The following is a 115,343-nucleotide window of genomic DNA, read 5'->3' as shown; positions in this document are numbered from 1 at the left end:
GTTCAGCGCCGGGTGGCCGCGGGCGTGCTTTCGGCCGGGCATGCGCGTGCCCTGCTCTCCGTGGAGGACTCGGAGGAGCAGGACCGTCTCGCTCACCGGATCGTCGCCGAAGGGCTCTCGGTGCGGGCCGTCGAGGAGATCGTGACCCTGATGGGCTCACACCCGACGAGCACGGCGCGCGCCAAGGGTCCGCGGGCCGGAGCTCGTCTCTCGCCGGCGCTCAGCGAACTGGCCACGCGGCTCTCCGACCGGTTCGAAACGCGGGTGAAGGTCGACCTCGGGCAGAAGAAGGGCAAGATCGTTGTCGAGTTCGCCTCGATGGACGATCTGGAGCGCATCCTCGGTCAGCTCGCTCCGGGTGAGGGGCCCGTCCTCCAGCATGGAGCGGCGGAGGACGAGGACCAGGAGAACGAGGTCTAGGGGGACGGGGGTTGGTCCCGTTCGACGTACGTCTCAGGAGAGCAGGCCGTGTCCGGTGTGTACCGGAACACGGCCTGCTCTTTGCTTTCTGGCGGTATCGATGGAATCGCTTCGTGGATACGATGCGACGGGGTAGAGCGCACCCCTCAAAGTCACCTCACGCGGGAGGCGGGTCATGCAATCGGTGAGTCGTGCCGGGCTGATGACCGCGGGTCTCGGGCTGGGCGCGGTCGGCGGGTTCGTCGGCAGCCTGCTCAGGGAACGGAGCGCTCTGACAGCCGCCCGTGACGCGGCGGGCGAAGGAAGTGAGGATCTGCCTTCATGGGGCGTCGGCTCGTACCGCTCACACTGGACAACCTTCCGGACCTTCCCAAGCGTTGCCGGTCGTGTGTCTTCTGGGAGCTGGATCCGGTCAGCGGCCAAGCCGCGATAGAGGCAGGCACTCCGGAGCTGGAGAAGGAGGCCTGGATCTCGGCTGTCCTCCTGGAATGGGGTTCCTGCGGACGGGTCGTCTACGTGGACGATGTTCCGGTCGGCTTCGTGCTCTACGCGCCGCCGGCGTACGTCCCCCGCTCGACCGCTTTCCCCACGAGCCCGGTCTCCCCCGATGCCGTGCAGCTGATGACGGCGTGGATCATGCCCGGCTATCAAGGGCAGGGGCTCGGCCGGGTGATCGTGCAGACCGTCGCCAAGGATCTGCTGCGCAGGGGGTTCAGGGCGATCGAGGCGTTCGGCGACGCGCAGTGGAAGGAGCCGGCCTGCATGTTGCCCGCGGACCATCTGCTGGCCGTGGGCTTCAAGACCGTGCGTCCTCACCCCTCTTATCCGCGCCTCCGCCTCGAGCTGCGTACGACGCTCTCGTGGAAGGAGGACGTCGAGCTCGCCCTGGACCGGCTCCTCGGAGCGGTGCAGAAGGAACCGGCACTCCGCCCTCTGTGAGTCCTGATCCATCCGCTGCGGTCACGCAAACGGGCCAACCCGGTTGGGTTGGCCCGTTCGTGTTTCACGTGAAACATCGCCGCTCCGCCGTGGAGCCGCATCGCCGATCAGTTGGCGATGAAGTCCTCGAGGTCGCGCACGATGGCGGCCTTCGGCTTGGCGCCGACGATGGTCTTGGCGACCTCGCCACCCTGGTAGACGTTCAGCGTCGGGATCGACATGACGCCGTACTTCGCGGCGATGGCCGGGTTCTCGTCGATGTTGAGCTTGACGACCTCGATCTTGTCGCCGTACTCGGCGGCGATCGCTTCGAGGGACGGCGCGATCTGGCGGCACGGTCCGCACCAGGCGGCCCAGAAGTCCACCAGTACGGGCTTGTCGCTCTTGAGGACGTCCTCGTCGAAGGAAGCGTCGGTCACGTTCTTGAGGTTGCCGGCCACGGCAGGCTCCTTAGCTACTTTGGTGATGAGGGTGTGAGTTCAGACGGCGGCGGCCGCGGCGGACTCGCTGTCGGTGAGAGCGGCGAGGAAGCGCTCGGCGTCGAGTGCGGCGGCGCAGCCGGTGCCTGCCGCGGTGATCGCCTGGCGGTAGGTGTGGTCGACGACGTCACCGGCACCGAAGACACCGGTCAGGTTCGTCCGGGTCGAGGGGGCCTCGACCTTCAGGTAGCCCTCGTCGTCCAGCTCGAGCTGGCCCTTGAAGAGCTCGGTGCGCGGGTCGTGGCCGATCGCGATGAACAGGCCGGTGACCGGGAGCTCGGAGGTCTCACCCGTCTTGACGTTGCGCAGCGTCAGGTGCGAGAGCTTCTGCTCGCCGTGGACCTGGGCGATCTCGCTGTCCCAGGCGAACTTGATCTTCGGGTCGGCGAAGGCGCGCTCCTGCATGGCCTTGGAGGCACGCAGGGTGTCGCGGCGGTGGACGATCGTCACGGACTTGGCGAAGCGGGAGAGGAAAGTGGCCTCCTCCATCGCGGTGTCACCGCCGCCGATCACGGCGATGTCCTGGTCCTTGAAGAAGAAGCCGTCGCACGTCGCGCACCACGAGACACCGCGGCCGGAGAGAGCGTCCTCGTTCGGCAGGCCGAGCTTGCGGTGCTGGGAGCCGGTCGTGACGATGACGGCCTTCGCGCGGTGCACGGTGCCTGCCGTGTCGGTGACGGTCTTGATCTCGCCCGTCAGGTCTACGGAGATGACGTCGTCCGGGACCAGCTCGGCTCCGAAGCGCTCGGCCTGGGCGCGCATGTTGTCCATGAGCTCGGGGCCCATGATGCCGTCCTGGAAGCCGGGGAAGTTCTCCACCTCGGTGGTGTTCATCAGGGCACCGCCAGCGGTGACAGCACCCTCGAACACCAGCGGCTTCAGCGACGCGCGTGCGGTGTACAGGGCCGCCGTGTAACCGGCGGGCCCGGAGCCGATGATGATCACGTTACGGACGTCGCTCACGGCTTGATTCCTCGTCTCTGCGGGACTGCTGCGTACTGCCGGGGGAGCCCGTCTCCGGACTCTCACCCCACCCAACGGATCCTACGGGGCGCGCATTCCCGCCGTGTCCGGGAGCACACGCGAAGTGTGCCCCCGTGTGGAGTCAGCGCCGCGCGTAGGAGTGGGTCAGCAGCAGTTTGCCGGGAGCCGAGGACGGCTGCTTCACGCAGGTCGCGTCGATGACGTAGGCCGAAACCTGGGCAGGATCCGACTGGTGAGGCAGCACGACGAGGTAGGCGGTGGTGCCCTTGTAGTCTCCTCGCTCGATGGCGAGGGCGGGCGTCTCACGGCCGGTGCCCCGCTGTATGCAGTCCGGCACCACGATGGTCTTCCCTCGCATCGGGGAGTTCGTCCGGGGGGTCTTCGGTCCGGACTGCTCGATGTCGAGGGACGGCTTGGACGTCGACGAGTCGGAGGGCGCGGAGGATTTCTCCGTCAGAAGGCTCTGCACCTGGTTCTCGAGCTTGCCCTCGGAGAAGGAGAGTGCGGAGCTCGCCTGACGGGGCGTGCCGCTTTCGGGAGCGCCGGTGGGTGTGCTGCCCCCGTTCTGCAGGAGCAGGACTCCCAGGCCGATCGAGGCCGCCGTGAAGACGGCTCCGAGCGCGGCGCCCCGACGGCGCCGGTTGCGCGTCCGGCTGCCCCGCCCTGGACCCGTCGTGGCACGGGGATGACCGGAAGGGCGGTCCGCGGGGGCGGTCGGCGAGTCGGCCGGCGTCGTCTCAGGCGTTGTTTCACGTGAAACAGGCGACGCGGCCTGTGCTTCGGCTTCGGCTTCCGCTTCGGCCTCGTGCTCGGTGTGGGCGGGTGCTTGTGTGTCGAGCAGTGCCTCCGCGGCGAGCGCGGCGTCGATGCGGCCCGCGATGTCAGCAGGCATGTGCGGCGGGCCGGGAAGCGTGCCGAGCGTGCCACGGATCTCCTCCAGGGAGGCGTAGACGTCGGCGCACAGCTCGCAGCCGTTCAGGTGCTCCCGTACCTGCTCTGTGCGGGAAGAGGAGAGGAGGCCCTCGGTGAGTTCGGAGATCTCGGCGATCTCGGGGTGCTCGGCCGTGTCGGTCGTGGATGTCACGCTCGCCCACCTCCGCCCTTCACGGCAGCTGAATCATTTGGTCCTGCCCCGTCCCGGGGCCCTGCTGCCGGTGGGACGGATGTCCCCTGCGTCCGGTTCCTTCCGGGCGCTTCCGGGGGCGGGCTCTTGCCACTCTCGCTGTCGCCGTTGTCGGTCCGCAGATGGGTGACCAACGGCAGGAGTCTGGCTCTGCCGCGCGCGCAGCGGCTCTTGACCGTGCCGGTGGGAACGCCGAGAACGCGGGCCGCCTCGGCCACCGGGTAGCCCTGCATGTCGACCAGGACGAGCGCGGCCCGCTGGTCGACGGGAAGGGTGCCCAGCGCTTCGAAGAGCTCGCGGTGGAGGTCGTTGCGTTCGGCGGGAGCGGCCGCGGACTCGTGAGGTTCGAGGAGCTGCTCCAGGCGCTCCGCGTCCTCGACCGGAGAGGTCTTCCGCGATGCGGCCTTGCGGGCCCGGTCGAGGCAGGCGTTCACAGTGATGCGGTGCAGCCAGGTCGTGACGGCGGACTGTCCGCGGAAGGTGTGCGCCGCCCGGTAGGCGGAGACCAGCGCGTCCTGGACGGCGTCGGCGGCTTCCTCCCGGTCTCCCAGGGTGCGCAGGGCCACGGCCCAGAGCCGGTCACGATGGCGGCGCACGAGCTCGCCGAAGGCGTCCTTGTCACCCGCGACATGGCGGGTGAGGAGGTCCTGATCGCTTGCTTCGCCGTAGGCGGCGTCGTCCACTTTCGAACCCCCTCCCCCAGGTGAGCCCTCAGCCGGTGAACTTCACGTCGGTGAGAGCCTGCTTGTAACCCGCGCCGTAGTAACCGTCGGATCCGGACTGCGGCAGGGCCGTCATCCACAGGAGCACGTACCGCGTCTTCACCGGCTTGTCGGCCTCGATCTTGGCGGTGGTGCCCGTAGTGGTGTCCGTACCGATGCTCTTCATGGAGTCGATCGATGTCGTGGGCGACAGCGAATCGGTCGCGTACAGGGAGACCGTCGTGTGGTCGCCGCCGTACTGAAGAGCTATCGATGCGGCCGAGACGTCCTTGGCCGAGCCGAGGTCGTAGACGATGCCGACGCCGGGCTTGTAGGGCGCCAGCTTCGGGCCGTCGTTGTAGGTCTTGGTACGCCAGAAGGTCTTGCTGTCGCCGTCGTAGGTCTTCGCCACCTCACCCGGGGCCTGTGCCTCGCCCTTGACGACGTACTCCCTGGCGTCCTCGATGGCCATCGGCTTCGTGGGCTTGTGATCGTTGCCCTTGTCGTTGCCGTCGGTGTTGTGCGACGTGTTGGAGTCGCCCGACGTGCCGCGGTCCATCAGGGCTTCCGCGAGCTGCCAGCTGCCGAGGCCGAGGGCCACGATGAGCAATGCCGACACGGCCCACTTGAGCGCCTTGCCCGTCCGGCTCTGCAGCGGCGGCGGAGGCGCGGCCGGCATGGGCTGTGCCACGCCGGGACGCGGGGCCTGACGGCCGTAGGTGCCCTGCTGGTAGGTCGTCCGCTGGTACTCCGCCGGGGCCGTGAAAACGGGCTCCGGGGGCCGGATGCGGGGCATCTCGCCGACGGCCTTCACCAGGTCCTCGGTCGTGGTGCATGGCGGATCCTGCCGCGACGCCGTTGCCCCCTCGTTGACGAGGGCACGCATGGCCAGCTCGGACAGCCCGCGGTGCACTCCGGCCCGCACCTGGTCGGGCGCGATGAGGCCGATGTCCTTGGGCAGCCCGGACAGGCCGTACGCGTCGTCCTCGTAGGGCCAGCGCTGCGTCAGGGCGGCGTACAGGAGGGCACCGATCGCCTCGGTGTCCGTGCGCTGCGGTGTTTCCGAGGTGATGCCGCGCAGGGCGGCGTTGACGGCGAGGCCGCGGATGCGCCACTGGCCGGTCGAGGTACGCAGCACCGCGCTCGGGGTGAGCCGCAGATGCGCGAGGCCCTCGCGGTGCGCGGCGGCCATCGCATGGGAGACCTGGTTCACGAGCTGGTACGCCTCGTGCACCTCGAGGGGGCCCGAGGCGAGCAGCGCGGTCAGTTCCGTGGCATCGGGCAGCCACTCGTGCACCACGTAAACAAGGTCGTTCTCCTCAACCGCATCCAGGACCTGGACGAATCGAGGATCGCCGAGAAGCGCCGATGAGCGGGCCGCCGCGAGGACGGACCGTGCCCGCGGGTGGTCCGCGGGGAGCAGGTGCACCCCGACAGCCCGGCGGAGCTTCTCATCCACCGCGCGCCAGCTGCTGAATCCGTCCAGCCGGGTGACGCACTCCTCCAGGCGATAGCGTCTGGCGAGTTTGTGACCGCTGTGCAGTTCGGGGGGCGTGGACGAGCCGGGGCTCGTCGACCCGTCGGTGTCCTCCGCGTCCTCGTTCGCTGCCGTGTCCCGCTCCCGGGTCTGGGCCACCCCGTCGGCCGTGGTCTGCTCCGCTTTCGCGGTCAGTGGCTCGTCACCACTGTTGTCTGCCACGTCGACGGCAGCCGTACTCCGTTCCGCCACCGTCGTTCCTGCCTCCCCATCCGTTGCGCGCTCTGCGACGCCAAAGCCAATTGTGCCCACAGTCCGGCGATAAGCACGACACGCGGCAGCCCGCGATGGTTGTGCGGCCCGCCGGTCCGCTAGCGGCCGAGGCGCCCGCGGACCATTCCGACCATCGAGTTGAGCTCTTCGATCCGCATGCGCCGGGCGGCGACATAGAAGACGCCCAGCAGTACGGCCCCGCCCACGACCAGCGCCGCGAGCGAACCCCCCGCGCCGCTGCCGAGTGCCCCGGTGATCAGGAAACCGACCGCGCCACCGGCGATCGCCCCCGGGATCGCGGCCATGCCGAGGCGGGCGTACGTACGGATGACCTGAGAGCCGTCCAGGTCGCCGCCGAGACGCTTGCGCAGGCGCTGCCAGGCGACGCCCACACCGATCGCATACGCGAGCCCGTACGAGGCGGCCATGCCGACCACGGCCCACTGGGCGGGCAGCAGGAGGTAGGCGATCCCCGATGCGGCCGCGTTGACGGCGGCCACGATGACCGTGTTGTAGAAGGGCGTCCGGGTGTCCTCGTACGCGTAGAAGCCGCGCAGCACGACGTACTGCACGGAGTACGGGATCAGTCCGAGGCCGAACGCCATCAGGATGTAGCCCATGGACCGGGCGCCATCGGCGCCGCTCGACCCGAAGAGCAGGGTGCACATCGGGACGCCGAGGGCGACGAACATGAAGGCGACCGGGACGATCGCGACCGCGGAGGTGCGCAGCCCCTGTGAGATGTCGTCGCGGACCGCTCCGGGGTCGCCGTCGTGGGCCGCGCGGGAGATCCGCGGCAGCATCGCCGCCATGACGGAGACGGTGATGATGGCCTGCGGCATGCCCCAGATCAGCTGGGCGTTGGAGTAACCCATGATGCCCGCGCCGGACCTGCCGGATGCCTTCCCGGCGGCGGTGGCGAGCTGGGTGACGACGAGGACGCCTGCCTGGTTGGCGAGGACGAACAGCACGGTCCACTTGGCGAGCTTGACCGCCTTGCCGAGGCCGTGGCCCTTCCAGTCGAACCGCAGCCGGAACCGGAAGCCTGTCTCGCGCAGGTACGGGATCATCGCCAGCGCCTGCACCGTCAGACCGAGCAGGGTGCCGATGCCGAGCAGCCGGACCCCGTCTGCGGGGATCGTGTCGACGTGCAGCTGAGAGTCTGCCGCCGTGCCGTAGACGTAGATGAACATGCCGAAGGTGAAGATCATGACGATGTTGTTCAGGACCGGGGTCCACATCATCGCGCCGAACTTCCCGCGGGCGTTCAGGATCTGGCCCATGACCACGTGCACGCCCATGAAGAAGATCGTGGGCAGGCAGTAGCGGGCGAAGGTGACGGCGACGTTGTTCGCGTTCGCATCGTTGGCGATCGGCGTCGACATCAGCCGGATCAGGAGCGGCGACGCGAAGACCGCCGCGGCGACGATCACGCCGAGCGCGACCATGACGAGCGTGAGCAGCCGGTTGGCGTAGGCCTCGCCGCCGTCCTCGTCCTCCTTCATGGACCGTACGAGCTGCGGCACGAACACCGAGTTGAGGCCGCCGCCGACGGTCAGGATGTAGATCATCGTCGGCAGGGTGTACGCCACGGTCCACGCGTCACCGAGCGTCGCGGAGCCGAGGGCCGCGGTGATGACCACGGTGCGTACGAAACCGGTGAGGCGTGAGACCAGGGTGCCCGCCGCCATGACGGCACTCGACTTCAGGAGGCTCGACGCGCGGCCCCCCTTCGACGGGGCGGGGGCAGGTGCGGGCGTGCCGTCCTGGACGGGAGGCTGCGCCGGTCCGGCAGCGGGCGCCGGAACGCCGGGAGCGTCGGCCGGCGGACGGCTGCCGCCGTTGCTCTGCTGGTCGCGGAAGAGATGAGCGAAGGCGTCGGGCTCGTGCTGCTCCTCGCCGGCCTGCGTCATCAGATCGTCGACCCCCACGAACTGTGTGGTCCTGGCGTCGTCACCGTACGGAAGGTGCCGCGTCGGGCCCTCCGGCTCGGGAGCCGGCGTCTGGGCCCACACGCGCGGGTCCGGGGGGTACTGGGCCGCGGGCGGCGGGTCGTAGAGCGGCTGAGGTGCCTCGTAGGTGCCCGGAGGCGGCGGAGGGTGCGCGGCACGGTCGTAGAGCGCCTCCGTCACCGGATCCTGGGCGGTGAGGTCCTGGGCCAGGTACGGATCCTGGTCGTAGGCGTCCTGGAAATACGCGTCCTGCGGATATGCGTCCGGGGCGGGGTGGGACGGCGGGACCTGGCCGGGCGCTCCCTGATGACCAGGGGGCGGGCCCCCGGCCGAGGCTGAGCCGCCCGGGTCCTGGCCACGGTCACCGTCGTACGGCGCGTTCATGGTTACCCCACCTCATAGTCCCCGGGCCCACGGCCACGACATCGCTCAACGGTCCACTCTCTCACCCGTGCCGGACGGGTCCGTGCTTTCCGGAGCGGTGTCCGGTGTCGGGTCACTCGGCTGCTCGGGGTCGCCTTCCCCGGGGTCGGAGCCCGACTCCCCGTTCGCACCGTCGTCAGGCCCTTCCTCGGCGCGTTGCGCGGCGGCGCGCTTGCGCTGTGTGTACATGCGGAACCCGGCGAGGACGAGGAGCAGGACGCCGCCGGCCATGACGAGCATCACGGTAGGCGTGATCTCGGTGACGTTCACGTCGAACCGGACCTCGGGGCCGTAGGGCTGGCCGTCCTCCGTGTACAGCTGGGCGAAGACCGGGACCCTGCCGTTGGCGTTGGAGGTGGTCGTGAACTTCACCGACTGGCTGTGCCCGCCGGCGACCTTCACCTGCTGCTCGTCGTACGGTCCGTCGCCGATCTTGAGGCGGGTGCCGTTCGTCGACGTGAGGCGCAGGACGAGGTGCTCGACGCCCTGCACCAGATTGTTCTGGACCGTCACCGGGATCGTCGCGCTGCGCCCGGAGAGCTTCGCCTCGGACTTGTCGATGAGCCTGACCTGCTTGGTGAGCGCCGAGAGGTAATCGGCGACGCCGTCACGGTACGCCTGCGCCTCGGCGGGGCGGCCCCGCCAGGACGTGGACATCTGGCGGTCCATGGCCCGTCCGAACGGCGTCACCACGCGCGACGGGTCGGAGAGGATCACCTGGAAATTGGTGAGCTTGGTCTGGGTGTCCTGGATCGCCTGGAAGGCCGACTGGGGCAGTTCCTGCTTGCGCAGGTACGAGGGGTAGGACCGGGAGGAGGGGACCCGGGTCGTCGCATCGGGATCGGGCTTCGCCTTCGTGGCGGCGGCCAGGTCCTCGGACTCCGACCAGCTGCTGCCCTGCTCGGCCTTGATCGCCTGCGCCATGGACTGCGCCTGGCTGGCGGACGGCATGCGCTGCGGCGCGACCACGATGTTGCGCTCGTTGTCCGGCTCCTGAAGGTTGATCGTCAGACTCTGCGCGAGGAACTGCTGCACGGCGAGCGTCGAGTTCTCGGCCTTCGTCATATCGCCCTGGAAGGCCTCTGACAGCCGTGCGTCGGTCACCACGGCCGTCGTGCCGCTGCCGATGGGGCGGGCCGCCGACGGCGTGTACGGCAGGTTGTTCCGCTCCTGGAGGCTGTCGCTGCGGGCGATCACCGTGTCGGCGCCGGCGGATGTCGCGACACTGACGATGCTCGGGTCGATCGCGCCGTCGGCGGGCCAGGCGTAGCTCGTGTCCGGCTTGACGTGCAGGACCGTCTCCACGGTCGTGGAGGCCGCATCGGTGGCGTCCTTGAGGTGTCCGAGGGAACCGGCCACCTTCGTGCCGTTGTGGGCCAGCGACGCGAGATCCGGGTCGGCGAAGGGGAGGGCGACGACCTTCTGGTCGGCGACGGCGTTCTTCAGGTCGTTCAGCCACTGCTTGGCGACCGTCTGATCCTTGCCGTTGATCTCGGTGCCGTCCGGCTTCTTGATCTTGTACGGCCTCGTCATGGCGTCGACGGAAGCGAGGAGGTCGGGGTCGACCACCCAGGTCACGTCGAGGGCGGTGCCGAGGGACAGCATCTGCTGGAGACGGCCGCCCGGAGCAATCTCCTTGGCGAGGCTGTCGTCATGGAAGATGCGCGTCTGCTGCTCGTCGGATCCCGTCTCCGCCGTGAGGTGGGTCTGGGAGATGAGCGGCCACAGGAACGTCGTCTTCGTCTTCGTGTCCGCGGCCTCGGGCTGCCAGGGGAGGAAGGTCCGCTGGATGCCCAGTGTCTGCTGGTACGGCTGCGTCGCCGTCTGGCCGGTCAGCGCGACACCGAGCTGGTAGACGCCGTCGGCGCCGAGATCCATCTCCTTGACGGGGACGGAGAGGCTGAAGCCCTGCGTCACGCCAGGGGCCAGCTTGGAGATCTTCTTGGCGTACTTGCCGCCGATCTCCGTGCCGTCCGGCACTCCTCCTGCCGCGTGCCGGGAGGCGTTGTCGATCGAGGCCCGCCCGCCGAGCGCGGAACCGAGGCGGAGCGCCACGTGGGCGTTCGAGACGGTCTGCTTGCCGTCGTTCGTGAGCGTGCCGGTGACGGTGACCGTGTCGCCGTCCACCGGTGCGCTCGGAGTGAGCGAGTTCACGGCGACATCGACGGTGCGCGTGCCGATCGCGTCGGCCGCAGGCGCCTGCGGGGAGGCATATCCGGGGGAGCCGCCGAACAGGGTCAGGGCGGCCAGCAGAGGCGCTCCGGCGAGCAACGCCCCCGTGCGCCGCCACCTTCGACGGGCAGGTGAGGGAGTCATCCCTTGGAAGTCTGCCGCCTCGGCCACGCGCTCGCCCGTCCCTCGTCGTCGTCAGTGGTCGTCGGATAGTCCACGCATGGTAACGAGGTGCGCTGTGGCGAAGTGCCGCGGACTGCTCCACATGATCGGAAGACAGGGTAGGGGGCATCCGGCACGGCTCGCGCACACCCAGGAAAAACGGGGCGGAACCCTGGGCTCGAGCCACGTACCCTTTTCTGTTGTGCCGAACGCCAATGAAGACAATCCCAGTGCCCTGAGCCAGGTGCAGCGCCGCGCGGTGAGCGAGCTGCTGCGGGTGGCCCCTGTCGCCGACGACCTCGCCCGTCGATTCCGGGAGGCGGGGTTCTCCCTCGCCCTGGTCGGCGGCTCGGTCAGGGATGCGCTCCTCGGCAGGCTCGGCAACGATCTGGACTTCACCACGGACGCGCGTCCCGAAGATGTGCTCAAGATCGTCAGGCCTTGGGCGGATGCCGTGTGGGAGGTCGGGATCGCCTTCGGGACGGTCGGCTGCCAGAAGGACGGCTACCTGGTCGAGGTCACCACGTACCGCTCCGAGGCGTACGACCGGACCTCCCGCAAGCCCGAGGTTTCGTACGGCGACTCCATCGAGGAAGACCTCGTGCGTCGCGACTTCACCGTGAACGCGATGGCCGTGGCCCTGCCGGAGAAGGAGTTCATCGACCCGCACGGCGGGCTCGACGACCTTGCCGAGCGCGTGCTGCGTACGCCCGGAACCCCCGAGGAGTCCTTCTCCGACGACCCGCTGCGGATGATGCGGGCCGCGCGGTTCGCCGCGCAGCTGGACTTCGAGGTGGCCCCCGAGGTCGTCAAGGCGATGAAGGACATGGCCGACCGCATCGAGATCGTCTCCGCGGAGCGGGTGCGGGACGAGCTGAACAAGCTGATCCTCTCCGCACACCCGCGCGAGGGCCTCACCCTCCTCGTGGACACGGGCCTCGCCGCCCATGTCCTGCCGGAGCTGCCCGAGCTGCGCCTTGAGCGGGACGAGCACCACCGGCACAAGGACGTCTACGACCACACGCTGATCGTCCTCGAGCAGGCGATGGCGCTGGAGTCGGACGGCCCGGATCTCGTGCTCCGTCTCGCGGCGCTGCTGCACGACATCGGCAAGCCGAAGACGCGGCGCTTCGAGGGCGACGGCCGGGTCTCCTTCCATCACCACGAGGTGGTGGGCGCCAAGATGACGAAGAAGCGCATGACGGCGCTGAAGTACTCCAACGAGCTCGTGAAGGACGTCTCGCGACTGGTCGAGCTGCACCTGCGCTTCCACGGATACGGCACCGGCGAGTGGACCGATTCCGCGGTCCGCCGCTACGTCCGTGACGCGGGTCCGCTGCTGGACCGCCTGCACAAGCTGACCCGCTCCGACTGCACGACGCGCAACAAGCGGAAGGCCAATGCGCTGGAGCGTGCGTACGACGGCCTGGAAGAGCGCATCGTGCGGCTCAAGGAGCAGGAGGAGCTGGACTCGATCCGTCCCGACCTCGACGGCAATCAGATCCAGGAGATCCTGGGCATCAAGCCGGGGCCGGCGATCGGACAGGCGTACAAGTTCCTGCTGGAGCTGCGGCTCGAGAACGGGCCGATGGAGCATGACGCGGCTGTGGCGGCGCTCAAGGAGTGGTGGGCGGCACAGCAGAACGCCGAGTGAGTGAACCAGGTCCATGTTTCACGTGAAACATGGACCCGGGACGGACATGCCGTAGGGCGCTGTTTCACGTGAAACAGCGCCCTACGGCATGGTGATGCGAGGTCTTACTTGGTTTCCTTCAGGCAGAGCACCACGTCGTGGCTGCCACCGCTCTGGTAGTAGGAGACCTCGGTGCCCTGGACCGAGTTGCACTTGTCGACGTCGCTCGTGCCGTCGAACTTCTCGATGACCTTGTACTCGGAGTCGCTCGAGGAGCAGTCGACGTCCTTCAGGTCCGGAGCGGACGTCGTGCCGTTGTTGTGCAGGCAGCTGCCGACCGCGGTCGTTTCGGCGTCGCTCTGGCCGAGGTACCACTTCACGCCGTAGAGCGCGATGGCAACCACGATCAGCGCGACGATGCGCAGGGCCTTCTTCTTGCCGCCACCAGCCGGCCGGCCGGGCGGGATGGGCGTGCCCGGGGCGTGCGGCGGGTACGGCTGCTGAGGAACCCCGGGCTGGCCGGCGACCGGAGCGTACGGACCGCCCTGCGGCGGGCCAGAGGGCTGCTGGCCCTGGGCGAACGGATTCTGGCCCTGCGGCGGCGGAGTGGTCACTTTGGGGGTCCCCCTCGAACTTAGGCGCGATGGCGCGGATAAGACGCCCGTAAGTTATCCGTACCGACTGACAACTCTGAAGTCGGGAGGGGCTCTGTGTCTTTGATGTGACACTTACTGGGTGTCGAATCGGGCTATAGCGCCAGCAATCGCCGCGTAGATCAGGGCCACGGTGAGCACCAGCGGGACCGACTGTCCGTCAGGAGGCAGCATCAGCGCGGCCACTGCGGCCGCGCCGACGAACGCGACGTTGAACAGCACGTCGTAAACGGAGAAGATCCGGCCACGGAAGCCGTCGTTCACCGAGGACTGCACGACCGTGTCGGTGGCGATCTTCGAGCCCTGGGTCGTCAGGCCCAGGACGAAGGCGGCGGCCATCATGGGGGCCGGCGCGAACGGGAGCCCGAGGGCGGGTTCGAGGACGGCTGCCGCCCCCGCGCAGACGATGATCCACCCGGCGGGGCCCAGCCGCCCCGCGGCCCAGGGTGTGACCACGGCGGCGGCGAAGAATCCCGCCCCCGAGATCGCCACGGCGACACCCAGCAGGGCCAGTCCGTCGGACTCCGTGGACGACCAGGAGTAGCGGCAGAGCATGAGGACCATGACCGTCAGCGCCCCGTAGCAGAACCGCATCAGCGTTATGGCGGCCAGGGCGCGGGCGGCCGGGGGGCGGGCGGTCAGATGGCGCACGCCCGAGACCAGCCCTTGCGTCGTACCGCTGAGCGCTGTCCGCAAGCCTGGCCGCACCAACTCCGGGTCCGGACCGAGCAGTTCCGCGGACATGGGCAGGGAGGCGAGCGCCGCGCACAGGTAGAGGGCCGCCCCGACGAGCACCACGAGAGCGTCGGAGTCCGAGATGAGCAGCCGTACGGCGAACGCGAGTCCGCCGCCCAGCGTTGCGGCGAGGGTGCCCGCGGTCGGCGAGACGGAGTTCGCCAGCACCAGGCGCTCGGCGTCGACCAGGCGAGGCATGGCGGCGGAGAGCCCGGAGAGGATGAACCGGTTGACGGCGGTGACGCACAGGGCGGAGGCGTAGAACAGCCAGTCCGGCGCATCGATGAGCATCAGGACGGCCGTCACGGACGCCAGGACGGTCCGCAGGAGGTTGCCGTAGAGGAAGACCTGGCGGCGGCGCCAGCGGTCTAGGAGGACGCCCGCGAACGGGCCGACGACCGAGTACGGGAGAAGCAGCACGGCCATGGCCGAGGCGATGGCGCCGGCCGAGGTCTGTTTCTCCGGCGAGAACACCACATAGGTGGCCAGTGCGACCTGGTAGACGCCGTCCGCGCCCTGCGAGAGCAGCCGCAGCGCCAACAGGCGCCGGAAGTCCCTCAAGCGCAGGAGTACCCGCAGGTCACGGACGACAGCCATGGGGCACAGCCTCACACACGGGAAAGGTCCCCGGGTGCACGGCAGGTGCATCCGGGGACCTCAACAGCCCACAAGGAGAGGCGCGTTACCACTGGTGCGCGCCGCACTGTGTGTGGTTAGCGCTCGACCTCGCCCTTGATGAACTTCTCGACGTTCGCGTAGGCCTCGTCGTCGAAGTACTGAACCGGCGGGGACTTCATGAAGTACGACGACGCGGAGAGGATCGGGCCACCGATGCCGCGGTCCTTGGCGATCTTCGCAGCGCGCAGGGCGTCGATGATGACACCCGCGGAGTTCGGGGAGTCCCAGACCTCGAGCTTGTACTCCAGGTTCAGCGGAACGTCACCGAAGGCGCGGCCCTCGAGACGGACGTAGGCCCACTTGCGGTCGTCGAGCCACTGGACGTAGTCCGACGGGCCGATGTGGACGTTCTTCTCGCCCAGTTCGCGGTCGGGGATCTGCGAGGTGACGGCCTGCGTCTTCGAGATCTTCTTGGACTCCAGGCGCTCGCGCTCGAGCATGTTCTTGAAGTCCATGTTGCCGCCGACGTTCAGCTGCATGGTGCGCTCGAGACGGACACCGCGGTCCTCGAACAGCTTCGCCATGACGCGGTGCGTGATGGTGGCGCCGACCTGGGACTTGATGTCGTCACCGACGATCGGCACGCCCGCCTCGGTGAACTTGTCCGCCCACTCCTTGGTGCCGGCGATGAAGACCGGAAGGGCGTTGACGAAGGCGACCTTGGCGTCGATGGCGCACTGCGCGTAGAACTTCGCGGCGTCCTCGGAACCGACGGGCAGGTAGCAGATCAGAACGTCGACCTGCTTGTCCTTGAGGACCTGGACGATGTCGACCGGGGCCTCGGCGGACTCCTCGATGGTCTGGCGGTAGTACTTGCCCAGGCCGTCGTGGGTGTGGCCGCGCTGGACGGTCACACCCGTGTTCGGCACGTCGCAGATCTTGATGGTGTTGTTCTCGCTGGCACCGATGGCGTCGGAGAGGTCGAGGCCGACCTTCTTCGCGTCGACGTCGAAGGCGGCGACGAACTCGATGTCGCGGACGTGGTAGTCGCCGAACTGGACGTGCATCAGGCCCGGGACCTTGGCGTCCGGGTCAGCGTCCTTGTAGTACTCGACGCCCTGGACCAGCGAGGCGGCGCAGTTGCCCACGCCGACGATGGCTACGCGAACCGAACCCATTCCGGTTGCTCCCTGTGTGTATCGGTGAAACCCCGAATGGGCCTCACGTGGCGGTGTCGTCGGACGGATCCGGCCGGGTGCTGTCCCGGTGCCGGGGCAGGCCGCCCGTCTCTCCAGATGTGTCCTGCTGAGCTGCGTCGGAGGGGTCGGATCGCCGCTGATCCCGCCCCGCCCGCTCGCTCTCGATGAGCTCGTTCAGCCAGCGCACTTCGCGCTCCACGGATTCCATTCCGTGCCGCTGGAGCTCAAGGGTGTAGTCGTCAAGGCGTTCCCGGGTGCGGGCGAAGGAGATGCGCATCTTTTCGAGGCGCTCCTCGAGACGGCTGCGACGGCCTTCGAGCACGCGCATGCGTACGTCACGCGAGGTCTGCCCGAAGAAGGCGAACCGGGCGGCGAAGTGCTCGTCCTCGTAGGCGTCGGGACCGGTCTGCGAGAGCAGGTCCTCGAAGTGCTCCTTACCTTCCGCCGTCAACCGGTAGACGATCTTGGCGCGACGCCCTGCGAGTGGTGCGGCGAGGGCGTCCTCGGGTGTGCTACCCGGTTCCTCGATCAACCAGCCGCTTGCGACCAGCGTCTTGAGACAGGGGTAGAGGGACCCGTAGCTGAAGGCGCGGAAGACCCCCAGCGATGTGTTGAGTCGTTTCCGCAGCTCGTAGCCGTGCATCGGGGACTCGCGGAGCAGCCCGAGGACGGCGAACTCGAGGATGCCGGAACGTCGGCTCATCGTCGCCTCCTCCTCTGCCGCGATCGTTGTCACGACCTCTTACGGACTCTTTATGCCGAGCTGATGTATCGACTCGATACATCACGACGATAGAACGACCCCACGGATGGGACAAGAGGGATCACGGTGAACGGCGTCACATCACCGATTCATACCAAGCGAGTTGCCTGATTTGGGGTGAACTTCGGCCCTAGGTGGGTTTTGACGGTGCGTAGTCTGTCCGCCATGCAGACCGCCGGGAACCAAGTGACGCCTGTGGGCGTCGTTGTCCCCGGTGCATTGCGGGTGAGTGCCAGAAGGGGCGCATCCGTATTTCGGGGGGACCGGAAACCAGCCGCCGTTTCCAGGCGCGTGTCACAGCGCCTGCCCGAGGAGTAGTCGTTCGATGAGCGAGCACCGTCGCAAACCGCCGCAGCCACAGGGCGGCGGACGTGCCGCGGCCCGTCGCGGCACGTCCGGCGCATCGCCGGGCCGTCGCGCGGCACCGCGTGACGCCACCGGATCACCTTCTGACGCATATGGAGCACCGGGGTCCACAGGATCGTCCGGTTCCACGGGCGACGACCGCCCGTACGGAGGCCGCGCGGAAGCGCGCCGAGCGGCACAGCGCAGCGCCGGAGGGAGCCGCAGGAAGGCTCCCGACGGCAGCGGTGGCCGCGGAGGCGGCGGCCGGCGCGGCGGAGGCGGCCCCGAGGGGGCGGGTGGGCCCGGGCGCGGCAGGGGCCGCGGACCCTCCCGACCGCCGCAGAAGAAGAGGTTCATCGACTATCCGCGCTCCGACAAGTACGGGGTGCACCGCTGGCTGCCGTCCTGGCGCCTGGTGATGGGTCTGTTCGTCGGCTTCTGCGGCAGCCTCATGGCCGCGGCGGGCATCGGGTACGCCCTGGTGGACGTTCCGAAGACGGCGGACACGGCCAAGGCCCAGAACAACGTCTACTACTGGGCCAACGGCAAGCAGATGGTCGCGACCGGTGGCGAGACGAACCGGCAGATCATCAAGTACGAAGAGATCCCCGAGGCCATGCGGTACGCCGTCATGTCCGCCGAGAACAAGACGTTCGAGTCGGACAAGGGCGTCGACCCGATGGGCATCGCCCGCGCGTTCGTCAACATGGCCAAGGGCGGCCAGACGCAGGGCGGCTCGACCATCACCCAGCAGTACGTGAAGAACGCGATGCTCGACGACCAGTCGCAGACGATCTCGCGCAAGGTCAAGGAGCTGTTCGTCTCCATAAAGGTGGGCCGTACGGAGCCCAAGGAGAAGGTGATGGCCGGCTACCTGAACACCGCGTACTACGGACGCGGTGCCTACGGGATTCAGGCGGCTGCCCGGACGTATTTCGACGAGGAAGCACAGAAGCTCAACGCGAGCCAGTGCGCTTTCCTGGCCTCGGTGCTCAAGGGCGCCACGTACTACGACCCCGCCGGTGCGCCGGAGATCGACCCGGTGGAGGCCACGCCCGCAAAGAACAGCGCGCGCGCGGAGAAGCGCTGGCGCTGGATCCTCGACGAAGAGGTCAAGGACGGACGCCTGAGCGCCGCGAAGCGACACGATTTCAGCAAGTTCCCCAGATTGCAGAACCCGCGGTCCAACGCCCAGCTGGGGGGCCAGGTCGGCTACCTCGTGGACCTCGCCAAGGCCTACGTCATCAACAACAGCGACGGCAGGATCACCGCCCTCGACCTGCAGAAGGGCGGCTACGAGATCCACACCACCTTCGACAAGACGAAGGTGGACAAGCTCGAAGCGGCCGTGAAGAAGGTCCGCAAGGAGAACATCAAAGCGAAGCTCCGCCCGAAGACGGACAGGTACGTCCAGTTCGGCGGCGCCTCGGTGAACCCCACGAGCGGCGCGATCGAGGCCATCTACGGCGGTGAGGACGCGACAACGCACTACACGAACAACGCTGACCAGACCGGTGCGCAGGTCGGCTCGACCTTCAAGCCGTTCGTGCTGGCTGCCGCGATGAGGGACGGGGTTCGCGACCCCAAGGGCCTCGAGGACCAGGGTGATGAACAGCGCACCCCGGTCTCCCCGAAGAGTCTCTACAGCGGCCAGAACAAGCTGAAGATCAAGAAGTACAACGGTGAGGTCTGGACGGACAAGGACGGCAAGGAGTGGCTCCAGACGAACGACGGCGGAGCGTCCTACAACCGCCCGACCTTCCAGATCGACCTTCGTGAGGCGATGCGGGAGTCCGTCAACTCCGCCTATGTCCAGCTGGGCATGGATGTCGGCCTGGACAAGGTGAAGCAGGCCGCGAAGGACGCAGGCATCAAGGACAACAGCTTCGCCAGCGCCAACTACCCGTCCTTCTCACTCGGTACCTCCGACCCGAGCGCGATCCGTATGGCCGGCGCCTACGGCACCTTCGCGGCCAGCGGGCAGCGGAACGATCCGTTCTCGGTGACGTCGGTCGACCACGCAGGTGAGACGGTCTACCAGCACGAGAAGGCGCCGGTCAGGGCCTTCCAGCCGGCGGTCGCCGACAACGTCACCGACGTCCTGAGGACCGTCGTCGACAAGGGAACGGGTACCAACGCGAAGCTGCCCGACCGCCAGGTCGCGGGCAAGACCGGTACGACCGACGGCAACAAGTCCGCCTGGTTCGTTGGGTACACCCCGCAGCTGTCGACGGCCATCACGATGTACCGGATGGACGACAACGAGAACAGCAAGAAGCGCGAGTTCTTGGAGATGTACGGCACGGGCGGCCAGGAGAAGATCCACGGTGCCTCGTTCCCGTCCGAGATCTGGCACGACTACATGATGGAGGCCCTCAAGGGAGCGCCGGTCAAGGTGTTCCCCACTCCCGAGCCCATTGGTGAGATCGTCGGCGCCACCCCGAGCCCGAGCATCACTCCCTCGGCGACTCCTTCCCCCTCGGATTCGGCAACGGTGGAACCGTCGCCCAGCCAGTCCTCCCCCGGCCCGTCGCCGTCGACCAGCGAGTCCTGCAGCAGCTGGTCGTGGAACTGCAACGACAACGGTGGGACGTCGAACGGCGGCACCGGTGGGACACCCACGGGCGGCACAGACGGTGGTGTGACCAGCTCGCCGTCGGACCCAGGGGGCGGCAACGGCGGCAGCAACGGAAACGGCAACGGAGGGATCTTCGGAGGCCCAGCGGGCTAGCCGGAGCTGATCTCACGCCGCCTGTTTCACGTGAAACGCTGCGTGTTCCACGTGAAACAGCGCGTGACCCGCGCCAAGTGAGGGCCGCCGCACCGATCAGGTGCGGCGGCCCTCGCCCCGTTCTCAGGCGCGTACGGCAGGATGTGCGGCATGCCCAGTGCAGAGACGACGCGCACCCATGTGCAACAGCCGGACCCGGTACGGCCGACCAAGGAGGACGAGGTCGCCGCAGCGGGGAGCGAGCTGATCGGCGGACCCATCGGACGATGGGCGCTGCTCGGGAGCTCCTGGTGGACCCCTGTACGCGTCATCGCGCTGGTGATGATCGGCATGTTCGCGCTGGGCATGGTGCAGAAGTTGCCCTGCTACGACGGCGCGTGGTTCTTCGGTGCCAGCTCGCAGTACACGCACGCCTGCTACTCGGACATCCCGCACCTCTATCAGGGGCGGGGCTTCGCCGACGGCCTGGTGCCGTACTTCGACAAGCTGCCCGGCGACATGGACTACCTCGAGTACCCGGTGCTGACCGGTGTGTTCATGGAGGTCGCGTCCTGGCTGACCCTGGGCGGCGGTTCCATCCAGCACCTGGAGAAGGTCTACTGGATGGTCAACGCCGGGATGCTGATGATCTGCGCGGTGGTGATCGCCATCTGCGTGACTCGCACCCACCGGCGACGCCCCTGGGACGGCCTCCTGGTCGCCCTTGCGCCCGCGTTCGCGCTGACCTCCACCATCAACTGGGATCTGCTCGCCGTGGCCCTCACGGCGGCCGCGATGCTGATGTGGTCGCGGGGTCGGTCGGTCGCCTTCGGTGTCCTGCTGGGCCTGGCCACGGCCGCGAAGTTCTATCCGTTCCTGGTGCTCGGCCCGCTGCTGTTGCTCTGCTGGCGCGCCGGACGCTGGCGCGACTTCGGGAAGGCCCTGGCCGGCTCGGTGGTCGCGTGGCTCGTCGTGAACCTGCCGGTGATGCTGCTCGCCCCCGAGGGCTGGTCGAAGTTCTACCGCTTCAGCCAGGAGCGCGGCGTCGACTTCGGATCCATCTGGCTCATCATCCAGCAGCGGTGGGACGCGCAGATCAGCCCCGACGACGCCAACACCTACGCGATGGTGCTGATGGTTCTGGCCTGTCTGGGTATCACCGCGCTCGCCCTGACGGCGCCACGCCGGCCCCGCCTCGCACAGCTCGCTTTCCTGGTCATTGCCGCCTTCATCCTCACCAACAAGGTCTACTCGCCGCAGTACGTCCTGTGGCTGATCCCCTTCGCGGCCCTCGCCCGGCCGCGCTGGCGGGATTTGCTCATCTGGCAGGCGTGCGAGGTCGCGTACTTCCTAGGGATCTGGATGTACCTCGCGTACACCACGAGCGGTGACAAGCACCGGGGGCTGCCCACGGACGGCTACCACCTCGTCATCCTCATCCACCTGCTGGGCACGCTCTATCTGTGCGCGGTGATCGTGCGCGACATCCTGATGCCGGAACGGGACGTGGTCAGACGCTCCGGGCACGACGACCCGTCGGGCGGTGTCCTGGACGGAGCGCCGGACGTGTTCGTGCTCGGATACGCCGCCCATCCCCCACGGCACGCGGTGCACAACGAGGAGCGGCCACAAGTGAGTTGGGGCTGGGGCAAGGACGAAGAGCGTTCGCTCTGAGCGAACGCATGAAAAGGGCCGGACACCGTGATGGTGTCCGGCCCTTCCGTTTGTCCGTGCGACCCGGCCTGTTCAAGCCTGGGTCAGCGGTCGAGGATCCGGTCGAACTGCGTGGTGGTGTGCCGCAGATGGGCCACCAGCTCCTCGCCCACCCGGGGTTCGGGGGCGTCGGACGGCACGAAGAGGATCGAGACCTGCATGTGCGGGGGCTCCGCGAACCAGCGCTGCTTGCCGCCCCAGACGAACGGCGACAGGTTCCGGTTGACGGTCGCGAGGCCCGCGCGGGCGACGCCCTTGGCGCGCGGCATGACGCCGTGCAGCGCCTTGGGAGCCTCCAGGCCCACGCCGTGCGACGTACCGCCGGCGACGACCACGAGCCAGCCGTCGGAGGCGACCTTCTGCTGGCGGTAACCGAAGCGGTCACCCTTGGCGACGCGGGTCACGTCCAGGATCGCGCCGCGGTACTCGGTAGCGTCGTGGTCGCCCAGCCAGAGCCGCGTTCCGATGCGCGCCCGGAACCGGGTCTGCGGGAACTGCTGCTGAAGGCGGGCGAGTTCCTGGGCCTTGAGGTGGCTGACGAACATCGTGTGCAGCGGCAGCCTGGCCGCGCGCAGACGGTCCATCCAGCCGATGACCTCCTCGACGGCGTCGGAGCCGTCGGTGCGGTCCAGGGGCAGGTGGATCGCGAAGCCCTCGAGCCGGACGTCCTCTATGGCGGCGTGGAGCTGGGGCAGTTCCTGCTCGCTCACGCCGTGCCGCTTCATCGAGGACATCACCTCGACGACGACACGGGCGCCGACGAGGCCGTGCACGCCGTCGACGGAGGAGACGGAGCGGATCACACGGTCGGGCAGCGGCACGGGCTCCTCGCCCCGCCGGAACGGGGTCAGGACCAGCAGGTCACCGCTGAACCAGTCCTTGATCCGGGCGGCTTCGTAGGTCGTGCCGACGGCGAGGACGTCCGAGCCGAAGCGGGTGGCCTCGTCCGCGAGCCGTTCATGGCCGAAGCCGTAGCCGTTGCCCTTGCAGACGGGGACTATCCCCGGAAACTGCTCGAGCACGTGCTTGTGGTGTGCCCGCCAGCGCGCGGTGTCGACGTAGAGCGTGAGCGCCATGGCCGGTCCCGGAACCTTTCTCGTGGCTGCGGTGTATCAGAGGTATGAAGAAGCTTTGGAGCTACATGAATTGTGCAGGGTCCGCCCGGGCCGTGTGGGCCGGGCTGACCGGGAGGGGCTCAGCGCCGCGACATGTAGATGTCGAGGGCCTTGTGCAGCAGCTTGTTGAGCGGGAAGTCCCACTCGCCGAGGTACTCGGCAGCCTGCCCACCGGTGCCCACCTTGAACTGGATCAGACCGAAGAGGTGGTCCGATTCGTCGAGCGAGTCGCTGATGCCGCGCAGGTCGTAGGCCGTCGCGCCGAGCGCGTAGGCGTCACGGAGCATCCGCCACTGCATCGCGTTCGAGGGCCTGACCTCACGGCCGATGTTGTCGGAAGCTCCGTAGGAGTACCAGACGTGCCCCCCGACCACCAGCATTGTCGCCGCCGACAGGTTCACCCCGTTGTGGCGGGCGAAGTACAGCCGCATGCGGTTGGGGTCCTCACTGTTGAGGGCCGTCCACATGCGCTGGAAGTACGACAGCGGGCGCGGCCGGAAGTGGTCGCGCACAGCCGTGATCTCGTAGAGACGCTGCCACTCGGCGAGGTCCTGGTAGCCGCCCTGGACGACCTCGACGCCGGCCTTCTCGGCCTTCTTGATGTTGCGGCGCCACAGCTGGTTGAAGGCCTTGTGCACGTCCTCGAGGGAGCGGTTGGCCAGAGGCACCTGGAAGACGTAGCGGGGCTGTACGTCGCCGAAGCCGGCGCCGCCGTCCTCGCCCTGCTGCCAGCCCATGCGGCGCAGCTTGTCGGCGACCTCGAAGGCGCGCGGCTCGATGAAGTCGGCCTCGATGTCGCGCAGGCGCTTGACGTCCGGGTCCTGGATGCCCCTCTTGATCGATGTGGCCTCCCAGCGCCGGATGATCACCGGCGGGCCCATCTTCACGGAGAAGGCGCCCTGCTGCTTGAGGTGCGCCAGCATCGGACGCATCCAGTCGTCGAGGTTCGGAGCGAACCAGTTGATGACCGGGCCCTCGGGGAGATAGGCGAGATAGCGCTTGATCTTGGGCAGCTGCCGGTACAGGACCAGGCCCGCGCCGACCATCTCGCCGTTCCGCTCGTCGAACCATCCCAGGCTCTCGGAGCGCCACTCCGCCTTCACATCAGCCCATGCCGGGACCTGCATGTGGCTAGCCGAGGGCAGACTCTGGATGTATGCCAGATGCTGCTCTCGGCTGATGGTCCTCAGGGTCAGGCTCATTCGGGGCGCTCCTCGGGCTGGTGTGTCCCCATGGGTACAAGGGCTCCGGCTCTCGCGCCGAAGCCTACTGCGCCCTGGGAGCGCCCCGAATGGGCCTATGGGAGCTTCGCGGGCCGTCAGCCGATGACACCGCCGAACAGACCCCCGTGGGCCATGCCGATGAAGAGGCCGATCGCGGAGGCGCCGAGGCCCAGGATGAGACCGAAGCGCTCACGCGTCGTCACCGAGATGAACTGGCCGTATGCGGCGGTCAGGACGCCGATCAGCCCCGCCCAGGAGCTGAGCAGGTGGAGGCTGCTGAAGAGCGAAGAGATGATGGCGATCGCCCCGAGAACCATCGCCACCGCGACCAGCGAGTCCTGGAGGGGATGGGGCTTCCCGTCCGTGGCGAGGAGAGATGTCGCGGTGTTGGGTCGCATTGCCTGTGCCATGTGGCACCTCCTGCGGAAGGCGGCGCATCGTAGCGCCATACACACCCGATGTGTACAGATTGTGCCCTCCCGCGGTCGGATTTCAACCGGAAGCCGTGGTGCGGGTAGTCTGTACCGTCTGCACCGGTGTCTGCTCACGCCCTGACCAGGGATCCCCGCCAGCGGGGCCCGATTGTCAGTGGTCGCCGATACCGTTGCGTACGCATCACGACCCTCCTGCCACGGAACGACCGTGGCCGCTGAGTCCAAAGGAGGTGGGTTCCACATGCGTCACTACGAAGTGATGGTCATCCTCGACCCCGATCTCGAGGAGCGCGCTGTCTCCCCGCTGATCGAGAACTTCCTCTCCGTTGTCCGCGAGGCCAACGGAAAGGTTGAGAAGGTCGACACCTGGGGCCGTCGTCGTCTCTCGTACGAGATCAAGAAGAAGCCCGAGGGCATCTACTCGGTCATCGACCTGCAGGCCGAGCCTGCGGTCGTCAAGGAGCTCGACCGCCAGATGAACCTGAACGAGTCGGTCCTCCGGACCAAGGTCCTCCGTCCCGAGACCCACTGAGCTTCCTAGCTCAGCGGCACTCGGGTTTCGAGTAGCAGCAAGCAGCCAGCAGCAAACCCGCCGAGAGGTTCCCCCATGGCAGGCGAGACCGTCATCACGGTCGTAGGCAATCTTGTCGACGACCCCGAGCTGCGCTTCACCCCTTCCGGTGCGGCGGTCGCGAAGTTCCGTGTCGCGTCCACTCCCCGCATCTTCGACAAGCAGACCAATGAGTGGAAGGACGGCGAAGGCCTGTTCCTCACCTGCTCGGTCTGGCGTCAGGCGGCGGAGAACGTCGCGGAGTCGCTCCAGCGAGGCATGCGCGTCATCGTGCAGGGCCGGCTGAAGCAGCGGTCCTACGAGGACCGTGAGGGCGTCAAGCGCACGGTCTACGAGCTGGACGTCGAGGAAGTCGGCGCCAGCCTGAAGAACGCCACGGCCAAGGTCACCAAGACCACCGGTCGCGGTGGCCAGGGCGGATACGGCGGCGGTGGCAGCGGCCAGCAGGGCGGCGGCAACTGGGGCGGTGGCTCCGGTGGCGGTCAGCAGCAGGGTGGCGGCGGCGGTGCTCCCGCCGACGACCCCTGGGCGACCGGTGCGCCGGCCAGCGGCGGCCAGCAGGGCGGCGGAGGCGGCTGGGGCGGAAGCTCCGGCGGTTCCTCCTCCGGCGGCGGCTACTCGGACGAGCCCCCCTTCTAGGCCTCAGGGCCAAGAGGTGGGCCGTACCCACACTTCTTGATCACACAGGAGAAACACCATGGCGAAGCCGCCTGTGCGCAAGCCTAAGAAGAAGGTCTGCGCTTTCTGCAAGGACAAGGTCACGTACGTGGACTACAAGGACACGAACATGCTGCGGAAGTTCATTTCCGACCGCGGCAAGATCCGTGCCCGCCGCGTGACCGGCAACTGCACGCAGCACCAGCGTGACGTCGCCACGGCCGTGAAGAACAGCCGTGAGATGGCGCTGCTGCCCTACACGTCCACCGCGCGATAAGGAAAGGGTGACTGAAGAATGAAGATCATCCTGACCCACGAGGTCTCTGGCCTCGGCACCGCCGGTGACGTCGTCGACGTCAAGGACGGGTACGCCCGCAACTACCTGGTCCCGCGTGGTTTCGCGATCCGCTGGACCAAGGGTGGCGAGCAGGACGTGGCGCAGATCCGCCGCGCCCGCAAGATCCACGAGATCGCGACCATCGAGCAGGCCAACGAGATCAAGGCCCGCCTCGAGGGTGTCAAGGTCCGCCTGGCCGTCCGCTCCGGCGACGCCGGTCGTCTCTTCGGTTCCGTCACCCCGGCCGACGTCGCTTCGGCGATCGAGGCTGCCGGTGGTCCGAAGATCGACAAGCGCCGCGTCGAGCTGGGCTCGCCGATCAAGACGCTGGGCGCCCACGAGACGTCCGTGCGTCTGCACCCCGAGGTTGCCGCCAAGGTCAGCGTCGAGGTCGTCTCCGCCTAAGCACTGCGCTTGGCAGAGCTGAAGCAAACGTTGGGCCGCACCCCTCGGGGTGCGGCCCAACGCGTTTCACGGTCACCGTTTCACGTGAAACCGGGTCAGCGCGTGGCGCCCGTGACGATCCAACGGCCCGAGCGCGAACGCAGCCACAGGGTCACCATCCGCACGGTCATCATCAAAGTCATCGCGCCCCACAGCGCGGTGAGCCCTCCGCCGAAGACCGGCACCAGCAGGGCAACCGGCGTGAAGACCGCCAGGGTCGCGAGCATCGCCCAGGCGAGATACGGACCGTCACCCGCTCCCATCAGGACCCCGTCGAGAACGAAGACGATGCCGCAGATGGGCTGGGACAGCGCGACCATCAGGAGAGCGGGCAGTGCCACGCTCTGCACCACCTGATCATTCGTGAACAGTGGAATGAAGAGCGGTCGCGAGACGATCACCAGGAGTCCGAGGACGACTCCCGCGGCGATGCCCCACTGCACCATGCGGCGGCAGGCATCTTGTGCGCCCTGGGCGTCATCCGCTCCGAGGTAGCGCCCGATGATGGCCTGGCCCGCGATGGCGATGGCGTCGAGGGCGAAGGCCAGCAGGCTCCACAGGGAGATGATGATCTGGTGCGCGGCAATGTCCGCGTCGCCGAGCCGGGCCGCAACGGCGGTGGCGATCATGAGGATGGCGCGCAGCGAGAGGGTGCGGACCAGCAGCGGCACGCCTGCCTGGGCGCAGGCTCGTATCCCGGCGGTGTCGGGACGCAGGGAAGCTCCGTGACGACGGGCCCCGCGTACGACGACGAAAAGATAGACGGCGGCCATGGCGACCTGGGCGATGACGGTGCCCCAGGCGGATCCTGCGATGCCCAGGCCGGCGCCGTAGACGAGCCCCGCGTTGAGCGCGCCGTTGGCGACGAAGCCTCCGACCGCGACATAGAGCGGGGTCTTGGTGTCCTGGAGGCCACGCAGGACTCCTGTCGCGGCGAGGACGACGAGCATCGCGGGGATGCCGAGCGAGGAGATCCGCAGATAGGTGATCGCGTAGGGCGCCGCGGTGTGCGAGGCACCGAAGAGCTCGACGAGCGCGGGAGCGGTGGGAAGGACAATGGCGATGACCGCGGCGCCGAGCAGGAGCGCGAGCCAGATCCCGTCCATGCCCTGACGGATCGCGGACTGCAGATCTCCGGCGCCGACGCGGCGGGCCACCGCGGCCGTGGTCGCGTAAGCCAGAAAGACGAAGACGCTGACGGCGGTCATCAGGAGCGACGAGGCGACAGCGAGACCGGCCAGCTGGGCGGTGCCCAGATGGCCGACGATGGCGCTGTCGGCCATCACGAAAAGAGGCTCGGCGACGAGCGCGCCGAAGGCGGGGACGGCCAGCGCGACGATCTCGCGGTCATGCCGACGCCGGGCGGTCTTGGTCGCCGCGGGAGCCTGTGTCATGAGCACCAATGTAATCTTCCACAGGTAAGAGATGCAACCGCCTTTTAGTCCTTACTTCTGCGCCTCTCGGGCGTGGCGTCACGCACCGTTTACAGCGATCTTGGACTGACCGGGAAAGTATTTTTCCTGCACAGCCGGTGGACGGGAACGTCGCAGGTCAGACACGTTTCTGCACGTCTCATGAGGGCTTGTTCACAGGGCTGTCCACCGTGTCGTGCACAGGTTTTGCGGAGTTCTCCACAGCGAGAGGCCCTTCATCCACACCGCCTGTGGATAACCAGATTGGCTGAAGGTGCCGAGGGGCCTACCGTGGTGCGGCGCCCGCCACGATTTCAGGCCTCGGAAACGTCATGAACCGACGCGTCAGAACCGGAGTCGGGTCCCCATATTTGTCAGTGTCGTGCCGTAAGAAAGAGGGCACGGCGAGGTCCGCCCGGCGGACTGGAGGAGGTGGCCCGGTGAGTATCTCCGAGCCTTTGGACGACCCCTGGGCCGACAGCGGTCCCAGTGACCGTCTGCCTGCCTCCCGCCAGCGTGGCAGTGGCGGGCGGGGGCGCGGGGAGCAGCACGACCGCGGTGGCGACGGCGGCTGGGACGACGGAGCTCCGTCCTTCGAGCGGGTTCCGCCCCAGGACCTCGATGCCGAGCAGTCCGTCCTCGGCGGCATGCTCCTGTCGAAGGACGCGATCGCCGACGTCGTCGAGGTGATCAAGGGCCACGACTTCTACCGCCCCGCGCACGAAACGATTTTCACCGCGGTTCTCGACCTGTATGCGAAGGGTGAGCCGGCCGACCCGATCACGGTCGCGGCCGAGCTCACCAAGCGTGGCGAGATCACCAAGGTCGGTGGCGCATCGTATCTGCACACCCTCGTCCAGACGGTTCCGACGGCGGCGAACGCCGAGTACTACGCCGAGATCGTCCATGAGCGTGCGGTCCTGCGCAGGCTCGTCGAGGCGGGCACGCGCATCACGCAGATGGGATACGCGGCCGACGGCGACGTCGACGAGATCGTGAACAGTGCGCAGGCCGAGATCTACGCGGTCACCGAGCAGCGCACCAGCGAGGACTACCTCCCGCTCGGCGACATCATGGAGGGCGCGCTCGACGAGATCGAGGCGATCGGCTCCCGCAGCGGCGAGATGACCGGTGTGCCCACCGGGTTCACCGACTTCGACTCCCTGACGAACGGCCTGCACCCCGGCCAGATGATCGTCATCGCCGCCCGTCCCGCCATGGGTAAGTCCACGCTGGCGCTCGACTTCGCCCGGGCCGCGTCGATCAAGCACAACCTGCCCAGCGTCATCTTCTCCCTGGAAATGGGCCGGAACGAGATCGCGATGCGTCTGCTGTCCGCGGAGGCGCGGGTCGCGCTGCACCACATGCGCTCCGGCACCATGACGGACGAGGACTGGACCCGGCTCGCGCGCCGGATGCCCGAGGTCTCGGCGGCGCCGCTCTACATCGACGACTCGCCGAACCTGTCGATGATGGAGATCCGCGCGAAGTGTCGTCGTCTCAAGCAGCGCAATGACATCAAGCTCGTGATCATCGACTATCTGCAGCTGATGCAGGCCGGTGGTTCGAAGCGCTCCGAGAGCCGTCAGCAGGAGGTCTCGGACATGTCACGAAACCTGAAGCTGCTAGCCAAGGAGCTGGAAGTGCCGGTCATCGCGCTCTCCCAGCTGAACCGTGGCCCCGAGCAGCGCACGGACAAGAAGCCGATGGTGTCCGACCTGCGTGAATCAGGCTCGATCGAGCAGGACGCGGACATGGTGATCCTGCTGCACCGTGAGGACGCCTACGAGAAGGAGTCACCCCGCGCCGGCGAGGCGGACATCATCGTGGGCAAGCACCGTAACGGTCCGACGGCAACGATCACGGTCGCCTTCCAGGGTCATTACTCGCGCTTCGTGGACATGGCGCAGACCTGATCCCGTACGACCCGCTCCCGCACGACCGCAACCGCTCGGCATGGACGTGCGACCTGGAGCTGTCGGCCTAAAAGCGGTCGACGTCCGGCGGCCGGCAGGGTGGACTTGGGGCATGACGTCATCCCCTGAAGAGCTGTTGCCCACGACGCGCCGAGCCCTCTTGCATCACATTGCCACCGCTCAGGCGGAAGGCCGTTCCCCTTCGCTGGTGGCCGCGGTCGTTCGCGACGGTGAGCTGGTGTGGAGCGGCGGGCGTACCTGTGTGGACGGGCATGCTCCGGACGAGCACGTGCAGTACCGGATCGGCTCGATCACCAAGACGTTCACGGCCGTGCTGGTGCTGAGGCTGCGGGACGAGGGTGTGCTCGACCTCGGGGACCCGTTGGAGAAGCATCTGCCGGGCACCGGCGCCGGCCAGGTCACCATCGCCGAACTTCTGGCGCACACCAGTGGGTTGGCGGCCGAGACTCCTGGTCCTTGGTGGGAGCGTTCGTCGTCCTCGCTGCGTCCCGAGCTCGCCGATGTGCTGGGCGAGAAGCCGTTCAGGCACCCGGTCGGCAAGCAGCATCACTACTCCAACCCCGGCTACACGTTGCTGGGTTCGCTGGTCGAGGCGTTGCGCGGTGCTCCGTGGGAGGACGTCCTGCGTCGCGAGGTCCTGGAGCCGCTCGGTCTGGACCGGACGAGTGGGCAGCCGCAGGCCCCGCATGCCGGTGGCTGGGCCGTGCATCCCTGGGCCGATGTGATGATGCCGGAGCCCGCGGAGGATCTGGGTCTGATGGCTCCTGCCGGACAACTCTGGTCGACGGCAGCGGACTTGGGGCGGTTCGCCGTGTTCCTGATGGAGGGCGACGACCGGGTTCTGAGTACGCAGTCTGTACGCGAGATGCGCACGCCGGCCGCGCCCACGCTGTCGGGGGACTGGGACTCCTCGTACGGCCTCGGTCTTCAGCTGGCACGGAGGAATGGGCGGGTGCTGGCCGGGCACGGTGGTTCGCTGCCCGGGTTTGTGGCGGGGCTGTGGCTGAGCGAGGAGGAAGGTCTGGCCGCGGTCACGCTCGCCAACTGCACGTCGGGCGTGCCCGCATCGACGGTCAGCACGGACCTTCTCCGTATCGTCGCCGAGGCCGAGCCGCGCATCCCCGAGCCGTGGCGGCCCCTGCCGGACGTCGATGCGACGGTGCTGGAGCTCGCCGGGCCCTGGTACTGGGGTACGCAGAGCACGGTGCTGCGGCTGACGGCCGACGGGGGAGTCTCGCTCGGACCGTTGACGGGTGGGGCGCGGGACTCGCGATTCCGCCCGAACGGCGACGGCACCTGGACCGGGCTGGACGGCTACTACGCGGGGGAACTCTTGCGCGTCGAGCGCCGGACCGACGGGTCGGTGAGCCATCTCGATCTCGGATCGTTCGTCTTCACGCGTGAGCCGTACGAGAAGGGGGCGCCGGTCCCCGGCGGCGTGGACCCGGAGGGCTGGCGAGGACTTCCCGGGTCCTAGCCGGTCTTGTTCCCAGTCAGGATCGCTCCCGTCCGGCCTGGTTCCTGGTCGGGACGCTGAAAGGGCCGGGTGGTCGTCTGTTTCACGTGAAACAGACGACCACCCGGCCCCTCGGCGTTGTCAGAGCTGGAGCTTGAAGCCCACATGTGAGGCCTCGAAACCCAGTCGCTCGTAGAAGCGATGGGCGTCGGTCCGGGTGGCGTCGGAGGTCAGCTGCACCAACTGGCAGTTCTGACGGCGGGATTCATCCACGGCCCACTCGATGAGCAACGTGCCGAGCCCGCTGCCACGCTCGTCCGCGTGGATGCGGACGCCCTCGATGATCGAGCGCGTGGAGCCCTTCCGGGAGAGCCCGGGGATGACGGTGAGCTGAAGGGTCCCGACAGTGCGCCCCTCGCGCACGGCGACGGCCAAGTGCTGGTTGGGGTCCCCGGCGATGCGCGCGTGCGCCTCCAGGTATGGCGTGAGGTCGTCCGGGGACTCGCGGCGGGCGCCCAGGGGGTCGTCCGCCAGCATCTCCACGATGGCCGGGATGTCGGCGGCCACGGCAGGCCGTATCTCAAGATCTCCCATGGCCGCAGCCTACGCGGCCATGGTGTCGTCAGTCCTGGACCGCGACCGCCCGGCGCCGGGCGTCCCCCGGCCTTTCGAGGTGACGTCTCAGGCGGGGACGCGTACGGCTTCCACCGCGCGGACGAGGGGGGCGAGTTCGGGGTTCCTGGCCGCCTCGTCGAGTGCCTCGCGCAGGGCGGTGTCATTGGTGGGCCGCGCATCGGCGAGCAGAGCCAGCCCCGTCTCGCTCACGTCCGTGTAGATGCCGCGACGGTCGGTGGGGCAGAGGTAGCGGGCGAGCAGACCGCGGTCCTCCAGACGCGTCACCAGGCGCGTGGTGGCGCTCTGGCTGAGGACAACGGCGTCCGCGACCTGCTTCATCTGCAGGTGACCGCCTTCACCGTCGTGCTGGCGGCTGAGGACATCGAGCAGCGAGTACTCCCGCACGCTCAGGTCGTGCTTGGCCTGCAGGGCGCGCTCGATGTGGGTCTCGATCTTCCCGTGGAGCAGGGAGAGGGCGCACCAGCCCTGGGCCAGGGCGATGAGTGCGGGGTCTGTGGCGGTCATGGCTCTAGTTCCTCCGTCCCGAAGCGGCTGAACCCAGGATAGTCCACACGTGAAATTGTCGGCGCTTGCAAGTAGTGCGCGTCTGCAAGTATTGTGAACGCACGCAAAGCGCATCTGCAACAGTCTGGGAAGGTGAACCCTATGCCTCTCGCGCTTCTGGCTCTCGCGATCGGGGCCTTCGGGATCGGAACCACGGAATTCGTGATCATGGGGCTGCTCCCCGAGGTCGCGGGTGACTTCGGCGTCTCCATCCCCACGGCCGGATTTTTGGTCACCGGCTACGCCCTCGGCGTCATGTTCGGTGCCCCCCTCATGACGATTCTGGGCACCCGCATCTCGCGCAAGCGGATGCTGCTGCTCTTGATGGGCCTGTTCATCCTGGGCAACGTGCTCTCCGCGGTGGCGCCTGTCTTCCTCGTCATGGTGATCGGCCGCGTGGTCGCCTCACTCGCGCACGGCGCCTTCTTCGGAATCGGCGCAGTCGTCGCGGCCGAGCTGGTCGCCCCCGAGAAGAAGGCCGGAGCCATCGCCATGATGTTCACCGGCCTGACCGTCGCCAACGTCGTCGGCGTGCCCCTGGGCACGCTCATCGGCCAGAGCGTCGGCTGGCGCGTCACCTTCGTGGCCGTTGCGGCGCTCGGAGTCGTCGGACTGCTCGGCATCGCCAAGCTCGTCCCCGACATGCCCAAGGCCGAAGGCGTCCACCTGCGGCACGAACTCGCCGCCTTCAAGAACGTCCAGGTCCTGCTGGCGATGGCCATGACCGTGCTCGGGTTCGGAGGAGTCTTCGCCGCCATCACTTACATCGCACCGATGATGACGAACGTCGCCGGTTACGCCGACACGTCGGTGACCTGGCTCCTCGTCCTGTTCGGCCTCGGCATGGTCGCCGGCAACCTGATCGGCGGCAAGTTCGCCGACCGCAAGCTGATGCCGATGCTGTACGTCGCACTGAGCGGGTTGGCCGTCGTGCTGGCTCTGTTCACGCTGACCGCCCACAACAAGGTCCTGGCGGCGATCTCGATCGCGCTGATCGGCGCTCTCGGGTTCGCCACGGTGCCGCCGCTGCAGAAGCGGGTCCTCGACCAGGCCCACGGCGCCCCCACGCTGGCCTCCGCGGTCAACATCGGCGCCTTCAACCTCGGCAACGCTCTCTCGGCCTGGCTCGGCGGCATCGTCATCGCGGCCGGCCTCGGCTACACGGCCCCCAACTGGGTCGGCGCTGTCCTCGCCGCCGCCGCACTCGTCCTGGCCGTTGTGTCCGCCGGCCTTGAGCGCCAGTCCAAGGCCTCGAACCCGGTCGTCGCAAGCGCGACTCCCGAACGTACCCGGCAGGCGGAACCCGCTCACAGCTGAGCGGCCCTCAGACCCTCACTCACCCCCACCCCCGGGGCCGGCGTCGTCCCCGCACCCGTTCCATCGCAGATCCCCGCAAGGAGAAACCCTTCATGAGCACCACCACGGCTGTCGCACCGCTGACCATCCAGGACGCGGAGATCCTCGTGACCGCCGCCCGTCGTGCGGCCGAGTCCGCCGGAGTGAACGTCAGCGTCACCGTCCTCGACGCCGGCGGACACCTGCTCGCCTTCCGGCGCGACGACCGGGCCGTGCTGATCTCAGGCGAGACCAGCACGCGCAAGGCGTACACCGCCCTCCAGCTCAATGCCCCGACCGCGGACCTCGTCGAGCTGGTCAAGCCGGACGGTCCGTTCCACAGCCTGCCCACCGCCTTGGACCGGCCGTTGCTCTTCATCGCGGGCGGCATCCCCGTCCACCGCGACGGTCACCTCATCGGCGCGGTCGGTGTCGGCGGCGGCGCACCGGAGCAGGACCACGGGTTCGCCACGGCAGCCGTGGCAGAGCTCGTCTGACGTTCAACGAGGCCTGAGCGCGACGCGCCTCCCCACACAGAAGTCCGCCCCTGGACGCCGTGATCCCACGGTGTTCAGGGGCGGACTTCATCACATGCGCTGCCCGGTCTGGTCAGCCCGCTGCGACCGTCAGGGGCGCGAAACGGCGCGTCCAGTCGCCGGGGAGTTCGGGGGCGCCGTAGGTCATCACGGCGTTGAAGGCCTGGGACTCCACCCCCCGTGCCTTCATCCACGCCAGCAGTTCCTCATGTCGCACGTCGATGTCGGTACGCAGGGGGCGATCCGTACCGGCGGCGAGTGAGGTGACGAGAGCCTTCGCCGTCTCGGTGTCGCGGGCGATCAGCGGGCCGATGACATGGGTGTCCATGTTGGGCCAGGCGGCCGCGAAGCCGATGAGTTCGCCTCCGTCCTCGGCCACGCGCAACTGGTCTGCGAAAGCAGGGAGGCGGGTCAGGACGTGGGTGCGGTCGAGGCCGAAGACCTCTGCGTCCAGGTGAAGCATGGCCGAGAGATCCTCAGCGGTCGCGGCGCGTGTGGCCACGGACGGCGTCCGTCCACCGGGGGTGAAGTGTCCCCGCACCATCTCCGCACGCCCGATGACCTTGAAGCCCAGCCCTTCGTAGAGCGGGCGACCGTACGGGGTCGCGTGCAGGGTGAGCGGTGTGGTGTCCGCCTGCTCGGCGACGTACTGCATGAGGCGGCGGCCGATGCCGCGGCGGGCGTGGCGTTCGGCGACGAGCACCATGCCGATGGCGCTCAGCGCGGGCCGGCTCGGCGGGCCGTAGTCGGTCACCACGCAGGCGCTCACCAGGCCCCCGTCGGGGTCGTCGATGCCGTAGCCGGTGCCGGCCGAGAGCAACAGGCCCCACTTGTGTTCCTCGCGGGGCCAGCCGCGGTCCTCGGAGAGATCGGCGCACGCTGTGAGGTCGCGCGGGGTGAGCCGGCGGATGGGCAGATCGGAGAGGAGAGGTGTCGACACGCAGGTCAGGCTGACTGACGCGGCCGGTCCGCGTCCACCGCTTTGCGGGCAGCATGCTGCTTTCGGCCACGTCGCGTCAGTCCCCATGGCTTGAGCACCGAGATCACCGTCATGAAGAGATAGGCGGTCAGGGAGACGATGGGGCCGGCTACCAGATCGCTCGGCCGAGGCAGCGGAGCACCTGCCATGACCGTCGCGACCGCGGCGTTGACGCCGGGACGCAACGCGAAGATCGAGGCGGCGGTTGTGGCGAGCGTGAGCCAGAACTTGGCATAGACCCAGCGGTGCCGGGCGAGGCCCCAGGGGGTGCCCAGCGACAGCAGCAGGCCGCTCAGCAGAGTGAGCAGAGCGAGCGGGATCACCAGCCAGTCCGTGAAGACCTTCATCGCGCGGCAGGCGGCCTCGACCATCGGGTCGGAACCCGCGGTGATCGCCGTGACGGCGAGCGCGAGCAGGCCGAGTGTGAGCCCCAGCCAGCAAGCGGAGGACGTCACATGGACGACGAGGGTGGCCCGGCGAGCGGGACGGCGTAGTTTCACGTGAAACACCGTGCCGGGAGTGCCCCCTCGAGGGCGTCCGACAGAGGGAGTAACCCCGGGTACTAGCCTCGGCGTACATGGCGAGACCGCATCTCTTCGATCTGGACGGAACGCTGCTGCACGGGACGTCGGTGCCCCTGGAAAATCTCGCGTCAACTAGGGCTCGAGGCCGAGATGGTGGCCCTGGACCGTGAGATCGGCGCGCAGCGCATCGGACCGCCGGAGTACGCGCGGCGGGTGCATGCCCAGCGCCGCGGCGAAGGTGAAGATCGCGGACCGGCTCTGTGAAAAGTTCGGGGTGTCACGGGCCGCTTGCATGGCCTGCGGCGACTCGTTCTCCGATGGGAGCTGTTCGGCGTCGTGCCGGTATCGGTTGCGATCAATGTGGATCAGCACGTCGCGGGGTCTGGCGACTCACTCGTACGCCGGCCGCGATCTGCGGGAGGCATGCGAATTGGTGCGGCACGCCCGCTAATTGAGGGATTGCCGGGGCATATCCCCTGTCGAATTCCTTGCTGGGCAAGGGGGACTTGTGCGTTTGGTGGGTGCCGGTATGGTCGACTCCGGTCCGAGGCTACCGCGCTGGGCGCAGCCCGGGCCATGCACGCAGGCCAAGTAGACAGCCTAACGGGACGGAGAGATCGAAGACCTGCTATTTCCGCTATGCGGCTTGCGGGGTCGCGCCGGATGGCACGCTGCGGTGAGGAACTGCGGGCAATGTCACATTGCTCCCTTACTTGTCCGTAGCGGACCGGAATGCGGGTTCACTTGGGCCGCCGCATTCTGCCGCGGCAGAACGGGGAAAGAGCGACTTCCGATCGCGGGAGTACGCAGACCGACCGAAAGATGTTCGAGGCGAGGCACAGCATGGACGCTCCGACCACTACGTCGGCCGACTCCGGTTCCGGCGGCGGGGGCGGTTGGTTCACTCCGCGTAAGGCGCCGCCCACCGGCCCGGGCACGAACCAGGACACGCCGTCAGAGGGGCGCAAGGTCACGCCGATACGGCCCGTGGGCCGGCCCGAGCGAATATCGGACGACCACGCGGAGACGGTGCCCGCGCAGAGCCCCGCCCCGGCGGCGGAGGCCGCACCCGCACCTCAGTACGTGTCGGCCCCTGGCCCGCGCCCTCGCCAGGCCGCCCCCGGCGGGAACGCGCGCCCTACCCAGCCCGGCCCGGTCGCGACCGCGCGCCCCCACGCCGCCCAGCACGGACAAGGGTCGAGCCCTGCGTACCCGCCGCACTCCGCGCCCCCGGCACCGGAGCCCACGGCAGACGCCACCCCCCGACCCGCTCCCGCGCCCGAAGCCTCCCCCGACGCGCGGCTCATCCGCCGCACGCTGGAGGAGGTCGGCCCCGACGCTGACAAGGTCACCTCGTACTTCTACGCGCTGCTCTTCGTGCGCCACCCCGAACTCCGGCCCCTGTTCCCCGCCTCGATGGACACCCAGCGCGACCGGCTCCTCAAGGCGCTGCTGACGGCGGCCGAGCACGCCGACAACAAGAGTGTCCTCGTCCCGTACCTGCAGAACCTGGGCCGTGGGCACCGCAAGTACGGCACGCAGCCCGAGCACTACCCCGCGGTCGGCGAGTGCCTGATCGGCGCGTTGACCCGGTACGCGACGACGACGTGGGACCCGGAGACGGAGGCGGCCTGGGTGCGCACGTACACGACGATCTCCCAGGTCATGATCGACGCGTCGGCAGCGGACGAGCTGCGCGCGCCCGCGTGGTGGTACGGCGAGGTGGTCTCGCACGACCTGAGGACCCCGGACATCGCCGTGGTCACGGTCCGGCCCGACCAGCCGTACCCGTTTCTCGCCGGGCAGTACACGAGCCTGGAGACGCCTTGGTGGCCGCGGATCTGGCGGCACTACTCCTTCGCCTCGGCGCCCCGTTCCGACGGGCTGCTCTCGTTCCATGTGAAGGCCGTCCCTGCGGGATGGGTCTCCAATGCGCTCGTGCACCGCGCCCGTCCCGGCGATGTGATCCGGCTCGGCTCGCCCTCCGGTTCGATGACGGTGGACCACAGCTCCGACAGCGGGCTGCTCTGTCTCGGCGGAGGTACCGGGATCGCGCCCATCAAGGCCCTCGTCGAGGACGTCGCCGAGCACGGCCAGCGGCGCCCGGTCGAGGTGTTCTACGGGGCTCGCACCGACCACGACCTGTACGACATCGACACGATGCTGCGGCTCCAGCAGACCCACCCGTGGCTGGCGGTCCGCCCGATCGTCGATCAGCAGGCCCATCTGCAACTGCCCGACGCGGTACGCGAGTACGGCCCCTGGAACGAGTACGACGCCTATCTGTCGGGCCCGCCCGGCATGATCCGCAACGGGGTCGACGCCCTGCGGGACATCGGGATCCCGGTGGACCGGATCCGCCACGACTCCGTGGAGGAGCTCGTCGCGACCGGCAACTGACGCCGGCAGCTGAGTGCCGGGCCCGACGAAAGCCGCGTACAGCAGGCGCCCCCGGACCAGGCCCGCGGCTCTAGCCCTGAAGCCCCAGCCCTGCCCCGTCAGCCCAGGTCAGGCGCGTGCATCGCCCGTACACCCTCGATGTTGCCGTCCAGATAGTGCCGCAGGGACAGCGGGACGAGATGGACCGAGGCGATACCGACGCGGGTGAAAGGCACCCGCACGATCTCGTACTCGCCGCACGGCTCCTCGATCTCGGGGCCGTGCCGCTGACTGAGGTCCATCGACTCGAGGCGGCAGACGAAGAAGTGCTGGACCTTCACGCCAGTGGCGCCGCCGTCCTCGCCGATGTGCTCGACGGTGTCCACGAAGCAGGGCACCACATCGAGGATCTTGGCGCCGAGCTCCTCGTGCACCTCGCGGTGCAGGGCGTCGACGACGGTCTCGTCCTCGGGTTCGACCCCGCCGCCGGGGGTCAGCCAGTACGGATCCAGGCCGGGCTTGGTCCGCTTGATCAGGATCAGGTCGTCGCCATCGAGCAGGACGGCGCGTGCGGTGCGCTTGACCACGGGTCGGACGGTCATGGGAGAAATGTGGCCCCGCCGGTTCCACGTGAAACATTCCGTACCGACCTGGCCTCAGGCCAACGCCAACTGATCAGTGCTAGTTGATCACCAGGAATCGGTCGGCACGAACCGATCAGCACCAATCGACGGCGGTGCGCAGCAGCCACTCGTGCGCCCGCGCGATGTGCGGCATGGCCAGCGTTCCCGTGCGCACAACGAGGAAGTACGTCCGCAGCGGGGGCACCGGAGGATCGAGCAGGGCCACGACCTCGCCGCGCTCCAGGGCCGGCGCGCAGAGGTAGCGCGGCAGCACCGAGAGCCCGGCGCCGGCGATGGTGCAGGCGAGCACCGCGCGTAGATCCGGCACGATGACCGTGCCCGACGTGGCCGGGCGTGAGTCGAAGACAGCGGCCCAGTAGCGAGCGACGAACGGCAGCGACTCGTGTGCCTCGACCAGCGGCAGATCCTCCAGCGCGGCCGCGCCGCTGCGGCGCAGGGTGCCGGGCCCTATGCGGGCGGCCCACCGAGGCGAGGCAAGCAGGACGTGCTCCTCGTCGCAGAGCGCAGTCGCGGTGAGCAGGGCGCCGCGCGGGCGGGCCGTCGTGATGGCCAGATCATGATGTCCGGCGCCAAGCCCCTCCAGGACTTCCTCGGCGTTGCCGAAGGAGGCGCGCAGGGCGAAGCTCTGGCCGTCGTCACGGGTGAGCGCGGTGAGGGCGGGCAGCGCACGCTCGGCGGTGAACTCCGGAGGCCCCGCGAGGTGCAGCGTGCGCACCGGCGACTCCTCGTCGATGCCGGTCTCGGTGATCTCCACGAGGGCGTCGAGGTGCGGAGCGGCTTTGTGCGCGAGTTCGTCGCCGATGGAGGTGGGGGTCACGCCACGCGCCTGGCGCAGGAACAGAGGGCGGCCCAACTGCCGCTCCAGGGTGCGGATCTGAGATGTCACCGCCGGCTGCGAAAGGCCGAGCAGCGCGGCGGCCCGCGTGAAGGAACCCGCCCGGTGCACGGTCACGAACGTGCGCAGCAGGGCGAGATCCATGGCGGTGTACTCCCCTCTCGGCCTCCGGGTCGGCCCCAACTATAAATATGTCGATAGGTCTCTGTCGCTACCGTGATTGGACACTGACACAGAGTCAACTAGCCTTATGCGCGCGGTTCTTGGCGCGCAGGAACCGGGGACGGTCCGAGCCACGAGGGGGGAGGCTCGGGCCGTCCATTGTGCGTAGCCGGTGATGAGACCGAGGCCGCGGCCGGCAGTGGCCCGTGAGTGGCCCTAGACGGCCGCCTCGTCGAGCGCGCGCAGCACATCGGCCACCAGGTCGTCCGGATCCTCGGCACCGGCGGAGAAGCGGATGAAGCCCTCTGGGACATCGTCCCCGCCCCAGCGGCGACGGCGCTCGGCGGTGGACCGCACGCCGCCGAAGCTCGTCGCGTCGTCCACCAGCGTCAGGGACTCCATGAACTGCTCGGCACGCGCGCGCGTGGGCAGCGTGAAGGAGACCACGCACCCGAAGCGCCGCATCTGCTGAGCGGCGATCTTGTGCGAGGGGTCGTCGGGCAGACCCGGGTAACGCAGGCCCTCGATGTCGTCGCGGTCGCGCAGGGCGAGAGCGAGCGCGAGAGCGTTGGCGTTCTGCCGCTCCGCCCTCAACTGGAGCGTGGCGAGGGAGCGATGGGCGAGCCAGGCCTCCATCGGGCCGGGAATCGCGCCGACGATCTTGCGCCAGCCCCGCACCGACGCGGTCAGCTCGGCGTCGCGGCAGGTCACGTAGCCGAGCAGGATGTCGCCATGGCCGGTGAGCTGCTTGGTGCCACTGGCCACGGAGAAGTCGGCGCCGAGCTCCAGGGGGCGCTGGCCGAGCGGCGTGGCGAGCGTGTTGTCGACTGCCACCAGGGCGCCACGCGCGTGTGCCGCCTCGGCGAGCCGCCGCACGTCGCACACGTCGAGGCCGGGGTTCGACGGCGTCTCGATCCACAGGAGCTTCGCGCCGTCCAGGACGTCGAGCTGAGCGTCACCGCCGGTGGGGGCGGTGCGGACCTCGATGCCGAACGCCGTGAGCTGCTCGCGGACGAGCGGGAACACCTGGTAGCCGTCGCTCGGCAGAACGACCATGTCGCCGGCCTTGAGCTGCGAGAACAGCACCGCCGAGATGGCGGCCATCCCGGACGCGAAGACGAGGGTGTCGACATCCTCCTGGCCGGGCGCCTCGAGCTCGCCGATGGCCCGCTCCAGGTGGGTCCACGTCGGGTTGTCGTCCCGGCCGTACGTATAGGGCCCCGAGACATCGCCCGGCAGGTGGAAGTGTGCGGCGAAGACAGGCCCTGGGAGCGTCGGATCGTTCTTCGAGGCCTCGGGCAGACCCGCCCGCACTGCCCTTGTGCCGTCCCCGATCTGCGTCGATTGAGTCATGCCGCCCGCCCTTCCAGTGCCGCGCGTACCGCGTCGAGCAGACCGTCGCTCGCCGCCTCCACCATTCTCAGGCACTCCTCGAAGTCGTCGATGCCGCCGTAGTACGGGTCCGGTACATCCAGGTCTGTCCCTGCCGAGGGGTCGTACGAGCGCAGCAGGCGGACCTTCTCGGAGTCCTGCGGGGTCGGTGCCAGCCGGCGCAGGGTGCGCAGATGCCCGGCGTCCAGGGCGATCACCAGGTCGAGCCGGGAGAACCACGAGGCGCTGAACTGCCGGGCCGTATGGCCGCTTTCATAGCCGCCGGCCGCCAGCACGGAGACGGTGCGGCGGTCGGCACCGTCCCCCTCGTGCCAGCCGTCGGTACCCGCGCTGTCCACCTCCACGAGGCCGGCGAGACCGGCCTCGTGGACGCGCGTGCGGAAGACCGACTCGGCCATGGGTGAGCGGCAGATGTTGCCGGTGCAGACGAAGCACACACGGAAGGACATGGGGCGGGGTCAGTCCTTGTCGTCGGGCAGGACGACGTTAAGCGCCCAGGAGACGACCGAAATGATCAGGCCACCGAGGACGGCGGTCCAGAACCCCTCGACATGGAAGCTCTGGTTGAACTGGTCGGCCAGCCACGAGGTCAGCAGCAGCATCAGGGCGTTGACCACGAGCGTGATCAGGCCGAGCGTCAGGATGAAGAGCGGGAAGGTGAGGAGCTTCACTATGGGCTTGACCAGGAGATTCACCAGGCCGAACAGCAGCGCCACGATGATCAGCGTGCCGACCTTCTTGCCGGTGCTGTCACCTGTCAGCGTGATCTTGTCGAGCAGCCACACCGCGACAGCAAGGGCCCCCGCGTTGGCGATCGTCTTGACTACGAAATTCTTCATGTGTCTGATCGTGGCAGACGAGACCGGATCATGAGAGTGGCCCTGCGAGGCCGCTCACGGGCAAGAGGGCGGACAAGTGGGATGAAGGCATTCCGGCTGGACGAACTGGAGGCGGAACGTGCCGCGAACGACGGCGCATATCTGCAGTTCCTGCGGGAGCGGAACATGTCGGTCGGGCTCTACGCCCTCGACGCGGGGGACCAGGACCCGCAGCAGCCCCACCAGCAGGACGAGGTGTATCTCGTCGTCAGCGGTCGCGGTTCGATCACCGTCGGCATGGAGACGACCCAGGTGGCGCGCGGCAGCGTCGTGTACGTACCGGCCGGGGTGGCCCACAAGTTCCATCACATCAGCGAGGACCTGCGGGTTCTGGTGGTGTTCTCTCCGCCTGAGAGCTGACGGCGGATCTCGGGGTTCCCTAGGGGGTCGCTCAGGGGACGACAAGGGGTCCGCGGCCCCCACAGGGCGCCTCGGCATGCCAGCATCGAATGCAGAAGCCGTATCGAAGCGGTACGGCTCGGGAGAGAGGTAAGGACGATGGCAGTGCGAGAGATCTTCGCGGGTATGCCGTGGTGGGTTAAGTGGGTCGCGGTGCCGGTCATCGCCCTGGTCGTCTTCGGCGGACTGATAGCCAGCGTCGTGGGCTTCGTGATCGGTCTGCTCTTCAAGGTGCTGGTCTTCGTGGCCCTGGTCGGTGGACTCATCTACGTCGTACGGAAGTTCATAACGGGCTCGTCCTCGCGCAGCGACTGGTAGCTCTGGGCAACGGTTCGCTCGCGCGGGGGAAGTTTCCCCGCGCGGCCCTCTTGAAGTGGTGGCCAGGGCTAGAGTCCACAACTCGACGGCCGCACCCCCCGTGATTCCCGAGAAGCGGGGGGACCCCACGCGCTTCGGGAGTGAACCTTGGCCACGGCTGAACCGCTTTCCGCCGCCTCTTTGTCCGCTGACATCACGTCCCCCGACACCATGTCTGCCGACGCCACGTCCCCACACGCGATGCCCCCACCCCTCGGCTGTCGCACGCACAGCTACGACGACGTTCAGGCCGAGGTCCACCCCGAGGGCGGCCCGACCGGCGCCCCGCCCACCCTCATCGGTTCTGTCCAGCGCGCGATGCGCCTCCTCGAGGCCGTCGCGTCGCACGAAGAGGGAGCGCCGGCCAAGCAGCTCGCCCGGGAGGCCGGCCTCGCGCTTCCCACGGCCTACCACCTGCTGCGCACGCTCGCCCACGAGGGCTATCTCCGCAAGGAGAAGGGCCTGTTCGTCCTGGGTGCGGCGGCCGAGCGGCTGGGTGGCAGCGCAACGCAGCAGAATCGTCGCGGCATGATCACCGACGCCCTGCAGCACTGGCGCGACGCCATCGGTGTACCGGTGTACTTCTCGGTCTACCGCGAGGGCGAGATCGAAGTCGTGGCCGTCGCCGACACGCCCGGGAATCCGGCGGTCGCGGAATGGGCCGACTTCCGCGAGACGGGGCACGCGCACGCGATCGGCCAGTGCCTCCTCGCCCAGCTCGACGACGAGAGCCGACGCGACCACCTCGACCGCTATCCCGCGTATTCGATCACCCCGTACACGGTGCGCGACGACCGCTCGCTGCTACGACGCCTCAACGAGCTGGGGCGCATGCAACCGGTCGTGGAGCGCCAGGAGTACGCGTTGGGCACGGTCTGCGCGGCGTTTCCCATCACGGTCGGGTCCACCGCGGCCACGATGGCGGTTTCTCTCCCGTCCCATCAGGCGGGTCGTCTGCTGCCGGCGGCACGACAGCTGCAGAACGAAGTCGGAAAACTCGTCAGGACACTCGCCTTCTCTATCAGCATCTGAAAACTCACTCCTTGTGATCCCGCATGTACGTTAAGCAAGATGCGAAGGGTGCCGGGAAGGTTATTCCTGGCCAATCGACGGCAAATTGACGGGGTAGGCGATGCGCGAGTCGGTACAGGCAGTACAAGCAGAGGTCATGATGAGCTTCCTCGTCTCCGAGGAACTCTCGTTCCGCATCCCGGTGGAGCTGCGGTACGCCGCTGCTGATCCCTACGCCGTGCGGCTGACCTTCCACCTCCCTGGGGACGCCCCGGTGACCTGGGCCTTCGGCCGAGAGCTCCTGGTGGACGGGGTGGCCGGTCCCTGCGGCGACGGCGATGTGCGCATCGAGCCGGTGGAACTGGCCGGCAGACCGGGCGAGATGCCGGGCGAGGTGCACATCAGGCTCCAAGTGGGCGGTGACCAGGCGCTGTTCCGGGCAGGCGTCGCTCCCCTCGTCGCCTTTCTCGACCGCACCGACAAGCTCGTACCGCTCGGCCAGGAGCGGGCGCTCGCCGACTTCGAGGCGCATCTCGACGAGGCACTCGACCGGATCCTCGCCGAGGAGCAGAGCGCCGGCTGACGGGCTCCAGGAGTCCGCGGACCATCAACTGACGTAACGCTTCAGCAGACCGGTGCCCTCGGGGTGCCCTCGCAGGGGTTCAGCGCTTCCGTCGCCGGCCCCTTCCTCCGCGTGCCGGACCGGCCGCGGCAGCGGACGGGGATCCCGGCCGGTCGGCCGAGACCACCAGGGCCGCGAGCGCGGTCGTCACCGGTACCGAGGCGACCAGCCCGATAGAGCCCACCAGAGTGCGCACGATCTCCACGGCCACCAGCTCACTGTTGGCCACGGTGCCCACACTGCTCTGCGCGATCGAGAAGAGCAGCAACAGCGGCAGCGCCGCGCCCGCGTACGCCAGGACGAGCGTGTTGACCACGGACGCGATGTGGTCGCGGCCGATCCGGATGCCCGCGCGGTACAGGCCGCGCCAGCCCATCGTCGGGTCCGCCTGATGCAGCTCCCACACCGCCGACGTCTGCGTGACCGTCACATCGTCGAGCACACCGAGCGAACCGATGATGACGCCGGCGAGCAGCAGACCACTCATGTCGATGGACGGGTAAAGACCGTGGATCAGGCCCGTGTTGTCGTCCGTGTTGCCGGTCAGCGCCGCCCAGCCGATGAACAGCGAGCCGAGCAGACCGATCAGGACCAGCGACACGAGCGTGCCGAGTACCGCGACCGATGTCCGGGCCGTCAGACCGTGACACAGGTAGAGCGCGATCAGCATGATGGCGCTCGCCCCGATCACCGCCACCACCAGCGGATTCGAGCCCTGCAGGATCGCGGGCAGGATGAAGAAGGTCAGCACCATGAAGCTGATCGCCAGTGCGACGAGCGCCATGACACCCCGCAGCCGGCCCACGACGACCACCGCCAGCGCGAAGATCCCGGCGAGCAGCGCCATCGGGAGCCTGCGGTCCACATCGGTGACGGAGTACTGAAGTTCTTTGGGCGCGTCGGGCGCGTAGGCCACGATCACCTTCTGGCCCTCGTGCAACTGCCGTGGTGAGTCCGGCTGCACGATCTCCGTGAACGTACGGCCGGTGTCCTTGCCGGTGTCGACGCGGACCGTGGCTTTCTCGCATGTGCCCTTCGCCTGTTGCTCGGCGGTCTGGCCCTCGGCGGTCGACGTATCGCCGGTGGGGGTGTCGCCGGAGGCGTTGACGGACTTGCAGTCGACCTTGTCGACCTTTGTGACGGTGCCCTGTTGGGTCTGCCGGTCGAAGCCGACGCCGGTACGGGCGTGGGACGGGGCGCCGCCGGGCCAGAGCACCACGAGGCCGACCACGACCGCCACGGAGAACGGGATCAGTACCGCGGCGATGACCTTGCGCAAGTGCTTGGAAACAGGCGCGGCGGGGCCGTGGCTGTGGGAGTGCCCGTGTTCGGCGCTCCCCTGGCCATGGGGCGGCTGCGGCGGCGTGGACGGAGGCTGCGGCGTGCTGGTCACCGCCCGATCATCGCAAGAACGGCAGGGGCCCTCTGTTCAGCACGCCAGAAATGACGCTAGCGTGGGGGCACCTTTGCACACGCGGGAGCTCGGAGCACCGGGCTGAGAGGGCGCTGACCTCCGCTTCGGCGATGTTTCACATGAAACATCGCCCGACGGAAGCCGCTGCGTCGACCGCCGAACCTGTTACCGGGTAATGCCGGCGTAGGGAGTAGGTCTCATGACCACATCGGACGCACGCACGCCTGCCTCCAACCTGTCCGCAGAGACGGGCGAGGCCGGGAAGTCCATCGGCTGGCACAAGGGGTACGTCACGGGCTCACGCCCCGACCTCCAGGTGCCGGTCCGCCAGGTGCACCTCACCAACGGCACGGCGGTCACGCTCTACGACACGTCCGGGCCGTACACCGATCCGAGTGTCGACACCGACGTCCGCAGGGGCCTTGCCCCGCTGCGGGAGAACTGGATCGTCGGCCGCGGTGACACCGAGGAGTACTCGGGCCGCCCGGTCCGCCCCGAGGACGACGGCATCAAGCACACCTCTCCGCGTGGCGGCCTGCGCAACCTCGACGCGGTCTTCCCCGGCCGCCCCCGCCAGCCTCGTCGCGGGCGGGACGGCCGGGCGGTGACCCAACTCGCGTACGCCAGGCGCGGGGAGGTCACGCCCGAGATGGAGTACGTGGCCATACGGGAGAACGTGGAGCCCGAGGTCGTCCGTGAGGAGATCGCCGCGGGCCGCGCGGTCCTGCCGGCCAACGTCAATCACCCGGAGATCGAGCCGATGATCATCGGCAAGCGGTTCCTGGTGAAGGTCAACGCCAACATCGGCAATTCCGCGGTCACTTCGTCGATCGAGGAGGAGGTGGAGAAGATGACCTGGGCGACCCGCTGGGGCGCCGACACTGTCATGGACCTCTCCACCGGCCGCAACATCCACACCACGCGCGAATGGGTCCTGCGCAACTCCCCCGTCCCGATCGGCACGGTGCCGCTCTACCAGGCGCTGGAGAAGGTCGACGGCCGCGCCGAGGAGCTGACCTGGGAGATCTACAAGGACACGGTCATCGAGCAGGCCGAGCAGGGCGTGGACTACATGACGGTCCACGCCGGTGTGCGGCTGCCGTACGTCCCGCTCACCGCGAACCGCAAGACGGGCATCGTCTCGCGCGGCGGTTCGATCACGGCTGCCTGGTGCCTGGCGCACCACAAGGAGAGCTTCCTCTACGAGAACTTCGCGGAGCTCTGCGAGATCCTCGCGGCGTACGACGTCACGTACTCGCTGGGTGACGGCCTGCGGCCCGGCTCGATCGCGGACGCCAACGACGAGGCGCAGTTCGCCGAGCTGAAGACGCTCGGCGAGCTCAACACGATCGCGAAGAGCTTCAACGTCCAGACGATGATCGAGGGCCCCGGGCACGTCCCGATGCACAAGATCAAGGAGAACATCGACCTTCAGCAGGAGGTGTGCGAGGAGGCGCCCTTCTACACACTCGGCCCGCTGACGACCGACATCGCCCCCGCGTACGACCACATCACCTCCGGCATCGGAGCCGCGATGATCGCGTGGTGGGGGACGGCCATGCTCTGCTACGTCACGCCCAAGGAGCATCTGGGCCTGCCGAACAGGGACGACGTCAAGACCGGCGTCATCACCTACAAGATCGCGGCCCACGCTGCGGACCTCGCCAAGGGACACCCGGGCGCCCAGGACTGGGACGACGCGCTCTCCGACGCGCGGTTCGAGTTCCGCTGGGAGGACCAGTTCAATCTGGCCCTCGACCCGGACACGGCACGGGAGTTCCACGACGAGACGCTCCCGGCCGAACCGGCGAAGACGGCCCACTTCTGCTCGATGTGCGGGCCGAAGTTCTGCTCGATGAAGATCTCCCAGGACATCCGCCGGCAGCACGGCGGGACGAAGAGTGAGATCGAGGAGGGCATGGCGGAGAAGTCCAAGGAGTTCGCCGCCGCGGGCAACCGGGTCTATCTGCCGATCGCGGACTGACCTCGCCCACGCCCGTGCGGGCGCCGCGCGCTGTCCACCGGTCGCCTTTCGCGGCCGGTGGACAGGGTGTTCCGGGGCCAACGACTGTCGGCCTATTCCGGCTTGTGGTCCGGGCCTCCGAAGTCGGGGCTTGTGAAGTCCGGGCTCGAGTACGTCGGGCGCGGGCCCGCAGGGGAGCCGCCGTCGGTGCCCGGGCTGCTGAACCCGGGCCTGTTGTACCCGAGGTGCGGCATGCGGCCCGCTGCTCCGGGGCCGCCCCCGCGATTGGCGGGGGCCGGCGGTGGTTCCGCGAGCGCCTCCCGGAGGAACGGCAGGATGCCGCGCTCCAGGAGCACGAGGCACCAGGCTTCCCTGGCCCGGTCCACCTCCTCGTTCGACTCGGTGTGCGCACCGGCCTGCAAGGACGTCGAGCCGTTGCGCAGAGCGGTGAGCAGCAGGCCCACTGCGGCGACGAGGATGCCCGCCACAGTGAGCGCGCCGAACACCCAGCCGGCCGTCAACAGGGTCTGGGCGAACGCCGGTTCCGGATCGAGCATCTTCAGGATGTAGCCGACGAGCAGGAAGATCGCGGCGGCCGTCCCGGCGAGCACGGGGGCGAGCACCGCGACGACGGCTATGACGCCGGCGCCAGTGGTCTCCGCCACCTCGCCCACGGTGGCAGCCAGGCCGATCGCTCCGCCGCCGGATTCCGCCGCGCTCTCTCCTTCGCGCAGCGGACGCACGGGCCGGGGCGAGGCGCGCAGGTCGGCGCGGACCTTCACGTAGTTCTGGTACTCGGTCGCGGCGGCGGCCGTGATCAGTGCGGTGGCGTTGAGCGCCATGGTGCGCAGTTGTTCGGGGTTGAGCCGCTGACCCACTTCGGCGAGATCAGGGCGGTCCGGTGCGGTACGCAGCGCATCATCGAGGATCCGCTCGAACTCGGGGCGGTCCTCGTTCAGCAGGTGCGGAGCGCTGTTCATGTGCATCCCCCGATGCTCCGTAGGGCTTGGGGGCTCGCGTGGGTACGAGCCGTCGGGCAGAACCGGAGGGGAGCCTGCTACGGATAAGCCGATGGTAGAGCGGTGACGGCACGCGGTGACAGGGGGTTTCCCGAATTCGGCCCGGTGGCCGGACTGAGCCCCCGTTCGGTGCGCCTGCCCGGGGAACGCCTAGCTATCCATGGGGAGTTGCTGGACCAGCAACTTTCCGGCCATGGTCACTCCGCCGTCCATCGCGATCGCCCGCCCGCCCGCGTACACATGCGGGCCCTCGATCTGCGGGCGGCTGTCCTCGGACCCGTCCGCCGCGTCCTCGGTGCCTACCTCGCCGAGGAGGTACGGGATGGGGCTGTGGCCGTGGACGACGCGCGCGCCGCCGTAGGTGTCGAGGAGCTCACCCACGGCTTCGGGTCCGGATTCGTCGCGGAACGCGAAGCGCTTGGTGAATTTGCGGAAGAGGTCCCAGCACTCGTCCGCGTCGTTACGCGTGAGGGTCTCGCGGACCGTGTCGTTGACCGCCTCGATCGAGTCGCCGTAGTCGAGGTACGAGGTCGTGTCGGAGTGCATCAGGAGGTGGTCGTCCTCCAGCTCGATCGCGTCGAGCCGGGACATCCACTGGAGATGGACGTCCTGGAGGCGGTCCATGTCCGACTTCTGCCCGCCGTTGAGCAGCCAGGCCGCCTGGAAAGTGGCAGTGCCGGCGCCCGAGTTGACCGGGGTGTCGCCGAAGCGCTTGGCGCCGAGCAGGAGCAGTTCGTGGTTGCCCATGAGGGCCTTGCAGTAGCCGCCGGCGGCCGCGGCCTCCGCGGACAGGCGCATCACGAGGTCGATGACACCGATGCCGTCGGGCCCGCGGTCGGTGAAGTCGCCGAGGAACCAGAGTCGGGCGGTGCCGGCCGACCAGCTGCTCTCGGCGTCGATGAGGCCCTGCTCGTACAGGGCCGCGATCAGCTCGTCGAGGTAGCCGTGCACGTCGCCGACGACGTACAGCGGGCCGAGCCCCTCGGCGGGACGGGGCGCGGGCTCGGTGTCGATCTGCACCTGGACCGTGTCACCGCGGTTGATGACCGGCAGGTCGCGCTGGGTGGGCGTGTACCCGTCGGGCTGGTCGAACGCGGGGTCCTGAGGGGACGGCTCCGCGTAAGAGGGCTCCGGGTGCGACGCCGATGGGTACGACGCCGATGGGTACGGCGGCTCCTGGTGAGCGGGATCCGGCTCCGCCTGCGCGCGCGCGGCAGAGGCGGGCGGAGCGGGGTCGTGGCCGGGCTCCTGGACGTACTCCGGTACGTCATGGACGTACGCCGGAACGCGGAAGTCGCGCAACGTCGCCGTGCGCACCTCGGGTCCCTGACCGGCCCCCTGAGTCATCGACCCCTCCACCACCATTGCGCCGCCTCTGCACCCGATCGGACTGCCTGGTCGCAGCCGCCCGCGGTGTCGTGCGCCCATCATAGGAATGCGGCTCGCGCTGTGTGATGCACCAGGGGTGGTGAATCGGATCCGGGCGGCTGTTCACCGTGCTTTTCTCCCGAATTGGTACGGGCTTTTCCGGGTGGTCTTCGGGGTGACCACCCGGAAGCCGTCGTTCAGCCGTGTCCCGGGGAGCGGGGCGGGCTGACCTTCGTGCGGGGCGGACGGCGCTGGGACGAGGTCCGGACGATGAGTTCCGTCGGTATCACCTGCTCGACCGGCTGGTCCGATTCAACCCCTTCGATGGCGTCGATCAGTAGTTGGACGACCGCGGTGCCGATGCGCCGGGGCTTGAGCGAGAGGGTCGTGATGGGCGGTTCCGTGGTGGCGTAGACGGTCGATTCGCTGCAGCAGACGAGCAGCAGGTCCTCGGGGACGCGCAGGCCGTACCGGCGGGCGGCGGCGAGCAGGTCCGTGCCGTTGGGGTCGAAGAGTCCGTACACGGCGTCGGGCCGGTCGGGGCGGGCCAGGAGCCGGTCGGCGGCGACGGCCCCCGCGCACGGGTCGTGCGCGGGATAGGACTCGTACACGGGTTCCTGCCCGATCCGCTCGCACCAGTGCAGGTACGCGGAGGTGGACAGATGGGTGTACGTGTCCGTGGTCGTGCCGGTGAGCAGTCCGATGCGGCGGGCCCCCGCGGCGGCGAGGTGGTCGAGGATGCCGAGGACGGCGGCCTCGTGGTCGTTGTCGACCCAGGCGGTGACGGGGAGCGTGCCGGCGGGGCGTCCGTCGGAGACGACGGGCAGGCCTTGGCGGACCAGCTCGGTGACCACCGGGTCGTGGTCGGAGGGGTCGATGACGACGGTGCCGTCGAGAGCGACGTTCGACCAGACGTCATGGCGTGAGGTGGCGGGCAGGATGACTAAGGCGTACCCGCGGGCGAGCGCCGCCGAGGTGGCGGCTCTCGCCATTTCCGCGAAGTACGCGAATTCGGTGAAAGTGAAAGGTTCATCCCCGTAGGTCGTGACGGTCAGGCCGATCAGGCCCGACTTTCCGGTACGGAGCGTTCGGGCCGCCGCGGAGGGGCGATAGCCCAACCGGTCGGCGACCTCGCGGACATGGCGTCGGGTGGCGTCCGGGAGCCGTCCCTTACCGTTGAGCGCATCGGAGACAGTCGTGATGGAGACCCCGGCGGCGGCGGCAACGTCTCTGATGCCCGCCCGCACCTGCCGGGTGCCCCGGCGGGTGGTCTCTGCCCGGCTCACCTGGTGCTTCCCTGCTGCTGTCATGGCGAGCCGATAGTAGGGCTCATGTGGCGGGGCGGCGTGAGTGCATATGCACGCGTTGACAGGCACGTTTCTGCATGGCCAGAGCGAGTCAATGACCTTGGAAATCAAGGGAGTTGAGCGTATCGACGCCAGGAGGTCACTTGTCGGCGCGCGTGGGCCTGCCAAGTCGGTGATGTTGCGAGTAGGTCTCAACTCACCTTCACGGGGGATGCGCGCCACGGCGCGAGCTACCGGCGCGCACTGAAAAGGGGAGCGCTCCCCCTCCTCCGTACGCCTCTGGGAGGTCCGCGGCAGTCGTCATGGGTGGTGTCGGACGGCCACCCGGCAGGTCGAGGGCCCCGGGCCATTGGGGTCTGCCGCGAATCCTCTTAAGGTGAGCAGTATTGAAATGGTGGTCGCGAGGAGGACTGCGGTGAGCGAGACGAGCCCCAAGCTGCGTGCCGAGCTGGAGGGTATTCCCACCTACAAGCCGGGCAAGGCTGCCGCGGCCGGGGGGCCGGTGGCGTACAAGCTGTCCTCGAACGAGAACCCCTATCCGCCGCTTCCCGGCGTGATGGAGAGTGCCGTCGCGGCGGCCGGTTCCTTCAACCGCTACCCGGACATGGCCTGCACCGGGCTGATGAACGAGCTGGCGGAACGATTCGCGGTGCCGGTCACGCACCTGGCCACGGGCACCGGCTCGGTCGGGGTCGCGCAGCAGCTGCTCCAGGCGACCAGCGGCCCCGGCGACGAGGTCATCTACGCCTGGCGGTCCTTCGAGGCGTACCCGATCATCACGCAGATCAGCGGTGCCAAGGCGGTGGAGGTGCCGCTGACGTCCGGTGAGGTCCACGACCTCGACGCGATGGCCGACGCGATCACCGACCGCACGCGCCTGATCTTCGTGTGCAACCCGAACAACCCGACCGGCACGGTGGTGCGCCGGGCCGAGCTCGAGCGGTTCCTGGACCGGGTCCCGAGCGACGTCCTGGTCGTGCTCGACGAGGCGTACCGCGAGTTCATCCGTGACGCCGAGGTGCCGGACGGCGTCCAGATCTACCGGGACCGTCCGAATGTCGCCGTGCTGCGGACGTTCTCCAAGGCGTACGGGCTCGCGGGCCTGCGGGTCGGCTTCGCCATCGCCCATGAGCCGGTGGCGGCCGCGCTGCGCAAGACGGCGGTGCCGTTCGGCGTGAGCCAGCTCGCGCAGGACGCGGCGGTCGCCTCGCTGCGGGCCGAGGACGAGCTGCTCGGCCGGGTGGGCTCGCTGGTGTGCGAGCGCAATCGCGTGGTCGAGGCGCTGCGGGGGCAGGGCTGGACCGTGCCCGAGACGCACGCGAACTTCGTGTGGCTGCGTCTGGGGGAGCGCACGGCGGACTTCGCCGCGGCGTGCGAGCAGGCCGGTGTGGTCGTGCGGCCGTTCGCCGGCGAGGGGATGCGGGCCACGATCGCGGAGACCGAGGCTAACGACGTCTTCCTGAACACGGCGGCGGCGTTCCGCAAGGAGCTGTAGACCGGGCGGCTGCGGCCGCTCCGTAGCGCGGTGGGGGTTCCCCGGAGTAAGGGGGGACCCCCCTTCTGCTGTCCGGAGCCGGTAGTACATAATGCTTGTGAATGTGAACGCTTTCACAAGCGTGCCCGGTTGATCCGGAGAGCAGTGGGATTAAAGGGGCAAATTGCCGCTGGACCACGGCGACTTAAGGAGATGACGCAGTGGACCCGACGTTGATGGCTCTGGCGCCGGAAACTCTGGCGCGATGGCAGTTCGGCATCACGACCGTCTATCACTTCCTTTTTGTCCCCCTGACCATCTCGCTCGCCGCGCTGACGGCGATCCTCGAGACGGCCTGGGTGCGGACGGGCAAGGAGCACTACCTCCGGGCGACCAAGTTCTGGGGAAAGCTCTTCCTGATCAACATCGCCATGGGTGTCGTGACCGGCATCGTGCAGGAGTTCCAGTTCGGTATGAACTGGTCGGACTACTCGCGCTTCGTCGGCGACATCTTCGGCGCTCCGCTCGCCTTCGAGGCGCTGATCGCCTTCTTCTTCGAGTCGACCTTCATCGGTCTGTGGATCTTCGGCTGGGACAAGCTCCCGAAGAAGCTGCACTGCGCCACGATCTGGCTGGTGTCCATCGGCACGATCCTGTCGGCGTACTTCATCATGGCCGCCAACTCGTTTATGCAGCATCCGGTCGGCTACCGGATCGTGGAGCGGGACGGCACCAAGCGCGCCGAGCTGACCGACTTCGCCGCCGTGCTCTTCCAGGAGACGGTGCTCGTCAACTTCTGGCATGTGATCAGCGCGTCCATCCTGGTCGGCGGCGCGTTCATGACGGGCATAGCGATCTTCCACCTGCGCAAGAAGCAGCACATCCGCACCATGCGCATGTCGCTGCGCCTCGGCCTGGTGACGGCCATGGCCGGCACGCTCCTCACCGTCGTCAGCGCCGACACGCTCGGCAAGGTGATGTACGAGCAGCAGCCGATGAAGATGTCGGCCGCGGAGGCACTGTGGGACACGGAGAAGCCGGCGCCGTTCTCGATCTTCGCGTACGGCGATGTCTCCAAGGGCCACAACACGGTCGCCGTCGAAGTCCCGGGCGTGCTGTCCTTCCTGGCCAAGAACGACTTCAACGCCGAGATCCCCGGGATCAACGACATCAACAAGGCGGAGCAGAAGAAGTTCGGGCCCGGTGACTACCGCCCCAACATCCCCACGGCCTACTGGTCGTACCGCTGGATGATCGGCTTCGGCGGGGTCTCGATGGCCCTGTGCACGGCGGGCCTGTGGCTCACCCGGCGCAGGTTCTGGCTGGCGCCCGAGCGCCGCACCGGCGAGGACGAAGTGCCCAAGCTGATGCTCACCAAGAACAAGGAACTGATGCCGAAGCTGGGCATCTGGTGGTGGCGTCTGTCCCAGTGGACGCTGATCTTCCCGATCATCGGCATCTCCTGGGGCTGGATCTTCACCGAGACCGGGCGTCAGCCGTGGGTGGTCTACGGCGTGCTCCGGACCAGGGACGCGGTCTCCCCCGGTGTCTCGCAGGGCGAGGTGCTCACTTCCCTGATCGTGTTCGCGCTGGTCTACGCCGCGCTCGCCGTCATCGAGGTGAAGCTGATGGTCAAGTACATCAAGCAGGGGCCGCCCGAGCTCACCGAGGCCGACCTCAACCCGCCCACCAAGATCGGCGGCCCCGGATCCGGAGCGGATTCCGGCGACGCTTCCGATGCCGACCGGCCCATGGCCTTCTCGTACTGAGACTGAGGAGCTGCTGAGGCATGGAACTTCACGACGTCTGGTTCGTACTCATAGCGGTCCTGTGGATCGGCTACTTCTTCCTGGAGGGATTCGACTTCGGGATCGGGGTCCTGACCAAGGTGCTCGCTCGCGGACGCACCGAGCGGCGCGTCCTGATCAACACCATCGGACCCGTCTGGGACGGTAACGAGGTGTGGCTTCTCACGGCCGGCGGTGCAACCTTCGCCGCCTTCCCGGACTGGTACGCGACGCTTTTCTCAGGCTTCTACCTGCCGCTGCTGATGATCCTGGTCTGCCTGATCGTGCGGGGCGTCGCCTTCGAGTACCGGGCGAAGCGGCCCGAGGAGAAGTGGCAGACCAACTGGGAGCACGCGATCTTCTGGACCTCGCTGATCCCGGCGGTGCTGTGGGGCGTGGCCTTCGGGAACATCGTGCGCGGCGTGAAGATCGACGCGCACAAGGAGTTCGTGGGCAGCTTCTGGGACCTGCTCAACCCGTACGCGATTCTCGGTGGTCTGGTGACGCTGACGCTGTTCACCTTCCACGGCGCGGTGTTCGCCTCGCTCAAGACGGTGGGCGACATTCGGGTGCGGGCGCGGAAGATGGCGCTGGGGCTCGGTCTGGTGGCTGCGGCCTTCGCGCTCGCCTTCCTGATCTGGACCCAGGCCGACAAGGGCGACGGCTCGTCGCTGATCGCGGTGATCATCACGATGCTCGCCCTCGTCGGGGCCATCATCGCGATCAAGGCGGGGCGTGAGGGCTGGTCGTTCGCGCTGTCCGGCATCACGATCGCGGCAGCCTTCGCGATGCTCTTCCTGACGCTGTTCCCGAACGTCATGCCGTCTTCACTCGACCCGGACTGGAGCCTCACGGTCACCAACGCCTCGTCGAGCCCCTACACCCTGAAGATCATGACCTGGTGCGCGGCGGTGGCGACGCCCATCGTGCTGCTCTACCAGTCGTGGACGTACTGGGTGTTCCGCAAGCGGATCGGCACCCAGCACATCGCCGACGCCGCACACTGAGCCCCTGATGACGAGGGTGTGTTTCACGTGAAACCGATCGACCAGCGGCTGCTCCGGTACGCCAGGGCCACTCGCCTCTTCCTGATCGCGGTGGTGGTCCTCGGCGTGGCCGGGGCGGGCCTGGTCATCGCTCAGGCGATGCTCATCGCCGAGGTGGTGGTGGGGGCTTTCGAGCACGGTCTTGATGTCTTCGCCCTGCGCACACCGCTCTTGCTGCTTGCGCTGGTGGCGGCCGGACGCGGTCTGGTCTCCTGGCTGACCGAACTGGCCGCTCACCGGGCCAGCGCGGCGGTCAAGTCGGAGCTGCGCGGACGGCTCCTGGAGCGCGCCTCCCAGCTGGGCCCGGGGTGGCTCAGTGGGCAGCGGACCGGATCCCTGGTGGCGCTCGCGACGCGGGGTGTGGACGCGCTCGACGACTACTTCTCGCGCTGTCTGCCGCAGTTGGGCCTCGCGGTGGTGGTGCCCGTGGCGGTGCTCGCGCGCATCGTCACCGAGGACTGGGTGTCCGCGGCGATCATCGTCTGCACACTGCCCCTGATCCCCGTCTTCATGATCCTCATCGGCTGGGCCACCCAGTCCCACATGGACCGTCAGTGGCGGCTCCTGTCCCGGCTTTCGGGGCACTTCCTGGACGTGGTGGCCGGCCTTCCGACGCTGAAGGTGTTCGGCCGGGCCAAGGCGCAGGCCGAGTCGGTCCGCCGGATCACCGGCGAGTACCGGCAGGCGACGATGCGGACCTTGCGCATCGCTTTCCTGTCGTCGTTCGCCCTCGAACTGCTCTCGACACTGTCGGTCGCCCTGGTGGCCGTGACCATCGGCATGCGGCTCGTGCACGGCGACATGGACCTCTACGTGGGACTGGTCATCCTCGTCCTCGCGCCCGAGGCCTATCTGCCACTGCGTCAGGTCGGCGCGCAGTACCACGCGGCGGCCGAGGGGCTCGCCGCCGCGGAGGAGATCTTCGCCGTTCTGGAGACCCCGGTGCCGCCGTCCGGCGCCGGAGCGGTGCCCGCGGCCACCGGTATCGCCTTCGACGGAGTGACCGTCCGCTATCCCGGCCGGTCCACGGACGCCGTCTCGGAGGCCGGCTTCGACGTCGCGCCCGGAGAGACGGTGGCACTCGTCGGCCCGAGCGGCGTGGGCAAGTCGACGCTGCTGAGCGCGGCGCTCGGATTCGTCCGTCCTGACGCGGGGCGGGTCCTCGTCGGGGGTGCCGATCTGGCCGGTCTCGACCGGGAGGCGTGGCACGCGCGCGTGGCCTGGGTGCCGCAGCGACCGCAGCTGTACGCCGGGTCGGTCGCGGACAACGTGAGGCTCGCGCGGCCCGACGCGTCGTCCGCGGAGGTCGAGGAGGCGCTGCGCGAGGCAGGGGCCCAGGACTTCGTCCGTGCGCTGCCCGACGGCGCGGACACCCTGCTCGGCGAGGACGGGGCCGGGCTCTCCGCCGGGCAGCGGCAACGCCTCGCCCTGGCACGGGCGTTCCTCGCCGACCGGCCCGTGGTGCTGCTGGACGAGCCGACGGCCGCGCTCGACGGCGAGACCGAGGCGGGGATCGTCGAGGCGGTCCGCAGGCTCGCCGCCGGCCGGACCGTCCTTCTGGTGGTGCACCGTCCCGCGCTGCTGGCCGTCGCCGACCGGGTGGTGCGTCTCGACGTACCGCGTTCCCCTGCGGTGGCGGGGGAGCCTGCGGTACGACCCGTGCCGTCGGCCGAGGCGGCCGACGTGCCCGGCTACGTAGAGGACCGTCACGTATCCGATCACTCCGGAGAGAGCCGGGGCAGTGTGCTCGCGCGTGTGCGAGGTGCCGCGCGGGCGCGGCGGGGGCGGCTTGCCCTCGCGCTGCTGCTCGGAGCGCTCGCCCTCGGCAGCGCCGTCGGGCTCATGGCGACCTCCGGGTGGCTCATCTCGCGGGCCTCGCAGCAGCCGCCCGTGATGTACCTGATGGTCGCTGTCACGGCGACCCGCGCCTTCGGGATCGGCCGGGCCTGCTTCCGGTACGCCGAGCGGGTCGTGTCGCACGACGCCGTGCTGCGGATGCTGGCCGACACCAGGGTCGCCGTCTACCGGCGCCTTGAGCGGCTCGCCCCCGCGGGCCTGCGCACGACGCGCCGCGGTGATCTGCTCTCCCGGCTCGTCGCCGATGTGGACGCCCTCCAGGACTACTGGCTGCGCTGGCTGCTGCCCGCGTCGGCCGCCGCGGTGGTCGGTGCCGCCTCCGTCGCGTTCACCGCCTGGATGCTGCCCTCCGCCGGTGCCGTGCTCGCCGCCGGCCTGCTGCTCGCGGGGGTCGGTGTGCCGCTGCTCTCCGGAGCCGTCGCCCGTCGCGCCGAGCGCCGGCTGGCCCCCGCGCGCGGGACGCTGGCCACCCGCGTGGCCGAACTCCTCACCGGCACCGCCGAACTGACCGTCTCCGGAGCGCTTTCCGCGCGCACCGCGCAGGCGAAGGCCGCCGACTCCGTGCTGACGCGGATCGCGTCCCGCGCCGCCACCGCCACTGCGCTGGGCGATGGACTGACCGCGCTGATCACCGGCCTCACTGTGGCCGGGGCGGCCCTCGCCGGGGTGCAGGGTGTGCGCGAGGGCCGCCTCGACGGGGTCCAGCTCGCGGTCGTCGTCCTGACGCCGCTGGCCGCGTTCGAGGCCGTCATGGGCCTGCCGCTCGCCGTGCAGTACCGCCAGCGCGTCAAGAAGAGCGCCGAACGCGTTCACGAGGTCCTGGACGCGACGGTCCCCGTACGCGAGCCGGAGGCGCCCGCGCAGGCACCGCAGGATCCCTTCCCTCTGGTCGTGCGCGGTCTCGCCGCGCGCCACGACGGGCAGGGCCGGGACGCGCTCCACGGGGTCGACCTCACGCTGGAGCGGGGCTACAGGGTCGCCGTCGTCGGCTCGTCCGGGTCCGGCAAGACGACGCTCGCGCAGGTCCTGCTGCGGTTCCTGGACGCGGCTGAGGGGTCGTACACCCTGGCCGGGCAGGACGCGTACGGGCTCGAAGGGGATGCGGTGCGGCGGCTCGTCGGGCTGTGCGCGCAGGACGCGCACCTCTTCGACAGCTCGGTGCGCGAGAACCTGCTCCTCGCGAAGAAGGACGCCACCGACGACGGACTGCGCGAAGTCCTGGCCGCCGCGCGCCTCCTGGAGTGGGCAGATTCGCTGCCTGACGGGCTCGGCACACTCGTCGGCGAACACGGCGCGCGCCTGTCCGGAGGCCAGCGGCAACGGCTCGCCCTGGCCCGCGCCCTCCTCGCCGACTTCCCCGTCCTCGTGCTCGACGAGCCCGCCGAGCACCTCGACCTGCCGACGGCGGACGCGCTGACGGCGGACCTCCTGTCCGCGACCGAGGGCCGGACAACGTTGCTGATCACGCACCGGATGGCCGGCCTCGACGCCGTGGACGAGGTCATCGTCCTCGACGCGGGAAGGGTCGTGCAGCGCGGCAGGTACGAGGATCTGGTCGCGGTCGAGGGGCCGTTGCGCGCGCTGTGGGAGCGCGAGCGGGAGGCGGAGCTCCTGGTGGGCGCGTAGCCGTGCGGACCGGGCAGCCGGGCAGGACTCGTCCCGACTTTCCTCTCCAAATGGGACTAACTAGTCTCAAGGCATGTCAGCTGCTCCGGTGCCCGGCGCCACCCCATCGTCCGACGACGAGCGGGACTCCTCCGACGCGCTGGAGGCGGCGACGCAGGCGACGCGCGGGCTCCAGGGACTGTCCGCCGAGCTGACCGCGCGGGTGCCGCAGCTGCTCGAAGCGATGCGGTCCGTAGGCACCGGTCCGGAGCTGCACTCCACCCTCGACCGCATCTGCGAGACGGCCGCCGAGCTCGCCGACGCCCGTTACGCGGCGATCGGCGTCGTCTCGGAGGACGGCGAGGCTCTCTCGGACTTCGTCTTCCACGGAGTCGACGGAGAGACGGCGGAGCTCATCGGACGGCTGCCCGACGGTCACCGCGGGCTCCTCGGTGCGCTCATCAACGACCCGGACCCGGTACGCCTCGCGAACCTCGCCGACGACCCCCGCTCCTGCGGCTTTCCGTCCCACCACCCGCCGATGCGGAGCTTTCTGGGCGTCCCCATCCGCGTACAGGGGGAGATCTTCGGCAACCTCTATCTGACGGAGAAGCAGGGCGGGATCGAGTTCAACGACTACGACCTGAACATGGTCCGCGTCCTCGCCACGGAGGCAGGCATCGCCATCGGCAACGCGCGCCTGTACGAGGCCGCCAGGCAGCGCGAGCGGTGGATCGACGGATCCGTGGCCGTCACGACCGCCCTGCTGTCGGGCAGCGACGCCGAGGATGCCCTCCAGGTCGTCGCCGAACAGGCCAGACACCTGTCGGGCTCGTCGGCAGGCATCGTCCTCCTGCCGGCCGAGGAGGGCGGCATGGAGATCGTCGCCGTCTCGTCGGACGAGCCGTCGCAGGCCCTCGGCGTGATCATCCCGGCCGAGAGCGAGATCGTCGCCGAACTCCTGGGCGGCGCGGCCGTGTTCATCGACGACGCGTCCACCGACCCGCGCATACTGACCGATCTCGCGCACGAATACGGACCGGCGATGATGCTGCCCCTTCAGAGCGACGGCCGCGTCCTCGGCACCCTCGTCACGCCACGCGCACGCGGCGCCCGGCCCTTCAGCGACGCGGAGCGCACCCTCGCCACCCAGTTCGCGTCGCAGGCCGCACTCGCGCTGATGATGGCGGAGGCGCAGCGCGACCGGGAGCGGCTAGCGGTGTACGAGGACCGCGACCGGATCGCCCGCGATCTCCACGACCTCGTCATCCAGCGCCTGTTCGCCACGGGGATGATGCTGGAGAGCGCTCAGCGCAGGTCCGTCGTGCCCGAGGTGCAGGTCGGTGTCGGCAGGGCCGTCGACGAGCTGGACGTCACCATCCAGGAGATCCGCACGGCGATCTTCGCGCTCCAGCAGGGGCCCGCCGAGGCGCCGTCGGGCCTGCGCACACGGGTCCTGCGCGAGATCAACATGGCGGCCGTGCCGCTCGGCTTCAAGCCCACGCACCACTTCGCCGGTGCCGTCGACACCGTGGTCGGCGAACTCACCGGCAAGAACCTCATCGCCGCCCTGCGAGAGGCGCTGTCCAACGCGTTCCGGCACGCGGAGGCCGCCCGTATCGACGTGGTCGTCGACGCGAACGTCACGCTCCCCGACGGGCAGCCCGGCGTCCGGCTGACGGTCGCCGACGACGGCGTCGGCATCCCGGAGGGCGGCCGGCGCAGTGGCCTCAAGAACCTCAAGCGGCGGGCCGATTCCCTGGGTGGCGACAGCTGGTACGGGCCGGGCATCGGCGAGGACGGGGGCGGCACGACGGTGATCTGGCAGGCGCCTCACTGAAGGCACGACGAAGCGCTGAGCCGGGCCTTGTCCGGGATCGCCCCGTGCCATGGCTTGGGCAGCACGGGGTGCCGCTCCAGGGGGCACGGGGGCTGTGCGCGGGGAGGGTCCACGTGCGGCGGATCGTTTCTTCCCGTGCTTCTAGGAGTCGCCCGATGCGCCGTCCCCACAGGGCCGACGCGCCGCCAGGATCTGCTCGATGACCGCGGCCACTCCGTCCTCGTTGTTGGGCACCGTGTGGCCCGACGCGGCGGCGAGCACCTCCGGGTGCGCGTTGCCCATCGCGAACGAGGCGCCCGCCCACGTGAGCATCTCCACGTCGTTGGGCATGTCCCCGAAGGCGACGACCTCGGCCGCTGTGATGCCGCGCTCGGCGCAGCACAGCGCGAGGGTGCTGGCCTTGGAGACGCCGGGGCCGCTGATCTCCAGGAGCGCGCTGGGGCTGGAGCGGGTGATCGCCGCGCGGTCGCCGACGGCCTCGCGGGCCAGGGCGAGGAACTCGTCGGGGGCGAGGTCCGCGTGGTACGCGAGCAGCTTGAGGACGGGCTGGTCGGCGCAGGGCGAGCCGTCGGCGAGGAGCTTCTCGGCGGCCGCGACGCTCTCCCCCGCCTCCAGGTGCAGCGGCGGGTACGTCGGCTCGTGGTGGAGGCCGCCGGTCCGCTCGACCGCGAAGGCCGTACCGGGCGCGGCGGCGCGCAGGATGTGTACGACGTCGAGGGCGGTCTCGGGCGCGAGGTCCCTGATCTTCACGAACCGGTGGCGGCCGGGGCCGCCGTGCAGGTCCACCACGGCCGCGCCGTTCCCGCAGATCGCCAGGCCGTGGCCGTGCACGTGGTCGCTGACGACGTCCATCCAGCGGGCCGGCCTGCCGGTCACGAAGAAGACCTCGATGCCCGCCTGCTCGGCGGCGGCGAGTGCGGCGACCGTCCGCGGCGAGACGGACTTGTCGTCGCGCAACAGCGTGCCGTCCAGGTCCGTGGCGACGAGCCGGGGCGCGGGGGCGTTGGCGGCCGGGGTCCAGGGCCGAGGAGTCGGTGAGGTCACCGCACCAGTGTCCCGCATATGCGCGCACGGGCGTGCGGTGGGGCGCGCAGATGAGTACGTTCCTCGCGCAGGCGCCCCACCGGTTCCGCCGGGTTGCTGCGGGGCTTCAGCCGAGCTGGGCCAGGGCCTCCGTGGCGATGCTTTCGAAGACCTTCTGGTCGGCGGCGAACGCCGAGTCGGGGATGGGCCAGTGGATCACGATCTCGGTGATGCCCAGGGCGGCGTGCTTGCCGGCGAAGTCGACGAAGGCGTCCACGGATTCCAGCGGACGGCCGCGGTCCGGGGTGAACCCGGTGAGGAGGACCTTGTCGAGTTCGGCGGCGTCCCGGCCGATCTCGGCGCAGGCACCGGCGAGCTTGGCCGCCTGTCCGCGAATGGCTTGAATCGACTCCTCGGGGGTGCCCGTCTCGAACAGCTTCGGGTCGCCCGTCGTCACCCACGCCTGCCCGTGCCGGGCGGCCAGCTTCAGCCCGCGCGGTCCCGTCGCGGCCACCGCGAAGGGCAGCCGGGGCCGCTGCACGCAACCCGGGATGTTCCGCGCCTCCTGGGCCGAGTAGAACTCACCGTCGTACGTCACCGAGTCCTTGCTCAGCAGCCGGTCGAGCAGCGGCACGAACTCGGCGAAGTGGTCGGCCCGTTCGCGCGGGGACCATGGCTCCTCGCCGGCCTTCAGGAGCGTCGTCGCGTCGAAGCCGTTGCCGCCCGCGCCGATGCCGAGGGTGATCCGGCCACCGGAGATGTCGTCGAGGGAGATCAGTTCCTTGGCCAGCGTGACCGGGTGCCGGAAGTTCGGCGAGGTGACGAGCGTGCCGAGGCGCATCCGCTCCGTGACGGACGCGGCGGCGGTCAGGGTCGGCACGGCGCCGAACCACGGCCCGTCGCGGAAGGTCCGCCAGGCCAGGTGGTCGTAGGTGTACGCGGTGTGGAAGCCCAGCTCCTCGGCGCGCTGCCACGCGGCTCGGCTGCCCTCGTGCCAGCGGCGGTAGGGCAGGATCACGGTGCTCAGGCGCAGGGCGGGCGTGGGCTGACGGGGCTGATCGCTCATGCCCCAGAGCCTAAGCGGCGCGCGCCGGGCGTGGGCCGGGGGTGATGGCGGCGCGGGGGACCGCGTCTCGCGGGTCCGGTCGGTCTCAGCCGCGAAACCGCAGGTAGCGGGGTGGAACGGCCTCCGTGAGCCAGACGCCGTTGGCGCTGACGCGGAACGTGTGGCCGTCCCGGTGCATCGCTCCCGCGTCGACGGACAGCACGACGGGGCGGCCGCGGCGGGCGCCGACGCGGGTGGCGGTCTCTCGGTCGGGCGAGAGGTGGACGTCGTGCCGGCTCATGGGCCGCAGCCCCTCGGCGCGGATGGCGTCCAGGGCCGAGGCGACAGTGCCGTGGTAGAGGTACGCGGGCGGGGTCGCCGGGAGCAGTCCGAGGTCGACGTCCACGGTGTGGCCCTGGCTGGCGCGGATCCGGGAGCCCTCGATCGCGAAGCGCCGCTTGTCGTTGGCGGCGACGACGTGGTCGAGCTCGTCCCGCGTGATGCGGAAGCCGTGGGCGGCGGCCGCGGCGAGCAGCGTGCCGATCTCGACCCAGCCGCCCTCGTCGAGGGTCAGTCCGATCCGCTCCGGCTGATGCCGCAGATGCTTCGAGAGGTACTTCGACACCTTGACGGTGCGTCTTTCATCCATCCCGTCAGAGTGGCGGGCGTCTCACTCCTCGCGCATGTGATTTTTCTGTTCGCAGGTTTGATCCACAGCCAAGTCCGGTTATCCACAGGGGATTTGACGATTCTGTGGACAACCGTCAGGTGATTGGCGGCATTTGGTCAACCTCGCGTGAATCGCGGTGGTTTGAGGTGAGAGTGTCCAATGTTCTTGCTTGCACTTCCCGTTCGGTCGCAGCGGCGATGAACTCGGGGACGCGCTCAACACCAACGAGGCTCTGTACAGCGCGGATCGTGTCACCGGGAAGAGCCACTGAATGGGCCTCCTCCACAGGCGAGGTGACCGGGCCCTCCGACAGGTGCCGGTGGAGGTGTCGAGTGGCGAACAGCTTCATCGCACGCGCCAGTTCGGCGTCGACCGACTGCTGCGCGAGCGGCCGGAGTCTGCGAACGAGCGAGGCCGCCTCGGCCGCCTCGGCGTCCGTCGGGGGCAACGGGCCGAGATAGCGCGCGAAGACATGCTCGGTCGTGAACTCCAGGAAACGCGTGGCGATGTGCTCGATCTGACCCCTCAACTCCCTCAGATGGCCGGAGATCGCGGGCAATGGGACGCCGGCCGCATGCAACTCGGCGGCCACGGCCAGCTCTTGAGGACTCGGGACCAGAAACTCGTCGTCGTGTCCGGGGATCTGTTCCAGGATCCCGAGCGCCACCGCGTCGGCGATGGCCGCCTCGTCCTCGCTGCCCCCGAACCGTGCCGCGAGATCGGCGCGCGAGATCCGGTCGGCCTTCTCGTCGGTCCACGGCCCGTCGACCTCCGCGACCAGGCCGAGCACACCCCCGAGCCCGCGCCCCGCGTCCCACGCCTCGAGCAGCTCCTTGATCGAGGCCAGGGTGTACCCGCGGTCGAGGAGGTCGGCGATCTGCCGCAGCCGGGCCAGATGCGTGTCCCCGTACACATTGGCCCGGCCGCGCCGCTCGGGGCGGGGGAGCAGCCCGCGGTCCTGGTAGGCGCGGATGGTGCGGACCGTGGCGCCGCTGCGGTGCGCCAGGTCCTCGATCCGGTACTCGGCCACAGCCTGCTCCGTCACGCTTCACATCCCTCTGCCGTGCTGTGTGGGAAGGCGGCGCCGTCCCGTGTCCCGGACGTCGACCGCGTGCGGCCGGACCGAACGGAGGACCCTAGGACAGAGCGGTCCGGCCGATCGCGCCCGCCGCCGTCCTGGCCGCGGGCGACTGCGCCAGATACTCGACGGCCTTGCGCAGCGACCCCTCCTGCGAGGGATGGTACGACCGCCGCAGATAGCGGGGTATCGCCGCACCCAGCTCCCGCCAGCTGGGCAGCAGCCCCTTGCGCACCGCCCTGTTGTGTTCCGCCAGCGAGTAGCGCATCCGTCCGGCGAGCTGCGGGTCGTGACGTATGAGATATGCCGCGCCCCAGGCCCACAGGTACAGCATCACGGGAGCGGTGACGGCCATGCCCGCGAGCCGGCGGGCGTAGCGGGGCAGGCCCGCGCCGCCGCAGTGCTGGTACATGTCGAAGGCGACCGCGCGGTGCTCGACCTCCTCCGCGCCGTGCCAGCGCAGCAGGTCGAGCATGACCTCGTCCGAGTCCGCCGCGTCGAGCCCTTCGGCATGCAGCACCCAGTTCCCCAGGACCGCGGTGAACTGCTCGATCGCAGCGACGACGGAGAGCCGGAAGCGCAGCCACTCCTGGGTGGAGACCGGGGCACCCAGCGGCGGCCGCTCGCCGAGAAGCTTCTCGAAGAGGAAATCGACGTACTTCGTGAAGTCCGCGGTGTCGAGCCGCTGCGCTGCCAGATGGTCGAGGACGTACGCGTGCTGCACGCTGTGCGTGGCTTCCTGACCCATGAACCCCTTGACGTCCCCGAGCAGTTCGGGATCGTCGACGAGCGGCAGGCCCTCCTTGAACACCTTCACGAACCACCGCTCCCCCGCCGGGAGCAGCAGGTGCAGCACATTGATGACGTGCGTCGCCGTGGGCTCGCCCGGTATCCAGTGCAGCGGCGTCGTCTCCCAGTCGAAGGACACCCGGCGCGGGGTGATCGCGTAGTGCCCGGTGTGCCCGGTGTGCCCGGTGGGCTCGCTGTGTCCGGTGGGCCCGGCGCTCTCCTCGGTGCTCACAACGGCGGCTCCAATCGTGCGACGGCGCGCAGGGCCTTGGGTGTGAAGCGGGACATGAGGTGGGCGCCGCGGGCTTCCGGCGTGACGGGGACGACGGCCTGATTGCGTACGACGGCGGACAGGATTGCGTCGGCGACCTTCTCCGGCGGATAGTTCCGCAGGCCGTACAGGCGCGAGGACTTCTTCTGGCGGCGCTTCTCCTCTTCGGCGTCGACCCCGGCGAACCGGGCCGTCGCCGTGATGTTCGTGTTCACCAGGCCGGGGCAGATCGCGGAGACGCCGATTCCCTGGCCCGCCAGCTCGGCGCGCAGGCACTCGCTGAGCATGAGGACGGCGGCCTTGGACGTGCTGTAGGCGGGCAGAGCTTTGGAGGGCTGGAACGCGGCGGCGGACGCCGTGTTCACGATGTGGCCGCCCTGTCCTCGCTCGGCCATCTGCTTGCCGAAGAGGCGGCAGCCGTGGATGACGCCCCACAGATTGACGTCGAGGACCTTCTTCCAGTCCTCCGGCGTGGTGTCGAAGAAGGACCCGGACAGGCCTATGCCCGCGTTGTTCACCAGCACGTCGACGATGCCGTACTCGGCGGCGACCTTCTCGGCGAGTTTCTCCATGGCCTGCTCGTCGGCGACGTCGACGGTCTCGGCCCACGCCTGGGGGGCGCCTATGAGCTGGGCCATCTCGGCGGTGCGGGCCGCGCTCTCCGTGTCCCGGTCGACGGCCACCACGCGCGCGCCGGCCTCGGCGAACGCGAAGGCCGTGGCCCGCCCGATCCCGCTGCCCGCGCCCGTGACCAGCACCAGCTGGCCGCCGAAGCGCTCGGCGTGCTTGCCCGTCGCCTTCGTGCGCCGTGCGGGCAGACCCGCCTCCCGCTCCTCGTTCGCCAGGACGAACTCGCTGATCCACGCGGACAGTTGATCCGGCCGGGTGCGCGGCACCCAGTGCTTGGCCGGCAGGGTGCGGCGGACCAACCCCGGTGCCCACATTTCCAGTCCGTCATAGAGCCGCTCGGACAGGAAGATGTCGCCCAGGGGCAGGACGAGCTGCACCGGCACGTGCGCGTACGCGTCAGCGCGTGGCCTGCTCAGCCGCGCCCGTACGTTGTCCCGGTAGAGCCAGGCGCCGTGGGCCGCGTCCGACGGCAGGGACGGCGTCGGGTAGTCGCCCGCCGGCACCTTCTCCATGCGTTCGAGGATCTTCGGCCAGCGCTTGCCGAGCGGCCCGCGCCAGGCGAGTTCGGGCAGCACGGGTGTGTGCAGCATGTAGACGTACCAGGACTTGGCGCCCTGGCCGAGCAGCTGGCCCACCCTGCGGGGCGTCGGCCGCGCCATGCGCTTCTTGATCCAGTGCCCGAAGTGGTCGAGCGACGGGCCCGACATCGAGGTGAAGGACGCGATCCTGCCCTCGGTGCGCTTGACCGTCGCGAACTCCCAGGACTGCACCGAACCCCAGTCGTGGCCGACCAGATGGACCGGCTTGTCCGGGCTGACCGCGTCGGCGACCGCGAGGAAGTCGTCCGTCAGCTTCTCCAGCGTGAACCCGCCGCGCAGCGGCGTCGGCGCCGTCGACCTGCCGTGGCCCCGCACGTCGTACAGGACCACATGGAAGCGGTCCGCGAGCCGCTCGGCGACCTCCGACCACACCTCCTTGGAATCCGGGTACCCGTGCACGAGCAGCACCGTGGGCCGGTCCGGGTCGCCCAGCTCGGCCACGCACAGCTCGATACCGCCCGTGCTGACCCAGCGCTCCCGCGCTCCGGCCAGCCCCTTGATTCCCGTCATCAGATGCCCTCCGCCCAGCGCCGCACGTGCGGCAGATCGTCGTCCAGCCAGAACGCGCTCTGTTCGGGGTCCTTGGAGTCGGTGACGACCAGGATCTCCTCGAACTTCGCGCCCGTACCCCGGAAGCCGAGGTGCGGCTCCACCGCCCACAGACCCGGCTGCGGCGGATGGTCGGAGAACTTGTACGGCGACCACAGCGGGGACCAGCCGTCCCGGTGCCCATGGATCGCGTCGCTCGCGAGCCCCTTCAGGGACTGCGTGCCGAAGCCGAACAGCGTCGGGGACATCCGGCGCTCCTTGACCCGGTCCACCTTGTGCGCGATCACGCCGAACGGGTACGCGCGATGCCGGTTCGCGTAGCCCTGGCGGACCATGAGCCGGTCCACGTCCTCGTAGATCTCCCGCAGGGAACGGCGCTCGCGGACCTCGCGGACGATCAGCTCGCGGTGTGGCTCGAGGTCGGCGAGCAGCTTGTCCTGCACGGGATTGAGGCCGAGCGAGCCCGAGTAGCCGATGTCCGCCGTATAGCCCTTGTAGACCGGGGCCATGTCGAGGATGAACGGCATCCCCGCCTCCAGCTCCCGGTTCGTCGGGAAGAACTGGAGCGGGATCCGGAAGCCGGCGAACGCCGTGCGGTCGCCGAACCAGGCGAACGGCAGATGGAACCAGTCGCGCACCCCGCGCTCCCGCAGCCACTCCCGCTGCATCCGGGCGGCCTCGCGCTCCGTCACGCCCGGCTTGAGCTGCACCGCGACGGCCTCCGCGCACTCGTACGCGAGGGACTGGACTTCTCTGAACCCCCGCAGCTCCGCGGAGAGTTCACGTACCACTGCTGGGGTCATGCCACCGTCCGTCCGTGTCCGGTCCGTTGCCGTACGCGCTCGTAACTTGACACTGATGAATGTGACAATGGTTGGCGGCTGCGTCAAGGGGTGTGCACGGCAGCCTGTGGAAAACTCCCGGAGCTCACGGAGGGCGACTCAGGGAGGAACCCCTAGGGACCCGTAGTACTCGAGTCTGAGACAGGGACAACCCCCTGGTCTGACGACCCGTGTGGTCTGCGCCACTACCTTCGAGGTGTGACTGTGATCGCGACCGAAAGCCTGAGCAAGCGGTTCCCCCGGGTGACCGCGCTTGACCGGCTCTCCATGGACATCGGGCCCGGTGTGACGGGACTCGTCGGAGCCAATGGAGCCGGCAAGTCCACTCTGATCAAGATCCTTCTGGGTCTGTCCCCCGCCACGGAGGGCCGCGCCGCCGTGCTCGGCCTCGACGTGGCCACCGAAGGCGCCGCCATCCGCGAACGCGTCGGCTACATGCCGGAACACGACTGCCTGCCGCCCGACGTCTCGGCCACCGAGTTCGTCGTCCACATGGCGCGCATGTCGGGCCTGCCGCCCACCGCGGCCCGCGAGCGCACCGCCGACACCCTCCGCCACGTCGGCCTCTACGAAGAGCGCTACCGCCCCATCGGCGGCTACTCCACGGGCATGAAGCAGCGTGTGAAGCTCGCGCAGGCTCTTGTCCATGACCCGCAGCTCGTCTTCCTCGACGAACCGACGAACGGCCTCGACCCGGTCGGCCGTGACGACATGCTCGACCTGATCCGTCGCGTCCACACCGACTTCGGCATCTCGGTCCTCGTCACCTCGCACCTCCTGGGCGAGCTCGAGCGCACCTGCGACCACGTCGTCGTGGTCGACGGCGGAAAGCTCCTGCGGTCCAGTTCCACCACGGACTTCACCCAGACCACGACGACTCTGGCGATCGAGGTCACCGACTCCGACGAACACCCGGACGGCACGCGTGCGTTGCGTGAGGCCTTCGCCCTGCGCGGCATCGAGACCGCGACCGGAGGAGAGCTGCCCGGCGCCGGACACACGGTGCTGATCACCACCCAGAGCGACGACACCTACGACCTCGTGCGCGACATCGTCGCCGAGCTCGGCCTCGGGCTGATCCGGATGGAGCAGCGCAGGCACCACATCGCGGAAGTCTTCCGCTCAGAGACGGACAACGAGCGGAAGGAGGCGGTCACCCATGGCGGTTGAGCAGTCCCTCACCCCCGCCGGTGAGCAGACCCGCATCCACAACATCGGCTACCGCCACTACGACGGCCCGCGCCTCGGCCGCGCCTACGCCCGCCGCTCGCTCTTCTCCCAGAGCCTGCGCGGCGCCTACGGCCTCGGCCGCTCGGCCAAGTCCAAAGTGCTGCCGATGCTGCTCTTCGTCGTGATGTGCGTCCCCGCGCTGATCATGGTCGCGGTGGCCGTCACCACCAAGATGAAGGACCTGCCGGTCGACTACACGCGCTACGCGATCCTCCTGCAGGCCGTCATCGGGCTCTATCTCGCCTCCCAGGCACCCCAGTCCGTCTCGCGCGACCTGCGCTTCAAGACGGTCCCCCTGTACTTCTCCCGCCCCATCGAGCGCGGTGACTACGTCCTGGCGAAGTTCGCGGCCATGACCTCCGCCCTCTTCGCCCTTACGGCGGCCCCGCTGATCGTGCTCTACGTAGGCGCGCTGCTCGCCAAGCTCGACTTCGCCGAACAGACCAAGGGATTCGCCCAGGGACTGGTCTCCGTGGCTCTGCTCTCGCTGCTCTTCGCCGGCATCGGCCTCGTCGTCTCGGCGGTCACCCCCCGCCGAGGCTTCGGCATCGCCGCCGTCATCGCCGTCATGACCATCTCCTACGGAGCGGTCTCCACCGTCCAGGCCATCGCCGACTCGCAGGACAACGGTGGCGCGATCACGTGGCTCGGTCTCTTCTCGCCGGTCACCCTCATCGACGGCGTGCAGACCGCCTTCCTCGGCGCCACCTCCGCCTTCCCCGGCGGACACGGCCCCTCGACCGGCCAGGGCGTCGTCTATCTGCTCGTCGTGCTCGGACTCATCGCGGGCTGCTACGGCCTCCTGATGCGTCGCTACCGGAAGGTCGGACTGTGACCACGATCAACATCGACCACGTATCGCGCTGGTTCGGCAACGTGGTGGCGGTCAACGACATCACGATGACGATCTCCCCCGGCGTCACCGGCCTCCTCGGCCCGAACGGCGCGGGAAAGTCCACCCTCATCAACATGATGGGCGGCTTCCTCGCCCCGTCGAACGGAACGGTCACCCTCGACGGAGAGCCGATCTGGCGCAACGAACAGGTCTACCGCCACATCGGCATCGTCCCCGAGCGCGAGGCGATGTACGACTTCCTCACCGGCCGCGAATTCGTCGTCGCCAACGCCGAGTTGCAGGGCCTCGGCACGCACGAGGCGCAGAAGGCGCTCGCCACGGTCGAGATGGAGTACGCGCAGGACCGCAAGATCTCGACGTACTCCAAGGGCATGCGCCAGCGCGTGAAGATGGCGTCCGCCCTCGTCCACGAGCCGTCCGTGCTGCTGCTCGACGAGCCGTTCAACGGCATGGACCCGCGCCAGCGCATGCAGCTCATGGACCTCCTGCGGCGCATGGGCGCCGAGGGTCGCACGGTCCTCTTCTCGTCGCACATCCTCGAAGAGGTCGAGCAGCTCGCTTCCCACATCGAGGTGATCGTCGCCGGGCGCCACGCGGCCGGCGGTGACTTCCGCAAGATCCGCCGCCTGATGACCGACCGTCCGCACCGCTACCTCATCCGCTCCAGCGATGACCGCGCCCTCGCGGCAGCGCTGATCGCGGATCCGTCCACCGCGGGCATCGAAGTCGACCTCAAGGAGGGCGCGTTGCGCGTCCAGGCCGTCGACTTCGGCCGGTTCACCACCCTGCTGCCCCAGGTCGCCAAGGCCCACGGCATCAGACTGCTCACGGTCTCGCCGTCCGACGAGTCCCTCGAGTCCGTGTTCTCGTATCTGGTCGCGGCGTAGGAGGCCCTGATGTACGACCCCACTGTCGCCCGGCTCACCTACCGAGCCCTGCTCGGCCGTCGCCGGGCCCTCATCCTGTGTGCCCTGCCCGTCCTGCTCATCGCCATCTCCGCGCTCGTGCGCGGCCTCACCGGGGCGGACGACCAGATCGCCGCCGACGTGCTCGGCGGATTCGCGCTCGCCACGATGGTGCCGATCATCGGCGTCATCGCGGGCACGGGCGCGATCGGCCCCGAGATCGACGACGGCTCCGTCGTCTACCTCCTGGCGAAGCCGATCAAGCGCCCGACGATCATCTTCACCAAGCTGATCGTCGCCATCGCCGTGACCATGGTGTTCTCCGCGGTCCCCACCCTCATCGCGGGCCTGATCCTGAACGGGAACGGGCAGCAGATCGCCGTCGCCTACACGATCGCGGCCCTCGTCGCCTCCATCGCGTACGCCGCGCTCTTCCTGCTCCTCGGCACGATCACACGCCACGCGGTGGTCTTCGGCCTCGTCTACGCCCTGGTCTGGGAAGCGCTCTTCGGGTCCCTCGTGGCCGGTGCGCGCACCCTCAGCGTGCAGCAGTGGTCCCTCGCCGTGGCCCACAAGGTGGCGGGCGGCGACCTCATCACCTCGGACGTCGGCCTCCCTCTCGCCACCGTCCTGCTCGCCGGGGTCACCGTGCTCGCCACCTGGTACGCGGGCCAGAAGCTGCGCACGCTGAAGCTCGCCGGCGAGGAGTGACAGCTCTTGACAGCGGCTTCACCCTCCCATCAGGACACTGGTCGGGAGGGTGACCTGTTTTCCGGGAGAGCGCCCCGTTTTCCAGAAAGCTGATCTGTCCCAGCAAGGTGACCCGTTCCAGGAGGAGTGGAGATGACGGCGGAGCCGGAGCGTGAGCGGGACGAGACATGGGAGGGCGTGGCCCTCGACGAGGACTTCATACGGTCCGCCGAGACCACGGAGCCGTCCGCGCGGGCCCGCATGCTCGCCGCACGCTGGCGGAACGAGTCCCCGGAGCCCCAGCCGTGGCGCTCCGACGAGCCACCCGCGGGCTGGTTCTTCAGCCGCGCCCGCCGCCGCAAGTGGCGTAAGCGCTAGGGCCTCTCGTCTGGCCCGGACAGGCCCAGGCGCGCGCCTGGCCACGTTTTATTCGGTGGCGCCCAACTCCTGGTAGAGGCACAGTAGTTCTGTAACCGCGCCGCGCACGGCGCCCGCCTACTGGGAGAGGAGCGAGACGATGTCGGTCAAGATTCCGTCGAGCTCCCAGCAGGGCAGCCCACGGCAGGCTCCGGAGTAGTTACTCACTCCGTATGAGCCGGCTCACGGGGAGGCTGCCCGGGGCGGCCGCTTCGAGCGCGCACCTTCCCGGTGCGCGGGCCGCCCACCCAGACTTTTCAGTGCCGCCCCCAAGGGAACGGCACCCGCGGACGGCCGCGGCGACGGCAGGCCGTCAGCCCAGCAGGCGTTCCAGGACCACCGCGATGCCGTCGTCCGCGTTCGACGTCGTGACCTCGTCCGCGACGGCCTTGAGCTCCGCGTGGGCATTGGCCATCGCCACGCCGTGCGCCGCCCAGCCGAACATCGGGATGTCGTTGGGCATGTCGCCGAAAGCGATCGTGTCGGCCGCCTTCGCGCCCAGCCGGCGCGCGGCCAGCGAGAGACCGGTCGCCTTCGAAAGACCGAGCGGCAGCAGTTCGACGATGCCCTCGCCCGCCATCGTGACGCCCACCAGATCACCGGCCACGGCCAGCGCCACGGCGGCCAGCTCGTCGTCGGTCATGCCCGGGTGCTGCACGTACACCTTGTTCAGCGGCGCCGCCCACAGCTCGGTGACATCCGTGAACGGGATGACCGGCAGGGGGCCCTCCTGCACCTGATAGCCGGGCCCCACGACGACCTCGCCATCGAGGCCGTCACGGCTCGCGGCCAGAGCCAGCGGCCCGGCCTCCGCCTCGATCTTGGAGAGCGCGAGACCGGCCAGCTGCCGGTCGAGAGTCACCGATGTCAGTAGCCGGTGCTCGCCGGCGTGATAGACCTGCGCGCCCTGCCCGCACACCGCGAGGCCCTCGTAGCCGAGGTCGTCGAGGATGTGCCGGGTCCAGGGCACGGCCCGCCCGGTCACGATGATGTGGGCGGCGCCCGCCGCGGTGACCGCGGTGAGCGCCTCACGCGTCCGCTCGGAGACCGTGTCGTCGGGCCGCAGAAGCGTCCCGTCGAGATCGGTCGCGACGAGTTTGTACGGGAACGGGTGATCCAGCGGAGCAGGGTGGCTCACTTGTTGATCGGCTCCAGGATCTTTCGGCCCCCCAAGTACGGACGCAGCACCTCGGGCACCCTCACGGAGCCGTCGGCCTGCTGGTGATTCTCCAGGATGGCCACGATGGTGCGCGGCACCGCGCACAGCGTGCCGTTCAGCGTCGCCAGCGGCTGGACCTTCTTGCCGTCGCGCATCCGGATGGACAGGCGGCGGGCCTGGAAGCCGTCACAGTTCGACGCCGAGGTCAGCTCGCGGTACTTGCCCTGCGTCGGGATCCACGCCTCGCAGTCGAACTTGCGCGAGGCCGAGGACCCGAGGTCGCCCGTCGCCACGTCGATGACCTGGAAGGGCAGTTCGAGGCCGGTCAGCCACTGCTTCTCCCACTCCAGAAGCCGCTTGTGCTCGGCCTCGGCGTCCTCGGGAGCGACGTACGAGAACATCTCGACCTTGTCGAACTGGTGCACGCGGAAGATGCCCCGGGTGTCCTTGCCGTACGTACCGGCCTCGCGGCGGAAGCAGGGCGAGAAGCCGGCGTAGCGCAGCGGCAGCTTGTCCGCGTCGAGGATCTCGTCCATGTGGTACCCGGCGAGCGCGACCTCGGAGGTGCCGACCAGGTAGTAGTCGTCCTTCTCCAGGTGGTACACGTTCTCCGCGGCCTGGCCGAGGAAGCCGGTGCCCTCCATGGCGCGCGGGCGCACCAGCGCCGGCGTCAGCATCGGGATGAAGCCGGCCTCGGTGGCCTGCGCGATCGCCGCGTTCACCAGGGCGAGTTCGAGGAGCGCGCCGACGCCTGTCAGGTAGTAGAAGCGCGAGCCCGACACCTTGGCGCCGCGCTCGACGTCGATGGCGCCGAGCGCCTCGCCGAGCTCCAGATGGTCCTTGGGCTCGAAGCCCTCGGCGCCGAAGTCGCGGATCGTGCCGTGCGTCTCGAGGACGACGAAGTCCTCCTCGCCGCCGACCGGGACGTCCGTGTGCACGATGTTGCCCAGCAGGAGGGCGAGGCGCTGGGTCTCCTCGTCGGCCTCGCGCTGCTCGGCCTCGGCGCTCTTGACGGCGGCGGAGAGCTCGCCGGTCTTCTTCAGGAGCTCCTGCTTCTCGTCGGCGGAGGCTTTGGGGATCAGCTTGCCGAGCGACTTCTGCTCGGAACGGAGCTCGTCGAAGCGGAGCCCGGACGACCTGCGCCGCTCGTCGGCGGAGAGCAGGGCGTCGACGAGTGCGACGTCCTCTCCACGGGCGCGCTGGGAGGCGCGAACACGGTCGGGGTCCTCACGAAGCAGGCGAAGGTCAATCACCCCTCAAGGCTACCGGTGCGCGGTTCCACCGCACGAACCGATATCCCGTGCGTTACCTTTTGCCCGATTTGCCGGATATGAATTCGGCAATGGGCGGTCGACGCGCGGCGAAGCTCGTGGCCGAAATGGATCTTCTCGGGGCTGGTCGGACGCTGTGGGCTCCGGTCAATAAAAAGGGCTCCATTCCCCGAAATGGGGCAGATGCGGCACGGCCGCTTGACCAAATCCCCTTGCGTGGGGCGGGACTTGGCGGCGGGGTTGTCCACAGGAATGCGGCTCCCCGAAAAGTTATCCACAGGCTGTGCGAAAGATCTGTGGATGCCGGAAGAGATCGTTCCGAAAGCCGCATGAGCGGCGAAGGATTCCCGATCCAAACCCATCTCACACGCACTTTCGAGTGGAAATGGTTCGCTCTATAGAGTTGATCAAAGGAAAAGAGTGGACGAGGGGTGACGTGCGCGCCTGTGGACGGAGTTGTGGGCTGTAGGGCGATTTGTCGACCATGTAGCGAGATGGTGTCGACTTGTCCCCAGGTCGAGAAGCATGCCTGTGGATAACTTCTGTGGATGGCGAAAATCTGCAGGTAGGACTGGTTCTGAGGACGTCGAAATCCGGCGCCCGAAGACGCCGGAATCCCGTCAGAACCCGTATGCCCCAAGGCGCCGGAACCCGTATGCCCGAATGCGCCGGAGCCCGTATGTCCGAAGGCGCCGCCAGCTGGAACGCAAAGGCGTCAGAAACGGCCGTCCTGGCAGCGCGCGAGCCAGTCGGACGCCGCCATGAAGTCGCTGTCGGACGTTCCCGTCCGCGGAGTCCGGACGTCCGCCACGGTGACCCCGGCCCTCGGATACGAGCCCAGGAAGCGCACCTGCGGGCAGACCCGCTTGAGCCCCATCAGCGCCTCGCCCACGCGGCGGTCCGAGATATGGCCCTCCGCGTCGATGGCGAAGCAGTAGTTCCCGATGCCCTCACCGGTCGGCCGGGACTGCAGCAGCATCAGGTTGACCCCGCGCACCGCGAACTCCTGGAGCAGTTCGAGCAGCGCGCCCGGGTGGTCGTCGCGCTGCCAGATGACCACGGAGGTCTTGTCCGCGCCGGTGGGCGCGGCGGGGCGGGCCGGCTTGCCGACGAGGACGAAGCGCGTCTGCGCGTTCTCCGCGTCATGGATCTCGGTGACCAGTGGCACCAGGCCGTAGCGCTCCGCGGCGAACGCGCCCGCGAACGCCGCGTCGTAGCGACCCTCCTGGACCAGGCGCGCACCGTCCGCGTTCGACGCCGCGGACTCCCACGTCACGTCCTCGGCGAGATTCGCCTTCATCCAGTTGCGGACCTGCGGCTGAGCCGCGGGGTGGGCCGTCACCGTCTTGATGTCCGACACCTGCGTACCGGGCCTGACCAGCAGCGCGAAGGTGATGGAGAGCAGCACCTCGCGGTAGATCATCAGCGGCTCGCCGGCCACCAGCTCGTCGAGCGTGGTCGTGATGCCGCCCTCGACGGAGTTCTCGATCGGCACGAACGCGGCCTCGGCCTCGCCGTTGCGTACGGCGTCGAGTGCGGCGGGCACGGACACCATCGGAACGAGTTCCCGGGTGGCGGTCTCCGGGAGCGTGCGCAGAGCAACCTCGGTGAAGGTGCCCTGAGGGCCGAGATACGCGTAGCTGGCTGACATATTGGTCACCCTAATGGGCCTCCAGCAACGCCTGCCCCACGTACTCGCCCTTTGCCGTCCCGCCGGGCACCGCGAACAGCCCGCTCGACTCGTGACGGATGAAGTCCGACAGGGCGTCTCCCCGGTCGAGCTTGCGCTGCACCGGCACGAAGCCGCGCAGGGGGTCCGCCTGCCAGCAGACGAAGAGCAGCCCGGCGTCCGGCACCCCGTCGTGGCCGATGCCGTCGTGGTACGAGAACGGGCGGCGGACCATCGCGGCGCCGCCGTTCTGGTCGGGCCGGGTGATGCGCGCGTGGGCGTTGATGGGTATGACGAGCTTGCCGTCGGCGCCGGTCTTCTCCAGGTCCGGCTTCGTGGTCTCCGTGCCGCCGGTCAGGGGCGCGCCGTCGGACTTCTTGCGCCCGATGACGTCCTCCTGCGCCTTCCCCGACAGCTTCTCCCAGTCGTCGAGGAGCATGCGGATGCGCCGTACGACGGCGTACGAGCCGTCGGCCATCCAGGCGGGGTCGCCCGAGGCGGGCACGAAGATCCGCTTGTCGAAGTCGGCGTCGGCCGGCTTCGGGTTGTTGGTTCCGTCGATCTGGCCCATGAGATTGCGGGCGGTCATGGGGTGGGAGGTGGCGCCGGGCGAGCGGTTGAAGCCGTTCATCTGCCAGCGCACCCTGGCCGCTTCCCCCGCGTCCCGCTGGACCGCGCGCAGGGCGTGGAAAGCGACCAGCGCGTCGTTCGCGCCGATCTGCACCCACAGATCGCCGTTGCTCCGGGCCTTGTCGAGGTGGTCGGAGAAGAAGTCGGGCAGCGGGTCGAGGGCCGCCGGGCGCTGCTTCTCCAGCCCCGTACGGGAGAAGAAGCTGTGGCCGAAGCCGAAGGTGAGCGTCAGCGATGAAGGACCGGCGTCGCCGGCAACGTCGGTGTCGGAGTCGTCGAGGGCTTCCCCGGCCATCAGCCGCTGGGCGGTGGCCGACCAGCGCCGCATCAGGGCAGCCGCTTCCTTGCGTCCGGCTCCCGGCGCGAGATCGAAGGCGATCAGGTGCCCGCGGGACTGCGTCGGGGTCGTGATGCCGGCCTGATGTTTCCCGTGAAACATCACGCGGTCCGCGCCGAGGGAGGTCAACGACGCGGCGGCGTCGGGGGAGTTCGACGACGCGGTCGCGTACCCTGCGGCGCCGCCCACGGAGCCCAGGGCGAGGCCTGTCGCGCCCGCGGTGCCGAGCAGCCGCCGTCGGGAGATGCCGGAGTCGGTCCGGTTCTCGGAGTCAGCCATGGTGGGGGTCAGCCGATCTTCGCGTTCTTGTTGACGGTCACTTGGTCGATGTCGGATGTGCGCACGGTGATCGCGATCTTCCAGTCGCCCGCCACGGGGATCTGTACGCCGCTCGCGCTCCAGTGTCCGGTGGCGATGTGGTCGGGAACGACCGGCAGGGGGCCGAGCTTCTTCGCGGCGAGGGTGAAGGAGACCTTCACCTCGGGGACGTCGAACGCCTTGCCGTTGGGGCGCTCCACATAGACGTGCATGTCGTTGCTGCCGGTGCGCCCGGGATCCATGTCCAGCAGAAGCGTGCCCTTGCCGTCCTGGCCGCCCGTGTCGAACGGCAGCTTCAGGGAGAGCGGCCCCGACCGCTGGGAGGCCGCAGCGGTGACGGCCTTGGCCTCCTCCTCGGTGCGGCCAGGCTCCGTCGAGGTGAGCACGGTGGTGACGACGAGCAGGACGACGGCGACGCCGGCCTCGGTGAGTACGGAGCGACGCAGTCCGGAGCGGCCCGGGTCGGCGTCCCGTATGCGCTTCTCGCGAGCGGTCGTGAGCGCGGCGCGCTGGCGGGCGAGCTGGGCGGACCGCTTGTCGTCGACGTCGGAGCCGGAACCCGTATCACTGCCGGCACCGGAGCCCGTATCGCCACCGGAACCGGAACCCGCTTCGCCTCTACGCCCTTCCGCGGACGACGACCCCTTCGAAGCGCCGCCGGTAGGTACCGTCACCGCCTCTTCCGACCGTGTGCGCTCCTCGATCACAGTGGTTGCGGCGGCCTCCGGGGCGAGGCCCTCCGACAGGCGTCCCGTCCACTTCCGCGAGATCCAGGCGACGCCGACCAGGACGGCGACGAGCCCGATCTTGAGCAGCAGCAGTTGCCCGTAACGGGTGCCGGTGAGTGCCGACCAGGAGCCGACCTGGCGCCACGACTGGTAGAGCCCGGTCGCGGCCAGGGTGGAGACCGCGCAGAACGCCACCCGGGAGAACCGCCGGACGGCGGTGGCCTCGATCGACGGCGCCCGGTACAGGGCGACGAGCAGGGTGGCGAGCCCGCCGAGCCAGGCCGCCACCGCGAGCAGGTGCAGGACGTCGACGGGCATGGCGAGTCCGGCCTGGATGCCGGTGGAGGCGTGCTCGGCCATCGCCCAGGTGGCGGCGAGACCGGCGGCGACGACCGCGCCGCCGATCGCGAGCCCGAAGGTGAGGTCCTTCTTCTCCTTGGGGTCGGTCCGCTTCTCGTACGCGCCGAAGAGCACGGCGATGAAGAGGGCGGCGGCGGCGAGGAGCAGGAGCCGTGACACCAGTGCCGCGCCCGACTTGGTCTGCAGGACCTGCCCGAGGAGGGTCAGGTCGAAGATGTCACCGACCGCGCCGGACCCTGTGTAGGAGCCGCGCATCAGGAGCATGGCGAGGGTCGCGCCGGTGAGGGTGATCCAGCCGCCCACCACGACCCGCTGCACAGGGCGTACGCCCGCTCCGCGCGGCCAGCAGGCGAGGACGAAGGCCGCGCCGCCGACGGTGAGGATGAACCCCCCGTAGGAGAGGTACCGCGCGACGCCGTAGAGCCCGCCGACGACGCCGCCGCCCGCGGTCTGGTCGGGCAGTGCCGCGGTGGTCTTGGAGGGGGCGCCGATGGAGAAGGTGAACGCCCCGGAGACGGGGTGGCTGTCGGCCGAGACGACCTGGTAGGCGACGGTGAACGTGCCGTCGGGCAGCCCGGAGTGGAGGGGGACGCCGTAAGTCGTGCCACCGAGGTCGGTCGTCTTGCCGGTGTCGACGCGCTTTCCGGCCGGGTCGAGAACCCGTACGGAGCCGGCGGACATGGCGACTTCCTCGGAGAAGGTCAGGGACACCCGTGTGGGGGCCTGCTCGACCACCGCGCCCTGCTTCGGGTCGCTCCCGGTCAGCGCGGCGTGCGCGGAGACGGGCGCGGCGCCGGCGAGGAGGGCGCCGGTGACGGCGAGGAGCAGCAGCAACAGGTGCCGGAAGCGGGGAGCGATGGTCTTCACGAACGGTCAGCCCCTCAGTGCGACGTGTGCGACGGGTGTGACGGGTGTGACTTGTGCGATGCCATCGACGACACCGAGGAAATTGATGCCATCGACGTCACCGACGACCTTGATGCCATCGACGACATCGACGAGTGCGCCGACTTGGCCGCCGGGTTGTAGGTGGCGGCCTTCACGGGGAAGGTCACCGTGACGGTGCCGGACTTGGCGAAGTGCAGCTTCACGGACACCTTGTCGCCCTCCTTCGGCGTCTGCTTGAGATCTTCGAACATGAGGTGGTTGCCACCGCGTTCGAAGTCGAGCTCGCCGTCGGCCGGGACGGGGAAGGACTTCCGCTCCTTCATCACCCCGCCCTTGGTGGAGTGGAGGGTCACCTGCTGGGCGATGGAGCTGGTCACCGAGGTGAGCGTGTCGGCGCCGCCGCTGTTGTGCACGATGAAGAAGCCGGCCGCCATGTCGCCGCCCGCGGGCGCCGGTATGAACGCCCCGCCGACCTTTACCGCGGGCTTGCCGGAGGACGCCGAGGCCGACGAGTCGCCCGAGCCGCAGGCCGTGAGGGCGAGCCCGGCCGCCAGCGCCGTGGCGCCGAGGGCGAGCGGTGTACGCCTCACGGCTGCTCCCCCTTGATGATCTTGGGGAGGTCCTTGGTGTAGTCGTCGACGGTGGCGTCCTCGCCGTACAGGACGTACCCGGCGTCGGTCTTCGGCGAGAAGGCGATGACCTGGGTGCCGTGCATCGAGACGAGCTTGCCGTTCTTGTCCTTCTCCGTCGGCTCGATGGAGATGCCGAGGGTGCGGGCGCTGCCCTGGATGGTGGCGAAGTCGCCGGTCAGGCCGATGAAGTCGGGGTCCTGCGCCTTGAGCCACTTGCCGAGGACGGGCGCGGTGTCGCGGTCCGGGTCGGTGGTGACGAAGACGACCTGGAGCTTGTCCTGTTCGGCCCTCGGCAGTGCCTTCTTGGCGACGGCGATGTTGCTCATCGTCAGGGGGCACACGTCGGGGCAGTGGGTGTAGCCGAAGTAGATCAGCGTGGGCTTGCCCTTGGTCTGCTCGCGCAGGTCGAACTTCTTGCCGTGGGTGTCCGTGAGGACTAGGTCCGGCTTCTTGAAAGGCGAGTCGAGGACGGTCGCGGCCTTGTTCGAGCCGGTCTCGGCGGAGACCTCGGCCACGGGCTTGTTGCTGTCGTCGCCACTGCCGCAGGCGGAGAGGGTGAGCGAGGCCGCGGCGATGAGACCGGCGGCGAGCAGCGTCTTCTTGCGGAGGGCCTGGCGAGGACCTGTGTGCGGGGTCTTACGGGGAGAGCGCATAGAAAAATGTCCCAGATGTGAGGCGGGCCGGTGTGCACCGGGGTCGGCCGGCGGCCACGGGGGGCCGACGTCTGCGCCGGCCCCGGTGCACACCCGCGGCTGGTTCAGCTGTTGGTACGACGGCGTCCCGCGAGCACCCCGAAGGCCACGCCGGCGGCGCCGACGACGATGCCGGCGATGCCGAGGGCGCGTGCGGTGGTGTCGCTGTCGGAGGAGCCGTCGGAGGAGCTGTCCGACGAGGAGGCCGTGGCCGCCTTGTCGTCATCCGACTTGGCGCTGTCGTCGGCCGCGGCGCCGCCGTGGTGGTCCTCGGTCGCGGCCGAGAGCTCCAGGGTGGGCGCCGGGTTCTCCGGCTCCTCCTGGCCCTTGGCCTGCGGCTCGATCCAGCGCACGACTTCCTTGTTGTCGTAGGTCTGGATCGCCTTGAAGACGAGCTCGTCCGTGTCCTCGGGCAGCTGCCCGATGGAGAGCGGGAACTTCTGGAAGAAGCCGGGCTGGATGCCCTTGTCCTTGCCCGAGCCGTCGGCGGTCCAGGTGACCTGGGAGACGGCCTGGTCGATCTTCTCGCCGTGCATCTCCAGCGGCTTGTCGAGCTTGGACTTGGTGACCTTGGCGGTCCAGCCGGGGATGGGCTCGGGCATGACCGAGGCCAGCGGGTGGTCGGTCGGGAAGTTGACCTCGACCTTGGTGGTCGCGGCGTCGTCGCGCTCGTTCGGCACCTTGAAGTTCACGACGGCGTATCCGCCCTTGGCGGCGACGCCCTCAGGCTGCACGCTCACGTGTGCGAAGGCGGGGACGGAGAGCACCAGGACGGCGGACGCGGCGGTGGCACCGACTGCGGCGACGCGGGAAATCTTCTTCATGGCAGAAACCACTCCACTCGGGTTCAGCGAGATCAGGCGAACGGTGAGTGCGCGCACCGGGAACGGGGCACGCGCGCGTGCCGCACGACACTCCTCCGCGCTGAGCGGGAACCCGTGCAGGGCCCCGCGTGGAGTACGTGTGTCGTGTCAGGCAGCGAGACGGAACGCGTCGCCCACGGGCGGGCCGCGCCTGATCACCGAGTGCTGAAGTGCCGTCGTGCGCAGAGGCAGTGGCGCGAGGAGCTCGATGGGCACCACATGGGGCGCCGCTTCCGCAGCCCCGGGCAGACCGGTCCTGAGGGCGCGTACGAGAGCGAGAGCGGCGCGCAAGGAACGGACGAGCGCCCCCTGGGCGACTCCATGCGCCGAGTTCGCCGAGAGGCGGACGAGCCGGCCGAGCGCGAGGTCTCCATGGCGCAGCAGCCAGCCCGCGACGACTGCGGCGAGCAGGTGCCCGAGCAGCATCGGCAGGGACGGCAGCAGTGGCATGGAGGTGACCGCTTCGGTGGCGGTGTGGTGGTGCATGCCCGTTCCGGAACCGGGTTCGACGCCGGCGTCCGACAGGATCTTCTGCGCCTGCGCGGGGCTGATCGCCGCCATGCCGGAGCCGCACATGAGACGGGCCGCGCGCTCCACGACCGAGGGTTCCTGTGTGGTCTGCGCCATCGTCATGGTGCCGTGCTGGCCCACTCCGAAGAGGGTGTGCAGACCGGTCTGACCGACCACGAGAGCAGCGGCGATGCCCGGCAGCGAGCGCTCGCGCCCGGCGAGCGGCGCCGCCACGGCGAACACCGCGAGGAACCCGACGCCCAACGTCCACAGCGGGACGGTGGCGCACGAGGCGAGCACATGTCCGGCCGCGGACAACGCGACGCAGACCGCGGTGAACACCGCGGCCCTCAGCAGCCGGACATCCGTTCCGGTGCGCGCCTCGCGCTGGTGGGGGGCAGACATGGCGGGCTCATCATCGCACTGGGCTTACCCGCCTCATACGGCAGGTCCACAAGGTCCGGAATCTTCCGCCCCGCCCCCTTGAAGCCGACTCCGGACACCGCTGAAGCCGGCTCCGTACACCGCCGCCACCGGTCCGCGCGTCCGCCGTATGGGCGGTATCACGTGAAACACGCGATTGCACAGGGGCCGTTGCGGCAATACGTATCGGTATGTCGAGCCGCGGCCTGGAGGCTGGAGCATGAGCATCTGGTGGTCTCTGCACTTGCGCCGCGAGGCCGCGAGCGTTCCGCTCGCCCGACGCCTGCTGATCGACACCATGGACACCGCGGGCGTGGACCCCGACATCTCGTACGACCTGTCCGTCGCCCTCACCGAGGCCTGTGCCAACGCCGTCGAGCACGGCGGCGATCCGGACCCCGACGATCCGGCGGGCGCGTACCGGGTCACGGCCTACCTGGAGGGCGAGACCTGTCGCATCGAGGTCGCCGACTCAGGTCCCGGCTTCCCGGCCCTGCGCGGCCGCGGCACGACGCTGCTCAAGCCCGCCCCCGACCACGCCGAGCACGGCCGCGGACTCTGTCTCATCCAGGAGCTCGCGGACCACGTCCACTTCGTCAACAGACCGGGCAGAGGCGGCGCGGTGGTCAGCTTCGACAAGGTGCTCAAGTGGCGCGAGGACGCGCCCCTGGTCTCGGCCTGACGCCCTCCGGGCACGAAAGCCAGACCCGTCCGGGCACGAAAGCCAGACTCGTCCCGACACGACACCCTGACCCCCTCCGGGCACGACAGTGGCCGGGCACCGTCACGCCGTGCCCGGCCACTTCGCAAACGCGTCTCTACGCGCGCGTGGTTCAGCCCTTGAGCTGAGCCATCCACGCCTCGACCTCGTCCGAGCGGCGCGGCAGGCCGGCGGAGAGGTTCCGGTTGCCGTCCTCGGTCACGAGGATGTCGTCCTCGATCCGGACGCCGATGCCGCGGTACTCCTGCGGCACGGTCAGGTCGTCGGCCTGGAAGTACAGACCGGGCTCGACGGTCAGGCACATGCCGGGCTCCAGCGTGCCGTCCACGTACGTCTCGGTGCGCGCGACGGCGCAGTCGTGGACGTCGAGGCCGAGCATGTGGCCGGTGCCGTGCAGCGTCCAGCGGCGCTGGAGGCCGAGCTCGAGGACGCGCTCGACCGGGCCCTCGACGAGGCCCCACTCGACGAGCTTCTCGGCGAGCACATGCTGCGCGGCGTCGTGGAAGTCGCGGTACTTGGCACCGGGCTTGACGGCCGCGATACCGGCCTCCTGGGCCTCGTACACGGCGTCGTAGATCTTCTTCTGGAGCTCGGTGTAGCGGCCGTTGACCGGCAGCGTGCGCGTCACGTCGGCGGTGTAGAGGCTGTGCGTCTCGACGCCCGCGTCCAGGAGGAGCAGGTCTCCGGAGCGGACCGGGCCGTCGTTGCGGACCCAGTGGAGGGTGCAGGCGTGCGGGCCGGAGGCGCAGATCGAGCCGTAGCCGATGTCGTTGCCCTCGACGCGTGCGCGCAGGAAGAACGTGCCCTCGATGTAGCGCTCGCTGGTGGCCTCGGCCTTGTCGAGGATCTTCACGACGTCCTCGAAGCCGCGGACGGTGGAGTCGACGGCCTTCTGCAGCTCGCCGATCTCGAACGCGTCCTTCACGAGGCGGGCCTCGGAGAGGAAGACGCGCAACTCGTCGTCGTGCTCGCGGGTGACCTTGTCGGTCAGGGCGGCCTCGATGCCGGCGTCGTGTCCGCGCACCACGCGGACCGGGCCGCTCGCCTCGGCCAGGTGGCCGGCGAGCTCGCGCACGTCGGAGGCGGGGATGCCGTAGACCTGCTCGGCCTCGGCGAGGGAGTGGCGGCGGCCGACCCACAGCTCGCCCTGGCCGTCCAGCCAGAACTCGCCGTTCTCGCGGTCGGAGCGCGGCAGCAGGTAGATCGTCGCGTCGTGCCCGGAGATCGTCGGCTCAAGGACGAGGACGCCGTCCTCCGTCTGGTTGCCGGTCAGGTACGCGTACTCGACGGAGGCGCGGAAGGCGTACTCGGTGTCGTTCGAACGGGTCTTGAGGTTGCCCGCGGGGACGACGATGCGCTCACCGGGGAAGCGCGCGGAGAGGGCGGCGCGGCGGGCGGCCGTCTCGGACGCCTGCGCGATCGGCTCGAGGCCGTGCAGCTCCGTGTCGGCCCAGCCGGACTTCATGCTCTCGGCGAGCTCATCGGACACGCCCGGGTACAGGCCGTTCTTGCGCTGCTTGATCGGCTCGTCGCTCTCGGTCTGAGCGATCTCCGGGTTCTCCGGGGTGAGCTCCTCCGACACGTCTTCCTCCTAGATACGGCCCTGGGATCGGCCTGGGTGCGGCCTGGGTACAACGATGGACCCCCTCCATCGTACGGTCGTACGGAAGGGGGCCCAGGGCCGGAAGACCTGTTACATCAAGGGCTACGGGCTGTACCGCCCCGGTCACCGGATCACTTGAAGCGCGCGGCGAGCAGCACGACGTCCTCGTCGCTGTCGGCGGCGTCGAGCCCGTCCGGCAGGACGGTGTGCAGGACGTGGTCGGCGATCGCGCCGGGGTCGTCGCGGATCGTGCGCGGGACGCCGGCCGCCGCCGCGTGCAGACGGGCGAAGGCGCGGTCCATGGGGTCACCGGTGCGGTGCAGCAGTCCGTCCGTGTACAGCAGCACGGTCTCGCCGGGCTCCGGGCTGAACTCGACGCTCGGCGCCTCCCAGCAGGCCAGCATCCCGAGCGGCGCGGACAGCGACGTCTCCACGAACTCGGTGCGTCTCTCGCCGATGACCAGCGGCGGACTGTGCCCGGCCCCGGCCAGGACGATCTTGCGCAGGGCGGGCTCGCAGTACGCGAAGAGGGCGGTGGCGCTGCGCGCGGGCTCGGTCAGCCGGAGCAGCAGCTCCAGATCGGACAGGACGGCGACGGGGTCCTCGCCCTCCATCACCGCGTACGCCCGCAGGCTGGCCCTGAGCCGGCCCATCGCGGCGACGGCGCTGGCCCCGGAGCCGGTGACCGAGCCGACGGCCAGGCCGAGCGCGCCCTCGGGCAGCGGCAGCGCGTCGTACCAGTCTCCGCCGCCGCGCGGGCCCGTGCGGTGCCGGGCGGCGAGCTGGACGTCCGCGACCCGCGGGAGCCGCGGCGGCAGCAACTCCTCCGCGATGGTGCGGGACTTGGTGCGCGCCCGCTCCAGTTCGAGCAGGCGCGCGAGGTGTTCGGTGGCGTAGCGCGTGTACAGACCGACCAGATGGCGCTGGCGTTCGACGGGCTCGGCGGGCTCGTCGTAGAGCCACACCGCGGCGCCGAGCCGGCCCGCCGCCTCGGTCGCGAGGGGCAGCGCGAAGCTCGCGGCGTAGCCGAGCCGGGCGGCGACCTCGCGGTGGCGCGGGTCGAGCCCGTCCTCGGACAGCAGATCCGCGTGCACCTCGGGCTCGCCGGTCGCGTCCGCGCGGTCGAGGATCCTCCCGTACGAGGTCGCGCCGCGCGGCACCGTCTCGATGTGGCCGAGGTCGGCGCGGGCGAGGCCGAGCCCGACGGTGGTGGCGGGGCCCAGACCGTCGGCCGGTTCCAGGACGACGAGTCCGCGGCGTGCGCCGACAAGGGCGGCACCGGCGCGGAGTACCTCGTGCAGGGCGTCGTCCATGACGGCCGTCCTGGCCAGGCGCTCGGTGAGTTCGTGCAGCGTGGTGAGGTCGGAGACCCAGCCGGCGAGCCGGTCCTGGATCAGCGCTCCGGGGGCGCCGGGGGGTTCGGGGGCTTCTGGCGCTCCAGCGGAGGAAGGGGGCGCGGGCGAGGGTGACGCGGGCGCGACAGTGTGTGCCGGTGGGGGAACCGTTGAATCGATTCCAGCCACTTTCGGAAAGTGTGGGGCTGTCATGGCGTCCGGCTTTCCGACCGGTGCGTATTGCTCAATAGCATCGCAAACCCCCATGTGATTCTGCGCCGCCAGCAGTGTCTCCACATCTACACGCACCGATGAGGGGATGTCCAGCATTGTCCTGCCGGGATTCCTGGTGTCCAGGAGGCCAGTGCGGCATTAGTGATCTCTGATCGAACTTGGCTGAAAAGTGCCTCGGGTAAGGGCGTATTGCGGTCGACTGGCATTGTTCGACAGAGCGTCACAGCGGTCGTGATGGGTACGTACTCGGAGAAGGCCAGGGGCAGTTGGGATCGACCCGGAACCTGGCGACGGACCCGGACGTCCTAACCACCGACGACCGTGCCCCATCCTCCCGCGGCGGAGACGGCGAGTAACACGCGCGACGGCAAACGCCAGGCGCCGCCACCCCACGCCAGGCTTTTCAAGTACGCGGCCGGCGCTCGGACTATAGGGGTTCCCCTGCTCAAGGCTGGGGTGCGGCGCTCTCAGTACGTACGCTCAGTGAAGTGTTCGACACACAGTGCGATGTGGCCCACAGCGTTCTCTTCGGTCTACGGAAAGGAACGAGCGCTCATGCGCGAGATCCTCGGAAGGCGACGCAGGCTCCTGTCCAGGCGAAACAACGGGAAGTCTGATCAGTTCAGCGCGGCCCTGACCTTCGCGACCGCATGGCAGTGGCCCGTTCTCCCGGGCGTGGGGCTCGTGGGGGCGGGGCGCCGTGACGGCGTCAGCTGTGCCTGCCCCGACCCGGAGTGCACGGTGCCCGGCGCGCACCCCTTCGACCCCGGGCTGCTCACCGCGACCACGGACGAGCGCATGATCCGCTGGTGGTGGACCAACCGTCCGACGGCGCCGATCGTGCTGGCCACGGGGGCCGGTGCGGGCGCGAGCGGCGGCCGCGCACCCTGCGCGGTGAGCCTCCCCTCGGTCGCCGGAGCCCGCGCCCTCAAGGCGCTCGACCGCACGGACATCAGGCTCGGCCCGGTCGTCGCCACCAGGGACCGTCTCTTCATCCTCGTGGCGCCCTACTCCATGGAGCAGCTGGGCGAGCTGCTCTACGCCCAGGACTGGGTGCCGGGGTCCCTGCGGTTTCACGGCGAGGGCGGCTATCTGGCACTGCCTCCGTCCGACACCGGCCTCGGCCAGGTCCGCTGGGAGCGCGCACCGCTGCCCGGCTCCGCGGCGCCCTGGGTGCCCGATGTGGAGGCCGTGGTGGACGCGGTGGTGGATGCCCTCACTCGTACGGGTGTGAGCGCGCCCGAGTTGTAGGGGAATTGGGCGCGCGGCGAGGGGTGCGAAGGGGCGGCGCCGATATCTTCGGCGCATGCCCTCCCCCTTCCCCAAGCTCTCGACCAGCCTCGAGCAGGGGAGACCCCATTCGCGCCTTCGTCTGCTCGGTCTTCTCGCGGTCGTGGTCCTGACCGTTCTCCTCCCGCTGGCGGGCGCGTCCGCGGGCCCCGTCGGCGATGCGGCCGCGGAGGACAGCCTCAACTCCGGCGAACTGCCCACGGGTAACGCCGACAGCGCCGACAAGGTCGACGACAAACCGGGTGCGAGCGAGAGCGACATGGCGGACACCGCGGCGACGGATGCGGCGGGCAAAGCGCGCCGGTCCCACGGGCGGCCGCCGGGTACTTCCGTCCTCGCCGGTCTCGGTATCGCGACGACGGCACGGTGCGGACCTGAACTCGCCTCTCCCGACGGCATCGAGGCGCAGACCTGCGTACTGACCCAGGGGCGGGACACGTGGGCGAGGACCTACTACAGGAACGCGACAGGGGGGCCGCTGAGTTCCGTCCTGACGCTGATGGCTCCGGCGGGCCGCACCGTACAGATGTATTGCGTGGTGGGTGCCCAGGACGAACCGGGGACGTGTGACACGCCTCGGGAGCGCACTTCGGGGGAGGCGAGCGCCTACTCGGCGGTGGCGGAGTTCGCGGGAGCCGGGGACGCTGGGCCGCTGCTGCTCAGGTCGGGAAGCAACGCGCCGACGCCGCCCGGACGCTGAGCGAACGGGACGATTTCCCGGGCGCAGGCCCACGGGGAAGTCCCGGAAAAACAAGGACCCGGTTGCTGGCGACGGGGGATGCACCAGCAACCGGGCTACTCGAACGGTAACAAGAGATCGGCTGTTAGCAAATTCGATCTCGGCTATTCGTATGCGGATTTACCTGCCGCTACGGGGAGTTGTGACCGGAGTCACCCGTTCTGAGGGCTCCCTGTGGCTGACCGGTCGGTCAGCTGAGCGTCACCTGTCGATTGGTGAGGCCGCCGCGTGCCCGGCGCTCTTCGACGGTCAGCGGCGCCTCGGAGGCGAGGGCCGCGGCGAGCCGCTCGGCGAACTCGGCGGCCGGCTTCTCGACATCCTCGGCACTGACCCCGGTGGGCAGGTCCCAGACCGGAACGGTCAGGCCGTGCGCCCGGAACGAGCCGACCAGGCGCGTGCCCTCGCCGAGCGAGGACGTGCCGGCCGCGTGCAGCCGGGCGAGCGCGTCGAGCAGCTGCTCCTCGGGGTGCGGCATGACCCAGCGCAGGTGGTTCTTTTCGGGCGTCTCGCACCAGTAGGCGCCTTCGACACCTGACAGCTTCACGGTCGGGATGGCGGCCGCGTTGGCGCGCTCCAGGGAGGCGGAGACCTCCGGGCTCGCGTTCTCCGAGTCGGGCACCCAGAACTCGAATCCCGTGTGCACGACCGGCTCGAAGGCGGCCTCGGGGTCGAGCAGGTCCTGCAGACGCGGGCCGTCGGCGGGTGCGCGGCGCGCCTGCACCGGCGTACCGGGCTCGGCGGTGAGCGCGCGCTGAAGGGTGTCGGCGAGGTCGCGGCTCAGGTCGCCGGACGAGGTGTCGTTCTGCAGGCCGATCAGGACCGAGCCGTCGTCGCGGCGCAGCGCGGGCCACGCCATCGGAAGCACCGTCGCGAGCGTCACGGAGGGAACGCCGTCCGGCAGGCTCTCCTTGAGGGTGAGCGGCACCGTCGCTGCGGGCACCAGCTCGCGCAGCGCGATCCAGTCACCCTCTCCCACGAGACCGTCGAACGGGCGCTGCACCAGCTCGGTCACCGCGTGCGCGGCGGCGCGGCCGTGGCAGGCCTTGTAGCGGCGGCCACTCCCGCAGGGGCAGGGCTCACGGGCGCCGACGACCGGGATCTCCCCGCTGCTGACGTGCGACTTGCCCTTGGTCTGGGGGCGCTTCTTGGCCATCTTGGGTGTCTCCCGGTTACGGCTCTCGTACGTACGGGCGCGAGCCTAGCCCCTTGTACGGTCGGGGGCGGGGATCAGGCCGGGTCGTCGGGCCGGAGCGGGATTCAGCCCAAGTCGTCGAAGGCGTCCGCGAAATCGAGGTCGGACATGCTCGCGGGCGCGCGGCTCGCCACGCGCGTAGCGAAAGTGCCCTGCGCCTGTGCTTCGCTTTCGGAGCGCACGTCCTTCTGCACGACCACCCAGACGGTGACTTCACCGGGGGCGTCGTCACGTACGCCCCAGTCGTCGGCAAGAGCCGAGATGATGTTGAGCCCGCGGCCGCCGTGCGCGGTGACCGAGGGCGTGGCCGGAACCGGGCGGGTCGGACCACCACCGTCCGTCACCTCGACGGTGAGACAGCCCCGCGTGTCGACCCTCCAAGCGGCCCGGACGTCGCCGTCCCCGGCCATGTCGTCGCCCAGCGGCCTGCCGTGCCGGCAGGCGTTGCTCAGCAGTTCGGACAGGATCAGTACGGCATCGTCGATGACCGCTTCCGAGACCCCGCCGACGCGCAGCTGATCACGCATCCGGTGTCGTGCTTCGCCCACGCCCGCAGGGCCATGGGGTACGGCCATGCTCGACGACGTGGGCACCTCCTGTGCCACCACCAACGCCACCCCCGAGACCTCCTTTGCCCCACGCCACGGTGTGGATGCCCCAATGGACTGGACCGGAAACCGGCCAATCCACGCTCAGTGACGCACTCGTAACGATCGAATACGGAGCGAACGCGCCGGAGCACTCCCTGTGAGGGAAGTGGCCGGATTTAGCCTCTTCCGAGCTGACGCAGAACCGCGCGGGGACGGTTGGTGATGATCGCGTCGACGCCGAGGCCGACACACAGGTCGACATCCTCCGGCTCGTTGACCGTCCACACGTGCACCTGGTGGCCCGCCCGCTTGAGCTTCTCCACGTACCCGGGGTGGCTGCGCACGATCCGGATGCCCGGGCCCGCGATCGATACCCCCTTGGGGAGGCGGCCGTCGCGGTGGCGGGGCGAGACGAACTGCATCAGGTAGACCGTCGGCAGGTGGGGGGACGCTACCTGCACGCGGTGCAGGGAGCGGGCCGAGAAGCTCATGACGCGCACCGGGGACGGCGTGTCCGGCGCTCCGGTGGGGGCGTCGAGGCCGAACCGCTTGAGGAGCATCAGCAGGCGTTCCTCGACCTGGCCGGCCCAGCGGGTGGGGTGTTTGGTCTCGATGGCGAGCTCCACGCGGCGGCCCGCGTCGGCGACCAGTTCGAGCAGGCGCTCCAGGGTCAGGACGGAGGTGTCCTCCCAGTCCGGGCCCTCCGTGCTGGTGCGGCCGGCCTCGCTGTTCTTCCAGGAGCCGAAGTCGAGTGCGGCGAGATCCGCCAGTTCCAGGGCCGATACCGCACCGCGTCCATTCGACGTACGGTTGACGCGGCGGTCGTGCACGCAGACGAGATGGCCGTCCGCGGTGAGCCGTACATCGCATTCGAGGGCATCGGCACCGTCCTGGATGGCCCTTCTGTACGCGGCCAGCGTGTGCTCGGGAGCCTCGTCGGAGGCTCCGCGGTGGGCGACGACCTGGATCTGCTGCTGTCGTGCGAGGGTCACCGCGTCATGGTGCCATCGCGAGGCGCAGGGCCGCCCAGGGGATGCGTCCGTTTCGCCCGGCGTAAAGGATGGCACCGGACACACAGGAACGCCTTATGGTGCCCTGACGTCCCGTGGGAAAAGCTGACCGCATACAAACAGCAATGCCGATGGAATCAGCTGGTACAGCCGTGGATCGAGGAGAAGAGCTGTGAGCACCGAGAACGAGGGCACTTCAGTACCCCCGGCCCCGTCCGCACCTCCCGTGCCGGTGGAATCTCCCGCTACTCCCGCACCCGCCGGTTCCGCACCACCTCCGGAGCCCGCCGACGCGCCCACTGCGGTGATCCCGCCGGTCGAGGGCGCGGCGCCGGGGGCGCACGAGGGTCCCGGCGCGGCCTCGGGGGCTGCACCGGGACTCGGCGCGGCCTCGGGGGCTGCGCCGGGACCCGGCGGGCAGGACGAGGCCGCGCACGCGGCCTCGGGTGGCTGGCCGCCTCCGCCGCCCGCCGTTCCGCCGTACGGGGACGGCGGCGGCGGGGGTCACCACCCCTGGGGCGCCTCCTACCAGGCTCCGGAGCCCACACCGGGCCGTCGGCGTGGCGGTCTGCTGGCCGCGGTGGTCGCGGCGGCCCTGATCGCGGGCGGTGTCGGCGGTGGCATCGGCTACTGGGCGGCCGAGCGCAACGACGACGGTGGCGCGGATTCGACGACGGTCTCCGCCTCGGACAACCCGGCGGGCTTCAAGCGTGACGCGGCCTCGGTCGCCGGCATTGCGGCGAACGCGCTGCCGAGCACCGTCACCATCGAGGCCGAGGGCAGCGACGGCGAGGGCGGCACCGGCAGCGGCTTCGTCTACGACACGCAGGGCCACATACTCACCAACAACCACGTGGTGGCCTCCGCCGCCGACGGAGGAAAGCTTTCGGCCACGTTCTCGAACGGCAAGAAGTACGACGCCGAGGTGATCGGCCGCGCCCAGGGCTACGACGTCGCGGTCATCAAGCTGAAGAACGCCCCGTCGAACCTGAAGCCGCTGCAGCTCGCCAACTCGGACAAGGTCGCCGTCGGTGACGCGACCATCGCGATCGGCGCGCCCTTCGGCCTGTCGAACACAGTGACCACGGGCATCGTCTCGGCGAAGAACCGCCCGGTGGCGTCCAGCGACAGCTCGGGCAGCAGCAAGGCGTCGTACATGAACGCGCTGCAGACCGATGCCTCGATCAACCCGGGCAACTCCGGCGGTCCGCTGCTCGACGCGCGGGGCGCGGTCATCGGCATCAACTCGGCGATCCAGCCCGCGAGCAGCGGCGGTATCGGAGGCTCCGGTCAGTCGGGTTCCGTCGGCCTCGGTTTCGCCATCCCGATCAACCAGGCGCGGAATGTCGCCAAGCAGCTCATCAAGACGGGCGAGCCGGTCTATCCGGTGATCGGTGCCTCGGTCGCGCTGGACGAGCAGGGTGACGGCGCGAAGATCACCGAGCAGGGTGCGGGCGGCTCGTCCGCGGTCACGGCGAACGGTCCGGCGGACAAGGCCGGCCTGAAGCCCGGCGATGTCATCACCAAGCTCGACGACTCGGTGATCGACAGCGGTCCGACCCTGATCGGCCAGATCTGGACGCACAAGCCGGGCGACACGGTCAAGATCACGTACAAGCGCGGCGGCGCGGAGCACACGGTCGACGTGGTCCTCGGTGAGCGCAAGGGCGACAGCTGACCGAACTCCCGGCCGAACCCGCTACCCTGGTCCTCGCTCCGCCGGTCGCCGGCGGAGCGAGGGTGGGTTGCCCGAGCGGCCTAAGGGAACGGTCTTGAAAACCGTCGTGGCGCGAGTCACCGTGGGTTCAAATCCCACACCCACCGCGCAGGTTGAAGGCCCCTGACCAGCAATATCGGTCGGGGGCCTTCGTCATGCACGGTGCCTGCCGGTGACCGCGATTCCCCGTGAGCCCCCCGGTCTGTCGGGCACGGGAGGGGCACGCGGGTTCGCCGACCCTGCGCCTGACTTCCGTGCGGATACCGAGCACTACAGAGGCGAACAACAGCGCAAACCCCAGCACATCGCAGATCACGCATGCCGCGAAGGGCGCCGAGAGCAACCGCGGCAGTCCACGTGAGATCTCCAGAAGCCCAAGCCCGATCAACAGCCAGATGCCAAAGGCTCGGTGGCGAGTCCGGCGGTCCCGGCGTATCGGAAGATCTTGCGGAGTTGTGGCAGGCGGCCAGTAGTCGCTACGACATCATCCTGCGCTCGGGTGGCGGACAGGCGGCGGTGGGCATCACCGCCGCCTCCTGACACTCGCGGGGCCCTGTGGGTCGCCCGCAGCGACAGTGAGACCCTGCATTCGGCCGGCGAGCACGGACCCGCACGCGCCGGCCGGTGAGGGAAGGGACAGCATGCTGGAGCCCGTGGGTCTCACGGCCGCCGAGGCCGAGATGTACCGCCTGCTGATCGTCGCCGAGGCGGCCTCCGCCGAGGAGATCGCCGGCCGCTCGAACCTCGGCGTCCCGGCTGCCCGGCGCCTGCTGCTCGCCCTGGAGGACAAGGGGCTGGCGTCCGCGGTGGAGGACAGTCCCGGCTGGTACTCGGCCATTCCCCCGGAGACGGCCCTCGTGCCGCGGCTGCAGCGCCAGTCCGACGCCCTGGAGCAGACCCGGGCGGCCATCCACGATCTGGTGGAGACCTACCGCCGCAGCGCGCAGGCCTGGAGCGGGTGCGACGCGATCGAGATCATCAGCGGCGCGGCCGCGCTGCGGCAGCACCTGCGCCAACTTCAGGACGGCGCGCGTCACGAGATGCTGTGGTTCGTCAAGGCCCGGTACCTGGCCATGCCCCCGGAGAGCAACCAGGAGGAGTACGACGCGCTGAACCGTGGCGTGCTCTACCGGGCCCTGTACGAACAGGAGTACTTCGACGACCCCAGCGCGGTGGACAACGTCGTCGCCGGGGTACGCGTCGGCGAGATCTCCCGCGCGGTGCCGCGGCTGCCGCTGCGCATGGCGATCGCCGACCGGTCGGTGGCCGTCCTGCCGCTGAACTCCGCGGACGCGCCCGGCAGCCCTCGCAGCCTCACGGCGGCGCTGGTGCGGCCGAGCAGCATGCTGGACGCGCTCGTCGACCTGTTCGAGCACTACTGGGAGGTCGGTGCCCCGCTGCGGGTGACCGAGGAGGGCGGAATCGGCGGTGCCGGTCCCGAGGACGCGGCGTCACCGGCCGGGGAGGACCGGCACCTGCTGTCCCTGATGGTCGCCGGCATGACGGACGAGACGATCGCCGGGCAGCTGCGCGTGAGCAAGCGCACCATCCAGCGTCGCATCCAGGGCCTGATGAACCTCGCGGGCGTCGCCACGCGCATGCAGCTGGGCTGGCACGCGGCGCGCCGCGACTGGCTCTGAGCACCGCGGCCGCGGCCGTACCGCGCACCGGGCACAGCGGAGGGGCCCGCCGGAAGGATCCGGCGGGCCCCTCGGTGCCGTCGGCGCTATTTCAGCAGGTAGGCCTTGATGACGGTCTGCTTGAAGGAGTCGCCCGCCGCGTCCTTGACGTACGTGCGCAGGCTGACCGATCCGCCCGCGGCGCGGCGCGGGCTGTCCACGGTCACGGTGCGGTGCGTGCCGGACCCCTTGACGGCGGTGGACTGCCACGTCCTGCCCTCGTCGTAGGAGACCTCGACGGTGACGGCGCGGATCGGTGACTCGGCGGCGCCGACCGTGCGCTGGATCAGGACCGGGATGTCGAGGGCGCGTCCGGCCCTGGCACGGTTCCACTCGTCCAGTTCCGGCGACATGCGCACCGCGTACAGCGGCAGCGCCTGGCGGGTCGCCGTGGTCTGCGACCGGAACTGCCACTCGGCCCGAAGCTTCGTGGAGACGGAGCTGGGAGCGCGGTCACGGTCCACCGCGAACGTCAGGCGGTAGTCGGCGGGGGTGGCGTCGGCCGGCACCTGGGCCAAGCCCCAGCTGTGGGGGACCAGTTCGCCATTGCGCCGCAGCTCCACCGTGGGCATGCCGGTCGTCGTGTCGCCCACCAGGTCGAGGTCTCCGTTGGCGGCGAACTGGAAGGCGTACCACATGTCGTCGCCCTCACGGAAGGTGTTCATCCCCTCGGGCGAGAAACCCACGGCCTGGACTCCGCCGTTCCAACGCTCCTCGACCTTGGCTCCGGCCTTGTAGCCGTGCAGGGCACTGAGATAGCTCTGCCCCGTCTTGCTCGGATCCAGGAAGCTGTTCTGGTCGAAGGCCGTCTGCCACCGCAGGCCCTCGGCCGCCGAGAAGTAGTCGACGCGCCGGTTCGGAACCGGCAGTCCTTCCATCGACTGTCCGCCGAACCGGACGTTGTCGACGTACATCCAGACGATGCGGGTAGCGGTGGTGCCGGGCGCGGTGGCTGCGAACGTGGTGTTCACCGTGGCCAGTTCCGACTTGCGGGGACGGTACCCGGGATCGGCCGGGATGGCGCCGTGCACCGGCCGGCTCAGGTAGTACACGGACGAAGGGTTCCCGCCGTCGGCGGCGAGCTCGTTCCAGACGGTGCTGACCAGGTAGGTGAACTTGGAGTCCTTGAACCGCGCCGTCGGAGTCGCGTACACGCCCTCGATGTGGTCGCTGCCGATCGCGTTCGCCATGGTGACGGAGAGCAGCTGGTCACCCAGGCTGATGGTGCCGACCTCGGCCGACGCGATGCGCGCGGTGCGGCTCGGAGCCGAGACGGTGACGGGCCTGGCCGTCCGGGCGTCGATGGTCTCCTTCTGGTCGGTGGTCATCACGGCCTTCGGCACGCCGACCACGGTGGCCTCGGTGAACGCCCCGTCGAAGAAGAAGCCGGTCACCGAGTAGGTGTCGTTCGGCAGCCGCAGCACGGTGCTGCCCTGGCCGACCAGTTCCTGCTCGTAGGTCCTGCCGTCGGCGGAGTTGACGAGCAGGTCGGCGTAGTCGGGGGCGGCGCCCGAGCGGCCCTTCAGGGTGATGCGGAGATCGTGCGACGGCTGCTCGAGGTCCATGCCGAAGGGAACGCGCACCGAGATCTTGCCGTCCGCGGTGGCCGCGGTCACCACACCGCTGTAGGCCACGTAGGCCGTCGTGGCCTCCGGGGTCACGGTGAACCTGACGTCCGCCGTACCGTGCGCGGGCACGGTGACGGTGTCGTCACCGAGCTGGAACAACCCCTCGGGGGCGGGCCGGTCCAGCCTGCCGGTGCTCGCGTGCTGCGTCACGTGGAGGGTGAGGGGCTCCGCGCCGGGGTTGCGATAGGTGATCGTCTTGGTCACCGGCGGCCGCTTGCCGTCGGTCCAGCGGACCAGCCCGAAGTCGAGTCCGGTGGGCTCGGCGGAGACCTCCTGGTCGACCGCCCGGGCGACGTCGACGCGCCCGGCGCCCTGGAAGTAGGCGCCGTGCTCCTTGGCACCGGTCGCCGAGTGCATCAGCTGGCGCTTGACCTGCTCCGGAGTCCAGTCGGGGTGCTGCTGGAACAGGATCGCGGCCGATCCGGCAACGTGCGGCGTGGCCATCGAGGTGCCGCTCATCGCCACGTAGCCGTCGTCGGCGTTGGTGCCGCCCGCCATCGCGCCGACGACGTTCACGCCGGGGGCGATGGTGTCGGGTTTGAGACCGGAGTCGCCCGTGCGCGGACCGACCGAGCTGAAATCGGCGCGGTCGTCGTCGGCCTCGGAGGCACCGACGGCCAGCGCCCGGTCGGCGGAGGCGGGCGAGGAGACCTTGCTCCCCGAGCCGTTGTTGCCCGCGGCCGCCACGACCAGGGTGCCGTAGTCGCGGGTGACGGTGTCGACCACGGCCTCGATGGCGTCGGTCTCCGGGGTGTCGATGTCGCCCAGGCTGAGGTTGATCACCTTGGCGCCGTGCTGGGCGGCCCAGGCCAGGCCCTCGACGATGGCGGAGTCGTCGCAGTTGCCGTCCATCGTGCAGACCTTGCCGAACAGGACCTGCGCGCCGGGTGCCACGCCCTTGTACCGGCCGTCGGAGGCCGCGCCGGAACCGGCGATGGTCGAGGTCACATGGGTGCCGTGGCCGTTCAGGTCGTCGGTGTTCGGCTCGCCGGTGAAGTTCGCGGATTCGGCGACCAGGCCCTTGAGGTCCGGGTGATTCGGGTCGAACCCGGTGTCGAGCACCGCGACCTTGACCCCGTCGCCCTTGTAGCCCAGCTCCCAGGCGTGGGGGGCTCCGATGAGCGGCGCCGTGCTGTCGAGCTGCACCTTGGCGTGTCCGTCCAGCCAGACCCGGCTCACGCCCGCGCCGAAGGACTTGGCACCCGCCGTGGCGGGGGCGATGCCCGCCCAGAACGCGGGGGCGTCCCTGCGGCTTTCGCTGAGCGCCGCGAAGGAGGTGCCGGATACGGGTCGGACCTCGTCGGCCCCGGCGGCTGTGAGCCGGCTCTTGGCGGAACTCGCGTCACCCGTGTACTGGACGATCAGCGGCAGGCTCGACCGCTCGGCGTACTTGCCCTTGACCAGGGCCGACACATTGAACAGGGCCTTGTCGAGGCGGCCCGCGGCGAGCAGCGGCAGGGCGTCGGCGGGTATCACCGTCCAGTCGTGCCCCTGCTGGCGCTTGACGAACATGATGTGCTCGCGGCCCTTGGCGGGCTCGACCGAGACGCTCTGCCGCCCCGAGGTGTCCGTCTCCAGCGTGACCCGGTCGCCTGTGACGAGGGTGACCTGGTGTCGGGAGACCATCGGCGTTCGGGCCGGCGTTGCCCCGCCCGGCGCGCCCGCGCCGCTCCGTCCGGTGTCCGGAGTGAGGTCCCGGGCCGCGGCGGGGGCGACGGTCAGTCCGGCCAGCAATGCCACGAGGGCGGCGGTGGCCGCGGCGGGCCGCGACCTGGGACGCCGTACCCAGGGGCGCCACCTGCTGTTCATGTCTCTCATGGGGGGACAGACTGGTGCCGAAAAAGGCGCAGGTCAGCACTTTCCTGTGTCCACGAGGCGCCAAGTCACCTTTACGCCAGGGCCAAATATGGGTAAAGCGTCTCAATTACCGAGACTCCGCGGTCATCGGAACGGCCGGCTGCGCATGCGGCGGCGGATGCCGGACCGGTGTCGCCAAGCGGTGTTCGGCAGGACACTTGGGGACGGCTGGCGACCTGCATGATGGCTCTGGGCCGCGACGGCATCCTTGTCGGCCCTCTGGCGGGAGTTTCTTGGGAGCTCGGCTCGCCATGTTGGAAGACCTCCGTGCGGCCATCCTCTGGACGGGCTTTCACGAGTGGAGCCAGTCGGGAAACTCCCTGGTCAACGGTGGTTCAACTGAGCTCCGTGCAACGCTCTTGGAAACCGTCGTGGCGCGAGTCACCGTGGGTGCACATCTCACACCCACCGCTTGCAGGTAGGTGTTTGTAGGTGTTTGTAAGGGGCGTTCGCCATGGCGCGCGCCCCTTACGCGTGTCCTGGGGAAGCGGGCTCGCGTGCGGGCGTCCTGGCCTACGCCTCCGTGTCGTTGCGCTGGGTCATCCGGGCCGCCGAGGCGATCGTGGAGCGGGCCTCGTGTTCCGTCAGGCCCGTGCGGGTCGCGGCTTTCACGAGGGCGTTCGTGAGGCTGTCACCGAGGTCGCTCTCGTAGGCGCGGCAAGCGGCCCAGAACAGGCGGGTGTTGCGCTGGCCCTCATGTGCCGCGAGCACGAACTGGACCAGGCCCTGGCCGTGTTGGCCCGCATGTGCCGGTGACGGGTGGTGCACGCGTGGCGGGGGTGTGAGCAGCCGCAGGAGCGCCGGCGGGCAGGGCGCGACGGGCAGATGGGCGGTTCCTGGGACTGCGCTGTAGACGCCCTGGGCCGTGCGGGAGCCGGGGCCCACGAGATAGCCGCCCGCGCCACGGATGTCGATGCCCGGCGCGAGGCGTCCCGCCGAGTTGGGGACCACGACGTCCGGCGGTCCGGAGAGCCACACATGACGGCCGCCGCTGGGCGTGGCCACGACGACGGTGTCCGGGATCGTGAAGAGGTGGCGCAGCGCCAGTTCGCGCAGTGCTGCCGAGGAGTCCGTACCGGACTTGGTGTCGAGGTCGACGCCGATGAGGTGGTGTGGCGGCAGCCCGCACGCGATGCCGTAGCCGGTGGCGCGGGGCGCCGCCGCGAAGAGCTCACGGATGCGTCCCGGGTCGGTCGTGGCGTCGTACACGCCGTGGCCGGGGCGGCCGCACTCGCCGTGGCACGGGGCCGGGTCGGGTTCGTCGCGGTGCGGGGAGCGCAGGGCGGGGAGCTTCGTGCGGGAGAGCGGGATCACGGCCAGTCCGCGCTCGGCGGCGGAGAGGGCGTGAGCGAGGGCCAGGGTCGCAAAGGGCACTGCATGCCGGTCGGTGGTGGCCATGCCTCCATGTTCGTACGAATGTTCGAGTAAAGGAAGAGGGGCTCGCCCGGGGCGGGCTTATTTGCCAAAAATGTGCCGAAACGCTTCAGCCCCTGCGGCGGCTGACCTGTCCTGTGTCGGTGGGGTGCAATCCGGGCTGAGCTGGGCCTTCAAGGGCGCGAAGCATGTTTATCGACATGTCCTCACGCTTGCGGGGGAATAGTGCCTTCCGGTCTGGTTCGACGGGGATTCGGTGGGCAATTCTGATCTCGCGACGTCGTGAGCAACGACCGAGGCGGTCGGCCAACTGCCTTGGATCAACCAGCAGTTACTGCTTCTCGGAGGAATTGACATGGCACACATCCGTACCGCCCGCGCCCTCGCCGCCGTCGCCGCCCTGCCCCTCGCGGCAGCCCTCTTCTCGGGGGTGGCGATGGCCGACAACGGGTCCTTCGCGGACAACGGATCGAACGCGGGTGTGGCGACCGTGAGCGGCAGTGGTGTCGGCGGCAACAACCACGGCAACTCGTCCACCAGCCAGCAGCAGGCGGTGGGCTCCGGCGCCTCGAACCAGAACAACACGGCCCAGGTGAACGGCTCCGCGTTCACGGCCATCGACCAGTCGAACGAGAACATCGCGGTCCGCTTCACCAAGCTCTGGTGACCTGCGGGCTCCTGTCGGCGGGGGCCATTTCCAGGGGTGCGTGACATCTGTGCGGCGGTGCTTCGGCATCGCCGCACAGGCGTTTTCGCGCACCGAGCAGCCCTTCACGCGCGCGTGCTGATCCCTTGACACCCGTACCGAACCTGACGGACAGTCGTACCGAATCTGACGGTCAGTCAGAAAGCTTCCATCGGAAGCAGACGGTCAGAGACCCTTGTTCGTACGAGGTCCGGGAGGGCCGCCGCCGTGCACCTCGCCCCCACCGAGCGCCAGCATGAACTCCGCGCCGAACTGCGCGCCTACTTCCGTGAACTGATGCCGGACGGGCCGCCCGCCCACGACGATCGAACGGCCCAGCGGCGCCTGGTGCGCCGCATCGGTGCCGACGGCCTCCTCGGGCTCGGCTGGCCCGTCGAGTACGGCGGCCAGGGCCGAGGCCCCGACGAACAGTTCGTCTTCTTCGACGAGGCGTACCGCGCGGGCGCGCCGGTCTCCATGGTGACCCTGAACACCGTCGGACCGACCCTGATCAAGTACGGGACCGAGGAGCAGAAGGCGTACTTCCTGCCGCGGATCCTCAAGGGGGAGCTGGTCTTCGCGATCGGGTACAGCGAGCCGTCGGCGGGGACCGATCTCGCCTCGCTGCGGACGCGGGCTGTCCGGGACGGCGACGACTGGATCATCGACGGGCAGAAGGTATTCACGTCGAACGCACAGAACGCCGACTGGATCTGGTTGGCCTGCCGCACGGACGCCGAAGCCGCCAAGCACCAGGGCATCTCGATCATTCTTGTGCCGACGCACGCCGCCGGCTTCAGCTGGACGCCCATCGAGACCGTCGGCGGGCTGACCACCACCGCCACGTACTACGACGGGATCCGCGTTCCCGCCTCGAATCTCGTCGGGGACGAGAACGGCGGCTGGGGTCTCATCACCAATCAGCTCAACCACGAGCGAGTCGCGCTCGCCGCGATCGGGATGCAGGCGGAGGACTTCTACGCGGCGGTGCTCGAAGCGGTTCGTTCACCCGATCCGGTGACGGGGGAACGCCGGATAGACCTGCCGTGGGTGCGGTCGCGGCTGGCCGAGGTGCATGCCCGTCTGGCGGCAACGCGCCTGCTCAACTGGCGTTTGGTGGGGGACGTCGGGGCGGGGCGGCTCGCGCCGGGCGACGCGAGCGGCGTGAAATTCATGGGAACCGAATCGGCGGTCGAGGTGTACCGAATGTGTCAGGAGATCGCGGGCGACGCGGCGCTGGTTCGAGCTGGTTCGCCGGGGGCGTTCGGGGGCGGGGCCGGTGGTGACGCGGGTGCTGGGTCCGGTGGTGGTGGGTCGGGCGGTGGTGCTCGGGGCGGGACGGCGGAGGGGGAGTTGGAGCGGATGAACAGGGCGGCGCAGATCAACACGTTCGGGGGCGGCGTGAGCGAGGTGCAGCGGGAGATCGTCGCGACGATGCGGCTCGGGATGAGGAGGGGGCGGCGGTGACCGGCGAGATGGCGTACGAGGCGCTGAAGGCCTTCGAAGGGCTGCCCGCGGCCACCGCGGGGGTCGGCAAGGACCTGGTCAACGTGCCGATGATCAGGCACTGGTGCGAGGCGATGGGTGACACCAATCCCGCGTACGAGGGGCCCGACGCCATAGCGCCGCCGACCATGCTCCAGGCCTGGACGATGGGCGGGCTCTCCGGGCATCAGGGGCGCAGCGGGGCCTACGACGAGCTGTTCGCGCTGCTGGACGGCGCGGGGTACACCTCGGTCGTCGCCACCGACTGCGAGCAGGAGTATCTGCGTCCGCTGCGGCCCGGGGACGCGATCACTTTCGACGCGGTCATCGAGTCGGTGTCCGAGCGCAAGACGACGAAGCTGGGCACGGGGCACTTCGTCACGACGCGCATGGATGTCAGGGCGGACGGCGAGCTCGCCGGGACGCATCGCTTCCGGATCCTCAAGTACGCTCCCGCGGCGCGGGCAGGGCGGGCGGTGGGGGGAGCGCGGGAGCAGCAGGCCCTGCGGCCCCGTCCGGTGGCGAACCGGGACAACGCGGGGTTCTGGGAAGGAGTCCGCGAGCACCGCCTCCTCATCCAGCGCTGCGAGGGGTGCGGGACGTTGCGCTTTCCCTGGCTGCCGGGGTGCGGTGTGTGCGCCTCGCAGGACTGGAGCACGGTCGACGCGAGCGGCGAGGGGACCGTCTTCTCGTACGTGGTGATGCACCACCCGCCTTTCCCGGCCTTCGACCCGCCGTACGCGGTGGGTCTGGTCGAGCTGGCCGAAGGCGTCCGGATCATCAGCAATGTGGTCGGGGTGCCGTACGACAAGGTCCGAATAGGGATGCCGGTACGGCTCGAATTCCTTCGGGTGGACGAGGAGCTGGAGCTGCCGGTCTTCCGGGCCGGTGACGGTTCGGGTGTCGTTGCGGGAGGGGAGGGCTGACGTGGACTTCACACCTACGCAGGACCAGGCGGCCGCCGCCGGTCTGGCCGCGCGGATCTTCGGTGACCTGTCGACCCCCGAGCGTCTCGCGGCGGCCGGCACCGGCACGGACCCCGAGCTGTGGAAGGCGCTCGGCTCCGCCGGTCTGCCGGGGGCGGTGGAGGAGACCGGCCTGCTCGGACTCGTGCTGATGCTGGAGGAGCAGGGCCGGACGACGGCGCAGGTGCCGTTCGCCGCCAGTTGCGTGTACGGGCTGCTCGCGGTGGCGGGGCATGGCACCTCCGAGCAGCGGGACCGGCTGCTGCCGGGCCTGCGGGACGGGACGGAGGTGGCCACGGGGGCGTTTCCGGCGCAGGCCGCAGTGCGGGTCGCCGGCGCGGAGGAAGGAGAGGCAGGAGAAGCAGGGACCGGTGGGGGCGTGGGGCGGCTCACGGGGGTGGTGCCCTGGGTTCCCTGGCTTCGGGACGCGTCCTGGGTTCTGGTGGCGACGCCCGACCGGGGTCTGTGGAGAGTGCGTACGGCCGATGCCGGCTGCGATGCGGTCGAGCTCAGCGCGCCCTGGTCGGCGGGCCGGCTCGTTCTCGACGGGGCGCCGGCGGAGAGGCTCGGCGGGGCCGGTGCGTACGACGATGTGCTGGCGATGGCGCGGACCGCGTTCGCGGGGCTCCAGGCCGGGGTCTGCGCGGGGTCGCTGGCGCGGGCCGTGGAGTACACGAACGAGCGGGAACAGTTCGGGAGACCACTCGCCGCCAAGCAAGGGGTCCAACTCCGGGCAGCTGACGCCTATATGGATACGGAGGCCATCCGTGTCACCGCGTACGAGGCGGCATGGCGACGGGACGAGGGGTTGCCGTACGCGGGCCATGCGCTGACCGCGGCCTGGTGGGCATCGGAGGCGGGCAGACGGGTCGTGCATGCCGGGCAGCATCTGCACGGCGGCATGGGCGCCGACCTGGAGCATCCCGTGCACCGGCATTTCCTGTGGGGCAGACAGCTCGATGCGTATCTGGGATGCGGGGGTGAACTGCTCGCGGAGCTGGGCGACTTGATCGCAGGAGACGACGGGAGCGGTGCGGAGGGGGCGGGGATGACGTGGGTGCGGAAGTGAAGGCGGAGGGGGAGGGAATGGATCAGGGAGAGGGGGAAGCCGCTGTGGCGGAGGTAGCTGTGGGGGTCGGCACGGAGCTGGCGCCGCTGGAGATTCCGGTCACCCGGACACTGATCGTCTCCGGAGCCATCGCGTCCCGTGACTACCAGGACGTGCACCATGACGTGGAGCTCGCCAAGGAGAAGGGCTCCCCCGACATCTTCATGAACATCCTGACGACGAACGGACTGGTCGGCCGTTACGTCACCGATCACTTCGGCCCCGCAGCGGTTCTGCGTAAGGTCGCGATCCGGCTGGGCGCCCCCAACCACCCAGGCGACACCATGGTGTTGACCGGGACGGTGGCTGAGGTCCAAGAGGGGGACGCCGGCGGGAGCGGGCACTGGAGTGAGCCCGACGGCGGCGGTGCCACGGTGGTGGTGCGGATCGTCGGGGCCAACGGGCTGGGCAAGCACGTCACCGGGACGGTGACAGTCGCCCTCCCGAGCCCCCCGAACCCCCCAAGCCCCACGAGCACGCCGTCCCGTCCCTCGGTGTCGGGGAGGCCGGCATGAGCGTGCGGGCGAAGGACAGTCTTGGCGGGCGGGCGGCGATCGTCGGGATCGGGGCGACCGAATTCTCCAAGGACTCCGGGCGCAGTGAGCTGAAGCTGGCGGTGGAGGCGGTGGGGACGGCGCTGGACGACGCCGGGCTCTCCCCCGCCGATGTCGACGGCATGGTCACGTTCACCATGGACACCAGCCCGGAGATCACCGTCGCGCAGGCGGCCGGGATAGGGGATCTCTCCTTCTTCTCCCGGGTCCACTACGGCGGTGGAGCAGCCTGCGCCACAGTGCATCAGGCCGCGCTCGCCGTGGCGACCGGGGTGGCCGAAGTGGTCGTCTGCTACCGGGCGTTCAATGAGCGCTCCGGCAGGAGGTTCGGCTCCGGGGTGCAGCATCGGGAGCCGTCGGCGGAGGGGGCGGCGCTCGGCTGGGCACTGCCGTTCGGGCTGCTCACGCCCGCGTCGTGGGTGGCGATGGCGGCGCAGCGCTATCTCCACGCGTACGGCCTGGGCCCGGAGGCGTTCGGACATGTCGCCGTCATGGACCGCGCGTATGCGGCCACCAACCCGGCGGCGTACTTCCACGGGAAGCCGATCACGCTGGAGGACCATGCGGCGTCGCGGTGGATCGTGGAGCCGTTGCGGCTGCTCGACTGCTGTCAGGAGACCGACGGCGGGCAGGCGATCGTCGTCACCAGCGCCGAGCGGGCCCGCGACCTGCCGCACCGGCCCGCCGTGATCACGGCGGCGGCCCAGGGGGCCGGGCGCAACCAGGAGCAGATGACGAGTTTCTACCGGGACGACATGACGGGCCTGCCCGAAATGGGCGTGGTGGCACGGCAGTTGTGGCGGTCGGCGGGGCTGACGCCGGGCGAGATAGACGTCGGGATCCTCTATGACCACTTCACGCCGTTCGTGCTGATGCAGCTGGAGGAGTTCGGCTTCTGCGGGCCGGGTGAGGCGGCGGACTTCGTGGCGGAGCAACGGCTTCCGCTCAACACGCACGGCGGGCAGCTCGGCGAGGCGTACCTGCACGGGATGAACGGCATAGCGGAGGCGGTCAGACAGGTGCGGGGCACGGCGGTGAACCAGATAGCCGGCGCAGCCACGGCGCTGGTGACCGCGGGGACCGGCGTCCCCACATCGGGTCTGATTCTGGGAGCGGACGGCTGAACGCGGGGTGTGTCCCGGGGCCGGTCCGCACCCCGGCCTCTTCACTCGCCCTATGCACCGCACTTGCCCTATGCACCGCACTCGCCATAGGCACCGCCGGAAGCTGGTCGTGGGTCTAGTGCTGGTCCTGATGGCGCTGACCGCCCTCCCCGCGTCGGCGCGGGGCGAACCCGGCCTCCCCCAGCCGTCTCCGACGCACGGCCCCCACCCCGACGCCCACCCCGACCCTCTGGCCGACCTCGCGCCGCGGGGCCTGGCCACCTACCCCGACCCTCTGGCCGACCTCGCGCCGCGGGGTCTCGCCACCTTCCCCGACTCGGCACTCGACGACGGCGCCGCACTCGACGCCCCGGCACCGGCCCCCGGCCCGGCACCGGCCGACGGTCCCTCCACCTCCGAACCCCTCCTGCCCTCGCTCTCCAACCTCCGGACGTTCCGCGGGCTGGCGTTCGACACCTGCATGGCGCCGTCGCTCGACACCATGCGGCGGTGGCGGGCGTCGAAGTACGGGGCGGTGGGCGTGTACTACGGGGGCCGTGGGCGGGCCTGTCCTCATCAGCCCCGGCTCGGGCACCGTTGGATGAAGGGGGTGCAGCGGCTGGGGTGGCGGGTGCTGCCGGTGTACGTCGGTTCGCAGTCTCCGTGTGTGGTCGAGCGGCACAAGAAGGGCTACCGCATCGGCCGTCACGCCTGGAGCGAGGGAGTGCGGGAGGGGCGGGACGCCGTACGCAGGGCGTGGGCCGTCGGCATCCGGCCGGGCAGCCCGCTCTATCTCGACATGGAGGCATACAAGTACCGACAGAAGAAGTGCGCCCGAGCGACGCTCGCCTTTGTGCGGGGCTGGGACCGGCAGGTGCGCGGGAAGGGGTACGTGCCGGGGTTCTACAGCAGTGCCGACTCCGGGGTGGCGCACATGCGGGCCGCGGCGCGGGCGGGAGTGCGGGATCTGCCGTCGGTGATCTGGTTCGCGCGCTGGCACGCGCGGCCCCGGCTGTCCCGGGAGCCCGTGCTGTGGCGGTCCGCCTGGAGCCGGCAGCGCAGGATCCACCAGTACGCGGGGAACGTGAAGGAGCGGCACGGCGGGCGGACCCTCGTCATCGACCGGAATCTGGTGCACGCGCCGGTGGCCCGCATCCGATGAGCCGTCCCGGTCCGCGGGAGTGGCAGAGTGGAACGAAGCCCATGGATCGGCTCTCAGGGATGAACCCTCAGGGGTGCGGACGGCGTCCTCCACCTTCAGGAGGTGGGGATACCACCACTCCTACAACCTGAGGCGGACACCGCTTCGGGACCTGCGGCCGATCCGCGAGGGTAGGGGGCGCTCCTAGCGTGGAGCCATGACCGCAACCATGGCGCCTGTCTGCTCCAGTGCATCGGATGCCGCGACGCGCAGCGCGCCGCGAGCCGCGATGACGCCTCACTCTTCCCGCCCGGCGCCGTGCACGCCGGCCGCCCACTCGACGCCGTACGGGCCGCACAAGTCGTACCCGTCGTTCGCGTCGTACGTACGGGCGCGGCAGCCCGTGCTGCTGCGGACCGCCCGGTCGCTGACGGCGAACCCGTGCGATGCCGAGGACCTGCTCCAGACCGCGCTCACCAAGACGTATGTGGCGTGGGACCGCATCGAGGACCACCGGGCGCTCGACGGTTATGTGCGCCGGGCCCTGCTGAACACGCGTACGTCGCAGTGGCGTAAGCGGAAGGTCGACGAGTTCGCCTGCGACGAGCTGCCCGAGCCGGAGACCGTGGCGGCGGCCGACCCCGCCGAGCACCAGGCCCTGCACGACGCGATGTGGCGCGCAATCATGAAACTGCCGGCCCGTCAGCGCGCGATGGTCGTCCTGCGGTACTACGAGGACCTGAGCGAGGTTCAGACGGCCGAGGTGCTCGGGGTGTCCGTCGGCACGGTCAAGAGCGCGGTGTCACGGGCCCTCGGCAAGCTCCGCGAGGACCCGGAACTGCGCCCGGCCCAGAGCTGAGCAGGACGACTCTCTGATCGATCATTCCCGGGGCTAGTGACATACCGACTGGTATGCGGTGAGAATCGGCGGAACATTGCTGCGCCGTAGCGCCCACCGGGAGGACGCCGTGCTGAGCACGATGCAGGACGTACCACTGCTGATCTCGAGGATCCTGACCCATGGGTCGACGATCCACGGCACGTCCCAGGTGACCACCTGGACCGGTGAGAGCGGGCCGCAGCGCCGGAGCTTCGCCGAGATCGGCGACCGCAGCGCCCAGCTGGCGCACGCTCTGCGCGACAACCTCGGCATCGTGGACGACGACCGCGTGGCGACCCTGATGTGGAACAACGCGGAGCACGTCGAGGCCTACTTCGCGATCCCTTCCATGGGCGCCGTACTGCACACCCTGAACCTGCGGCTTCCCGCCGAGCAGTTGGTGTGGATCGTCAACCACGCCGCCGACCGCGTGATCATCGTCAACGGCTCCCTGCTGCCGCTGCTCGCGCCGCTCCTGCCGTCCCTCACGGGCGTGGAGCACATCGTCGTCTCCGGTCCCGGCGACCGTTCGCTCCTCGACGGAGCGCGCCCCCAGGTCCACGAGTACGAGGAGCTCATCGCCGGAAAGCCGGTCGCGTACGACTGGCCGCAGCTCGACGAGCGCCAGGCCGCCGCGCTCTGCTACACCTCCGGCACCACCGGCGACCCCAAGGGCGTTGTCTACTCGCACCGTTCGATCTACCTGCACTCCATGCAGGTCAACATGACGCAGTCCATGGGCCTGACCGACGAGGACACCTCGCTCGTCGTGGTGCCGCAGTTCCATGTGAACGCGTGGGGTCTGCCGCACGCGACGTTCATGACCGGCGTGCACATGCTGATGCCGGACCGCTTTCTCCAGCCCGCGCCGCTCGCCGAGATGATCGAGAGCGAGCGCCCCACGCACGCGGCGGCCGTCCCCACCATCTGGCAGGGCCTGCTCGCGGAGCTCACCGCGAAGCCTCGCGACGTGAGTTCGCTCGGGCAGGTCACCATCGGCGGCTCGGCCTGTCCGCCCTCGCTCATGAAGGCCTTCGACGAGCTCGGCATGCGGGTCTGCCACGCCTGGGGCATGACGGAGACGTCTCCCCTCGGCACGGTCGCCCGGCCGCCGGCCGCGGCGGTCGGCACCGACGAGGAGTTCGCGTACCGCCTCACCCAGGGCCGGTTCCCGGCCGGCGTCGAGGCGCGGCTCTCGGGCCCCGACGGCGAACTGCTGGCCTGGGACGGCGAGTCGGCCGGTGAGCTGGAGGTCCGCGGGCCGTGGATAGCGGGTGCGTACTACTCGGGCCCCGACAGCGAACCGCTGCGTCCCGCCGACAAGTTCAGCGACGACGGCTGGCTCAAGACGGGTGACGTCGGCACGATCAGCCCCGACGGCTTCCTCACCCTTACCGACCGCGCCAAGGACGTCATCAAGTCCGGTGGTGAGTGGATCAGCAGCGTCGACCTCGAGAACGCCCTGATGTCCCACCCGGACATCGCCGAGGCAGCCGTTGTGGCCGTACCCGACGAGAAGTGGGGCGAGCGCCCGCTCGCCACCGTTGTCCTGAAGGACGGCGCGAGCGCCGACTTCGAGATCCTGCGCGCGTTCCTCGGCGAGAAGGTCGCCAAGTGGCAGCTCCCGGAGCGCTGGACGGTGATCACCGCGGTGCCGAAGACGAGCGTCGGCAAGTTCGACAAGAAGGTGCTGCGCAAGCAGTACGCCGAAGGGGAGCTGGACATCACGCGGCTCTGAGCCCACAGCTCAGCGACGGTTTCACGTGAAACAGGGGCGGCCCGAACGGGCCGCCCCTGTTTGTCAGTTGTGGGTGTGTCAGTCGCGGGTGCTCAGTTGGTGCCGATCTTCGCGAGCAGGTCCACGATCCGGCCCTGGACCTCGTCGCTCGTCGAACGCTCCGCCAGGAACAGGACGGTCTCGCCCGCGGCCAGACGCGGCAGCTCGGCCTCCTCGACGGCGGCGGTGTAGACGACGAGGGGCGTGCGGTTCAACTGGCCGTTCGCGCGCAGCCAGTCGACGATCCCTGCGCGCCTGCGACGCACCTGGAGCAGGTCCATCACCACCAGGTTCGGCCGCATCTGCGCGGCCAGCGTCACCGCGTCCGCGTCGGAACCCGCCCGCGCGACCTGCATCCCGCGCCGCTCAAGCGTCGCGGTGAGCGCGAGCGCGATCTCCTCGCGCTCCTCGATGAGCAGCACACGCGAGGGGTGCTGCTCACTGTCCCGAGGCGCGAGGGCCTTCAGCAGGACGGCGGGATCGGCGCCGTACGCGGCCTCGCGTGTCGCCTGTCCGAGCCCGGCCGTCACCAGGACGGGAACCTCGGCGGCGACGGCGGCCTGGCGCAGCGACTGGAGCGCGGTGCGCGTGATCGGTCCGGTCAGCGGGTCGACGAAGAGCGCGGCGGGGAAGGCCGCGATCTGCGCGTCGACCTCCTCGCGGGAGTGCACGGTCACCGGGCGGTAGCCGCGGTCGCTCAGGGCCTGCTGCGTGGTGGCGTCGGGCGCGGGCCAGACCAGGAGCCGGCGCGGGTTGTCGAGCGGCTCCGGGGGCAGCTCGTCGTCCATCGGCTGCGGCTGGGGCCGGATCGCCAGCTCCACGGCGCCGCCGGGCCCGTCCAGCGGCTCGGGTCCCTCATCGGCGTCCTGGTCGGGGGCGCCGATCGCGTACGAACGTCCGCGGCCCTCCGATGACGTCGACAGCAGTGACTGCGGCTGACCGGGCTGGGACTGGCCGGACGGCGTCTTGGGCTGAGCCTTCGGCTGCGCCGGCGACGACTGTGACGGGGCCTGCGGGTGCGGACGGGCCGCGGTCTCCGGCTGGGTGCCGGCGGGATCGGGCCGGGTGGACAGCCTGCGCCGGCGACCGGAGCCACCGAGCGTGTGCTGCGTCTGCTCCTGCGGGGCCGCCGCGGGCTGCGGGACCTGGGGAGGCAGCGGGACCTGGAGGGACGGGTTGCCGCCGGCAGACTGGACGGGCTGCTGCTCGGACTTCGGGCCGGACGGACCGCCCTGCGTGCCGGACGCCTGCTTCGCCTGCGGACCGGGCTGCTTACCCGTCGTGGGGTCGGCCGGGTTCGCCTGGCTGGGCCGGTTCGCGCGGTTCGGCTGTGCGGCCGCTGGTGAATTGGGCTGTGGGCTCGGCAGCGGCTGGGCCGTGCCGGGGGCCGCCGGCTGGGGCCGCGGCGGGCGCTGCTGCTCGGCGATCTGACGTCCGAAGGGAACGCCCTGCCCCAGCGTTCGTACGCTTATGGCGCGGCCCTGAGTCGAGTTGGGGTCTGCCGACGGGGCCTCGGCGGGGAGGGGCTGCGCGGCGCGGGGCCTGGCACCGTTCTCCGGCGGCAGCGCGGCGCGCGCCGCCGGAACCGTCTGGACAGGGTGTGGCTGCGGCGGAGTGTGGTCGTCGGAGGGGTGACCCTGCGCGGCGTCGTGCCGCTCTCCGCCGGCACCCCTACCGGTGGCCGTAGTCGCATCGGTGTCGGCGCCCGTAGCGGCATCCGGCTCGGGCGTCGTCCGGTCGGCCTCAGCGGGCGGCAGCGCGAATACGGTGCGCGCGGTGCTGCCCTGCTCGGCTTCCCGCTCCGGGGCGCTGCCGAGAGCGCGGCGTGCGCGACGCTCGGCGGGGACGTTCTGCCCGGCCTGAGACGCGTCGGAAGCCCCGGCCCGACCCGAACCACCGGCAGGCAGCGCGGCCGGCTCCGAGTTGCGCCGGGCCCGCCGGCCCGAGGACGCTCCGACCGGCACACCTTGCGGCGGCACGGTCTCGCCCAGGGCGGGGGCTCCGGCGGCGTGTTCGGCAGCGGTCATCACGGAACCCTCAGCGGCACCGGGACCAGCGGCTCCCTCGGGAACGGCGACCTCGGCCGGATTGGGCCGTCCACGCCGACGCCCCGTACCGGTCCCGACCCCCGCGTCACCCGCAGGCGTCCCGCCGGCCGGAGTCTGCGTGGCCTGCGCCGGCAGCTGCCTCTGAGCGCTCCCGGGCGTTCCCGCGGTCGCGCCGTCCTCGGCCCGCCGCCTGCGTCGCCCGGTCGGAGCGACAACCTCCGAGCCACCGCCACCCTGCCCGGCCTCGTCGGCTTCCGGCACGGCACCCGCGGCCCCCGCGACACCGCTCTCCAGGAATGAGTCCACCGACGCGCCCGAAGCCCTCCGGGCCCGCCGCCGCCCGCCGCGCGTACCCGACGCCTGCTCGGGCAGCAAGGCTCCGGCCACGGCCCCGGTCTCCGCACCGGCGGGACCGGCGGGACCGGCCTGCGACGCGACCTCGACAGCCGTACCGGGAACAGCCGCCCCGACAACACCCGAAGGATCAGCCACCGCAACCGCCCCGGCCCCGCCCCCGATCGGCACCTCGAGCACGTACGCGCTGCCGCTCATCCCGGGCACCTCGTGCGTCTGGAGCACGCCGCCGTGCGCCCGCACGATGCCGCGCACGATGGGCTCGTGCACCGGGTCGCCGCCCGTGTAGGGCCCGCGCACCTCGATACGGACGCTCTCGCCGCGCAGCGCCGCCGCCACGACGATCGTCGAGTCCACGTATCCGCCGACGCCGCTGGTCGGTACGACGCCCACGCGTGCGTTGCCGGTGGCGTCGATCCCTGCGACGTCCGCGACGAGGTGGGCGAGCGCGGTGGCCAGGCGCGCCGCGTCGACCTCGGCCTCGATGGGCGGGGCGTGCACGGCGAACTGCGCGCGCCCGGGCCCGATCAGCTCGACCGCCCCGTCGACGCCCGCGGCGACGACCGCGTCGAGCATCACCTTCGTCCGGGTCAGCTGCGCGTCGCCGGAGTCGAGGAGCTGGTAGCCGAGCACGTTGTCGACGAGCGTGGTCATGCGGCTGTAGCCGGCTGCGAGGTGGTGCAGGATCTGGTTGGCCTCGGGCCACAGCTGGCCCGCGTCGTCCGCGGCCAGAGTGGTGAGCTGGCCGCGCAGTTCGTCGAGAGGGCCGCGCAGCGACTGGCCGAGGACGGCGAGGAGCTGCTCGTGCCGGGCCGCGAGTGCCTCGTAACGGTCCTTCTCCCGCTCGGCGAGAGCGGCGATCCGGTCCTTCTCGGCGGAGAGTTCCTCGGTGTGCTGCTCGGTGATCGTGGCGAGTTCGGCGGCGTGCTCCTCTTCGGCACGCGCGGTCTGCGCCTCGTGCTCCTCGACGGTGCGCGCGAGCGTCTCCGCGTGTTCCGTGGCGGCGCGCTCCGTCTCCTTGTCGCGCCGGTCGATCTCCTCCGTGTGCGCCACGACGAGCTCGTCGTAGGGCCGCCGGTCGGTGAACGTCATCACGGCGCCGACCAGTTGGTCACCGTCGCGGACGGGCGCCGTCGTCATGTCGACGGGCACCTGCGTGCCGCTCTTCGACCACAGGACCTGCCCGCGCACCCGGTGCTTGCGCCCGGAGCGCAGGGTGTCGGCGAGCGGGGACTCCTCGTACGGGAACGGCTCGCCGTCGGCGCGGGAGTGGAGGACGAGCGCGTGCAGCTCCTGTCCGCCCAGGTCGCTGGCGCGGAACCCGAGGATCTGCGCGGCGGCCGGGTTGACGAGCACGATCCGGCCGTCGGTGTCGGTGCCGACGACGCCCTCGGCGGCGGCGCGCAGGATCATCTCGGTCTGGCGCTGCGAACGCGCGAGCTCGGCCTCGGTGTCGACAGTCCCCGACAAGTCGCGCACGACGAGCATCAGCAGCTCGGCCTCGCCGCCGTAGGACCCGTACGAGCTGTTGCCGTAGCCGTCGACGGTGTCGCGGCCGTCGGCGAGATTGGCGCTCGTGACCTCGACGGGGAACTCGCTGCCGTCGGTGCGGCGGGCCATCATCCGGGTCGGCTTGGTGCGCCCGCGCTCGTCCGTGGTGTCGGGCCTGCGCATCGATCCGGGGATGAGCCGCGAGTCGAACTCGGGCAGCAGATCGAGCAGTCCGCGCCCCACGAGGGCGGTGCCCGGGGCCTCGAAGGCCTCCAGGGCGATGGTGTTCGCGTTGACGACAGTCCCGTTGGCGTTGACCAGCACCAGCGCGTCCGGGAGCGCATCGAGTATGGCTGCGAGGCGAGCAGCGCCTCGGGATGGCCTGCTGCTCACGACGACGCTTCCTCCCTGATTACCGCACCTTGCCGACCGCGCGAGCCATCTTCCTACGTGGCTCGCGGCATGTCACGGGAGGGAGTCTACGGGCAGAGGTTGTGCTCGCGGCGCCGGATGAGAGGGAGGTCGCACGCGGAAGATGTGCCCTTGGAATGAAGATGCGTGAGGGCGAGGCTCTCCCAGGCCGTGCGACGGCGGGGCATGCATCGGCATATGCCTGGTCACAGGGTGTCCGGCGCCGCGCCGCACCTTGGCACGCTCCCCACACAATGGACCGCGCTCGTTCACGGACCGGTCGCGGGCAGTACGGGAACGAGCCCCTGCCACCGCGAGATCTCACAGCCGTCGGTCCTCTTGTACGTCGCGTCGACGGGCCGGCCGTGCCACGTTCCGGTGACGCGGGCGGTCGCGGGGCCTCCGTACTGCATCGTGCACTGGGAGTCCGACGAGTTCGGCGCGAACGGGTCGCGGCCGTTCGCGGACAGTTCGTCGAGCCGCGCGCACGCGTTCGCGGGTTCCGGATGGGTACCGCCCGAGGGCCCGCACTCCAGCTCGTACGTCCCGTCCCTTCCGTCCCCCGTGCCGGTGACGGCGACCCGTAGCTGGTCCTGGACGGCGGGCTCGGCGAACAACTGAGGCAGGCCCAGCGGACCCGTGTCGGCGTGGGCGGCGGGGACCGCGGAGAGTGCGGCGGCGGAGGCGGCGGCGGTGAGGGCGATGCGGCGCAGCAGCATGAGGACTCCACGAATGAGTGAGAAGAGAAGACTGGGGAACCGCACCGTCCCGGGCGGCTCCACCGCGTCTAACGCCGGGCGGCCCGCGATGTTGCGGTGGGCCCCGGGACACGAGGGCGAACAGAAGGGCTTTGCTCTCCGGCCTGGACGCCTAGTACCGTGGGGGCCAATTGGTGACACGGCGCGATGCTGTGTCATCATCTGGACGCACCACTCGCGCTCGCGCGGGGGGTCGTGCTGGAGGCGTCGCCTAGTCCGGTCTATGGCGCCGCACTGCTAATGCGGTTTGGGCCTTAAAGCCCATCGAGGGTTCAAATCCCTCCGCCTCCGCTCCAAGATCCGAAGCCCCGGTCCTGATGGACCGGGGCTTCGGCTTTCGGGACCCGCAAGACGGTGTTTGCCCAGCTCACAAGGGGTGCGGCAAACGGATTTCACATGACGGCGGCAGTCATGTAATGTTCTTCCTGTCGCCGGGAACGGGCCGAAGGGGCCGGGACCGAGACAAAAACAGAACAAGCACTCGTAGCTTAACGGATAGAGCATCTGACTACGGATCAGAAGGTTGCAGGTTCGAATCCTGCCGAGTGCACACAGGTGAGAGGCCCCCG

General features: G+C 69.6%; 96 protein-coding genes, 3 tRNA genes and 1 pseudogene (1 of these 100 running past the window's edge). 47 read left to right on the top strand and 53 right to left on the bottom strand.

What is annotated here, in order from left to right:
- Both CG723_RS33300 and CG723_RS33295 read left to right on the top strand, forming a co-directional pair.
- Window positions 1-420, top strand: partial view of a ParB/RepB/Spo0J family partition protein gene (locus CG723_RS33300; RefSeq protein WP_100597222.1) — the 3' portion only. It extends 684 nt beyond the left edge of the window; only the last 420 of its 1,104 coding nucleotides appear in the window; the start codon falls outside the window, past its left edge; it ends in the stop codon at window positions 418-420.
- A 321-nt stretch (window positions 421-741) separates the two neighbouring features.
- Window positions 742-1,359 (top strand): GNAT family N-acetyltransferase, encoded by a 618-nt coding sequence (locus tag CG723_RS33295; protein ID WP_100597221.1) that lies wholly within the window; start codon window positions 742-744, stop codon window positions 1,357-1,359.
- Between the two features lie 107 nt (window positions 1,360-1,466).
- Here CG723_RS33295 and trxA read toward each other — a convergent pair whose 3' ends face one another.
- The 7 genes from trxA to CG723_RS33260 form a co-directional block, all read right to left on the bottom strand.
- On the bottom strand, window positions 1,467-1,799 hold the full coding sequence (trxA, locus tag CG723_RS33290) for a thioredoxin (RefSeq protein ID WP_100597220.1): 333 nt from the start codon (window positions 1,797-1,799) through the stop codon (window positions 1,467-1,469).
- Window positions 1,800-1,838: 39 nt separating this feature from the next.
- Window positions 1,839-2,801, bottom strand: a complete 963-nt coding sequence (gene trxB / locus CG723_RS33285) for a thioredoxin-disulfide reductase (RefSeq protein WP_100597219.1) — start codon at window positions 2,799-2,801, stop codon at window positions 1,839-1,841.
- 142 nt (window positions 2,802-2,943) lie between these two features.
- Complete coding sequence (locus CG723_RS33280; RefSeq protein ID WP_100597218.1) at window positions 2,944-3,906, bottom strand: anti-sigma factor family protein; 963 nt, start codon at window positions 3,904-3,906, stop codon at window positions 2,944-2,946.
- Window positions 3,903-4,628: an RNA polymerase sigma factor SigM gene (gene sigM / locus CG723_RS33275; RefSeq protein WP_100597217.1), complete on the bottom strand. Its 726-nt coding sequence runs from the start codon at window positions 4,626-4,628 to the stop codon at window positions 3,903-3,905. The genes CG723_RS33280 and sigM overlap by 4 nt, the downstream gene beginning before the upstream one ends.
- A gap of 28 nt (window positions 4,629-4,656) precedes the next feature.
- Window positions 4,657-6,375 carry a protein kinase family protein gene (locus CG723_RS33270; RefSeq protein WP_100597216.1) on the bottom strand — a complete coding sequence of 573 codons (1,719 nt, stop codon included), beginning with the start codon at window positions 6,373-6,375 and terminating at the stop codon, window positions 4,657-4,659.
- 119 nt (window positions 6,376-6,494) lie between these two features.
- The gene (murJ, locus tag CG723_RS33265; protein WP_100597215.1) at window positions 6,495-8,732 is read right to left on the bottom strand and encodes a murein biosynthesis integral membrane protein MurJ; all 2,238 of its coding nucleotides are present in this window, start codon (window positions 8,730-8,732) and stop codon (window positions 6,495-6,497) included.
- A 45-nt stretch (window positions 8,733-8,777) separates the two neighbouring features.
- A complete protein-coding gene (locus CG723_RS33260; protein ID WP_100597214.1) occupies window positions 8,778-11,114 on the bottom strand; it encodes a DUF6049 family protein in 2,337 nt (778 codons plus the stop codon).
- A gap of 193 nt (window positions 11,115-11,307) precedes the next feature.
- Between CG723_RS33260 and CG723_RS33255 the strand changes: the two genes are divergently transcribed.
- Entirely contained in the window at window positions 11,308-12,759 is a 1,452-nt protein-coding gene (locus tag CG723_RS33255) for a CCA tRNA nucleotidyltransferase (protein ID WP_100597213.1), read from the top strand.
- 104 nt (window positions 12,760-12,863) lie between these two features.
- Here the strand turns inward: CG723_RS33255 and CG723_RS33250 are convergent, their stop codons facing one another.
- From CG723_RS33250 to CG723_RS33235, 4 genes are all read right to left on the bottom strand, one after another.
- The gene (locus tag CG723_RS33250; protein ID WP_100597212.1) at window positions 12,864-13,352 is read right to left on the bottom strand and encodes an LppU/SCO3897 family protein; all 489 of its coding nucleotides are present in this window, start codon (window positions 13,350-13,352) and stop codon (window positions 12,864-12,866) included.
- Between the two features lie 114 nt (window positions 13,353-13,466).
- Window positions 13,467-14,723: an MFS transporter gene (locus CG723_RS33245; protein ID WP_100597211.1), complete on the bottom strand. Its 1,257-nt coding sequence runs from the start codon at window positions 14,721-14,723 to the stop codon at window positions 13,467-13,469.
- A gap of 116 nt (window positions 14,724-14,839) precedes the next feature.
- Window positions 14,840-15,922, bottom strand: coding sequence for an inositol-3-phosphate synthase (locus CG723_RS33240; protein ID WP_100597210.1), 1,083 nt, complete (start codon window positions 15,920-15,922; stop codon window positions 14,840-14,842).
- A gap of 43 nt (window positions 15,923-15,965) precedes the next feature.
- Entirely contained in the window at window positions 15,966-16,646 is a 681-nt protein-coding gene (locus CG723_RS33235) for a PadR family transcriptional regulator (protein ID WP_100597209.1), read from the bottom strand.
- A 385-nt stretch (window positions 16,647-17,031) separates the two neighbouring features.
- On the opposite strand from CG723_RS33235, the gene CG723_RS33230 reads away from it, so the two are divergent.
- Together CG723_RS33230 and CG723_RS33225 are read left to right on the top strand one after the other, a co-directional pair.
- Complete coding sequence (locus CG723_RS33230) at window positions 17,032-19,782, top strand: transglycosylase domain-containing protein (protein WP_100597208.1); 2,751 nt, start codon at window positions 17,032-17,034, stop codon at window positions 19,780-19,782.
- Between the two features lie 150 nt (window positions 19,783-19,932).
- Entirely contained in the window at window positions 19,933-21,435 is a 1,503-nt protein-coding gene (locus CG723_RS33225) for a glycosyltransferase family 87 protein (protein WP_100597207.1), read from the top strand.
- Window positions 21,436-21,518: 83 nt separating this feature from the next.
- Here CG723_RS33225 and CG723_RS33220 read toward each other — a convergent pair whose 3' ends face one another.
- The 3 genes from CG723_RS33220 to CG723_RS33210 all read right to left on the bottom strand — a co-directional run bounded on the left by CG723_RS33220 (window position 21,519) and on the right by CG723_RS33210 (window position 24,222).
- Window positions 21,519-22,550, bottom strand: a complete 1,032-nt coding sequence (locus tag CG723_RS33220) for an alanine racemase (RefSeq protein ID WP_100597206.1) — start codon at window positions 22,548-22,550, stop codon at window positions 21,519-21,521.
- Between the two features lie 119 nt (window positions 22,551-22,669).
- Window positions 22,670-23,791, bottom strand: coding sequence for a peptidoglycan bridge formation glycyltransferase FemX (gene femX, locus CG723_RS33215; protein ID WP_100597205.1), 1,122 nt, complete (start codon window positions 23,789-23,791; stop codon window positions 22,670-22,672).
- A 116-nt stretch (window positions 23,792-23,907) separates the two neighbouring features.
- Window positions 23,908-24,222, bottom strand: a complete 315-nt coding sequence (locus CG723_RS33210; RefSeq protein WP_100597204.1) for a hypothetical protein — start codon at window positions 24,220-24,222, stop codon at window positions 23,908-23,910.
- 265 nt (window positions 24,223-24,487) lie between these two features.
- On the opposite strand from CG723_RS33210, the gene rpsF reads away from it, so the two are divergent.
- The 4 genes from rpsF (at window position 24,488) to rplI (ending at window position 26,216) form a co-directional block, all read left to right on the top strand.
- A complete protein-coding gene (gene rpsF, locus CG723_RS33205; RefSeq protein WP_052578287.1) occupies window positions 24,488-24,778 on the top strand; it encodes a 30S ribosomal protein S6 in 291 nt (96 codons plus the stop codon).
- A 75-nt stretch (window positions 24,779-24,853) separates the two neighbouring features.
- Window positions 24,854-25,456 carry a single-stranded DNA-binding protein gene (locus tag CG723_RS33200; RefSeq protein ID WP_100597203.1) on the top strand — a complete coding sequence of 201 codons (603 nt, stop codon included), beginning with the start codon at window positions 24,854-24,856 and terminating at the stop codon, window positions 25,454-25,456.
- 58 nt (window positions 25,457-25,514) lie between these two features.
- A complete protein-coding gene (gene rpsR / locus CG723_RS33195) occupies window positions 25,515-25,751 on the top strand; it encodes a 30S ribosomal protein S18 (RefSeq protein ID WP_003949403.1) in 237 nt (78 codons plus the stop codon).
- Between the two features lie 18 nt (window positions 25,752-25,769).
- Window positions 25,770-26,216, top strand: coding sequence for a 50S ribosomal protein L9 (gene rplI, locus CG723_RS33190; RefSeq protein ID WP_100597202.1), 447 nt, complete (start codon window positions 25,770-25,772; stop codon window positions 26,214-26,216).
- 95 nt (window positions 26,217-26,311) lie between these two features.
- On the opposite strand, the gene CG723_RS33185 is transcribed toward rplI, so the two are convergent.
- Entirely contained in the window at window positions 26,312-27,649 is a 1,338-nt protein-coding gene (locus tag CG723_RS33185) for an MATE family efflux transporter (protein WP_100597272.1), read from the bottom strand.
- Window positions 27,650-28,107: 458 nt separating this feature from the next.
- On the opposite strand from CG723_RS33185, the gene dnaB reads away from it, so the two are divergent.
- Window positions 28,108-29,583: a replicative DNA helicase gene (gene dnaB / locus CG723_RS33180; RefSeq protein ID WP_100597201.1), complete on the top strand. Its 1,476-nt coding sequence runs from the start codon at window positions 28,108-28,110 to the stop codon at window positions 29,581-29,583.
- A 112-nt stretch (window positions 29,584-29,695) separates the two neighbouring features.
- Window positions 29,696-31,081 (top strand): serine hydrolase domain-containing protein, encoded by a 1,386-nt coding sequence (locus CG723_RS33175; protein WP_100597200.1) that lies wholly within the window; start codon window positions 29,696-29,698, stop codon window positions 31,079-31,081.
- A gap of 120 nt (window positions 31,082-31,201) precedes the next feature.
- Here the strand turns inward: CG723_RS33175 and CG723_RS33170 are convergent, their stop codons facing one another.
- A complete protein-coding gene (locus CG723_RS33170; protein ID WP_100597199.1) occupies window positions 31,202-31,654 on the bottom strand; it encodes a GNAT family N-acetyltransferase in 453 nt (150 codons plus the stop codon).
- A gap of 87 nt (window positions 31,655-31,741) precedes the next feature.
- The gene (locus tag CG723_RS33165) at window positions 31,742-32,200 is read right to left on the bottom strand and encodes a MarR family winged helix-turn-helix transcriptional regulator (RefSeq protein ID WP_100597198.1); all 459 of its coding nucleotides are present in this window, start codon (window positions 32,198-32,200) and stop codon (window positions 31,742-31,744) included.
- Window positions 32,201-32,341: 141 nt separating this feature from the next.
- Between CG723_RS33165 and CG723_RS33160 the strand changes: the two genes are divergently transcribed.
- Complete coding sequence (locus CG723_RS33160; RefSeq protein WP_100597197.1) at window positions 32,342-33,556, top strand: MFS transporter; 1,215 nt, start codon at window positions 32,342-32,344, stop codon at window positions 33,554-33,556.
- Between the two features lie 92 nt (window positions 33,557-33,648).
- Window positions 33,649-34,071: a GlcG/HbpS family heme-binding protein gene (locus tag CG723_RS33155; protein ID WP_100597196.1), complete on the top strand. Its 423-nt coding sequence runs from the start codon at window positions 33,649-33,651 to the stop codon at window positions 34,069-34,071.
- A 112-nt stretch (window positions 34,072-34,183) separates the two neighbouring features.
- Here CG723_RS33155 and CG723_RS33150 read toward each other — a convergent pair whose 3' ends face one another.
- Window positions 34,184-35,050, bottom strand: coding sequence for a GNAT family N-acetyltransferase (locus CG723_RS33150; RefSeq protein WP_100597195.1), 867 nt, complete (start codon window positions 35,048-35,050; stop codon window positions 34,184-34,186).
- Window positions 35,051-35,055: 5 nt separating this feature from the next.
- Window positions 35,056-35,589: a DUF2269 domain-containing protein gene (locus CG723_RS33145; protein ID WP_100597194.1), complete on the bottom strand. Its 534-nt coding sequence runs from the start codon at window positions 35,587-35,589 to the stop codon at window positions 35,056-35,058.
- Between the two features lie 77 nt (window positions 35,590-35,666).
- Here CG723_RS33145 and CG723_RS48095 point away from each other — a divergent pair.
- A pseudogene (locus tag CG723_RS48095) lies at window positions 35,667-36,064 on the top strand (hypothetical protein).
- Between the two features lie 392 nt (window positions 36,065-36,456).
- Window positions 36,457-38,013, top strand: coding sequence for a globin domain-containing protein (locus CG723_RS33135; RefSeq protein ID WP_199841994.1), 1,557 nt, complete (start codon window positions 36,457-36,459; stop codon window positions 38,011-38,013).
- Between the two features lie 98 nt (window positions 38,014-38,111).
- On the opposite strand, the gene CG723_RS33130 is transcribed toward CG723_RS33135, so the two are convergent.
- The 5 genes from CG723_RS33130 to CG723_RS33110 all read right to left on the bottom strand — a co-directional run bounded on the left by CG723_RS33130 (window position 38,112) and on the right by CG723_RS33110 (window position 41,864).
- Complete coding sequence (locus tag CG723_RS33130; protein WP_100597192.1) at window positions 38,112-38,594, bottom strand: NUDIX domain-containing protein; 483 nt, start codon at window positions 38,592-38,594, stop codon at window positions 38,112-38,114.
- 115 nt (window positions 38,595-38,709) lie between these two features.
- Window positions 38,710-39,615 carry a LysR family transcriptional regulator gene (locus CG723_RS33125; RefSeq protein ID WP_100597191.1) on the bottom strand — a complete coding sequence of 302 codons (906 nt, stop codon included), beginning with the start codon at window positions 39,613-39,615 and terminating at the stop codon, window positions 38,710-38,712.
- A 234-nt stretch (window positions 39,616-39,849) separates the two neighbouring features.
- Window positions 39,850-40,986: a cystathionine gamma-lyase gene (locus CG723_RS33120; protein ID WP_100597190.1), complete on the bottom strand. Its 1,137-nt coding sequence runs from the start codon at window positions 40,984-40,986 to the stop codon at window positions 39,850-39,852.
- Complete coding sequence (locus CG723_RS33115; RefSeq protein WP_100597189.1) at window positions 40,983-41,474, bottom strand: low molecular weight protein-tyrosine-phosphatase; 492 nt, start codon at window positions 41,472-41,474, stop codon at window positions 40,983-40,985. Before CG723_RS33115 ends, CG723_RS33120 begins: the two co-directional genes overlap by 4 nt.
- Window positions 41,475-41,483: 9 nt before the next feature.
- Window positions 41,484-41,864, bottom strand: coding sequence for a phage holin family protein (locus CG723_RS33110; protein WP_100597188.1), 381 nt, complete (start codon window positions 41,862-41,864; stop codon window positions 41,484-41,486).
- Window positions 41,865-41,945: 81 nt separating this feature from the next.
- Between CG723_RS33110 and CG723_RS33105 the strand changes: the two genes are divergently transcribed.
- The 4 genes from CG723_RS33105 to CG723_RS33090 all read left to right on the top strand — a co-directional run bounded on the left by CG723_RS33105 (window position 41,946) and on the right by CG723_RS33090 (window position 44,253).
- On the top strand, window positions 41,946-42,263 hold the full coding sequence (locus CG723_RS33105; RefSeq protein ID WP_100597187.1) for a cupin domain-containing protein: 318 nt from the start codon (window positions 41,946-41,948) through the stop codon (window positions 42,261-42,263).
- A gap of 144 nt (window positions 42,264-42,407) precedes the next feature.
- The gene (locus CG723_RS33100) at window positions 42,408-42,620 is read left to right on the top strand and encodes a DUF5326 family protein (protein WP_100597186.1); all 213 of its coding nucleotides are present in this window, start codon (window positions 42,408-42,410) and stop codon (window positions 42,618-42,620) included.
- A 357-nt stretch (window positions 42,621-42,977) separates the two neighbouring features.
- Entirely contained in the window at window positions 42,978-43,691 is a 714-nt protein-coding gene (locus tag CG723_RS33095; protein WP_100597271.1) for an IclR family transcriptional regulator, read from the top strand.
- Window positions 43,692-43,791: 100 nt separating this feature from the next.
- Entirely contained in the window at window positions 43,792-44,253 is a 462-nt protein-coding gene (locus CG723_RS33090) for an SsgA family sporulation/cell division regulator (RefSeq protein ID WP_100597185.1), read from the top strand.
- Window positions 44,254-44,332: 79 nt separating this feature from the next.
- Here CG723_RS33090 and CG723_RS33085 read toward each other — a convergent pair whose 3' ends face one another.
- A complete protein-coding gene (locus CG723_RS33085; protein WP_100597184.1) occupies window positions 44,333-45,685 on the bottom strand; it encodes a YibE/F family protein in 1,353 nt (450 codons plus the stop codon).
- Window positions 45,686-45,905: 220 nt separating this feature from the next.
- On the opposite strand from CG723_RS33085, the gene thiC reads away from it, so the two are divergent.
- The gene (thiC, locus tag CG723_RS33080) at window positions 45,906-47,690 is read left to right on the top strand and encodes a phosphomethylpyrimidine synthase ThiC (protein WP_100597183.1); all 1,785 of its coding nucleotides are present in this window, start codon (window positions 45,906-45,908) and stop codon (window positions 47,688-47,690) included.
- 92 nt (window positions 47,691-47,782) lie between these two features.
- Here thiC and CG723_RS33075 read toward each other — a convergent pair whose 3' ends face one another.
- The 3 genes from CG723_RS33075 to CG723_RS33065 all read right to left on the bottom strand — a co-directional run bounded on the left by CG723_RS33075 (window position 47,783) and on the right by CG723_RS33065 (window position 51,366).
- Entirely contained in the window at window positions 47,783-48,655 is an 873-nt protein-coding gene (locus CG723_RS33075; RefSeq protein WP_100597182.1) for a hypothetical protein, read from the bottom strand.
- Between the two features lie 183 nt (window positions 48,656-48,838).
- Window positions 48,839-50,050 carry a metallophosphoesterase family protein gene (locus CG723_RS33070; RefSeq protein ID WP_234374654.1) on the bottom strand — a complete coding sequence of 404 codons (1,212 nt, stop codon included), beginning with the start codon at window positions 50,048-50,050 and terminating at the stop codon, window positions 48,839-48,841.
- A gap of 203 nt (window positions 50,051-50,253) precedes the next feature.
- A complete protein-coding gene (locus CG723_RS33065) occupies window positions 50,254-51,366 on the bottom strand; it encodes a LacI family DNA-binding transcriptional regulator (RefSeq protein WP_100597180.1) in 1,113 nt (370 codons plus the stop codon).
- Window positions 51,367-51,778: 412 nt separating this feature from the next.
- On the opposite strand from CG723_RS33065, the gene hisC reads away from it, so the two are divergent.
- The 5 genes from hisC (at window position 51,779) to CG723_RS33040 (ending at window position 60,972) form a co-directional block, all read left to right on the top strand.
- The gene (hisC, locus tag CG723_RS33060; RefSeq protein ID WP_100597179.1) at window positions 51,779-52,858 is read left to right on the top strand and encodes a histidinol-phosphate transaminase; all 1,080 of its coding nucleotides are present in this window, start codon (window positions 51,779-51,781) and stop codon (window positions 52,856-52,858) included.
- A gap of 215 nt (window positions 52,859-53,073) precedes the next feature.
- A complete protein-coding gene (locus CG723_RS33055; protein ID WP_100597270.1) occupies window positions 53,074-54,606 on the top strand; it encodes a cytochrome ubiquinol oxidase subunit I in 1,533 nt (510 codons plus the stop codon).
- A 20-nt stretch (window positions 54,607-54,626) separates the two neighbouring features.
- The gene (cydB, locus tag CG723_RS33050) at window positions 54,627-55,631 is read left to right on the top strand and encodes a cytochrome d ubiquinol oxidase subunit II (RefSeq protein WP_100597178.1); all 1,005 of its coding nucleotides are present in this window, start codon (window positions 54,627-54,629) and stop codon (window positions 55,629-55,631) included.
- 27 nt (window positions 55,632-55,658) lie between these two features.
- Window positions 55,659-59,153 (top strand): thiol reductant ABC exporter subunit CydD, encoded by a 3,495-nt coding sequence (gene cydD / locus CG723_RS33045; RefSeq protein ID WP_100597177.1) that lies wholly within the window; start codon window positions 55,659-55,661, stop codon window positions 59,151-59,153.
- 73 nt (window positions 59,154-59,226) lie between these two features.
- Window positions 59,227-60,972 carry a GAF domain-containing sensor histidine kinase gene (locus tag CG723_RS33040; RefSeq protein ID WP_100597176.1) on the top strand — a complete coding sequence of 582 codons (1,746 nt, stop codon included), beginning with the start codon at window positions 59,227-59,229 and terminating at the stop codon, window positions 60,970-60,972.
- A 141-nt stretch (window positions 60,973-61,113) separates the two neighbouring features.
- Here CG723_RS33040 and CG723_RS33035 read toward each other — a convergent pair whose 3' ends face one another.
- From CG723_RS33035 to CG723_RS33005, 7 genes are all read right to left on the bottom strand, one after another.
- Window positions 61,114-62,034 (bottom strand): Cof-type HAD-IIB family hydrolase, encoded by a 921-nt coding sequence (locus CG723_RS33035; RefSeq protein ID WP_100597175.1) that lies wholly within the window; start codon window positions 62,032-62,034, stop codon window positions 61,114-61,116.
- Between the two features lie 88 nt (window positions 62,035-62,122).
- Window positions 62,123-63,061, bottom strand: coding sequence for an LLM class flavin-dependent oxidoreductase (locus tag CG723_RS33030; protein WP_100597174.1), 939 nt, complete (start codon window positions 63,059-63,061; stop codon window positions 62,123-62,125).
- Between the two features lie 85 nt (window positions 63,062-63,146).
- Window positions 63,147-63,689, bottom strand: a complete 543-nt coding sequence (locus CG723_RS33025) for an RNA 2'-phosphotransferase (RefSeq protein WP_100597173.1) — start codon at window positions 63,687-63,689, stop codon at window positions 63,147-63,149.
- Between the two features lie 115 nt (window positions 63,690-63,804).
- Window positions 63,805-64,755: a MerR family transcriptional regulator gene (locus tag CG723_RS33020; protein WP_100597172.1), complete on the bottom strand. Its 951-nt coding sequence runs from the start codon at window positions 64,753-64,755 to the stop codon at window positions 63,805-63,807.
- Window positions 64,756-64,846: 91 nt separating this feature from the next.
- Window positions 64,847-65,731: a metal-dependent hydrolase gene (locus CG723_RS33015; RefSeq protein ID WP_100597269.1), complete on the bottom strand. Its 885-nt coding sequence runs from the start codon at window positions 65,729-65,731 to the stop codon at window positions 64,847-64,849.
- Window positions 65,732-65,805: 74 nt separating this feature from the next.
- Window positions 65,806-67,587, bottom strand: a complete 1,782-nt coding sequence (locus CG723_RS33010; protein WP_199841992.1) for an SDR family oxidoreductase — start codon at window positions 67,585-67,587, stop codon at window positions 65,806-65,808.
- On the bottom strand, window positions 67,587-68,429 hold the full coding sequence (locus tag CG723_RS33005) for a M24 family metallopeptidase (protein ID WP_100597171.1): 843 nt from the start codon (window positions 68,427-68,429) through the stop codon (window positions 67,587-67,589). The genes CG723_RS33010 and CG723_RS33005 overlap by 1 nt, the downstream gene beginning before the upstream one ends.
- A gap of 243 nt (window positions 68,430-68,672) precedes the next feature.
- On the opposite strand from CG723_RS33005, the gene CG723_RS33000 reads away from it, so the two are divergent.
- The 5 genes from CG723_RS33000 to CG723_RS32980 all read left to right on the top strand — a co-directional run bounded on the left by CG723_RS33000 (window position 68,673) and on the right by CG723_RS32980 (window position 72,527).
- Entirely contained in the window at window positions 68,673-69,638 is a 966-nt protein-coding gene (locus CG723_RS33000) for an ABC transporter ATP-binding protein (RefSeq protein ID WP_100597170.1), read from the top strand.
- Window positions 69,628-70,533 carry an ABC transporter permease gene (locus tag CG723_RS32995; protein WP_100597169.1) on the top strand — a complete coding sequence of 302 codons (906 nt, stop codon included), beginning with the start codon at window positions 69,628-69,630 and terminating at the stop codon, window positions 70,531-70,533. Before CG723_RS33000 ends, CG723_RS32995 begins: the two co-directional genes overlap by 11 nt.
- Window positions 70,530-71,441, top strand: coding sequence for an ABC transporter ATP-binding protein (locus tag CG723_RS32990; protein ID WP_100597168.1), 912 nt, complete (start codon window positions 70,530-70,532; stop codon window positions 71,439-71,441). The genes CG723_RS32995 and CG723_RS32990 overlap by 4 nt, the downstream gene beginning before the upstream one ends.
- A 9-nt stretch (window positions 71,442-71,450) precedes the next feature.
- A complete protein-coding gene (locus CG723_RS32985; RefSeq protein WP_100597167.1) occupies window positions 71,451-72,170 on the top strand; it encodes an ABC transporter permease in 720 nt (239 codons plus the stop codon).
- A 132-nt stretch (window positions 72,171-72,302) separates the two neighbouring features.
- A complete protein-coding gene (locus CG723_RS32980; RefSeq protein ID WP_100597166.1) occupies window positions 72,303-72,527 on the top strand; it encodes an SGM_3592 family protein in 225 nt (74 codons plus the stop codon).
- 352 nt (window positions 72,528-72,879) lie between these two features.
- Here CG723_RS32980 and CG723_RS32975 read toward each other — a convergent pair whose 3' ends face one another.
- From CG723_RS32975 to CG723_RS32935, 9 genes are all read right to left on the bottom strand, one after another.
- Window positions 72,880-73,704, bottom strand: coding sequence for an HAD family hydrolase (locus CG723_RS32975; protein ID WP_100597165.1), 825 nt, complete (start codon window positions 73,702-73,704; stop codon window positions 72,880-72,882).
- Window positions 73,701-74,978: a serine--tRNA ligase gene (serS, locus tag CG723_RS32970; RefSeq protein WP_100597164.1), complete on the bottom strand. Its 1,278-nt coding sequence runs from the start codon at window positions 74,976-74,978 to the stop codon at window positions 73,701-73,703. The genes CG723_RS32975 and serS overlap by 4 nt, the downstream gene beginning before the upstream one ends.
- 733 nt (window positions 74,979-75,711) lie before the next feature.
- Window positions 75,712-76,647: a prephenate dehydratase gene (gene pheA / locus CG723_RS32965; RefSeq protein ID WP_100597163.1), complete on the bottom strand. Its 936-nt coding sequence runs from the start codon at window positions 76,645-76,647 to the stop codon at window positions 75,712-75,714.
- A 10-nt stretch (window positions 76,648-76,657) separates the two neighbouring features.
- Window positions 76,658-77,911 (bottom strand): iron uptake transporter deferrochelatase/peroxidase subunit, encoded by a 1,254-nt coding sequence (gene efeB / locus CG723_RS32960; RefSeq protein WP_100597162.1) that lies wholly within the window; start codon window positions 77,909-77,911, stop codon window positions 76,658-76,660.
- A gap of 8 nt (window positions 77,912-77,919) precedes the next feature.
- Window positions 77,920-79,905 carry a copper resistance CopC/CopD family protein gene (locus CG723_RS32955; protein WP_100597161.1) on the bottom strand — a complete coding sequence of 662 codons (1,986 nt, stop codon included), beginning with the start codon at window positions 79,903-79,905 and terminating at the stop codon, window positions 77,920-77,922.
- A 14-nt stretch (window positions 79,906-79,919) separates the two neighbouring features.
- Window positions 79,920-80,516, bottom strand: coding sequence for a copper chaperone PCu(A)C (locus CG723_RS32950; protein WP_100597160.1), 597 nt, complete (start codon window positions 80,514-80,516; stop codon window positions 79,920-79,922).
- The gene (locus CG723_RS32945) at window positions 80,513-81,211 is read right to left on the bottom strand and encodes an SCO family protein (protein ID WP_100597159.1); all 699 of its coding nucleotides are present in this window, start codon (window positions 81,209-81,211) and stop codon (window positions 80,513-80,515) included. The genes CG723_RS32950 and CG723_RS32945 overlap by 4 nt, the downstream gene beginning before the upstream one ends.
- 104 nt (window positions 81,212-81,315) lie before the next feature.
- Window positions 81,316-82,074, bottom strand: coding sequence for a YcnI family copper-binding membrane protein (locus CG723_RS32940; protein ID WP_100597158.1), 759 nt, complete (start codon window positions 82,072-82,074; stop codon window positions 81,316-81,318).
- A gap of 147 nt (window positions 82,075-82,221) precedes the next feature.
- Window positions 82,222-83,028, bottom strand: coding sequence for a hypothetical protein (locus CG723_RS32935; protein ID WP_100597157.1), 807 nt, complete (start codon window positions 83,026-83,028; stop codon window positions 82,222-82,224).
- Window positions 83,029-83,266: 238 nt separating this feature from the next.
- On the opposite strand from CG723_RS32935, the gene CG723_RS32930 reads away from it, so the two are divergent.
- Complete coding sequence (locus CG723_RS32930) at window positions 83,267-83,728, top strand: ATP-binding protein (RefSeq protein ID WP_100597156.1); 462 nt, start codon at window positions 83,267-83,269, stop codon at window positions 83,726-83,728.
- Between the two features lie 151 nt (window positions 83,729-83,879).
- Here CG723_RS32930 and CG723_RS32925 read toward each other — a convergent pair whose 3' ends face one another.
- Together CG723_RS32925 and CG723_RS32920 are read right to left on the bottom strand one after the other, a co-directional pair.
- Window positions 83,880-85,349 (bottom strand): aminopeptidase P family protein, encoded by a 1,470-nt coding sequence (locus CG723_RS32925; protein ID WP_100597155.1) that lies wholly within the window; start codon window positions 85,347-85,349, stop codon window positions 83,880-83,882.
- A gap of 152 nt (window positions 85,350-85,501) precedes the next feature.
- A complete protein-coding gene (locus CG723_RS32920) occupies window positions 85,502-87,034 on the bottom strand; it encodes a PP2C family protein-serine/threonine phosphatase (RefSeq protein ID WP_100597154.1) in 1,533 nt (510 codons plus the stop codon).
- 459 nt (window positions 87,035-87,493) lie between these two features.
- Here CG723_RS32920 and CG723_RS32915 point away from each other — a divergent pair, with 459 nt between their 5' ends.
- Together CG723_RS32915 and CG723_RS32910 are read left to right on the top strand one after the other, a co-directional pair.
- Window positions 87,494-88,189, top strand: a complete 696-nt coding sequence (locus CG723_RS32915; protein ID WP_100597153.1) for a bifunctional DNA primase/polymerase — start codon at window positions 87,494-87,496, stop codon at window positions 88,187-88,189.
- 55 nt (window positions 88,190-88,244) lie between these two features.
- On the top strand, window positions 88,245-88,928 hold the full coding sequence (locus tag CG723_RS32910) for a hypothetical protein (RefSeq protein ID WP_100597152.1): 684 nt from the start codon (window positions 88,245-88,247) through the stop codon (window positions 88,926-88,928).
- Between the two features lie 229 nt (window positions 88,929-89,157).
- On the opposite strand, the gene CG723_RS32905 is transcribed toward CG723_RS32910, so the two are convergent.
- The 3 genes from CG723_RS32905 to CG723_RS32895 all read right to left on the bottom strand — a co-directional run bounded on the left by CG723_RS32905 (window position 89,158) and on the right by CG723_RS32895 (window position 91,741).
- Window positions 89,158-90,120 (bottom strand): DUF5926 family protein, encoded by a 963-nt coding sequence (locus CG723_RS32905; RefSeq protein ID WP_100597151.1) that lies wholly within the window; start codon window positions 90,118-90,120, stop codon window positions 89,158-89,160.
- 104 nt (window positions 90,121-90,224) lie between these two features.
- A complete protein-coding gene (locus CG723_RS32900) occupies window positions 90,225-90,776 on the bottom strand; it encodes an ATP-binding protein (RefSeq protein ID WP_442802612.1) in 552 nt (183 codons plus the stop codon).
- A gap of 149 nt (window positions 90,777-90,925) precedes the next feature.
- Window positions 90,926-91,741 (bottom strand): glycerophosphodiester phosphodiesterase, encoded by an 816-nt coding sequence (locus CG723_RS32895; protein ID WP_100597149.1) that lies wholly within the window; start codon window positions 91,739-91,741, stop codon window positions 90,926-90,928.
- 190 nt (window positions 91,742-91,931) lie between these two features.
- Between CG723_RS32895 and CG723_RS32890 the strand changes: the two genes are divergently transcribed.
- From CG723_RS32890 to CG723_RS32880, 3 genes are all read left to right on the top strand, one after another.
- A complete protein-coding gene (locus CG723_RS32890; RefSeq protein WP_100597148.1) occupies window positions 91,932-93,437 on the top strand; it encodes a S1C family serine protease in 1,506 nt (501 codons plus the stop codon).
- A gap of 61 nt (window positions 93,438-93,498) precedes the next feature.
- Window positions 93,499-93,583: transfer RNA gene (locus tag CG723_RS32885), tRNA-Ser, on the top strand.
- Between the two features lie 534 nt (window positions 93,584-94,117).
- Window positions 94,118-95,116 (top strand): helix-turn-helix domain-containing protein, encoded by a 999-nt coding sequence (locus CG723_RS32880; RefSeq protein WP_100597147.1) that lies wholly within the window; start codon window positions 94,118-94,120, stop codon window positions 95,114-95,116.
- Between the two features lie 86 nt (window positions 95,117-95,202).
- On the opposite strand, the gene CG723_RS32875 is transcribed toward CG723_RS32880, so the two are convergent.
- Entirely contained in the window at window positions 95,203-98,592 is a 3,390-nt protein-coding gene (locus tag CG723_RS32875; protein WP_159032609.1) for a S8 family peptidase, read from the bottom strand.
- A gap of 561 nt (window positions 98,593-99,153) precedes the next feature.
- The gene (locus CG723_RS32870; RefSeq protein WP_100597145.1) at window positions 99,154-100,038 is read right to left on the bottom strand and encodes a bifunctional DNA primase/polymerase; all 885 of its coding nucleotides are present in this window, start codon (window positions 100,036-100,038) and stop codon (window positions 99,154-99,156) included.
- Window positions 100,039-100,369: 331 nt separating this feature from the next.
- On the opposite strand from CG723_RS32870, the gene CG723_RS32865 reads away from it, so the two are divergent.
- From CG723_RS32865 to CG723_RS32825, 9 genes are all read left to right on the top strand, one after another.
- A complete protein-coding gene (locus CG723_RS32865) occupies window positions 100,370-100,681 on the top strand; it encodes a hypothetical protein (protein ID WP_100597144.1) in 312 nt (103 codons plus the stop codon).
- Between the two features lie 246 nt (window positions 100,682-100,927).
- Complete coding sequence (locus CG723_RS32860; RefSeq protein ID WP_100597143.1) at window positions 100,928-102,166, top strand: acyl-CoA dehydrogenase family protein; 1,239 nt, start codon at window positions 100,928-100,930, stop codon at window positions 102,164-102,166.
- An 8-nt stretch (window positions 102,167-102,174) separates the two neighbouring features.
- On the top strand, window positions 102,175-103,110 hold the full coding sequence (locus CG723_RS32855; protein WP_100597267.1) for a bifunctional MaoC family dehydratase N-terminal/OB-fold nucleic acid binding domain-containing protein: 936 nt from the start codon (window positions 102,175-102,177) through the stop codon (window positions 103,108-103,110).
- A gap of 1 nt (window position 103,111) precedes the next feature.
- A complete protein-coding gene (locus CG723_RS32850) occupies window positions 103,112-104,218 on the top strand; it encodes an acyl-CoA dehydrogenase family protein (RefSeq protein ID WP_100597266.1) in 1,107 nt (368 codons plus the stop codon).
- A 17-nt stretch (window positions 104,219-104,235) separates the two neighbouring features.
- Window positions 104,236-104,772: a MaoC/PaaZ C-terminal domain-containing protein gene (locus CG723_RS32845; protein ID WP_100597265.1), complete on the top strand. Its 537-nt coding sequence runs from the start codon at window positions 104,236-104,238 to the stop codon at window positions 104,770-104,772.
- Window positions 104,769-105,935 (top strand): lipid-transfer protein, encoded by a 1,167-nt coding sequence (locus CG723_RS32840; protein WP_100597142.1) that lies wholly within the window; start codon window positions 104,769-104,771, stop codon window positions 105,933-105,935. The genes CG723_RS32845 and CG723_RS32840 overlap by 4 nt, the downstream gene beginning before the upstream one ends.
- Before the next feature lie 109 nt (window positions 105,936-106,044).
- Window positions 106,045-107,076 carry a glycoside hydrolase domain-containing protein gene (locus CG723_RS32835; protein ID WP_234374649.1) on the top strand — a complete coding sequence of 344 codons (1,032 nt, stop codon included), beginning with the start codon at window positions 106,045-106,047 and terminating at the stop codon, window positions 107,074-107,076.
- Window positions 107,077-107,272: 196 nt separating this feature from the next.
- Entirely contained in the window at window positions 107,273-107,914 is a 642-nt protein-coding gene (locus tag CG723_RS32830; protein ID WP_100597141.1) for a SigE family RNA polymerase sigma factor, read from the top strand.
- Between the two features lie 109 nt (window positions 107,915-108,023).
- Window positions 108,024-109,673, top strand: a complete 1,650-nt coding sequence (locus CG723_RS32825) for a long-chain fatty acid--CoA ligase (protein WP_100597140.1) — start codon at window positions 108,024-108,026, stop codon at window positions 109,671-109,673.
- 92 nt (window positions 109,674-109,765) lie between these two features.
- Here CG723_RS32825 and CG723_RS32820 read toward each other — a convergent pair whose 3' ends face one another.
- Entirely contained in the window at window positions 109,766-113,998 is a 4,233-nt protein-coding gene (locus tag CG723_RS32820) for a PAS domain-containing protein (RefSeq protein WP_100597139.1), read from the bottom strand.
- A 287-nt stretch (window positions 113,999-114,285) separates the two neighbouring features.
- Complete coding sequence (locus CG723_RS32815) at window positions 114,286-114,732, bottom strand: SSI family serine proteinase inhibitor (protein WP_100597263.1); 447 nt, start codon at window positions 114,730-114,732, stop codon at window positions 114,286-114,288.
- 242 nt (window positions 114,733-114,974) lie between these two features.
- Here CG723_RS32815 and CG723_RS32810 point away from each other — a divergent pair.
- Together CG723_RS32810 and CG723_RS32805 are read left to right on the top strand one after the other, a co-directional pair.
- Window positions 114,975-115,065: transfer RNA gene (locus CG723_RS32810), tRNA-Ser, on the top strand.
- A gap of 186 nt (window positions 115,066-115,251) precedes the next feature.
- Window positions 115,252-115,324, top strand: a tRNA-Arg gene (locus tag CG723_RS32805).
- Window positions 115,325-115,343 lie beyond the last annotated feature (19 nt).

It is taken from the genome of Streptomyces sp. CB01635 (genome assembly GCF_002803065.1).
Classification (GTDB): Bacteria; Actinomycetota; Actinomycetes; order Streptomycetales; family Streptomycetaceae; genus Streptomyces.
Note: the sequence above shows the minus strand (reverse complement) of the source record. Positions and strands in the feature narration are given on the sequence as shown.

Excerpts from the sequence above, each read along its gene's own strand:
- CG723_RS32880 (WP_100597147.1), top strand. The coding sequence starts at position 94,118 with ATGCTGGAGCCCGTGGGTCTCACGGCCGCCGAGGCCGAGATGTACCGC.
- CG723_RS33110 (WP_100597188.1), bottom strand. The coding sequence starts at position 41,864 with ATGAAGAATTTCGTAGTCAAGACGATCGCCAACGCGGGGGCCCTTGCT.
- CG723_RS32930 (WP_100597156.1), top strand. The coding sequence starts at position 83,267 with ATGAGCATCTGGTGGTCTCTGCACTTGCGCCGCGAGGCCGCGAGCGTT.
- CG723_RS32845 (WP_100597265.1), top strand. The coding sequence starts at position 104,236 with ATGGATCAGGGAGAGGGGGAAGCCGCTGTGGCGGAGGTAGCTGTGGGG.
- CG723_RS33040 (WP_100597176.1), top strand. The coding sequence starts at position 59,227 with ATGTCAGCTGCTCCGGTGCCCGGCGCCACCCCATCGTCCGACGACGAG.
- CG723_RS33115 (WP_100597189.1), bottom strand. The coding sequence starts at position 41,474 with ATGTCCTTCCGTGTGTGCTTCGTCTGCACCGGCAACATCTGCCGCTCA.
- CG723_RS33155 (WP_100597196.1), top strand. The coding sequence starts at position 33,649 with ATGAGCACCACCACGGCTGTCGCACCGCTGACCATCCAGGACGCGGAG.
- CG723_RS33245 (WP_100597211.1), bottom strand. The coding sequence starts at position 14,723 with ATGGCTGTCGTCCGTGACCTGCGGGTACTCCTGCGCTTGAGGGACTTC.
- rpsR (WP_003949403.1), top strand. The coding sequence starts at position 25,515 with ATGGCGAAGCCGCCTGTGCGCAAGCCTAAGAAGAAGGTCTGCGCTTTC.
- CG723_RS33225 (WP_100597207.1), top strand. The coding sequence starts at position 19,933 with ATGCCCAGTGCAGAGACGACGCGCACCCATGTGCAACAGCCGGACCCG.
- CG723_RS32935 (WP_100597157.1), bottom strand. The coding sequence starts at position 83,028 with ATGTCTGCCCCCCACCAGCGCGAGGCGCGCACCGGAACGGATGTCCGG.
- CG723_RS33005 (WP_100597171.1), bottom strand. The coding sequence starts at position 68,429 with ATGACCCCAGCAGTGGTACGTGAACTCTCCGCGGAGCTGCGGGGGTTC.
- CG723_RS33095 (WP_100597271.1), top strand. The coding sequence starts at position 42,978 with ATGCGCCTCCTCGAGGCCGTCGCGTCGCACGAAGAGGGAGCGCCGGCC.
- murJ (WP_100597215.1), bottom strand. The coding sequence starts at position 8,732 with ATGAACGCGCCGTACGACGGTGACCGTGGCCAGGACCCGGGCGGCTCA.
- CG723_RS33025 (WP_100597173.1), bottom strand. The coding sequence starts at position 63,689 with ATGGATGAAAGACGCACCGTCAAGGTGTCGAAGTACCTCTCGAAGCAT.
- CG723_RS32870 (WP_100597145.1), bottom strand. The coding sequence starts at position 100,038 with ATGGCCACCACCGACCGGCATGCAGTGCCCTTTGCGACCCTGGCCCTC.
- CG723_RS32980 (WP_100597166.1), top strand. The coding sequence starts at position 72,303 with ATGACGGCGGAGCCGGAGCGTGAGCGGGACGAGACATGGGAGGGCGTG.
- CG723_RS33175 (WP_100597200.1), top strand. The coding sequence starts at position 29,696 with ATGACGTCATCCCCTGAAGAGCTGTTGCCCACGACGCGCCGAGCCCTC.
- CG723_RS33200 (WP_100597203.1), top strand. The coding sequence starts at position 24,854 with ATGGCAGGCGAGACCGTCATCACGGTCGTAGGCAATCTTGTCGACGAC.
- CG723_RS32865 (WP_100597144.1), top strand. The coding sequence starts at position 100,370 with ATGGCACACATCCGTACCGCCCGCGCCCTCGCCGCCGTCGCCGCCCTG.
- CG723_RS32995 (WP_100597169.1), top strand. The coding sequence starts at position 69,628 with ATGGCGGTTGAGCAGTCCCTCACCCCCGCCGGTGAGCAGACCCGCATC.
- CG723_RS32915 (WP_100597153.1), top strand. The coding sequence starts at position 87,494 with ATGCGCGAGATCCTCGGAAGGCGACGCAGGCTCCTGTCCAGGCGAAAC.
- femX (WP_100597205.1), bottom strand. The coding sequence starts at position 23,791 with ATGAGCCTGACCCTGAGGACCATCAGCCGAGAGCAGCATCTGGCATAC.
- efeB (WP_100597162.1), bottom strand. The coding sequence starts at position 77,911 with ATGGCTGACTCCGAGAACCGGACCGACTCCGGCATCTCCCGACGGCGG.
- CG723_RS33130 (WP_100597192.1), bottom strand. The coding sequence starts at position 38,594 with ATGACCGTCCGACCCGTGGTCAAGCGCACCGCACGCGCCGTCCTGCTC.
- cydB (WP_100597178.1), top strand. The coding sequence starts at position 54,627 with ATGGAACTTCACGACGTCTGGTTCGTACTCATAGCGGTCCTGTGGATC.
- CG723_RS33185 (WP_100597272.1), bottom strand. The coding sequence starts at position 27,649 with ATGACACAGGCTCCCGCGGCGACCAAGACCGCCCGGCGTCGGCATGAC.
- CG723_RS33240 (WP_100597210.1), bottom strand. The coding sequence starts at position 15,922 with ATGGGTTCGGTTCGCGTAGCCATCGTCGGCGTGGGCAACTGCGCCGCC.
- CG723_RS33105 (WP_100597187.1), top strand. The coding sequence starts at position 41,946 with ATGAAGGCATTCCGGCTGGACGAACTGGAGGCGGAACGTGCCGCGAAC.
- CG723_RS33035 (WP_100597175.1), bottom strand. The coding sequence starts at position 62,034 with ATGCGGGACACTGGTGCGGTGACCTCACCGACTCCTCGGCCCTGGACC.
- CG723_RS33090 (WP_100597185.1), top strand. The coding sequence starts at position 43,792 with ATGCGCGAGTCGGTACAGGCAGTACAAGCAGAGGTCATGATGAGCTTC.
- CG723_RS33160 (WP_100597197.1), top strand. The coding sequence starts at position 32,342 with ATGCCTCTCGCGCTTCTGGCTCTCGCGATCGGGGCCTTCGGGATCGGA.
- CG723_RS32985 (WP_100597167.1), top strand. The coding sequence starts at position 71,451 with ATGTACGACCCCACTGTCGCCCGGCTCACCTACCGAGCCCTGCTCGGC.
- CG723_RS32940 (WP_100597158.1), bottom strand. The coding sequence starts at position 82,074 with ATGAAGAAGATTTCCCGCGTCGCCGCAGTCGGTGCCACCGCCGCGTCC.
- CG723_RS32910 (WP_100597152.1), top strand. The coding sequence starts at position 88,245 with ATGCCCTCCCCCTTCCCCAAGCTCTCGACCAGCCTCGAGCAGGGGAGA.
- CG723_RS33295 (WP_100597221.1), top strand. The coding sequence starts at position 742 with ATGGGGCGTCGGCTCGTACCGCTCACACTGGACAACCTTCCGGACCTT.
- rplI (WP_100597202.1), top strand. The coding sequence starts at position 25,770 with ATGAAGATCATCCTGACCCACGAGGTCTCTGGCCTCGGCACCGCCGGT.
- CG723_RS33120 (WP_100597190.1), bottom strand. The coding sequence starts at position 40,986 with ATGACTCAATCGACGCAGATCGGGGACGGCACAAGGGCAGTGCGGGCG.
- CG723_RS33125 (WP_100597191.1), bottom strand. The coding sequence starts at position 39,615 with ATGGATCTCGCCCTGCTGCGCACGTTCGTGACCGTGCACCGGGCGGGT.
- pheA (WP_100597163.1), bottom strand. The coding sequence starts at position 76,647 with ATGTCAGCCAGCTACGCGTATCTCGGCCCTCAGGGCACCTTCACCGAG.
- CG723_RS33030 (WP_100597174.1), bottom strand. The coding sequence starts at position 63,061 with ATGAGCGATCAGCCCCGTCAGCCCACGCCCGCCCTGCGCCTGAGCACC.
- thiC (WP_100597183.1), top strand. The coding sequence starts at position 45,906 with ATGACCACATCGGACGCACGCACGCCTGCCTCCAACCTGTCCGCAGAG.
- CG723_RS33075 (WP_100597182.1), bottom strand. The coding sequence starts at position 48,655 with ATGCACATGAACAGCGCTCCGCACCTGCTGAACGAGGACCGCCCCGAG.
- CG723_RS33010 (WP_199841992.1), bottom strand. The coding sequence starts at position 67,587 with ATGACGGGAATCAAGGGGCTGGCCGGAGCGCGGGAGCGCTGGGTCAGC.
- CG723_RS32945 (WP_100597159.1), bottom strand. The coding sequence starts at position 81,211 with ATGCGCTCTCCCCGTAAGACCCCGCACACAGGTCCTCGCCAGGCCCTC.
- CG723_RS32855 (WP_100597267.1), top strand. The coding sequence starts at position 102,175 with ATGGCGTACGAGGCGCTGAAGGCCTTCGAAGGGCTGCCCGCGGCCACC.
- CG723_RS32920 (WP_100597154.1), bottom strand. The coding sequence starts at position 87,034 with ATGCTGGACATCCCCTCATCGGTGCGTGTAGATGTGGAGACACTGCTG.
- CG723_RS33210 (WP_100597204.1), bottom strand. The coding sequence starts at position 24,222 with ATGGCACAGGCAATGCGACCCAACACCGCGACATCTCTCCTCGCCACG.
- CG723_RS32830 (WP_100597141.1), top strand. The coding sequence starts at position 107,273 with ATGACCGCAACCATGGCGCCTGTCTGCTCCAGTGCATCGGATGCCGCG.
- CG723_RS33170 (WP_100597199.1), bottom strand. The coding sequence starts at position 31,654 with ATGGGAGATCTTGAGATACGGCCTGCCGTGGCCGCCGACATCCCGGCC.
- CG723_RS32905 (WP_100597151.1), bottom strand. The coding sequence starts at position 90,120 with ATGGCCAAGAAGCGCCCCCAGACCAAGGGCAAGTCGCACGTCAGCAGC.
- CG723_RS33065 (WP_100597180.1), bottom strand. The coding sequence starts at position 51,366 with ATGACAGCAGCAGGGAAGCACCAGGTGAGCCGGGCAGAGACCACCCGC.
- rpsF (WP_052578287.1), top strand. The coding sequence starts at position 24,488 with ATGCGTCACTACGAAGTGATGGTCATCCTCGACCCCGATCTCGAGGAG.
- CG723_RS33135 (WP_199841994.1), top strand. The coding sequence starts at position 36,457 with ATGGACGCTCCGACCACTACGTCGGCCGACTCCGGTTCCGGCGGCGGG.
- CG723_RS33055 (WP_100597270.1), top strand. The coding sequence starts at position 53,074 with ATGGCTCTGGCGCCGGAAACTCTGGCGCGATGGCAGTTCGGCATCACG.
- CG723_RS33165 (WP_100597198.1), bottom strand. The coding sequence starts at position 32,200 with ATGACCGCCACAGACCCCGCACTCATCGCCCTGGCCCAGGGCTGGTGC.
- CG723_RS33235 (WP_100597209.1), bottom strand. The coding sequence starts at position 16,646 with ATGAGCCGACGTTCCGGCATCCTCGAGTTCGCCGTCCTCGGGCTGCTC.
- CG723_RS32840 (WP_100597142.1), top strand. The coding sequence starts at position 104,769 with ATGAGCGTGCGGGCGAAGGACAGTCTTGGCGGGCGGGCGGCGATCGTC.
- CG723_RS33220 (WP_100597206.1), bottom strand. The coding sequence starts at position 22,550 with ATGGCGCTCACGCTCTACGTCGACACCGCGCGCTGGCGGGCACACCAC.
- CG723_RS33230 (WP_100597208.1), top strand. The coding sequence starts at position 17,032 with ATGAGCGAGCACCGTCGCAAACCGCCGCAGCCACAGGGCGGCGGACGT.
- CG723_RS32875 (WP_159032609.1), bottom strand. The coding sequence starts at position 98,592 with ATGAACAGCAGGTGGCGCCCCTGGGTACGGCGTCCCAGGTCGCGGCCC.